This is a genomic window from Actinomadura miaoliensis (assembly GCF_039536785.1).
Lineage (GTDB): Bacteria > Actinomycetota > Actinomycetes > Streptosporangiales > Streptosporangiaceae > Spirillospora > Spirillospora miaoliensis.
Genome location: NZ_BAAAZG010000036.1, coordinates 115,344 through 229,860 on the forward strand (window position 1 = coordinate 115,344; position 114,517 = coordinate 229,860).

The window sequence follows — 114,517 nt, forward strand, 5'->3', positions numbered from 1 at the left end:
CGGCGGCGGCCGGCGGATCCTGACGAAGGAGCGATGAGGCGATGTTCGAGCGGTTCACCAAGGACGCCCGGGCGGTGGTGGTGCTGGCCCAGGAGGAGGCGGCGCGGGAGCTGGGCCACCGGCACATCGGCCCGGAACACCTGCTGCTCGCCCTCGTCCAGGACGCCGGCCCGGCGGGCCGGGCGTTGCGGGGGCACGGGCTGGAGGCCCACGACCTGCGGAGCCGGCTGGCCCGCACCACGACCGGCGGGGACCCTCTCGACCCCGAGGCGCTGCGGTCAATCGGCATCGACCTGGACGCGGTGCGCCAGGCCGCCGAGGAGTCCTTCGGGGCCGGCGCCCTGGACGCCCCGCCCGGCCGGTGGCGCCCGGGCAGGCGCTCACACGTGCCGTTCACCAAGGGCGCCAAGAAGTCCCTGGAACTGAGCCTGCGGCACGCGCTCAGGCTCAAGCACAAGAGCATCGGCACCGGCCACATCCTGCTGGGCGTGCTGCACGACGAGGACAACCCCGCCGTGTCGATCCTGAAGACCTCCGGCGTGGACGTGGACGCCCTGCGCGCCGACGTGACGCGGCTGATCACCAGCGAGGCCGCCTGACCTGGGCCGGCGTCCCGCCCCCGGCCGGGGGCGGGACGCATGGGCGGGGCGCTGCGGGGTACGGCGCGGAGAACCTGACCGCGACAGCGCCAAGGAGGCGATCATGCGGGTCGTCGTCGTGGGAGCCACGGGCAACGTGGGCACCAGCACCGCCCAGGCGCTGGCCGCCGACGTGCGGATCACCTCGATCCTGGGGATCGCCCGCCGCCGTCCCCGGCTGCGGATCGACAAGACCGAGTGGGCGCGGGCCGACGTCACCGACGCCGACCTGACGAGCCTGTTCCGGGGCGCGGACGCCGTCGTCCACCTCGCCTGGCTGTTCCAGCCCACGCACACGCCGACGATCACTTGGCGGGCCAACGTGGTGGGCAGCGCCCGCGTGTTCCAGGCGGTGGCCGACGCGGGCGTGCCCGCGCTGGTGTACGCCTCGTCCGTCGGCGCCTACTCCCCCGGGCCCGACGACCGTCCCGTGGACGAGTCGTGGCCCACGCACAGCTGGCCCACCGCCGCCTACGGCCGGGAGAAGGCCTACGTGGAACGGCTGCTGGACGCCTTCGAGGCCGAGCATCCCGGCTGCCGGGTGGTGCGCATGCGCCCCGGGTTCATCTTCAAGCGGGAGTCGGCGTCCGGCCAGCGGCGGCTGTTCGCCGGGCCGCTCCTGCCGAACCCGCTGGTGCGGCCGGGCCTGATCCCGGTGGTGCCGGACGTGCCCGGGCTGCGGTTCCAGGCGCTGCACACCGACGACGTCGCGCAGGCGTACCGGCTGGCGGTCACCGAGGACGTGCGGGGGCCGTTCAACCTGGCCGCCGACCCGGTGATCGGCCCGGACGAGCTGGCGCAGCTGCTGCACGCGCGCAAGGTCCGCCTTCCCGCGCGCGGGGCCAAGGCCGCGCTGACCGTCGCGTGGGAGCTCGGCCTGGTGCCGGCCTCGCCGCAGCTGCTCGACCTGGCCCTGCACCTGCCGGTCATGGACATCACCCGGGCCCGCACCGAGCTCGGGTGGATGCCCCGGTACAGCGCGATGGACGCGCTGCGCGAGTTCCTCGACGGGCTGCGCAGCGGCGCCGGCATGGACACTCCCCCGCTGTCGCCCGAGACCGGCGGCCCGATGCGCCTGCGCGAGCTGGTGACCGGGGTGGGCCGTCGCCCCTAGCGGCGTCCGGCCCGATCCCTGGCCGGTTGCACGGCCGGGGGCGCGGTCAGGTGCGGGGCGCGACGGTGAAGCGGCGCAGCTCCAGCGCCGGGTTCGTCGCGCGGACCGCGGCGATGCGCTCGGCCGACACCGGGGCGACCGCCGTCCCGGTGCCCTCGCCCAGCGACGCCACGACCACGCCCATCGGGTCGACGATCATGCTGTTGCCGGCGCCGGTCGGGGCGTGCTGGTCGGCCGCGGCCACGTAGATGGTGTTCTCGATGGCGCGGGCGCGCACCAGGGTGCGCCAGTGGTCCTCCTTGAGCGGGCCGGGCACCCAGTCGGCGGGCAGCGCCAGCACGTCCACGCCCGCGTCCACCAGCCGCCGCGTCACCTCCGGGAAGCGCACGTCGTAGCAGGTCTGCAGGCCGAACCGCAGGCCGTCGACGGTGAACGTCTCCGGCTCGGCGATCTCGCCGGGACGGATCACGTCCGACTCGCGCATGCCGAACGCGTCGTACAGGTGGATCTTGCGGTAGGTCGCGGCGATCTTTCCGTCCGGGCCGACGGCCAGCAGCGTGTTGGAGATGCGGCCGGGGTCGTCGGTGCGCTCGTTCATCCCGGCGACGACGTGCACGCCGTGCCGCCGGGCCACCTCGGCCAGCCCGGTGGCGAACGGGCCGTCCAGGTCCTCGGCGGACGCGACGAATCGCTCGTCCATGCGCGGCGCGGTGAACATCGCGTACTCGGGCAGCACCACCACCCGGGCGCCCCGGGCCGCCGCCTCCTCGACCAGCTTGCGCAGGCCCGCCAGGTTCTGCTCCTTGTCGACCCCGGGCGCGAACTGCGCGACGGCCACCTGGACCATGGAACCCCTCCCAGATCAGAGCCGGTTGACGCCGGTGACGCGGACGACCGCCTCACCCGCCTCGTCCGAGCCTGTCAGATCCACCTCGGCGCTGATACCCCAGTCGTGGTCGCCCGCCGGGTCGTCGAAGACCTGCCGGACCCGCCACAGGGCCTCCTCCGGCACCTCCTCGATCATCAGCAGCTTGGGGCCGCGCGCGTCGGGGCCGGTGAGCAGGTCGTCGTGCTCGTCCCAGTACGCCTCCATCGCCTCGGCCCACCCGTCGGCGCCCAGCTCCGGGTCCAGCTCGCCCAGCTCGTCGTACCGCTCCAGCGCGGCCAGCTCCACCCGGCGGAACATCGCGTTGCGCACCAGCACCCGGAACGCCCGGGCGTTGGCGGTGACCTTGGTGACCTTCTCCTCGATCGGCTCCTGGACGGGCCCGTCCTCGGGATGGGCGAGCTGCTCCCACTCGTCCAGCAGGCTGGAGTCGACCTGGCGGACCAGCTCGCCCAGCCAGGCGATGAGGTCCATCAGCTCGTCGGTCTTGAACGTCTCGGGGACGGTCTGCTGCAGCGCCTTGTAGGCGCCCGACAGGTAGCGCAGCAGCAGCCCCTCCGCCCGGGCCAGCTCGTAGTGGGAGATGTACTCGGTGAACGTCATCGCCCGCTCGTACATGTCCCGCACGATCGACTTGGGGCTGAGCGGATGGTCGCCGACCCACGGGTGCCCGGCCCGGTAGGTCTCGTACGCCGCCGCCAGCTCCTCCTCCAGGGGCTTGGGATAGGTGACGTCCTGGAGCAGCTCCATCCGCTCCTCGTACTCGATGCCCTCGGCCTTCATCTCGGCGACGGCCTCGCCGCGGGCCTTGTTCTCCTGCGCGGCCAGGATCTGCCGCGGGTCGTCCAGCGTCGCCTCGATCACCGACAGCACGTCCAGCGCGTACGTGGGCGAGGAGGGGTCCAGGATCTCGAACGCGGCCAGCGCGAACGTCGACAGGGCCTGGTTGAGGGCGAAGTCCTCCTGCAGGTCGACGGTGATGCGCGCGTAGCGGCCCTGCTCGTCGGGCTCGTCCAGCACCTCCACGATCCCGCCCGCCAGCAGCGACCGGTAGATCGCGATGGCGCGGGAGATGTGCCGGCGCTGCGCGGCCCGGTCCTCGTGGTTGTCGGTGAGCAGCTTCTTCATCGCCTGGAACGCGTTGCCCGGGCGGGCGATCACCGACAGCAGCATGGCGTGGCTGACCTGGAACCGGGACCGCAGCATCTCCGGCTCGGCGGACTGCAGCTTGCGGAAGGTGTCCTCGTCCCAGCCGACGAACCCCTCCGGGGGCTTCTTGCGCTGCACCTTGCGCCGCTTCTTGGGGTCGTCGCCCGCCTTGGCCAGCGCCTTCTCGTTCTCGACGACGTGGTCGGGGGCCTGCGCCACCACGTACCCGACGGTGTCGAACCCGGCGCGCCCGGCCCGTCCGGCGATCTGGTGGAACTCGCGGGCCCGCAGGCGGCGCACCCGGTGCCCGTCGTACTTGCTCAGCGCCGTGAACACCACCGTGCGGATCGGCACGTTCACGCCGACGCCGAGGGTGTCCGTCCCGCAGATCACCTTGAGCAGCCCCGCCTGCGCCAGCCGCTCCACCAACCGCCGGTACTTGGGCAGCATCCCGGCGTGGTGCACGCCGATGCCGTGCCGCACGAACCGCGACAGGTTGCGGCCGAACTTGGTGGTGAACCGGAAGTTGCCGATCATCTCGGCGATCTGCTGCTTCTCCGCCTTGGAGCACACGTTGACGCTCATCAGCGCCTGCGCCCGCTCGATCGCCGCGGCCTGGGTGAAGTGCACCAGGTAGATCGGGGCCTTCTGCTCGCCCAGCAGCTCCTCGATCGTCTCGTGCAGCGGGGTGGTGCGGTAGTCGTAGATCAGCGGGACGGGCCGCTCGGCCGACGACACCAGCGCGGTCTCCCGTCCGGTGCGCCGGGTCAGGTCCTTCTGGAAGAACGACACGTCGCCGAGCGTCGCCGACATCAGCAGGAACTGCGCCTGAGGCAGCTCCAGCAGCGGGATCTGCCACGCCCAACCGCGCTCGGGCTCGGCGTAGAAGTGGAACTCGTCCATCACCACGAGGCCGATGTCGGCGTCGGCGCCGTCGCGCAGGGCGATGTTGGCCAGCACCTCGGCGGTGCAGCAGATGATCGGCGCGTCGGCGTTGACGCTGGCGTCGCCGGTCATCATGCCGACGTTCTCCCGGCCGAACATCTCGCACAGGTCGAAGAACTTCTCCGACACCAGCGCCTTGATCGGCGCGGTGTAGAAGCCCACCTGGTCGCGTGCCAGGCTCGCGAACAGCGCCCCCGCCGCCACCAGGCTCTTGCCCGACCCGGTCGGTGTGGCCAGGATCACGTTGGCGCCGGAGACCACCTCGATCAGCGCCTCCTCCTGCGCGGGATACAGGGTGATCCCGCGTCCCGACACCCATCGTCCGAACGCCTCGAACAGCGAGTCGGGGTCGACGTCCGTACCGGAGGGAAGATGATCGATGAGGTTCACGCCTTCCATCCTGCCCGTGTCCGCCGGGTGCCCGCGCCACGACCGCCCACAAGGACGGGCGGCACGGGGCCGCCCCCGAGCGGTGGCCCCGTGCCGCCACCCGCGTCACCTGCGGCACGGCGGTCCGCCGGCGCCCGGATCGGCGGCAATCTCCGCGCCCGGTTCCGGCGGGCGGCGCAGCGGCGTGCCGCAGGCCAGGCCGGCGGGGTCCAGGCCCAGCGCCGCCGCGGCGGTGGCACCGACGTCGGCGAGGCTCTCCGCGTCGGGCAGGAGCCGCGGTTCCGCGGCCTCCGGGCGGTGGACGATCACCGGGACGTATTCGCGGGTGTGGTAGGAGTGCCCGATGGCCGGATCGTTCCCGTGGTCGCCGGTGACGATCAGGCGGTCGCCGGGAGAGTCGAGGACGGCGACCAGTTCCGCCAGACCCGCGTCCACCCGCTCCAGCAGGGTGCCGTAGCGGGCGGGGTCCTGCTGGTGGCCCGCCAGATCGGTCTCCTGGACGTTGGCGACGACCAGGGCGTCACCGCCGGCCCGCGCGGCGCGCAGGGTGTGGGCGAGCACCTCGGCGGTGGACACGGCGGGGCGGCGCACGGCCGCGTCGCAGGACAGGATGTCGGCGGCCTTGCCGACCAGGGTCACGGGGACACCGGCGCGCGCGGCAAGGTTCGGCAGCAGCCTGGTGGGATCCAGCGGCACGCCGAGGTGCTGGACCCGCAGGCCACCGTTGCGGTAGAAGCCGCTGGCCGGAGTGTCCAGGCCGACGGTGCCGCCGTCGCCGTCGCGCACATGGCGGTGCAGCGGGCCGTCCGCGTGCCCGCCGACGGCGATGACGCGGGTGACGGGCGCGACCCGGCGGACGGTGCGGGCGATCGCCAGGATGCCGTCGAACGGCAGATCCTCCAGACGTCCGGAGACGTTCCAGTTGATGCCCGGGTCGGCTTCGAGGTTGTCGTGGACGAGCACCGTCTCGTCGACGACCAGCACGGGGCGGCCGTCCAGCCGTCGCACGGTGCGCCCGGCCGCCTCCAGCGCCGCGGTCACCTCCTCCAGACGCTCCCCCAGCGTCGACACCGTCACCGCGCTGAAGTCCGCGCCCATCATGGTCTGGTGGCCGGCGAAGGAGTCGGCGCCCGGGTAGCCGAGGGCGGCGCGGCCGGCCGCGACGGGCAGCGTCGGCCGTCCGGCGAGATCGCGGTGCGGGTGCAGCAGCCCCAGGCCCAGCGCCTCCAGTGTCGGCAGCCGCAGCGGTCGCCCGGCGGCGGCGCCGAAGCGGTCCAGCGTGTGCCCGAGGGTGTCGGCGTGGGCGTCGCCGGGGCGCAGCGCGCCCGCGTCGGGCATCGCCCCGATCCCGAAGCCGTCGATGACGACGATGACCGTCCTGCTCATGACCGTCCTGCTCATGACCGGCCTCCGTGCACGGGCCGTCCGAACGGGTCGTACAGGCCGGTCAGCACGGGGCGGCCGTCGCTGGAGAGCCCGCTGACGACGGCGACGTGGCTGCGGGTGACGAAGACCTGCGTGCGGAAGGCGAGCACCGCCGTGTCCCCGACCTGCGCCGCCCCCGGGCGGCGGGGTCTTTCCAGCAGCCGGTAGTAGTCGATGTTCTCGGCGGGCGCGTCCAGCACGGGCAGCCTTTCTCCCGAGCGCGGCAGGTAGGCGGCGGTGACGGTGCCGCGCGGGTAGAAACCGCCGCCGAAGAGGGCCGGGCGTCCGTCGGCGAGGATGTGGGCGACCTCGCTGACGTACACGTAGGCGGGTCTCTCAGGCTGGGACGGGTCGGCGCTGTGCAGTGGTGTCGTGCCGGTCAGGGCGTGGCCCGGCTCGCCGTGCGTGGCGCCGCGCCGGGCGAGGAGCGGCAGCGTCGCGGCGCAGGTGGCGCCGGGCGCGCTGAGTTTGAGCGGGCCGTGGCCCCGTCCGGCCAGCAGGTCGCGGGCCGCCAGGACCCGTTCGAAGGTGGCCGTCGGGTGCGCCTCACCGCTGTCCGGGTCGCAGGTGAGGCAGGGGAACGCGGTGACGCCGGCGATGCGGACACCGGGCAGCCGCTCGACCTCCTCGGCGAAGGCGTCCAGGTGTTCCGGCGGGACACCGCCCTCCTGGCCGGGGAAGACGGCGCCGGGCGCCCCCTCGATCCGCACCAGGACGTCCTGGACGATGCCCTGGCGCCGGGCCTCGGCGGACACCGCGCGGGCGTTGGCGGTGTCGAAGACGGTCACGGCCTCGGGCCGCCAGGCCAGCATCTCCGGCAGCGCGCGGCGCGGAATCTGCACCAGGTGCCCCAGGTTGCCGGCTCGCGCGCCGGCCGCGTGCAGGACGCGGGCCTCGGGCGGGTCGATGGCCGCGAACCTGGGAATGTGCCGGGCGACGGCCCGGATCAGCTCGGGGTTGCGGCCGACCTGCTTGACGACGAACCACAGGCGCAGGCCGAGCCCGTCGGCCCGCGCGGCGAGCAGCGCGGCGTTCTCCTCGACGGCGTCGAGGTCCATGACGTACGTGTCGGGCGGGATGCGTCCGTCGCGGTGCAACGCGGCGGCGGTCTCGACAAGACGCGGATTGCGGGCCAGGACGGCGTCAAGGAACAAAGGTCAGTCTTTCTGGGAGGGCGGGTGGTCCAGGTCGCGCAGCGCGCGGCGCAGGATGTCCAGCACGAGGTCGGCGCCGGCCCGCATGGGGTTGACGCGCACCGTCCAGTCGGCCAGGCCGGGGGCGTCGGCCAGCGACGAGCTGGACATCCGGTAGAACAGCGGGGCGATCTCGTAACGCGAGTTGGAGCCGACCGGGTACGGGGCGGCGCCATGGCGGGCGGCGACGGCGGGCAGGGCGCGGGCGACGGGCCGGTCGAGCAGGACGAGCACGCAGCGGTCCTGGACGTTGGCGACACGAACGTCGGCGACGCCGTCGACCTCGCCGCCGGCGAGGCGCTCGGCGATCTCCGCCACGACCCGCGACTGCACCGACCACATCACCGGCACGTGGGTGAGGGCCCGCAGCGCGTCCAGCGCCTGGTGCCCCTGGACCTGGCCGCCGCCGGAGTAGTTGTCGTGGTGCAGGCGCTCGACCAGGTCGGCGGCGCCGACGACGGCGCCGACCCCCTCGGGCCCGTGCAGCTTGAACAGCGAGAAGCAGGAGGCGTCCGCGCCCACCTCGACGCCGCAGGCCGGGACGCGCATGGCCGTGTAGTTGTCGTCGACGATCGTGCGCACGCCCGCGGCGCGGCAGGCGGCCACGACGGCGGCCAGGTCGTAGGAGTCGGTGAGCCGCTGCCTGCTGTGCTGCGCGTACGCCCACCGGAACCGCCCGCCGGCCAGGGCCCGTTCGAGCGCCGCCGGGTCGTTGAAGTCGACCTCGACGACGTCCACGCCGAGGGTCCGCAGGGTGGTGGCGGTGGTGGCGTAGACGGGGGCGCGGTGGACGAGCAGCGGGTCACCGGGCTTCACCGCCGCGACGAGGGCGGCGCGGATGGCGCCGGTGCCCGCGCCCTGGACGAGCGCGGCGGCCTCGGCGCCGAAGAAGTCGGCGAGAACCGCCTCCACCCGCGCGGTGGTGCGGGGCCGTCCCGTCCCGGGCACCACGCCCAGGTCGGTGGTGAACAGCTGCTCGCCCTCGAAGTGGGCGGCGGTGCACTCCAGGAGACGGAACTGCCGCGCCACCGCGTCCGGCAGCGGCACCGTGGCCAGGGGGAAGGTCTGCGGAAGCCGGAGCCGCATCAGAACTCCTCGGTGGTCGCACCGGTCAGGAAACGCAGCGGGTTGCGGCGTGTCAGCAGGTCGACGAGGTCGTCGTCGACACCGGCCGCCCGCGCCCGGGGCAGGAACGAGCGGAACAGGTGCCCGTACCCGTGGCCGCCGTGCCCGCGCAGGTAGGAATGGCGGGAGATGTCGCAGCTGAGCAGCACCCGGTCGGCGTGCCCGGCGTCCAGCAGCGCCAGCAGCAGCCGCAGCCGCCGTTCGTCGCTCTGGTAGGGCTCCTTGCCGATGGTGTCGAAGGCGACGTACGCGCCCGCCGCCGCCAGCTCGCGGTGTGTGGCCGGATCGTCGAGCAGGTCCTGGTGCCCGATGCAGATCCGGTGCGCGGGCAGCCCGGCGCCGGTCAGCAGCTCCAGCTGGGCCGGGCCGCCGCGGCCCAGGTGGGCGTGGGTGGCCAGCGGCAGGTCCGCGGCGGTCGCGGCGCGGGCCGCGGCCGTCAGGACGCGGCGTTCGGCCCGGGTGGGCTCGGCGTGGCCGCCGACCTCCGCGATCAGGCCGGGGCGGACGCCCGTGCCGTCCAGCCCGTCCTCGATGTCGGCCAGCAGCATCCCGGTCAGCGCGTCCACGTCGGCCGCGGCGACCTCGTCGGGGTGGAACGGTTCGTAGTACCACCCGGTGGACGCCACCACGGCGACCTGCGCCTGCCGGGAGATGCGGGCGAGGGCGGCGGCGTCGCGTCCCATCCCCCGGCAGGTCTGCTCCACCACCAGCGACAGGCCGTGCTCCGCGCGCAGGCCGGCCAGTTCCGCCGCGATCGCCGTCCGGTGCCCTTCGGCGAGGACGGCCTGATCGTCGCCGTCGCGGCGCAGGTCGAGCGCCAGATGCTCGTGGGCGAGCACGGGCCCGTCCACCCGGTCCGCGGCCAGCGGCCCGGTGACGGTTCGTATGGGATGCATGACGGTCATCGCTCCCGCCGGTCAGGACTTGATCGGGGTGAACAGGTCGAGCCAGTACAGGACGTTCAGCAGCACGCCGCCGACGAGCACCGCGGCGGGCGCCGCCGCCATGCGGACCACCTTGCGGCCCATCGCCTCGTTCAGCAGGTACAGCCCGCCGACGATGAGGATGCCGAGGCCGCCGCCCATGGTGTTGGCGGCCATCAGGGAACCGAACAGGATCGCCAGTTCGATCGTGTCGCTGATCGCGCCGCGCAGGTGCTCGGAGCTGTCGCGGACCGAGGGCAGCCGTCCCAGCGCCCGGCCGATGGCCGACAGCGCCAGGACCTCGGCGGCGAACACCAGCGCGCCGCAGACCACCGCGAGGTACGGGCTGGGCAGCAGATAGCCGATCGGGTAGACCAGGGTGAACCCGGCGATGCCGTACGCGCCCGACGCCAATGCCGTGGTGGCGATCAGCGGGACGAAACCGAACACCCGGTAGAAGTCGACCTGGGCCGCCCCGCTGTGGTCGCCCTTCGCTATGAGGAAGCTGGTGGCCTCGCCGCCGCCGAAGACGTGCATCTGCGCCAGCAGGCACACGCCCGCGCCCAACAGCATGAACAACGGCAGGTGACGGCGCAGCCGCAGGGCGTTGGCGCTGAACAGCGACGCCATGGGGTCGTCCGCGCCGGAGGTCTCGGCGGCCGCCGGGGTGGCGGCCGATGTCCCAGGCGCGGTCGCGGCCGCGGCCCGCTCCTCGCGGCGCCGCCTGACGTCCTGGGCCACGGCGAAACCGATGAGCATCAGCACACCGACCGCCATGGCCAGGGCACCGGCGAACATCTTCGGCCAGAGCTTCATCGTCATCACCACGAGCACCAGCTCGATGACGCCCGCGACCGCGCCGTGCACCCGGCCGAACTGCCTGACGATCGCCAGCACCGGGAACAGCGTGAACAGGAACAGGATCGGCGTCGACATCTCCTGCATGGCCGTCAGGAAGTCGACCGGCAGTTCGTGGGCCGCGCTGTTGGCGCCCCCGAGGGCGAAGACGACGATCGCGCCCCATCCGGCGCCGAGGAGCGGCGCGAGCCACCGCCTGGGCGCCAGGAGCCCGAGGACGTCGGTGGGCAGGAACAGCAGCCAGGGGTTCAGCACTCCGGTGGACAGCGCCATCGGCGCGCCCAGCCCGAAGATGAACCCCGCTGACAGCCCGAACGACACCGCGGCGGTGGCGCCGCGCGTGGATCCGCCCCGGATGAAGTCGAGCAGGAACGGGCGCACGCCGTCGTTGAAGACGGCCAGCGCCAGGTGGGAGATGAGCGCTGTCAGCGCGCACAGGACGATGACCGTCAGTTCCTGTGACAGCGTGAAGCTCAGGCTTTCGCCCGCTGCGAGCATGGGTCTCACGGGTCACTTCCTCGATCGCGGACCGGTGCGTCAGCGGGCGTGCGCGACGATGGCGCGCGCGATGACGGGGGCGACGGTGTCGATCTGGTCCAGGGCGAACCCGAAGACCTTCTTGCCCTCGGTGAGCAGGGCCTGGACGTCGGCCTCGGTCGGCACGGACCGGCCGAAGGTGTGGCAGGCCTCCCTGCCCATCAGGCCGACCAGGACGCCGAGGGAGGCGCCCGCGCCGGTGTGGCAGGTGCCGAGGTAGTAGTCGGCCTGCCCGGCCCGCAGCCTCATCGCCGCCTCCATGTCGTTGCTGACGGCCACCTCGAGGGTCTCGGGCGCGACCTGGGCGACGGTCCGCGCGACGTCGACCTTGCCGACGCCGCCCGACAGGATCTTGATCATCGTGCTCGCCTTCTTCCGGGGCTGGGGGGTGGGGGGTCAGGTGGGCGAACGCTGTGCCAGGACGGCCAGATGCAGGCCCAGATAGTTGATCTCGGATTCGGGCAGGGCGGTGCCGAGCCGCCGCTCGGCCCGCGCGGCCAGCGCCCGGGCGCGCCGCACGGCCTCGGGATGGTCGGCGAGTTCGGCGGCGACCTGCGCGTCGGCGGAGGTCTGTTCGATCGGCTCGCCGTCCGCCAGCCGGGTCAGGGCCATCATCAGGTGGCTGGTGAGCATGCCCGCGCTGTCCTCGGTGACCGGACGGCCCTCGGCGGCCAGGGCCTCCAGTTCCGCCGTCACGAAGTCGGCGACCTCCCGCCGCACCTGGCCGGTCTCGGTGAACAGGCGGATCCGCCGAGCGAGCCGCGATTCCATGAGCTTCCCTTCGCCAACGGTCCCGGGGCCGTCCCTCGGGAGGACACGACGGGTCAGTAGGTGGGCAGACGATCCCCGCGCACGACCTGGCGCTGCACTTCGGTGATCAGGGACATGTCCACCGTCTCGCGCAGCACCGTGAACCGCCCGGCCTCGCCGGCCCGCGTCAGGAACGCCGCGCTGGAGTTGCGCTGCGCCAGCTCACGGGTGATCCGGTCGTCGAGCGGGACGGCCCGGACGCCCGGCCCGAGGCGGTCCTGGACCTCGTCCAGGTTCCACACCGTGGCGTCCACCTCGCCCCGCTCGAACAGGCTGCGGAGCTGCATGTAGGACGCCTCCACCCAGACGACGTCCTCGCCACGGCCGGTGAACGCGCGCTCGGCGAGCACGCGCTGGTCCTCCGAGGCCGAATCGACGGCCACCCGCAGTCCGGGAGCGTCCACCGTGACGCCGTCCCGCAGCAGCAGCCCGTGCGACCCGACATAGGTCTCCGCTCCCAGATCGGCCACCAGTTCCACCGGATGGCTCTCCACCAGCCGATCGGCGGCCAGCCGCGAGGCAACGACCAGGTCGGCCTTGCCCTCCAGCAGCGCCGCCACCCGCGCCGTGGCGCCCCGCATGAAGGTGACCGCGAAGGGAAGCCCGGCGGCCTCGTACGCGGCGCGCAGCCCGGACGCCAAGCCCTCGTACCGCCGCGAGTACGGCAGCGGCATGGCGGCCAGCACCGTTCCGAGCCCTGCCAGCCGCCACAGCCGCGCGCGGTCCGCCCGCACCAGGAAGGTGCCCAGGTGACCACGGGCGACCGTCTCGATCGCCCCGGTCTCCTCCAGCGTCTGCAGCGCGGCCTGCGCGGTGCCGTTGCCCACGCCCATCTGCTCGGCGTAGTCCCTCAGGCGCGGCAGCCGGGCGTCCTCCGCCTGATCGAGAAGCATGGCGGCCAGCCGCCGCGTCGCCAGGCCGTTGCGCGTCAGCAGCCGATCCTCAAGGTCGTCCACGGCCAGGACAATAACCAGAATCCTGGATACTGCACAAGACCCCCGAATCGGCACCGTTCGAATCGCCGAGCCGCCATGCCGTCGTCCCGACGGGGCGCCTCGTTGATGAGTTGAAGGTGTCCGACGGCCGGGTCCGAGGGCAGATGGTCGTCGGCTACTGCGTGGAGTCGCAGGGCGGGTAGTTCTTCGGGGCGCGTTGCTCGGTGGCCTCGATGTAGTCGGCGAGGGCCTGGCGGGAACGGACGAGAGTGTCGATGTGCTCGTCCAGGCCGTGCAGGCGTGCGCGCAGGGCGTCCAGGAGTTCGGGGCACGGCTCCAGGTCGGGGGCCGGGCCGGTGACGCAGGGAAGCAGGTAGGCGATGTCGTCGGTCGACAGCCCGGCTCCGAGCAGCTTCCTGATCTGGTGCACCGTCAGGACGGCGTCGTCGGTGTACTCGCGGTAGCCGCCGGCGCTCCGGCACGGCGTGAGCAGGCCCTGCGCCTCGTAGTAGCGCAGCTGATGCGTACGGACTCCGGTGCGCCGACTGAGTTCGCCGATCAGCATGCCCGCTTCTCCTTGACCTTCATACCGGTGTGAACGTTGAGGATTCTCGCATGTCCGCCAACTCACTCAGAGGGAGCGAATAATGCGGAATCACGAGGAGAGCCGTACTCCGGTGACGGTCATCGGCCTGGGGCTGATGGGGCAGGCGCTGGCCGGGGCGTTCCTGCGCGAGGGGCACCCCACGACGGTGTGGAACCGTACGGCGGCGAAGGCCGGACAGTTCGTCGCCCAGGGCGCGAAGCTCGCCGGCTCGGTCGCCGAGGCCGTCGCGGCCAGCCCGCTCGTGGTCGTCTGCGTCACGGACTACGACGCCGTGCGCAAGCTTCTCGAGCCGCTGGGCGAGGTCGTCGACGGCCGGGTCCTGGTGAACCTGACCTCGGGCACGTCCCAGGAGGCCCGCCAGACCGCCGAGTGGGCGGAGCGGCAGGGCGCCGCCTACCTCGACGGCGCGATCATGGCCATTCCCCAGGCGATCGGCACGGCGGAGGCGCTCGTCCTCTACAGCGGGCCGCGATCGGCCTTCGACCTGCACGAACCCGCCCTGCGGAGCCTCGGCGCGGGAATGATGCACCTCAGTTCCGACCACGGCCTGTCCTCGCTGTACGACGCGGCGGGGCTGACCTTGATGTGGAGCGTCCTGAACGGGTTCCTGCACGGCGCCGCCCTGCTCGGCGCGGCGGGCGTGGACGCCTCGACGTTCGCCTCGTTCGCCCGGCAGAACATCGGGACCGTCGCCGACTGGCTCCCCGGGTACGCGCAGCAGATCGATGACCGCGAGTACCCGGCCCCCGACGCCACGATCGGCACCCACCTGGCCGCGATGGAGCACCTCATCCACGAGAGCGAGGCCCTCGGGATCAACGCCGACCTGCCGAGGTTCTTCAAGGCCCTGGGCGACCGCGCCGTGGCCGAGGGACGCGGCGGCGACGGCTACGCGGCGCTGGTCGAGCTGTTCCGCGGCGCCTCAGAGGTGCGGGCATGACGGCGTTCGACCCGCGTGCTCTGCTCGCCGAGAGCCGGCTCGGCGTCCTCGCGACCATCAAGTCGGACGGCCGCCCGCAGCTCTCCCCCGTCATGCCCTTCTACGACCGGGAGACGATGGCCGTCGACCACGTCTACGGCGCCGAAATCCGCTGAGGGGGTCGGCCCACGAATGTTCGCCGGGGTTCGGCCGGCGGCTTCGGCGAGGGAGGGCGCTCCGCCGCGCGACGGAGCGCCCGCCGCAGGCCGACCGCCCGCGTGCGCGGCGGCCCCGGGCGCTCCATGGACTACGCTCGCCCGAGTTCATGAACGGACATCGTGACCGACGACGGGGGCACGAACGATGACCGCGACCGGCGTGGAGGGCGAGAGGCGACTCCGGCGCCGTCAGGACTGCGCGGGCCGCCGGTGAAGGGGTTCGCGCGGCGGGAGTTCCAGCTGGTGCTGCTCCGGCGGATGGCCGACTACCAGCCGGACCTGGTGGCCGGGGCCGTGCGTTCGCTGGGGTCGTCCCGCACGGAGATGCGCGAGGTGAACGCGCGGTGGCAGCGGATCGTGCGGTCGCGGACGTTCCCGCCCGGCCGGCGCCGCCACGAGGCCGTGCTCGGGCCACCGGCCGGCACTCGCGAACAGCGGATCGGGGACGTGGTGTGCGAGGCGGCGTGGTGGCCGCCGTTCGCGCTGTGGCCGGACCTGCGGTTCGAGATCCTGGTCGCCCCGGACGGCTCGGTGCTGCATGAGTGGCTGGTCCGGGCCGACGACGCGACCGCGCCCGAGGTGAGGGGCGTCGGGGACCTGGAGCCGTGGTGCTGCGTCGTCGGCGATCTGGAGCGGTGGTTCGGCGACGTCCGGCACCATCCCGGTGAGGTGCCCAGCCGGTGGCACGCCGGGTTCACCACGGCGGACGGCGAGTCCTACGTGGCGCATTTCGTCTGGGGGCTGCTCCAGCAGGTGGTCAGCGTGGGTTGATCGCCGCGGGCCCCCGGCCGCCGTCGTACTCCGCCTGGGCCGCCAGGAGGGCGCCGGCGTGGCACCGGATCCAGGCGGCGAGCGCTTCGAGCGGCTCGGTGACGCCGCGGCCGAGGTCGGTGAGGCCGTAGGTGACCTTGGGCGGCGCGGACGGCTCCACGGTGCGCGTGACCAGGCCGTCGCGCACGAGGGTGCGCAGCGTCTGGGACAGCATCTTCTCGCTGATCCCCTCGATCTCCCCGCGCAGTTCGTAGAAGCGCAGGTCCCCGTCGCGCATCGCGGTCAGGACGCGCACGCCCCAGCGGCTGGTGACGTGGTCGAGCACCGCGCGGGCCGGGCATTCCCTGTGAATGGTGTCACTCATCGTCGCGGCGCCGTACCCGTGAGCTGGAGGTTTCCCTGGCGGTCGAGACCTTACCCGAAGGTATGTCCCTTCGAAAAGTTAGCTCGGTCGCCTAGCGTCGTCGCGGGATCGGGAACGAAGGAGGCGGTCATGGGTCAGGTGGCTCTGATCACCGGTGCGAGCAGGGGCATCGGTGCGGCGACGGCGGTGCGGCTGGGCCGCAGGGGTTTCCACGTGGTGGTGAACTACCGCGGGGACGCGGCGGCGGCACGGAAGGTCGTCGAGGAGATCGAGGCGTCGGGCGGGACGGCCCGCGCGGTGCGGGCGGACGTGCGCGACCCGCGGGACGCGGCGCGGCTGGTGGACGCCTGCCCCGGGCTGGACGTCCTGGTCTGCAACGCCAACGTCCAGCCGCCGTTCGCCGCGTTCGCGGACATGTCGTGGGAGGCGTTCCGGGAGAAGGTGGACGGTGAGCTGGCCGCGGCCTTCCACGTCAGCAAGCGCGCCCTGGAGGTGATGCGGACGCGGCGGAGCGGGCGCGTCGTGTACGTGTCCAGTCTCAGCGCCGAGCTCACCCGGCCGGGGGCCATCGCCCACGCGACCGCCAAGGCCGCGCTGGACGCGTTCGCCCGGCACGTGGCGATGGAGGCGGGAGCGTACGGGGTCGGTGTCAACGTCGTGGCGCCGGGCGCCGTCCGCACCGACGCCACCGCGCACATGCTGACCCCCGAGCGGGAGGCCGCCATCGCGAAGACGTCGGTGCTGGGGCGGATGGTGGAGCCCGACGACGTCGCCTCGGTCATCGCCGCGCTGGTGACGGGTGAGCTCGCCGCCGTCGCCGGGACGCGCATCCCGGTCGACGCCGGGTCCCGCGTGCTGGGTGGACAGTCCCGATAGGCCGGCCCGCCCACCGGCCGTGCCGCGCCTTCACCCCGATTTGAGGTTTTCCGGGAAGGAACAGGCCCCTGACCACGCGAGGCGGCACTCAAAAGCCCAATAACCACTTCAATGAGACACTTGAAGTGCAGAAAGAAATGCCTGGAAGGGGTGCCGGTGAAATTCGTGCTCGAAGTGAATATGGGCGAGAAGGCGTTCGACGGGAACGCCGCCGCCGAGCTGGGGCGCATCCTCAGGTACTGGGCGGGGAATCTGAAGCACTACGCCCTGGAGCCCGGTGCCGGGTCGGAGATCTACGACTCGGCGTACCGGCAGGTCGGGCAGTGGGCGATCGTCCAGGAGCAGGGCGCGTCGTGACGCGCCGGCGTCGTCCCCCGGGCGCGTGAAGCCCGGGGGACGACGCGCGAGGCTCAGGCCTCGACTTCGGAGCGGTCGCCGCCCCAGAGGGTGTGGAAGGAGCCCTCGCGGTCGACGCGCCGGTAGGTGTGGGCGCCGAAGAAGTCGCGCTGCCCCTGGGTGAGGGCCGCGGGCAGGCGCTCGGCGCGCAGCGAGTCGTAGTAGGCCAGCGCGCTGGAGAAGCCGGGCGCCGGGATGCCCAGCTGCGCGGCGGTGGTGACGACGCGGCGCCAGGCGTCCTGGGCGGCGCCGACCGCCTCGGCGAAGTGGTCGTCGGTCAGCAGCGTCGGCGTCCGCGGGTCGGCCTCGTAGGCGGCCCGGATGCGGTCCAGGAAGCGGGCGCGGATGATGCAGCCGCCGCGCCAGATCGTGGCCATCTGCCCCAGGTCGATGTTCCAGCCGTACTCTTCGCTGCCGGCCTGGATCTGGTGGAAGCCCTGCGCGTAGGCGACGACCTTCGAGGCGTACAGGGCCTGCTCCACGTCGTCGGCGAAACCGGACAGGTAGCGCACGTCGTTCTGCGGGCCGGGCAGGCCGCGCGCCGCCCGGCGCAGGTCCGCGTGGCCGGAGACGGACCGCGCGAACACCGCCTCGGCGATGCCCGACACCGGGACGCCGAGGTCGAGGGCGGTCTGCACGGTCCAGCGGCCGGTGCCCTTCTGCTCGGCCTGGTCCAGCACCACGTCGACGAACGGGCGGCCGGTGGCGGCGTCGGTGTGCGCCAGCACCTCGGCGGTGATCTCGATGAGGTAGGACTCCAGCCGCCCGGTGTTCCAGGTGCGGAACACCTCGGCGATCTCGGCCGGGGACAGCCCGGCGGCGTGCCGCAGCAGGTCGTAGGACTCGGCGATCAGCTGCATGTCGGCGTACTCGATGCCGTTGTGCACCATCTTCACGAAGTGCCCGGCGCCGTCCGGCCCGACGTGGACGCAGCACGGCGTGCCGTCGACCTTGGCGGCGATGTCCTCCAGCAGCGGGCCGAGCGCCTCGTAGGACTCGGCCGAACCGCCCGGCATGATGCTCGGGCCGTGCAGCGCGCCCTCCTCGCCGCCGGAGATGCCGGTGCCGACGAAGTGCAGCCCGCGTTCGCGCAGCGCCGCCTCGCGCCGCCGGGTGTCGGCGAAGTGCGCGTTCCCCCCGTCGACGATCATGTCGCCCGGTTCCAGCAGCGGCGCGAACTCCTCGATGACCGCGTCGGTCGGCGCCCCCGCCTTCACCATGATCACCAGGCGGCGGGGGCGTTCCAGCGACGCCACGAACTCCTCGGGCGTCTCGGCGGGGACGAACGTCCCCTCGTCCCCGAACTCGGTCACCAGCGCCTTGGTGCGGGCCTCGGTGCGGTTGTGCACGGCCACCGGATGCCCGTGCCGGGCGAGGTTGCGGGCCAGGTTCCGGCCCATCACCGCCAACCCGGTGACACCTATGCGCGCCTTGCTCATTGGCATGTCTCCTCTTCGTTCGGGCCCCACACCCGTGGGTACGCGGGTGGGGTAGCCCACTGTTCGGTCAACCGGGCGGCCGCATGCCCTTGTTCCTTTCAGGGAACTGGACGCATCGTAGAGATCGCGGAGCCGCGAGGGGGAAAGCCATGCTGGGACTGCCGCAATCGGTCGACGCCTGCCTGTTCGACCTGGACGGCGTACTTACCCGTACGGCCGCTGTGCACGCCGCCGCGTGGAAGCGGATGTTCGACGAGTACCTGCGGGCGCGGGCGGAGGCCACCGGTACGCCGTTCGTCCCGTTCGACGAGGTCGGCGACTACGGCAAGTACGTGGACGGCAAACGCCGCGAGGACGGGACGCGCTCGTTCCTGACCTCCCGCGGCATCACGCTGCCCGAGGGCAGACCCGATGATCCGCCCGACGCCGAGACCATCCGGGGCCTCGGCAACCGCAAGAACCAGCTCGTGCTCAAGCTGCTGGAGGAGAAGGGCGTCGAGGTGTTCGACGGGTCGGTGGCGTACGTGCGGGCCTGCCGGGAGGCCGGGCTGCGCACCGCCGTGGTGTCGTCCAGCGCCAACACCGTCCAGGTGCTGGCCGCGGCGGACATCACCGGCCTGTTCGACGCGCGCGTCGACGGGGTGATCGCCCAGGAACGTGATCTGCCCGGCAAGCCCGCGCCCGACATGTTCCTGGCGGGGGCCGAGGCGGTCGGGGTGCCGGCGGCGCGCGCGGCGGTGTTCGAGGACGCGCTGGCAGGTGTCGAGGCGGGTCATGCGGGGGACTTCGCCTACGTCGTGGGCGTGGACCGGGTCGGCGGCGACCACCGGGAGGCGCTGGCACGGCACGGAGCCGACATCGTGGTCGGGGACCTATCCGAACTTCTGGAGGACAAGTGAGCGACGGGCGCGGGGGCCGTCACACCACCAAGGTGGATCTGCCGGTGTTCACGGTCGAGCCGTGGTGCGTGCGGGAACCGGAACTGCGGCTGGACCGCCTGGCACAGAGCGAGTCGGTCTTCGCTCTGTCGAACGGGCACATGGGGCTGCGCGGCAACCTGGACGAGGGCGACCCGCACGGGCTGCCCGGCAGTTACCTCAACTCGTTCTACGAGCTGCGGCCGCTGCCGCACGCCGAGGCCGGGTACGGCTACCCCGAGTCGGGGCAGACCGTTATCAACGTCACCAACGGCAAGCTGATCCGGCTGCTGGTGGACGACGAGCCGTTCGACGTGCGGTACGGGCGGCTCGACTCGCACGAGCGCATCCTGGACATGCGGGCGGGCACGCTGACCCGCCAGGTGGAGTGGACCTCGCCCGCCGGGCGCTCGGTGCGCGTCACCTCGGTGCGGCTGGTGTCGCTGACCCAGCGCGCCATCGCCGCGATCTGCTACGACGTCGAGCCGGTCGACCACTCGGTGCGCGTGGTGGCGCAGTCGGAGCTGGTGGCCAACGAGTCGCTGCCCGACCTCGGCCGTGACCCGCGCACCGCCGCGGTGCTGGAGTCGCCGCTGGTCAGCGAGGAGCACGTCACCAACCACACCAAGGCGGTCCTGGTCCACCGCACCCGGCACAGCGGGCTGCGCATGGCCGCCGCGATGGACCATCACATCGAGGGTCCCGACCACATGGCGACCGACATCGAGAGCTACCCGGACGTCGCGCGGCTCACCGTGGCCACGCGGCTGGAGCCGGGGCAGCGGCTGCGGATCGTCAAGTACCTGGCGTACGGGTGGTCGAGCCGGCGGTCCCGTCCCACGCTGCACGACCAGGTGGTGGCGGCGCTGGCGGCGGCCCGGCACACCGGCTGGGACGGCCTGCTGGAGGAGCAGCGCGCCTACCTCGACGACTTCTGGAGCGGCGCCGACGTGGAGGTCGACGGCGACGCCGAGGTGCAGCAGGCGGTGCGGTTCGGGCTGTTCCACATCCTGCAGGCCGGCGCGCGCGCCGAACGCCGGATGATCCCCGCCAAGGGCCTGACCGGGCCCGGGTACGACGGGCACACCTTCTGGGACACCGAGACGTTCGTGCTGCCCGTGCTGACCTACACCCACCCGTCGTCGGCGGCCGACACGCTGCGGTGGCGGCACATGACGCTGGGCCTGGCCCGGGAGCGCGCCCACCAGCTCGGCCTGGCGGGCGCGGCGTTCCCCTGGCGGACGATCCGCGGGCAGGAGTGCTCGGGGTACTGGCCCGCGGGCACCGCCGCGTTCCACATCAACGCCGACATCGCCGACGCCGTCGTGCGGTACGTGGACGCCACCGGCGACGAGGAGTTCGAACGGGAGGCCGGCCTGGAGCTGCTGGTGGAGACGGCGCGGCTGTGGCGCGGCCTCGGCCACCACGACGTGGAGGGCGTGTTCCGCATCGACGGCGTCACCGGGCCCGACGAGTACAGCTCGATCGCCGACAACAACGTCTACACCAACCTGATGGCGCGGCGGAACCTGCGGGAGGCCGCCGCGATGGCCATGCGCCACCCGGACCTGGCCGAGCGGCTCGGCGTCAGCACCGAGGAGGCCGCGTCGTGGCGGGACGCGGCGGCGGCCATGATGATCCCCTACGACGAGCGGCTGGGCGTGCACCCGCAGAGCGAGGGGTTCACCAACCACGCGCGGTGGGACTTCGCGGCCACCAAGCCCGAGCACTACCCGCTGCTGCTGAACTACCCGTACTTCGACCTGTACCGCAAGCAGGTCGTCAAGCAGGCCGACCTGGTGCTGGCCATGCACATGTGCGGGGAGGCGTTCACCTACGAGCAGAAGGTCCGCAACTTCGACTACTACGAGGCGCTGACGGTGCGGGACTCCTCGCTGTCCGCGCAGACCCAGGCGGTGATCGCCGCCGAGGTGGGGCAGCTGGACCTGGCGCACGACTACCTCGGCGAGACCGCGCTGATGGACCTGCACGACCTCAACCGCAACACCCGTGACGGCCTGCACATCGCCTCGATGGCGGGCGCGTGGAGCGGGCTGGTCGCCGGGTTCGGCGGGATGCGCGCGGCCGACGGGGTGCTGCGGTTCGCGCCGCGGCTGCCCGGCGGCATCAGCCGGCTGGCGTTCTCCATGCGCTACCGGGGCAACCGGCTGAAGGTCACCGTGACCGGCGAGTCGGCCTGCTACGAGCTGCTGGAGGGTGAGGGCCTGCGGCTCTTCCACTACGACCAGGAGTTCGAGCTGGCCGACAAGCCGGTGGAGATGGACGTCCCGCACGTGCCGAGCAGCCCGCGGCCCAGCCAGCCGGTCGGGCGGGAGCCGGCGCCGCGCCGCGTCGACCCGCACGGCCACGGCCGGGACCGCAACCACCGGGCGTTCCAGCAGCCGCGCACGTCGCACGCCCGCTGACGGCGGCGCCGCCGGTCCTGTGCGGTCGCCGGGCCGGCGGCCGTTTCAGCAGTCGGTGGAGCAGGAGCCGGCGGCGGCGGAGGCGGCGGCGTCCTCGCGGGCCGCGTGCGGGCGGCGGGAGCGCTCGCCGTGGCGGACGAGCAGGCGGCGGGGGCCCGGGCCCTCGTCGCCGAGCCGGTCGTAGGGGTTGGCCAGCGCGCACTTGTTGATCGACAGGCAGCCGCAGCCGATGCAGTCGGTGAGGTCGTCGCGCAGGCGCTCCAGCTGCGCGATGCGCTCGTCGAGGTCGGCGCGCCACGTCTCGGACAGGCGGGCCCAGTCCTCCACCGTGGGGGTGCGGCCCTCGGGCAGCGTGGCCAGCGCCTTCTTGATCTCGCTGAGCGGGATGCCGACCCGCTGGGAGACCCTGATGAAGGAGACCCGGCGCAGCGTGTCACGGCTGAAGCGGCGCTGGTTGCCCGCGGTGCGGCGGCTGCTGATCAGTCCCTTGGACTCGTAGAAGTGCAGCGCCGACACCGACACGCCGCTGCGTTCGGCGAGCTGGCCGACGGTGAGCTCGTGCACCCTGTGCTCCAGCCGCGTCATGGGACGCATCCTAAACGACCGGAATGCCGGTCGAACGGGTCCGGCACGTCCGGCGGCGGCCGCCGGACGTGCCGGGGACGGGGCTACGGGTGCGCGGGGGACGCGCCGCCGGGCCGCATTCCGGGCCGGGTCATCTCCCGGGCCAGGCGGCGCAGCCGGAACGCGGCGCCGACCATCGCGGCGCCGAACACGATGGAGAAGAACCCGATCATCCAGACGACCGCCAGCGCGCCGGACACCGGCCACACCAGCAGCAGCACCCCGAACAGCACCGACACGGCGCCGCTGAGCGCGTACAGCCACTCGCCCCGGATCACGTGCCGCAGCCGGATCGCCGCGACGATCTCCAGCACACCGGTGACCAGCGCCCACACCGCGATGAGGAACAGCAGCGCCAGCCCGGTGATCCCGGGCCACACCAGCGCGACGATCCCCAGCACGATGCCGCACACGCCGGCCACGCCCAGCCACGCGCGCGACTCCCCCGGCACGCCGCGCGCCGCGGCGACCAGCGAGCCCACCCCGTCCACCAGCGCGTACGCGCCGAACAGCAGCACCAGGGTCAGCACGGTGATGCCCGGCCAGATCCAGGCGATCAGGCCGAACAGGATCGCGACCGCCCCGCGCAGCGCCAGCGTCCACCAGCCTCGGGCCAGCAGGTCGTCCATGGGGTCCTCCCCGGGAGAAATCGTCCTGTCCGCGTAACGTCGCCGGAGACGCGACCCGACAAGCCCAACAAGTGGTGCAAATAGGACAAAAAGCCGCGAGGTCACACCCGTGGGTGTGACCTCGCGGCCTGCGCCCGCCCGGCGGGCCCGCCGCGTTCCCGGGGCTCCCTACGCCCCGCCGCGGCCGCCCGCGGGCGTCACTCGCCGAGGCGGTGCAGCAGGGCGCGGTACTCGTCCCACAGTTCCTTGGGCAGGTGGTCGCCGAAGGTCTCGAAGAACGCGGGGACCAGCGCGGCCTCCTGCTTCCACACCTCGGGGTCGACGCTCAGCAGCGTGTCCAGGGCGGCCTCGTCCAGGTCCAGGCCCTCGGTGTCCAGCGACTCGCGGGTGGGCAGGTGGCCGATCGGGGACTTGACCGCGTCGGCCCGCCCGTTGAGCCGCTCGACGATCCACTTGAGCACCCGGCTGTTCTCGCCGAAGCCCGGCCAGATGAACCTGCCGCCGGCGTCCTTGCGGAACCAGTTGACGTAGTAGATGCGCGGCAGCTTCTCGGCCTCGGTGGAGCGGCCGATCTTCAGCCAGTGGCCGAAGTAGTCGCCCATGTTGTAGCCGCAGAACGGCAGCATGGCGAACGGGTCGCGGCGCAGCTCGCCGACGGTGCCCTCGGCCGCGGCGGTCTTCTCCGAGGCCACGTTGGCGCCCAGGAACACCCCGTGCTGCCAGTCGAACGACTCGGTGACCAGCGGAACGGCGCTGGCGCGGCGGCCGCCGAACAGGATCGCCGAGATCGGCACGCCCTTGGGGTCCTGCCACTCGGGCGCGATGATCGGGCACTGCCCGGCCGGGGTGGTGAAGCGGGCGTTCGGGTGCGCCGCCGGGGTGCCGGACTCGGGCGTCCAGTCGTTGCCCTTCCAGTCGGTCAGATGCGCGGGCGGCTCCTCGGTCAGGCCCTCCCACCACACGTCGCCGTCGTCGGTGAGCGCGACGTTGGTGAAGATGCTGTTGCCCCACAGCGTCTTGACGGCGTTGGCGTTGGTGCCCTCGCCGGTGCCGGGGGCGACGCCGAAGAACCCGGCCTCGGGGTTGATCGCGTACAGCCGGCCGTCCTCGCCGAAGCGCATCCAGGCGATGTCGTCGCCGATCGTCTCGACCTTCCAGCCCGGGATGGTGGGCTGCAGCATGGCCAGGTTGGTCTTGCCGCAGGCGGACGGGAACGCGGCGGCGACGTAGCGGGTCTCGCCGTCCGGCGGGGTCAGCTTGAGGATGAGCATGTGCTCGGCCAGCCAGCCCTCGTCACGCGCCATGGTGGAGGCGATGCGCAGCGCGTAGCACTTCTTGCCCAGCAGCGCGTTGCCGCCGTAGCCGGACCCGTAGGACCAGATCTCCCGGGTCTCGGGGAAGTGCGAGATGTACTTGGTGCTGTTGCACGGCCACGGCACGTCCTGCTGGCCGGGCTCCAGCGGCGCGCCGACCGAGTGGACACACCGGACGAACGACCCGCGCTCCTCGATCAGCCGCAACGCGTCGGTGCCCATCCGCGTCATGATCCGCATCGACACGGCGACGTACGGCGAGTCGGTGATCTCCACCCCGAGCTGGGAGATCTTGCCGCCCAGCGGGCCCATGCAGAACGGCACCACGTACATGGTGCGCCCGCGCATGCAGCCGTCGAACAGCTCCCGGAAGGTGGCGCGCATCTCGTCCGGGGCGATCCAGTTGTTGGTGGGACCGGCGTCCTCCTCCTTTTCGGAGCAGATGAAGGTGCGGTCCTCGACGCGGGCCACGTCACTGGGATCGGAGGCGGCGTAGAAGCTGTTGGGACGCTTGGCCGGATTGAGCCGTTTGAAGGTTCCCTGCTCGACGAGAAGGTCGGTCAGGCGCTCCCATTCCGCGTCCGAGCCGTCGCACCATTCGATCCGATCGGGACGGGTGAGCTCGGCGATCCCGCGCACCCAGTCAATCAGCTCGCGGTGACTGGTCGGGGCCTGGTCCGGGCCGGTGGCCGAGGACGCGGTGACCTGGTGGGACACGGGCTACTCCTTCAGCAGTTCGCAGGATCTCTGCATCATGAACAAACCCGCTCGTTTTTTCCATTTGGTCTGGACCACTTGTAGCGGGTCATTGGGAGCAGACCTACCCATTTGTGACTGATATCACCGGCCGAGCCGTTCGGAAAGCGCTTCCATCGCGCCGTTGCATGAGAAGGTTCAAGCCGGGTAAACCCTTGTTTCGGTGGCCTTCAAGGCCGCCCAAACCGGGCTGCCCGGGGTCAATTCGAGTTCGGCGACGGCGGCCGGCGTCACATCGGCGGCCGCGGCGAGCGGCGGCCCGTCGAGGCGGACGCGCACGCGGTCGCCCTGCCGCTCCACCGCCGCCACCCGCGCCCGCCACACGTTGCGGGGGCTGCCTTCGGGACGGGACCGGTACAACGCGACCGCGGCTGGCTCAAAAGCCAGGAAAACCTCTCCCTGCAGATGGTCAACCGTGTCCACCACCATGCCACCGCCCTCGTCCCCGCCCCCGATCCGCACCGAGGAGCCCTCGGCACGGCCCCGGTAGAGGTTGAGCCCCACCAGGCGCGCCACGTACTCGGTGCGGGGATGCCGGGCCACGTCGGCGGGGCGTCCCTGCTGCACCGGCCGCCCGTCCTCCAGCACCACCAGCCGGTCGGCCAGCACCATGGCGTCCAGCGGGTCGTGCGTCACCAGCACGGTGGCGCCCTCGAATCCCTCCAGGCGGCGCCGCAGCGCGGACCGGATCTCCAGCCGTGTGTGCGCGTCCAGCGCCGACAACGGCTCGTCCAGCAGCAGCAGGCGCGGCCCCACGGCCAGGGCCCGCGCCAGCGCGACGCGCTGGGCCTGACCACCCGACAGCGCACGCGGCCGCACCGAGGCGTACTCGGCCAGGCCGACCTGCTCCAGCCACCCGGCGGCTACGCGGCGCGCCTCACGCTTGCGCACGCCCTGGCAGCGCAGCCCGAACGCGACGTTCTCCAAGGCGCTCAGATGCGGGAACAGCAGGTAGTCCTGGAACACCATGCCGATACCGCGCCGCTCCGGGGGCAGCGGGCGCAGTTCCCTGCCGTCCACGCGGATGTGCCCGTCGGCCATGGGGACGAGCCCGGCCAGCGCGCGCAGCGCCGTGCTCTTGCCCGCCCCGTTGGGCCCCAGCAGGGCGACCACCTCGCCGGGACCGGCCGTCAGTTCCAGGTCCAGTTCGAAGCCGCCGCGCCGTACCAGCAGCCGCGCGTCGAGCCCGCTGCGGCCGGCGGCCCACTCCCGCCGGTCTCCCGTCACCGGTGCGCCAGGACGGCTCATGCGTTCACCCACCGGTCGCGCAGGGCGGCCAGGACGAGCACCGACACCGCCAGCAGCACCAGGCTCAGCACGATCGCCGCCTGCGGGTCGGTCTCCAGGGCCAGGTAGACGGCCAGCGGCATCGTCTGGGTGCGGCCGGGGAAGTTGCCCGCGAACGTGATCGTCGCGCCGAACTCGCCCAGCGCCCGCGCCCAGCACAGAATGGCGCCCGCCAGGACGCCCGGGGCGACCAGCGGCAGCGTCACCCGGCGGAACGTCGTCCAGCGGGTGGCGCCCAGCGTGGCCGCCGCCTCCTCGTAGCGCAGGTCGGCTGCGCGCAGCGCGCCCTCCACGCTGATCACCAGGAACGGCATCGCCACGAACGTCTCGGCGAGCACCACGCCGGCGGTGGTGAACGGCAGCGTGATGCCGAACGCCTCGTCCAGCCACTGCCCGACCAGCCCGCGGCGGCCCAGCACCAGCAGCAGCGCCACGCCGCCGACCACGGGCGGCAGCACGAGCGGGACGGTCACCAGGGCCCGCACGAGCCGGGCGCCGGGGAACGGCACGCGCGCCAGCAGCCACGCCAGCGGCACGCCCAGCACCAGGCACACGCCGGTGGCGACGGTCGCGGTGAGCAGCGACAACCGCAGCGCCTCCAGCACCTGCGGCTCGGCCAGGCGGGTGCCCAGCGTCGACCACGGTGCGCGCACCAGCAGCCCGACCAGCGGCAGCACCAGGAACGCCAGGCCGACCAGCGCGGGCAGCACCAGCATCCACGGCGGACGCCCCAACCCGCGATCGCGCGCCGCCCCGGCCGCGGGCGGGCGGACGGTGCCGGGCGCCCGGGTCACGGCGCCTCGAATCCCGCCCGGGTCAGCGCCGTGCGGCCCTGCTGCGACAGCACCAGCCCGACGAACTCCCTGGCCAGGGCGGGCTGCGGAGCCTCGGCCAGCGGCGCGATCGGGTAGTCGTTGACCGCCTCGGCCGACTCGGGGAACTCCACGCCCGTCACCTGCCCGGACGCGGCCCGCACGTCGGTGCGGTAGACCAGCCCGGCATCGGCCTCGCCCATCCGGACCTTGGTGAGCACGGCCTTGACGTCCTGCTCGCGCGACACCGGCGTGACCTTCACGCCGCCCGCCCGCAACGCCTGGCCGGCGGCGGCGCCGCAGGGCACCTGCTCGGCGCACAGCACGACCTTCAGCCCGCGCGCGGCCAGGTCCGGCAGCGCCCTGACCTTGCCCGCCTCGTTCTTGGGAACGGCGATGACCAGCCGGTTCCTCGCGAAGACCGCCGGCCGTCCGGACGCGGCGCCCTTGTCGGTGACGGTCTTCATCGTGGCGGGGCTGGCGGCGGCGAACACGTCCGCCGGGGCGCCCTGGACGATCTGCTGCGCGAGGGTGGAGCTGCCGCCGAAGTTGAACCGCACCTTCACGCCCGGGTGCGAGCCCTCGAACGTCTCGCCCAGCGCGGTGAACGTCTCGGTCAGGGACGCCGCGGCGAACACCGTGAGGGTCCTCCCGCCCTTCCCGGCCCCTGCGGACGCGCCGCCGTCGCCGACGTCGCCGCAGCCGGACAGGGCCAGTGCGGCGGCGGCCAGCAGGGCCGGCGCCACGGCCGGGATCGGTACGCGCTTCACCACGGTTCTGCGGTCCTCTCGCGTTCGCCGAGTCCGTCCGGGCGGGCTCAGCCGAGGTCGGGCAGTTCGACGACGACGTTGGTGGACTTCACGACGGCCTCGGCGAGCACGCCGACCTCCAGGGCCAGTTCGTCGGCCGCCTCCCGGCTCATCAGCGACACCACGCGGAACGGGCCGGCCTGGATCTCCACCTGGGCCATCACCCCGTCCCGGCGCACGTCGGTGACGATGCCGCGCATCCGGTTGCGCGCGGAGGAGAACCGCTCCCCCGGCTCGCCGTCGCCCCCGCGCCGCCCCTGGTCGCGGACGAACGCGGCCAGCTCGGCGCCGGGGACGCGCCGGTGCCCGTGCTCGTCGCGTACGGCGGGCAGCCGCCCGCCGTCCACCCAGCGGCGGACGGTGTCCGCGCTGACCCCCAGCAGCGCGGCCGCCTCACTGATCCGGAACGTCGTCACGAGGCCAAGCGTAGACCTCGGCAGATGCGAAGGAAACACGGCGGAACTCACCGCAGATGCAAGGTATGGCGACCATCGACTCTCGCAGATGCGGCTAGTCGTCGACGAGCGCCTGGGTGAGCATCCCGAGGGTGGACCAGTCGGCCGACCCGTCCCGGAGCAGCGCCCCGAACGTGGTGATCTCGATGTGGGTGCGCTCGCCGTCGGCGGCCACGCCGTGCGGCCCGGCCGCCGCGCGCAGCCGCGCCAGCTCCGGCTCGGTGATCTCGGCGGAGAACAGATGGGCGCGGTGCGCCGACAGGGTGGCGGTGAGCTGCCGTTCGCCGTGCGGGCGCAGCCGCGCGGCGTCCAGGACCAGGCCGGTCTCCTCGGCCAGCTCGGCCGCCGCCATGGCCCGCGGGTCGGCCGCCCGGGGCCCGCGCGCCGACCCGCCGGGCAGCTCGTGGACGAATCCGTCGGGCGTCGCGGCGGGGCCGCGGAACTCCCGCACCAGCACCACGGTCGTGTCGTCGAGCGTCGCCCCGCGCCGGTACAGCGCGACCACGCCGACGTCCGGCCGGGACAGGACGATCTCGTTGTCCTTGATCCGGTCTTCGGCGGCCACGTGCATCCGGACGCGCAGGGCCCAGTGGTCGCCGTGCCGCCACACCACACGCGCGCCGCACAGGGTGTTGCCCGCCGCGCGCTGCGCGCCGTACCAGCGCTGGAACGGCTCGGTGCGCCACACCAGCAGGGGGACGGCGCACTCGCCGCCCGAACGGGGCGCGCCCGCGCCGATCCGCTCCAGCGCCGCCGCCACCGTGCCGGGCAGGTCGCCGGCCGTGGGCACGCCGTACTTGTCCGCGTAGTGCCGCAGGTAGGAGTTCTTGGGCGCGTCCGGGGGCGCGCCGAACACGACCCGGCCGCTGTCGTGCCACATCCCCCACTCGACGTTGGTGGTGAACGCGGGCATCGTCTTCAGGTCGCGCGGCACATAGAACAGCACCTCGTCGGACAGGTGCAGGCAGCGCTCCTCCCACTCGACCTGGTCGGTGTAGTCCTCGTAGCGGTCATGCCGGTGCTCGGGCACGAACACCACCAGCCGCCCGGGGTGGCGCCAGCGTGCGCGCAGCTCGCCGACCGCCTCGGGCCGCCAGGACGGGACGTCGGGGGTCCGGGGGGTGGGCCCGGCCAGGAACACCGCCGCGCTCCAGGCGTCCGGCGGTTCCTCACGGGCGTGCACGACGACGACCTCACTGCCCACGATCGCCTTTCCTCCTCGCATGCCGTCCTTGATGGCCGGGTTGTATGACCGGGTTGGATACCAAATGACGTGCTTGGACCCGAACCTTACGGGTAAAGGGGCTCCAACAAACACATCACGTTCGCCCGGTCAGGAGGAGATCATGACTGGGACCATGCGGGCTCCGCGCACCCGGGGCCTCCTCAGCGGGATCCTTCTCGTGCTGCTGGGGCTGTGGGGCGCCCTGCTGCCTTTCATCGGCCCCTACGCCCACTTCGGCTTCGCACCCGACGAGCCCTGGGTGTACACCGCCGCGCGGCTGCAGCTGAGCATACTTCCCGGGATCGCCACGGTCATCGGCGGGCTGATCCTTCTCGTCAGCGCCAACCGCGCGGTCGCGATGTTCGGGGCCTGGCTGGCCGCCCTGGCCGGCGCCTGGTTCGTCGTGGGCCACACGCTCGGGATGCTCTGGGACCTCGGCACTGCCGGCGCCCCCCTCGGACCGAGCACCGCCAAGCGCGTGACCGAGCAGATCGCGGGGTTCAGCGGCCTCGGCGTGGTGATCGTGTTCCTCGCCGCGTTCGCCCTGGGCCGCTTCGCCGTGGTCGGCGTGCGGGAGGCCCGGCGTGCCGCGGAGACGGCGGCCGCCCGCGAGGCCGCCGCACGCGACGCCGCGGCACGGCCCGGCGCGGCACGGCCAGGCGCAGGCCAGGCCGGCCCCACTCAGCCGATCGCCCCGACGCACGGACGTTACGGCCGGGCGTCCGGCTACGGGCCCGCGCCCGGCACCGAATCCCCGCCGCGGGGCGAACCCTCGTCGCCGCCCCCCGGCGCCCCTCCGCCCGCCCCCGGAACCCCGGGACAGCAGGCGCCCGCGCCCGGAGCGCCCGGGTCCGGAGCGCAGAGGCCGGGAGGGGCGGGCCCGGTGCCCGCCGAACAGCACGACGAGCGGGTCGCCGGTGAACGCCGCGACCAGCACCATCCCTGACCCGGCGGCCGCGACGCGCGTCGCGCGCCGGACATGAGCAACCGCTCCGTGCGGGATATCCGCGCCCCCCGCACGGAGCGGCGCCATGTCCGGGGCGTGTCCGGCGGCCGCGTCGTCAGCGGTCGCGGGCGCGCATGTTGCGGACGGTCTTGGTGGGCTCGTAGGCGCGCCTGTCGTCGTCCACCGGAACGTCGTCGCGGTCGGTGAACATCGCCACGAAGGCGACGAGGAGGCCGACGGCGCCGATCCACGGCTCACGCCAGGCGAAGCTGAGCGCCACACAGGCCGCCGCGCACCCGAGCAACAGCAGGAACCTCACCCGCAAACTAGAACATGTTCTCGTTGCCGCGTCAACGAGAACATGTCCCTCACTTGCGCTTGCCGCGCTTCTCCCGGATGCGCATCGTGATGTCGATGGGCGTGCCGGCGAAGCCGAACTCCTCGCGCAGGCGCCGTTCGATGAACCGCCGGTAGCCCTCCTCCAGGAAGCCGGTGGTGAACAGCACGAACCGGGGCGGCCGCACGCCCGCCTGGGTGGCGAACAGCACCCGGGGCTGCTTGCCGCCCCGGATCGGGTGCGGGTGCGCGGCCACCAGGTCGGCGAAGAACTGGTTGAGCTTGGACGTGGGCACGCGGGTGCCCCAGCCGTCCAGCGCCGTGTCCAGGGCGGGCACCAGCTTGTCCACGTGCCGTCCGGTGCGGGCGGAGATGTTGACGCGCGGCGCCCACCGGGCGTTGTGCAGCTGCCGGTCGATCTCGCGTTCGAGGTAGTGGCGGCGCTCCTCGTCCAGCAGGTCCCACTTGTTGTAGGCGATCACCAGCGCCCGGCCGGACTCGATCACCATCGACACGATCCGCAGGTCCTGCTCGGCCAGCGACTCCGACGCGTCGATCAGCACCACCGCCACCTCGGCCCGCTCCAGCGCCGACTGGGTGCGCAGCGTGGCGTAGAAGTCGGCGCCCTGGTTCTCCCGGTGGCGCCGCCGGATGCCCGCGGTGTCGATGAACCGCCACTCGCGGCCGCCCAGCTCGATCAGCTCGTCCACCGGGTCGCGGGTCGTGCCGGCGACCGAGTCGACCACCGCGCGCTTCTCCCCCGCCAGCTGGTTGAGCAGGCTGGACTTGCCGACGTTGGGACGGCCCAGCAGCGCCACCCGGCGCGGCCCCCCGGCCTCGGCGAACGTCTCGGGCGGCGGCTCGGCGGGCAGCGCGTCCAGCACCGCGTCCAGCAGGTCGCCGCTGCCACGGCCGTGCAGGGCGCTGACCGGGTGCGGCTCGCCGATGCCCAGCGACCACAGCATGGCCGCGTCGGCCTCGGTCGCCACGTCGTCCACCTTGTTGGCGACCAGCACCACCGGCTTGCCGGACCGGCGCAGGATCTCCACCACGGCCTCGTCGACGTCGGTGGCACCCACCGTCGCGTCCACCACGAACATCACCACGTCGGCCAGGTCGACCGCCAGCCGCGCCTGCTCGGCGATCGCGGCGGCCAGGCCGGAGGCGTCCGGCAGCCAGCCGCCGGTGTCGACGACGGTGAAGCGGCGGCCGCTCCAGTTGGCCTCGTAGGCGACGCGGTCGCGGGTCACGCCCGGCACGTCCTCCACGACCGCCTCACGGCGGCCCAGGATCCGGTTGACCAGGGTCGACTTGCCGACGTTGGGACGGCCCACCACGGCCACGACCGGAGCCGGCGCCGCCGCCTCGTCCGCGGCCGCCGGGCCGTCCACCGTCTCGATCTCGTATTCGCTCACTGTTCCCCGCTCGCCTTCGAGGCGCCACGCGCGGCGCCGGCTGCCCTCCTCGTCCGTCCGTTCCGCGGACCGTCCGTGCCCGGCCGTGCGGCCCGGCTAGGACGCGTCCTTCGCCAGCCGCACGACCGTCTCGATCACCTCGTCCAGGGTCAGCTCGGTCGAGTCGATCTCGTGCGCGTCCTCGGCCCTGGCCAGCGGCGAGGCCGCCCGGGTGGAGTCGAGCCGGTCGCGGCGGGCCTGCTCGGCGCGCGTCACCGTCACCGTGGCGCCGGGGTCGGCGGCCAGGTCCCTGGCTCGGCGGGCCGCGCGGGCCTCCTCGCTGGCCGTCAGGAAGATCTTGACGGGCGCGTCGGGCGCCACGACGGTGCCGATGTCGCGTCCCTCCACGACGATGCCGCCCGCGCCGATGATCTCGCGCTGGAGCGCCACCAGCCGCTCGCGCACCCGCGGCACGGCGCTGACCGCGCTGACCGCGTTGGTCACCTCGCGGGTGCGGATGGGGGCGGACACGTCCGTGCCGTCCACCGCGATGGTGGGGGCGTCGGGGTCGGTGCCGGACTCGATCACTGGCTCCCCGGCGCGGGCCGCGACCGCCTCGGCATCCTCGACCGGCACGCCCGCCCGCAGCATCCACCAGGTCATGGCGCGGTACATGGCGCCGGTGTCGAGGTAGCGCAGCCCCAGCGCGCGGGCGACGCCCTTGGAGGCACTGGACTTGCCCGACCCGGAGGGGCCGTCCATGGCGATGACGAGCGGCACGATCGCTCCCTTTCCGTGATGCGGCGGCTTGCCCGCGAGTCTCCCGCGGCGGGCGCGCGGACGGCCCCGGGGGGTGCCGACGGCCGTTCCCCCGTCGCGCCAGCGTACCCGTGTGCGCGGCCCCGTCGGGCCCGCTCCGGGCCGTTGCGAGCCGTTATGACCCGTTATGGGCCGTTATGCCAGGCCGGGGACCGACCAGCCGCGCGAGCGCAGCTCCTCGGCCAGCCGCTGCGCGGCCTCGGGCTTGACCGAGATCTCCAGCACGCCCAGCGGGCGGCCCGGGGAGTGCTCGATCGTGACGTCCTCGATGTTGACCCCGGCCACGCCCGCCGCCTGGAAGATCATGGCCAGCTCGCCGGGGCGGTCGGGGATGACCACCTGCACCGCGGCGTAGGCGGACGGGTCGCCGCCGTGCTTGCCGGGGATGCGCGAGCGGCCCGCGTTGCCGCGCAGCAGCAGGTCGGCGACATGGGTCGCGGCCTCCTCGCTGCCGTCGCGCAGCAGCGAGGCCGCCACGGCCAGGTCGGTGGCCACGGCCTCCAGCACGTCGGCGACGGGGGCGGCGTTGCCGGCCAGGATGCCGATCCACAGCCGCGGGTCGCCGGCGGCGATGCGGGTCACGTCCCGCAGGCCCTGCCCGGCCAGGCCGAGCGCCATGTCGTCGGCGCCGGTCAGCCGGGCGGCGACCGCGGCCGACACCACGTGCGGGGCGTGCGAGACCAGCGCGACGGCGCGGTCGTGCTCCTCGGCGTCGACGGTGACGGGCTCGGCGCCGCACGCCCGGGCCAGCGCGACCACCGTTTCGACGGCCTCCGGCTCCGACTCGGCGGGCGGGCACAGCGCCCACGAGCGGCCGAGGAACAGGTCGGCGCGGGCCGCCGCCGGGCCGGAGCGCTCGCGCCCGGCCAGCGGATGGCCCGGCACGAATGTGCCCAGGTCGCAGCCCAGGTCGCGCGCCTGCCGCAGCGGCAGCGCCTTGACGCTGGCCACGTCGGTGTAGACCTTGGCCAGCCCGCGCTTCTGCGCGTCCAGCAGGGTGACGGCCACGGCGGCGGGCGGGACGGCCAGCACCGCCAGGTCGGCGGGCCCCGCGGTGGGATCGGCGGGGGCGTCGCCGTCCGGCAGGGCCGTGCCCGCGCCCAGCTCGACGGCCATCGCCAGCGCGGCGGCGTCGCGGTCGGCCAACTGCACCTCGGCGCCGCGCTCGCGCATGGCCAGGGCGATCGAGGTGCCGATCAGCCCCGCCCCGATCACCACGATCCGCCGTGGAAAGCCCTCTTCAGCCACCCGACAAGGGTAGCGGCCCCGGATGCCCGCCCGTGCCGCGCCGCGAACCGCTCACCGCGCCGGGTTCACCGCGCCTTTCACTGCGCCGGGTTCACTGCGCGATGTCGAGCCGCAGCGCGGTCGCGCCGCGCAGATAGACGTGCTGGACCTCCGAGCGGGGACGGTCGGTCTCCACATGCGCCATCAGCCGGATGACCCGCGGCAGCGCGTGCGGCACGCCGATCTCGCTGGCGCACAGCAGCGGGACCTCGTGGAAGCCCAGCTTGCGCGCCGCCAGCGCCGGGAACTCGGCGGCCAGGTCGGGCGTCGCGGTGAAGATCACGCTGATGACGTCGTCGGTGGTCAGCGCGTTGCGCGTCATCACCTCGGTCACCAGTTCGGTGGTGGCCGCCAGGATCTGGTCCCGGTCGTCGGCGTCCACCTGCGTCGCCCCCCGGATCGCGCGTACCGCCACGTTCACACCTCCTACAGGCCCACGGCCTTGTACAGCTCGCCGATCTCCCTGACCGTCAGCGCCCGGACGGTGCCGGGTCGCAGCTGGCCGAGTTTGACCGGCCCGAACTCGACGCGGGCCAGCTGCTGCACGGGGAACCCGACGTGCTTGAGCATCCGCCGCACGATGTGCTTGCGGCCCTCGTGCAGGGTGATCTCCACCAGCACCCGCTTGCCGACCTGGTCGAACACCCGGAACCGGTCGGCCTTGGCGGGACCGTCGTCCAGCGTGACGCCGGCCTTGAGCCGCCGTCCCAGGTCCCGCGGGATGGGCCCGTGGATCTCGGCCAGGTAGGTCTTCTGCACGCCGTAGCTGGGGTGCATGAGGCGGTGCGCCAGCTCCCCGTCGTTGGTGAGCAGGATCAGGCCCTCGGTGTCGGTGTCCAGGCGGCCGACGTGGAACAGCCGCTCGGGCACCTCCACGAAGTCGGCCAGCGACCTGCGGCCCCGCTCGTCGGACATGGTGCTGACGACGCCGCGCGGCTTGTTGACGGCGTAGTAGCGCATCTCGGCGCGGGTCTCCACGCGGCGGCCGTCGACGTGGATGACGTCGCGCTGGGGGTCCACCCGCTCGCCGAAGCGGAACACCTTCTCGCCGTTGACGCTGACGCGGCCCTCGCCGATCAGCTCCTCGCAGTGGCGGCGGCTGCCGATGCCGGCGTCGGCGAGCACCTTCTGCAACCGTACGCCCTGGTTGTCGGTCACTTTCCCTCAACTGTGTCGTCTGGCAGGTCTTCGGGCAGGTAGGGGGCGAGGTCGGGCAGCTCGTCCAAACTGCGCAACCCCAGCCGCTCCAGGAAGTACCCCGTGGTGCGGTACAGGTGCGCCTGCGACTCGGGGTCCTGGCCCGCGTCCTCGATCAGCCCCCGCAGCATCAGCGTCCGGATCACCCCGTCGCTGTTGACGCCGCGGATCGCCGAGACCCGGGCCCGGCTCACCGGCTGGCGGTAGGCCACCACGGCGAGGGTCTCCAGCGCCGCCTGGGTGAGGCGGGCCTGCTGACCGTCGGTGACGAAGCGCTCGACCACCGGGGCGCACACGTCCCGAGTGTAGAAACGCCAGCCGCCCGCCACCTCCCGAAGGTCGAACCCGCGGCCCTGGGCGGTGTATTCCGCGGCCAGTTCCCGCAGCGTGGCGGCGATCTCCTGGCGCGGACGCTCCAGCAGCTGCGCGAGTGTGACCTCGCTCACCGGCTCGTCCACCACCAGCAGGATCGCCTCGATCGAGGCCCGCAGCCCCGGCCCCTCGTCCTGCGCGGACGGGGCGGGGCCCGCGTCCGGGGGCGGCGCGTCCCCGGCCGGCGGGGGCGGCGGGGCAGGCTCGGCGGGGACGCCCTCGGGGGCGTCCTCGCGGGGTGGTTCAGTCATCGGTCTTGTCTTTCTCCGGCTCCCGGGAGCCTTCGTAGTCGTCGCCGACGACGACGTCGCCGTCGTCGGTGCCGGTCCAGGTGATGTGCAGCTCGCCCAGCGGCTCGGCCTGCTCGAACGCGACCGCCTTCTCGCGGTACAGCTCCAGCAGCGCCAGGAACCGCGCGACGATCTCGAAGGTGCCCGCGCAGTCCTCGGTGAGCACGCGGAAGGTGGTGGCGCGCAGCTCGCGCAGCCGTTCCACCACGATCGCGGCCTGCTCGCGGACGCTGGCCTTGGGCTGGTAGATGTGCTCGACCGAGACGGTCGGGGGCGCCTTGGGGGTGAGGGCCTTGGCGGCCAGGCGGGCGAACTCGGCGGGCCCGAGCCCGAGGAGCACCTCGGGCAGCAGGCCGGCGAAGCGGGGCTCCATCGGCACCATGCGCGGGAACCGCCGTCCCTGCTCGGCCATCCGGCCCGCCAGGAACCGCGCGACCTCCTTGAAGGCCCGGTACTGCAGCAGCCGCGCGAACAGCAGGTCGCGGGCCTCCAGCAGGGCCAGGTCCTCCTCGTCGTCGACCTCGCCCGACGGCAGCAGCCGCGCCGCCTTGAGGTCCAGCAGGGTGGCGGCGACCAGCAGGAAGTGGCTGGCCTGGTCCAGGTCCCAGTCCTTGCCGTGCGAGCGGATGTGGGCGATGAAGTCGTCGGTGACCTTGGCCAGCGACACCTCGGTGATGTCCAGCTTGTGCTTGGAGATCAGGCCGAGCAGCAGGTCGAACGGGCCCTCGAAGTTGTCCAGCTGGACGCGGAAGCCACGGCCCTCCTCGGCCTGCGGCTCCTGCGACGTCTGGTCCACCTCGCTCACGGTAGCGGAGTCCGGCCGCGGCCGCGTCCACCGGCCGCGGCGAGCGTCTGCGCAGGCGGAGGGGCGGGCCGCGCCCCCGTGGGATGCGGCCCGCCCCCTGGAGTGGATCAGTGGACGAGGGGGCGGCCCGCCGGCCGGGCGGCCCCGGGGGACGGCGGCTCGGCCTCGGACAGCGCCAGGCGGGCGTGCAGGCGCTCCAGCGGGCCGGGCAGCCACCAGCTGCGGCGTCCCAGCAGCGTCATGGTCGCCGGGACGAGCAGCATCCGCACCACCGTCGCGTCCAGCACGATCGCCGTCACCAGGCCCAGCCCGATCGCCTTGACGGGGGCGAAGCCGCCGAGCGCGAAGCCGGCGAACACCACCGCGATCATCAGGGCGGCGGCGGTGATGATGCCGCCGGTGCGGCGCAGGCCCTCGGCGACCGCGACCCGCGGGGCGTCCCCGGCGAGCCACCGCTCGCGGATCCGCGACAGCAGGAACACCTCGTAGTCCACCGACAGCCCGAACGCGATCGCGCCGATCAGCACCGGGACGGTCAGGTGCACGTACCCCATGCCCTCGGTGCCCAGCGGCCCGGCCAGGTGCCCGTCCTGGAAGACCCACACGACGACGCCGAGGGCGGAGCCGATGCTGAGCAGGTTCGTCAGCACCGCCTTGACCGGCAGCAGCACCGACCCGGTGAACGCGAACAGCAGCACCAGCGTGCCGAGCGCGACCGCCGCGGCCGCCCACGGCAGCCGGTCGGCCAGCATCGCCCGGTAGTCGATCAGCTGGGCGGTGTCGCCGGTGACCTGGACGGGGAACGGCGTGCGCAGGTCGCGGACGGCGTGGACGGCGTCGCGCACGGCCGTGTCGTCGGCCTCGCCGCGCGGGGTGGCGAACAGCAGGGTCCTCGTGGATCCGAGCCGGTCGGTGCCGACCTCGGCGATGCCGGGCATGGCGGCGATCGTCTGCCGCAGGGTCGCCACGCGTGGGTCGCCGGGAGGCGCGTCGGCGACCACCTGGATGTCGCCCGTCCAGCGGGCCCGCTCGGGGAAGTGGGTGTTCAGCTCCGTCCACAGCCGGCGGGTGTCGGTGGAGTCGGGCAGCATTCGCGCGTCGCCCAGGGAGATGTGCAGGCCCAGGACGGGCGCCGCGAGGGTGGCCAGGGCGGCGGCGGTGGCCGCCAGCGTCAGCAGCGGGCGCCGCTGCACGGCGCGGGCCACCCGGGCGAAGGCACCGCCGCGCACCCGCGTCCCGGCCGGGGCGATGCGGTGGCCGAATCGGGCGAGCAGCGCGGGCAGCAGCGTCAGCGCGGCGAGCATGTCGACCAGGACGACGGCGGTGCCGGCCAGCCCCATCGACCGCAGGAACGGGTCGGGGAAGATCACCAGTCCGAGGAGGGCGACCGCCACGGTCAGCCCGGAGAACATCACGGTGCGGCCCGCGGTGGCGGCGGTGCGCGCCACGGCCGCCGCCACGTCTGCCGCCACGTCCGGGTCGGCGCCGCGCTCCTCCCGGAACCGGTTGACCATCAGCAGCGCGTAGTCGACGGCCAGCCCGACCGCGAGCATCGTGGTGACCTGGATGGCGTAGACCGAGATGTCGGTGAGGGCGCTGAAGGCGTACAGGATCCCGAACGTCGCCCCGGTGCCGATCATCGCGACGAGCAGCGGCAGCCCGGCCGCCAGCAGCCCGCCGAACACCACCAGCAGCAGCACCAGCACCACCGGCATGCTCAGCATCTCGGCGCGGGCCACGTCCCGCTGCGCCTGCCCGTTGAACTCCGCCCCCGACAGCGGTCCCCCGGCGACCGTCACGGTCGCGCCGTCCACGTCGCGCAGGCGGTCGGCGGCGGCCTCGGCGGCCTTCTCCGCTTGGTCACCCGGGGTGAGTGCGACCTCCACCAGCAGCGCCCGCCCGGTGGTCCGCGACGGCAGCGGCCCGCTCACCTCCACGACGCCGGGCACGGCCCGCACGGCGCCGATCGCCGCGTCCACCTCGCGCCGCAGCGCGGGGTCGCTCACCGGACGTCCCGCCACGATGGCGGTGATCCGTTCGGGACGCGGGGCGTTGTCGTCGAGCCACCGCGCGGCGCGACCCGACTCGCTGCCGGGAACGCTGCCGACGTCGCCCACCAGGGCGCCGAACACCCTGCCGCCGACACCGAAGCCCGCGCCGACGACGGCGAGCCACAGCACGACGACCAGCCACGGGCGTCGTGCGGAGAAACCAGAGATCCTGCGAAGCATGACGGCCTCCAACGGCCTCCGACCGGAAATGCCGTCTCAAAGGCTCGTCCGGAACGCCGTCGAACGGATCGCCGCCGAGAGCGGAATCGCCGCCCCTCTTCGGAGCGGTGCGCGGCGGGCGCGGCTCCCTCTCAGGAGGGGTCAGGCGTGCGCGGGCGGCGCCGTCTCCCCCGGCCGCACCAGGCCGGTCTCGTAGGCCAGCACGACCGCCTGCACCCGGTCGCGCAGGTGCAGCTTGCTCAGCACGCTGCTGACGTGCGTCTTGACGGTGTGCTCGGTGACGAACATGGCGCGGGCGATCTCGGCGTTGGACATGCCGCGCGCGACGTGCCGCAGCGTGTCGGTCTCGCGGGCGGTCAGCGTCGCCAGCCGGGGGTCCTCCGCGCCCGGGGCCGGCGCGCCGGCGGCGCCCGCGGCGAGAGTGCCGGACCGCCCGACCACGTCGGCGATCAGCCGCCGCGTCACCGACGGCGCGAGCAGCGCCTCGCCGCCGGCCACCACGCGCACCGCGTCCACCAGCTCGCGGCGCCGCATGTCCTTCAGCAGGAACCCGCTCGCCCCGGCGCGCAGCGCCTGGTAGACGTACTCGTCCAGGTCGAACGTCGTCAGCACCAGCACCCGGGCGTCGGTGTCGCGGCAGATCGCGGCGGTCGCCGCGATGCCGTCGACGTGCGGCATGCGCACGTCCATCAGCACCACGTCGGGACGCAGCTCGCGCGCCTTGCCGATCGCCTCGGCGCCGTCGGCGGCCTCCCCGACGACCGTCAGATCCGGCTCGTCGGACAGGATCATCGCGAAACCGTCGCGCACCAGCGCCTGGTCGTCGGCGATGAGCACGCGGATCGGTGCGTCGGCGGGCACGTCCTCACTCTAGGGGCAGAACGGCCGCCACGCGGAAGCCCCGGCCGTCCGGACCCGGCCCGTAACTCAGCTCGCCGCCCGCGGCGGCGACCCGTTCCCGCATCCCGGTCAGGCCGTGCCCGCCACCGGCGTGCGCGCCGTCGGCACCGCCCGCGCCGTTCGCGCCGGTCGCACCGTTCGCGCCGTTCGGGCCGGACCCGTCGTCGTGCACCTCCAGGCGCAGCGCCCCGCCGTCCCACCGCAGCCGTACGCGAGCGCTGCCCGCCCCGGCGTGCTTGACGGTGTTGGTCAGCGACTCCTGGACGACGCGGTACGCGGTCGCGGCCAGGTCGGGCGGGACGCGCCGGGCCCGGCCGTCCTCCTCCAGCGTGACGTCCAGGCCGGCGCGCCGCACCCCCGCCACCAGCGTCGGCAGGGCGTCCAGGCCGGGCTGGGGCCGGCGGGACGGCTCGTCGGCGCGCAGCACGCCGAGCGTGCGGCGCAGCTGCGCCAGCGCCTCGCGCGCCGTGCCGGCGATGGTGTCGAACATCTCCTCGGCCCGGGCCGGGTCGTTGCGCACCGCCACCGGCCCCGCCTCGGCCTGAATGGCGACCATGCTCATCGAATGGGCGAGGATGTCGTGCATCTCGCGGGCGATCCGCTGGCGTTCGCGGGTGGCGGCGGCGTCCTGCTCCTCGGCGAGACGGCGCGCGCGTTCCTCCAGCATCGCGATGCGGTCGCGGCGCGCGCGGGCGGAGGTGCCCATCGCGTACGCCACGAGGAACGGCGCGGCCGCCACGACCAGCTTGCCCCCGATGCCGCCCGGGCCGAGGCTCTGACCGGCGCCGAGCAGCACCGACACCGTGATGGCGGCGGCGCTGACCGCCCCCGCGACCAGCCGCCGCACCGGCGGGCACAGCGCGGCGAAGGTGTAGGTGGCCACCAGCTGCGCCGCGGGCAGATCGGTGAAGGAGTCGGTCAGGTCCATCGTCAGGGTGCCGGCACCGACGACCCCGGTGATCCAGAACGGGTGCCGTCGCCGCCACAGCAGCGGCACCGACCCGGCCGTGGCGAGCAGCGCGACCCACCAGGTCAGGCAGCCGTCGACCGCGGCGTGCACGGTCACGTAGGCGCCGCACACCGCGGCGATGACCGCGTCGACCGCGCTCGGCGGCAGGGCGCGGGCGCGTTCGGCGAGACGCCGAGTACGGGCGATGAGGGTCGCCACGTCGTCTCCTCGCTGCGGGGAGGGGTGGCCGCCCCCAAGTATCGCCGCGCGGAACGGACGCGTCCTCACTCCTGAGAGTGAGGACGGGGCGTCACTTGGCGGCGGCCTCGGCCGCGGCCCAGCGCTGCAGCACCTCGCGGGCCAGGCTGCGGTAGGCGTTGGCGCCCATCGAGCTGGGGTCGAAGAACGTGATGGGCTCGCCCGCGACGGTGGCGTCGGGGAACCGCACCGTGCGGTTGATGACGGTGTGGAACACCTTGTCGCCGAACGCCTCGACGATGCGGCCGAGCACCTCTCGGGTGTGCAGGGTGCGCGAGTCGTACATGGTGCCGAGCACCCCGTCGATCTGCAGGTCGGGGTTGATGCGCGACTGGACCTTGTCGATGGTCTCCATGAGCAGCGCCACGCCCCGCATCGCGAAGTACTCGCACTCCAGCGGGATCAGCACGCCCTGGCTGGCGGCCAGCGCGTTGACGGTGAGCAGGCCCAGCGACGGCTGGCAGTCGATGAGGATGTAGTCGTAGTGCGGCACCGCCGACTTCAGCGCGCCCGCCAGGATGTACTCGCGGCCCACCTCGTGCACCAGCTGCACCTCGGCGCCGGACAGGTCGATGTTGCTGGGCAGCAGGTCCATGCCGTCGACACCGGTGTCGATGACGACGTCCTCCCACTCGGTGTCGTGCTCGAGCAGCAGGTTGTGGATGGTGATGTCGAGCTGGCGCGGGTCGCCCTTGCCGAGCCCGACCGACAGCGCGCCCTGCGGGTCGAAGTCCACCAGCAGCACGCGGCGGCCGTACTCGGCCAGCGCGGCGCCCAGGTTGATGGTGGTGGTGGTCTTGCCGACCCCGCCCTTCTGGTTGCAGATCGACACCACGCGGGCCGGTCCGTGCTCGTCCAGCGGTTCGGGCTCGGGGAAGTTGGGCACCGGACGCTGCGTCGGTCCGAGGGCAAGACTCGGATCGGTCTCAATGGTGGCGGAGGACAGGACTCCCCCCGCAGCCTGTGTGCTGGTCACCAGATCCCTCCCCGGGTGGCCCGGAAAATGCCATCCAGATCCGGGACTCTAGGGCTTGACACGGCGCCTCTCAAGCCGACGCGCGCCGATGGGCGTGTTTTGTCTGGCCCTGATACGTCCCGTTCATCCGCCGGCCTCAGCCGCGGGCACGGGGATGGGACGTGGCGTACACCTCGCGCAGCATCTGCACGGTGACCAGCGTGTAGACCTGCGTGGTGGTCACCGACGCGTGGCCCAGCAGCTCCTGCACGACCCGCACGTCCGCGCCCCCGTCCAGCAGGTGCGTGGCGAACGAGTGCCGCAGTGTGTGCGGAGAGACGTTCTTCAGGTCGGCGCGTTCGGCGGCGGCGCGCAGCACCATCCAGGCGCCCTGCCGCGACAGCCGCCCGCCGCGCGCGTTCAGGAACAGCGCGGGGCCGCCGCGTCCAGCCGTGCTCAGCTCGGGACGGGCCCGCACCAGGTACGCCTCGACGGCGCGGCGCGCGTAGTCGCCCATCGGCACCACGCGGGTCTTGCCGCCCTTGCCGCGCACGCGGGCGAACCCCTCGTCCAGGTCCAGGTCGTCGACGTCGAGGCCGACGGCCTCGGAGATGCGCACGCCCGACCCGTACAGCAGTTCCAGCAGGGCCCGGTCGCGCAGCCCGCGCGCGGTGGCGTCGCCGCCCGGGCCCGCCGCCGCGGCCAGCAGCCGTTCGACGTCGTCGATGCAGATGGCCTTGGGCAGCCGCCGCGGGGGCGTGGGCGGGCGGACGTCACGGGCCGGGTCGCCGGGGGCCAGTCCCTCGCGCAGCGCGAAGCGGTGCAGCCCGCGCACGGCCACCACCGCGCGGGCCGCCGACCCGGCCGACAGCGGCGGATGGTCGGCGTCGCCCTCGCGCAGCCCGACCAGGAACGCCCGCACGTCGTCCTCGCCGACCTGGTCGATGGCGGTGCGGCCGCGCGCGGTCAGCACCGCCAGGTAGCGGCGCAGGTCGCGGCGGTAGGAGCTGAGGGTGTTGGCGGCCAGGCCCCGTTCGACGGCGAGGTGTCCCAGGTAGGTGAGCACGGCCGAGCGCAGCGCGGACGCGCCGCCGTCCGGGCCGCCGCCGGGACCGGGGGCGCCGTCGAGGTCGTCGGCGTCCCCCTGCCCGGCGCGCTGCCCGGCCTGCTGCCCGGCGTGATGTGCGTCGTGCCGTGCGTCGTCCTGTCCGGCTCCAGGGGGCGCGGCGTTCCGGCCGGGCGTGCTCGGTGACAGTGCGGCACCTCTTCCGGGCGGGGTGACCGACAGGGACCTGCCCATCATGCCGCCTTCGACGGCGCCGCGAGACCCGATCGACACGCCGCCCGGCCCGCATGTCGCGCCCGCCCGGGGCCGCGCCGCGGTCAGTCCTCGGGGGCGTCCACGGGGCGCAGGTCGCGGAAGCCGCGCGCCCGCGCCGCCTGCACGGCCAGCACGCCCAGCGAGGCGATCATGTTGTGGATCTCCCCGGCGAGCACCTTGCGGACCGCCTCGTCCAGCGGTACCCACACCACCGGCATGTCGGCCTCCTCGTGCACCCGCTCGAAGCCGATCTCCTCGGCGGGCACCTCGGTGAGGTCGCGGGCCAGGAAGATGCGGACCCGCTCGTCGGACATGCCCGAGGACGGCAGCACGTCGGCCAGGGTGTCCCAGCGGTCGGCGCGGTACCCGGCCTCCTCCAGCAGCTCGCGTTCGGCCAGCTTGTGCAGCGGTTCGCCGGGCACGTCGCGCAGCCCGGCGGGCGCCTCCCACAGCAGCCGGCCCACCGGGTGCCGGTACTGGCGCAGCAGCAGCACCCGGTCGGCGTCGTCGAGCGCGATGATGCCGACCGAGCCGGGATGCTCGATGACGTCCCGCTGGGTGACCTCCATGCGGTCGCCGTTGGGCATGCGGACGCGGTCGCGGCGCACGCGGAACACGTGCCCGCGGAACTCCTCGCCGCTGCCGACGACCTCCCACCGCTCGGGCCGGTCGCGCACGTCGTCCGGGCCGAGCCCGCCGGCTCCGGAGCCGCCGGTCGCGGGGCCGCCGGTCACGGGGCCGCCGGTCACGGGGCGGTCACCGCGTCGGCGCGGCCCCGCGCGGCGGCGTAGTCCAGCGCCGCGGAGATCAGGCCGGTGAACAGCGGGTGCGGACGGGTCGGGCGGGACCGGAACTCCGGGTGCGCCTGCGTGCCGACGAAGAACGGGTGCGCCTCGCGCGGCAGCTCCACGTACTCCACCAGGCGGCCGTCCGGCGACAGCCCGGAGAAGCTCAGCCCGGCCTGCTCCAGCCGGTCACGGTAGGCGTTGTTGACCTCGTAGCGGTGCCGGTGCCGCTCGGACGCCTTGGCCTCCCCGTACAGCTCGCGCACGATCGAGCCCTCGGCCAGGTCGGCCGGGTACAGGCCGAGGCGCATCGTGCCGCCCATGTCGCGCTCGCCGGCGACCACGTCGACCTGGTCGGCCATGGTCGCCACCACCGGGTGCGGGGTGGCCGGGTCGAACTCGGCGCTGCCCGCGTCGGCCAGCCCGCCCAGCGACCGGGCCGCCTCGATCACCATGCACTGCAGGCCCAGGCAGATGCCCAGCAGCGGGATGCGGTTCTCCCGGGCGTGCCGCACCGCGCCGATCTTGCCCTCGATGCCGCGCACGCCGAACCCGCCGGGGATCAGCACGCCGTCGACGCCGTCCAGCTCGCGGCGGGCGCCCTCGGGGGTCTCGCAGTCGTCGCTCTTGACCCAGCGGATGTTGACGCGCGCGTCGTTGCCGAACCCGCCGTGCCGCAGCGCCTCGGTCACCGACAGGTACGCGTCGGGCAGGTCGATGTACTTGCCGACCAGCGCGATCGTGACCTCGCGGGCGGGCCGGTGCACCCGGCGCAGCAGTTCGTCCCAGGCGCCCCAGTCGACGTCGCGGAACGGCAGCCCCAGGCGGCGCACCACGTAGGCGTCCAGGCCCTCGGTGTGCAGGACCTTGGGGATGTCGTAGATGCTGGCGGCGTCCACCGCCGACACCACGGCCTCGCGGTCGACGTCGCACATCAGGCTGATCTTGTTGCGCAGCCCGTCGGTGATCGGCCGGTCCGAGCGGCACACGATCGCGTCGGGCTGGATGCCGATGGAGCGCAGCGCCGACACCGAGTGCTGGGTCGGCTTGGTCTTCAGCTCCCCGGACGGGCCGATGTACGGCAGCAGCGACACGTGCAGGAAGAAGCAGTTCTCCCGGCCGATCTCGTGCCGGATCTGACGTACCGACTCCAGGAACGGCAGCGACTCGATGTCGCCGACCGTGCCGCCGACCTCGGTGATGACGATGTCGACGTCGCCGTCGGCCATGCCGCGGATGCGGTCCTTGATCTCGTTGGTGATGTGCGGGATCACCTGCACGGTGTCGCCGAGGTACTCGCCGCGCCGCTCCTTGGCGATCACGTTGGAGTAGACCTGGCCGGTGGTGACGTTGGCCGAACCGTGCAGTTCGGTGTCGAGGAAACGTTCGTAGTGCCCGATGTCCAGGTCGGTCTCGGCGCCGTCGTCGGTCACGAAGACCTCGCCGTGCTGGAACGGGTTCATGGTGCCGGGGTCGACGTTGAGGTACGGATCCAGCTTCTGCATGGTGACCCGCAGGCCCCGCAGGGCCAGAAGCCGCCCCAGGCTGGACGCCGTCAGTCCCTTGCCGAGGCTGGAGGCGACACCGCCGGTGACGAACAGATGCTTGGTAGGACGTGATCTACCAGTGGCTGCCGATGGCAAGAAGGCGCTCCCGTGGTCGCTGCTGAGGCGGCGTTCATCGCGTGTTCATCGCAAGGTGTCCACCGCACTGTCCACGGGCCACCAGGATATCAGCCGCGAGTGCCCACCGCCGTCCGGGACGCGTTCCCGGCCCCGTCCCCGACTCCCGGTCGAAGGCGAAAGCCCCCGCCCATGGCCGTTTCCGGCCTCGGGACGGGGGCGCCGCCGTCGATCCGGCGGCCGGATCCGCGGCTCGGATCCGGCCGTGGCGTCCGCGGCCCCGATCCGCGGGCCCGCGCACGGGCTCGCGGACCGGGCCGGCGGACCGGGCTCGCGGCGCGGCGGTCAGATCCGCGGGGCCGCGGTCGGCATGATCGTGCGCAGCTGCCGGGTGAGCTCGTCGATCAGCGAGCGGGCCTGGTCGGCGGCGTTGCGGGCGCTGTCGCGCTCCTGCGACAGCTCGGCGATGGCCGCGCGCTGCTCGGTGACCGCCTGCGCGAGCTGGTCGACCCACTGCTCGCGCTCGCCGAGCTTCTCGGCGACCGCGTCGCGCTCGGCGGCCATCTGCCGCATGCCCGCCATGGCCTTGTCGCGCTCACGCTCGGCCGACTCGGCCCGGCCGCGCGCCAGCGTCAGCTCCGACTCGGCCTGCGCCTGCGCCTGCAGCGCGGCGTCGCGCGCCCGTTCGGCCGCCTCCCGGGCCCGGTCGGCCGCGTCGCGCGCCTGCTCCAGCTGGGCGCGGCTCTGCTCAAGCTGAGCGCGGGTCTGCTCCAGCTGGGCGCGGGCCGCCACGGCGGCGTCGCGCTCGCGTTCGGCCTTCTTGGCGGCCTCCAGCGACTGCGCGGCCGTGTCGAGGGCCTGCTCGCGCTCCTTGCCGGCCTTCTGCACCAGCCGGTCGGCGTCGGCCACCCGCCGGTCGGCCTCGGCGGCCCGCCGGTCGGCGTCCGTGGCGCGGCGCTCGGCCTCCTGGGCCCGCCGTTCGGCCTCCTGCGCGCGCAGCTCGGCCTCACCGGCGCGGCGCCGGGCGTCCTCGGACTCCTTGGCGGCCGCCGCGGCGACCTGCTGCAGGTTCTTGGCGGTCAGCTCGGCGTCGGCGGCCTTGGCGCGCAGCGCCGACAGCTCGCCGTGCGCGCTCTCCAGCGCCCGCGACAGCTCGGCGGCCTGCTCGGCGAGCCGGTCGCGCTCGGCCTCGGCGGCGCGCCGCGCGGTGACGGCGTCCTCGACGGCGCGCAGGGCGTCGTCGCGGGCCTCGCTCATCGCGTCGCGCTGCGCCATGGCCTGCCGGACGGTGGCCTCGGCCTCGGCGACCCTGCGCTCGGCCTGCTCGGCCTGCGCCTGGGCCTGCTCCATCTGCGCGCGGGCCTGTTCCATCTGGGCGCGGGCCTGCTCGGCCTGCACACGCGCCTGCTCGGCCTGGGCTCGGGCCTGCTCGGCCTGTCCGCGTGCCTGGTCGGCCTGGACGCGTCCCTGCTGGGCCTGGTTCCAGGCGGCGGCCGCGTCGCGCTGGGCGGTCTCCTTCTCGGCCTGCATGGCGGCCTTCTCGGCCTGCATGGCCGCGATCTGGGCCTGCGCCTCGCTCTGCGCCTCGGCCAGCCGCCGCTCGGCCTCCAGCGCGCGCCGGTCGGCCTCCTCGGCCTGCCCCCGCGCACGCTGCACCTCACCCCAGGCCGCCGCCGCGTCGCGCTGCGCCGACTCCTTCTCGGCCTGCATCGCCGCGACCTGGGTCTGCTTCTCGGCCTGCATGGCCGCGATCTGGGACTGCGCCTCATTCTGCGCCTCGGCCAGCCGCCGCTCGGCCTCCAGCGCACGCCGGTCGGCCTCCTCGGCCTGCCCCCGCGCACGCTGCACCTCACCCCAGGCCGCCGCCGCGTCGCGCTGCGCCGACTCCTTCTCGGCCTGCATCGCCGCGACCTGGCTCTGGGCGTCGTCGTGGGCCTCGGCGACCTTGCGCTCACCGGCGGCGAGCGCGTCCCCGATCAGGTCGGCCATCTGCCGCAGCCGCTCGACGATGTCCCACGGCTGCGCCTCGGCCAGGTCGTGGTCGCTCCGGCCGCCCACCTCGCCCGCGTGCCCGCCGGCCTTGATGGGCTGCTGCGCCGCGGGAACGGGCCAGGGAGAGGCCGCGTCCGGGATCTTGCGTCCGCCGCCCGACCCGTTCAGCTCGCTCACTCCGGCCCTCCAAGTTCTCCTCGCCGTACTCGGCCGACCCGCCGGGCGGCGCGGGCGCGGAGCAACGGTCGCGGGGCTGCTGTGCTCATCTGTTCGCTGCACTCCTCGCCTGGCGGCTCGTCGCTTGGCATATGGAAGGCACTCTAGTGCCGATCACCACAGCGTTTGCCCTGTTTGGGGTTTAGTTTCTTGATCCTCACGGTCCTTTCCCGCAGATCATGCCGCGGGTGCGGCATCTCACGGGCCGTCGCGTGAGATGAAACAATCACAGCTCATGGAGCTTGCGACCCTGTATCCGCCGATCGAACCGTATGATTCCGGGCTGCTGGACGTCGGCGACGGCAACCGGATCCACTGGGAGGTCTGCGGGAACCCCGACGGCAAACCCGCGGTGATGCTGCACGGCGGGCCCGGCGGGGGCTGCACGCCCGCGCACCGCCGGCAGTTCGACCCCGAGGCGTACCGGATCGTGCTGTTCGACCAGCGCAACTGCGGGCGCAGCCTGCCGCACGCCGCCGACCCCGAGGTGTCGCTGGAGAACAACACCACCTGGCACCTGGTCGCCGACATGGAACGGCTGCGCGAGCACCTGGGCATCGAACGGTGGCTGGTGTTCGGGGGGTCGTGGGGCAGCGCGCTGGCGCTGGCGTACGCGCAGACGCACCCCGACCGGGTCAGCGAGCTGGTGCTACGGGGCATCTTCACCCTCCGGCCGTTCGAGCTGTACTGGTTCTACCAGGAAGGCGCCTCGCTCATGTTCCCCGATCTGTGGGAGAAGTACCTGGCGCCCATTCCCGAGGACGAACGCGAGGACCTCCTGCGCGCCTACCACGAGCGCCTCAACTCCCCCGACCGCGACGTGCGCGTGGCCGCCGCGCGGGCCTGGTCGCAGTGGGAGGCGGGCACGATGAAGCTGCGTCCCGCCCCCGCCCTGGTGGACTCGTTCGGCGACCCGGACTTCGCGGTGGCGTTCGCCCGCATCGAGAACCACTACTTCGTCAACGAGGGCTTCTTCGACGACGAGCAGCTGCTGCGCGACGTCGACAAGATCCGGCACATCCCGGCCGTCATCGTGCAGGGCCGCTACGACGTCTGCACGCCGCCCGCCACCGCCTGGGACCTGCACCGCGCCTGGCCCGAGGCCGAGTTCCATATCGTGGACGACGCGGGCCACTCCTACGACGAGCCCGGCATCCTGCACCACCTCATCCAGGCGACCGACCGCTTCGCCCGCTGAGCCCTTCCACGCCGCCCTGACGTCTGTTCGGCGCCGCCCGCGGGGGACCGCGGGCGGCGCGCCGTCTTGAGCGTCGGCGTGGGCCGGGACGGCGGACGGGGGCGGGGCGGCGCGCCTTCTCGAGCCGGGGCGTGGACGGCGAATGTCCGCGGCGAGGTTTGGGCGCCGTGGGACGGGCAGGGGGTGGGGACGGCGCATGGCGCGCCTCACATATCACCCAAATCGCGTTTCGTCCCACTGGACACGCCGCGACGCACCGCCAGGTTGCCCAGTTGTCATGAAGATTGCGTGATTTAGCTCACACAATTGAAACATTCGGGCCGGGCCCTGTGCACACCGCGTCACCCACGGTGGCGAGCGGGACGGGCGCCGGCGCGTCCGGTGAGAGTTACGCGGATTCCCCTGCGTGCGGGGGAGAACGGCGCGGTCGCCCGCCGCCGATGCGCGCGCCGAACGCGCCGGAATCGAGCAAGCATCTCCCCCTACCCGGTCGCGGGAATGCCAAACATCTCGTCGATAACAATGCCGGCGGGGCGTCCAGGACCGTTCGCTAAGTTTCTTTCACATGGCAACGCAATCCCTGCACTCGACATCCCCGCCGCCCGGGGACGAGTCGGCGGTCCGGCTCCGGGAGCCGGAACTTGCCGACGGTCCCGAGATGTGGCGGCTCGCGCGGGACTCGAACGTGCTGGACGTCAACTCGCCATACAGTTACGTGCTCTGGTGCCGCGATTTCTCCGGCACCTCCGTGGTGGCCCGGGCGGACGGCGCCGCGTGCGGTTTCGTCACCGGTTACGTGCGTCCCGACCGGCGCGACACGCTGTTCGTGTGGCAGGTCGCGGTCGACCGCGCCCACCGCGGCCAGGGCCTGGCCCGGCGCATGCTGGACCGGCTCGGCGACCGGATGCCCGAGCTGGGCTGCCGGTACATGGAGGCGACGGTCACGCCCGGCAACGCCGCCAGCGCGGCGATGTTCGAATCGTTCGCCCGGGGCCGCGGCTGCCCGGTGGTCCGCAGCCCGCTGTTCGGTGACGAGCACCTTCCCGCCGGCCACGAGCCCGAGATCCTGTTCCGCATCGGCCCCCTGAACCACCCCTGACGGCCACCGCGCGGCGCCCGCGCGGGCCCTGCGGCAGGGCCCCGCCGACGCGGCGCACGCGCCCCGCGCGCGACACCCCGAACCGGTCCGCGCCCGCGACTCCCCGTTTCCGATCCCGGCCCTTTTCCGTTCCAGCCCGTTCTCAGATTCGCCCGGATTCCCATCCCGACCGTTCCGACCACCGTACGGCCCTTTTCTCCGATCGTTCATCCCACCAGACCGCCGGAGGCAGAACACATGGACGTATTCGCTCGTCTCGAATCCGAGGTACGCGGCTACTGCAGAGGCTGGCCCGCGGTGTTCACCACCGCGCAGGGCAGCCATATCACCGACGAGAACGGAAAGACGTACCTGGACTTCTTCGCGGGGGCGGGCACGCTCAACTACGGGCACAACGACCCGGCGCTGAAACGCCGGCTGCTGGACTACCTGGCGGGTGACGCGATCGTGCACTCGCTCGACATGTACACCGCCGCCAAACGGCGGTTCCTGGAACGTTTCGACGAGGTGGTGCTCAAACCGCGCGGCCTGGACTACAAGGTGCAGTTCCCGGGTCCGGCGGGCAACCACGCGGTGGAGGCCGCGCTGAAGCTGGCGCGCAAGTACACCGGCCGGGAGACGATCGTCAGCTTCACCAACGCCTTCCACGGCATGACGCTGGGGGCGCTGGCGGTGACCGGCAACTCGATGAAGCGCACCGGCGCGGGCGTGCCGCTGGGCCACGGCGTGGCCATGCCCTACGACAACTACCTGGACGGCCGCACCCCCGACTTCCTGCTGTTCGAGACGATGCTGGACGACAGCGGCAGCGGCCTGGACAAGCCCGCCGCGGTGATCGTCGAGACCGTGCAGGGCGAGGGCGGCATCAACGTGGCCAGCGCCGAGTGGCTGCGCGGCCTGCAGGACCTGTGCCGCCGCCACGACATCCTGCTGATCGTCGACGACGTGCAGATGGGCTGCGGCCGCACCGGCCCGTTCTTCAGCTTCGAGGAGGCCGGGCTCACCCCGGACATCGTCTGCCTGTCCAAGTCGCTGAGCGGCTACGGGCTGCCGATGGCGGTGACGCTGATGCGGCGCGAGCTGGACGTGTGGGAGCCCGGCGAGCACAACGGCACCTTCCGCGGCTTCAACCCCGCGATGGTGACCGCCACCGGCGCGCTGGAGGACCACTGGGCCGGCGAGGGCCTGGAGAAGCAGACCCTGGCCAAGGGCGAGCAGGTGGAGCAGGCGCTGCACGAGATCGCGCTGGAGCACGCGGGCGCGGTGGACTCGGTGCGCGGCCGGGGCCTGGTGTGGGGCCTGGTCATGCGGGAGCCGGAGCTGGCGCCGAAGGTGTGCGCCGAGGCGTTCGAGCGCGGCCTGCTGATGGAGACCTCCGGGCCCGAGGGCGAGGTCGTCAAGCTGCTGCCGCCGCTGACCACCACGGAGGCGGAGCTGGCCGCCGGCCTGGAGATCCTGGCCGACTCGGTCAAGGCCGTCCGCACCGCCGTGGCCGCCTGAACCCGCGCCACGGCCGCTGGAGAGGAGCATCGAATGATCGTCAGGTCACTGAAGGACATCATCGGCACCGACCGCGACGTGAAGGCGCCGACCTGGGAGAGCCGCCGCCTGGTGCTGGCCAAGGAGGGCGTCGGGTTCTCCCTGCACGACACGGTGCTGTACGCGGGCACCGAGACGAAGATGTGGTACGCCAACCACATCGAGGCCGTCTACTGCGTCGAGGGACAGGGCGAGCTGGTCAACGAGGAGACCGGCGAGAAGCACCGGATCGAACCGGGCGTCATGTACCTGCTCGACGGGCATGAACACCACACGCTGCGCGCCCACACCGACGTGCGGACGGTCTGCGTCTTCAACCCGCCCTGCACCGGCCGGGAGGTGCATGACGAGAACGGTGTCTATCCGCTGCTGACCGAGGAGGACGCATGAGTGTCATCGAGTCCCATCCGACGAGCACCGACGCCTATCCCACCCGCAAGGCGACCGAGCCCGCGCTGCTGTACCGCCAGGACCCCGTGGTGTACGGCGGCCCGGACGACGGCCCGATCGACGCCGAGACCCTGCGGTCGTACGAGGCGAACGGCTATCTGACGGTCGAGCAGCTGCTGCTGCCCGAGGAGGTGGAGACCTACCGCGCCGAGCTGCGCCGCCTGGCCTCCGACCCGAAGATCCTCGCCGACGAGCGGACGATCACCGAGCGCGGCTCGGACGAGGTCCGCTCCATCTTCGAGGTGCACCGGATCAGCCAGGTGTTCGCCGACCTGGTGCGCGACCCGCGCGTGGTCGGCCGGGCCCGGCAGATCCTCGGCGGCGACGTCTACGTGCACCAGAGCCGGGTCAACTACAAGCCCGGGTTCACCGGCAAGGACTTCTACTGGCACTCCGACTTCGAGACCTGGCACGCCGAGGACGGGATGCCGCGCATGCGCGCGGTGAGCATCTCCATCGCCCTCACCGAGAACTTCGTCCACAACGGCGGCCTGATGATCATGCCGGGGTCGCACAAGACGTTCGTGGCCTGCGTCGGGGAGACCCCGGCCGACCACTACAAGGAGTCGCTGCGCAGCCAGGAGATCGGCACGCCCGACCCGGGCAGCCTGTCGATCCTGGCCGACAAGCACGGCATCGAGCTGTTCACCGGCCCGGCGGGCTCGGCGACGATGTTCGACTGCAACTGCATGCACGGCTCCAACGGCAACATCACCCCGTTCCCGCGCTCGAACGTGTTCATCGTGTTCAACAGCGTCGACAACGCCTGCGCCGAGCCGTTCTCCGCGCCCGCGCCACGGCCGTCGTTCATCGGCGCCCGCGACTTCACCCCCGTCCGCGACTGACGCCGTCCGCGGCCGGTTGACCGGCCTCTGTCCATGATCTGTGCGCCGTCCGCCGCCGCCCCGCCCCGCCCGGCGCGGACGAGCCCACGGCGGGACGGGCGGTCCCGCCCCGGCGCGACCGCCCGTCCCGCACCCGACCACCGCCAAGCCCGGCCCCGCGACCAACGGAGCCGCCCGCCGCGCCGCCGCGGGCGAGAACGGTCGCGGGGCATCACTTCAGGAGTTCGACGATGACTTCCTCGACGAGACGCCACTTCCTGCGCACCGCGGCCGTGCTGGCCGGGGCGGTCCCGCTGGCCGCCGCCGGCTGCTCGCGGACCGATCCCGAGCAGGAGCGCCAGGGCGGGGGCACCCTGGAACGCGCCCGGCAGGACGGCAAGATCAGGGTCGGCTTCGCCAACGAGGCCCCCTACGGCTTCACCGACACCTCCGGCAAGCTGACCGGGGAGGCGCCCGAGCTGGCCCGCGTCATCTTCAAGGAGCTGGGCATCGGCACGGTCGAGGGAGTCCAGGTCGACTTCGGCGGGCTGATCGGCGGCCTGAACGCCCGCCGCTTCGACGTGATCTCCGCCGGCATGTTCATCACGCCCGACCGCTGCGCGGCGGTGGCGTTCTCCGACCCCGAGTACATCGCCAAGAGCGCGTTCATGGTGCCGAAGGGCAACCCCGACGGCATCGCCAAGTTCGAGGACGCCGCCGCCAAGAACCTGCGCGTCGGCGTGCTGACCGGCGCCGTGGAGGCCGGGTACGCCGAGAAGCTCGGCGTGAAGAAGAGCAACATCAAGACCTTCCCCGACCAGCCCAGCGCCTACGAGGGGCTGAAGGCCAAGCGCGTCGACTGCATCGCGCTGACCCGCATCTCGCTGGCCGACCTGCTGTCCAAGCACAAGGGCGAGCCGTTCGAGCTCACCGACGCGTTCACCCCCGTCATCGGCGGCAAGGAGCAGAAGGGGGCGGGGGCGTTCGCCTTCCGCAAGGCCGACGGCGACCTGCTCAAGGCGTTCAACGACAAGCTCGCCGAGCTCAAGCGCTCCAACCGGCTGCTGCCGATCCTGCAGCCGTTCGGGTTCACCCAGGCCGACATGCCCGGCCCGAACGACACCGCCGCCGTCTTCTGCCAGGGCTGATCGGTCATGTCGGACGTCCTTGACGCCTATCCGCAACTGCTGCGGGGCGCGTGGATCACCGTCCAGCTGACGGTGTACGGGTCGGCGCTGGCGCTGGTGCTGGCATTGGTGTTCGGTCTGGCGGGCACCTCGCGGCACGGCGCCGTCCGCGCGCTGAACCGGGTGTACGTGGAGTTCTTCCGCGGCACCGCCACGCTGGTGCTGATGTACTGGATGTTCTACGCGCTGCCGCTGGTGGGGTTCAGGTTCACGCCGATCGCCGCGGCGGTGCTGTCGCTGGGCCTCAACATCGGCGCGTACGGCGCCGAGGTGGTGCGCGGCGCGGTGAACGCCGTGCCCAGGGCGCAGTACGAGGCGGCGGTCGCGCTGAACTTCACCCCGTGGCAGCGGACGCTGCGGGTGACGCTGCCGCAGGCGGTGGCGCTGATGCTGCCGCCGTTCGGCAACCTGCTGATCGAGCTGATGAAGGGCACCGCCCTGGTCTCCCTGATCACCATCGGGGACCTGACGTTCCGGGCCCAGCAGGTCCGCTCCTCCACGGGGGAGACGACCGCGACGTTCCTGGTCATCCTGGTGGTGTACTTCGTGATCGCGCAGGTGCTGCAGCTGGCCGTGCGGTACGCCGAGCGGCGCGTGGACCGGATGCTGGGCCGGCGGCCCGCCCGGCGTGAGGCCGCGCCGCCCCCGGTGGCGTCCGGCGTGGGGGCGGTGAAGGGCTGATGACCTGGGACTGGAACTACACCGGCGACATCCTGCCGGACCTGCTGGACGGGCTGCGCGTCACCGTGCTCGCCACCGTGCTCGGCTACCTGATCGCGCTGGTGCTGGGCCTGGTGTGGACGCTGCTGCGGCGCACCCCCAGCCGGGCCGTCAACCAGACGGTGCGGTGGGTGGTGGAGTTCATCCGCAGCACCCCGCTGCTGGTGCAGCTGTTCTTCATCTTCTACGTGCTGCCCACCTGGGGGCTGACGCTCGGCGCGCTGACGGCGGGGGTGATCGGCCTTGGGCTGCACTACTCGACGTACACCTCCGAGGTGTACCGGGCCGGCATCGCCGACGTGCCGCGCGGCCAGTGGGAGGCGTGCACCGCGCTGAACCTGCCGCGGCACCGCGCCTGGCAGGACGTGATCCTGCCGCAGGCGGTGCGCAAGGTGGTGCCGAGCCTCGGCAACTACCTGATCGCCATGTTCAAGGACTCGCCGCTGCTGCTGGCGATCAACGTCAGCGAGATGCTCGGGGCCGCCTACCAGGCCGGGGCCGAGACGCTGCGGTACCTGGAGCCGATCACGGTCGTGGGCGTGCTGTTCGTGATCGTGAGCGTGCTGTCGTCCATCGTCGTCCGTCGCCTGGAGAGGCGTTATGCCACCTACTGACATCGCACCGACCGCGCCCACGCCCGAGGAGTCCCCGGAGGGCGGCAACCGCCCCGCGCCCGGCCTTCCGCTGCCGGCCGAGGGCACGCCGGGCATCCGCTTCGAGAAGGTGGTCAAGCGCTTCGGCGGCAACGTGGTGCTGCGCGAGCTGGACTTCCAGGTCGCGCCCGGCGAGCGGGTGACGCTGATCGGGCCGAGCGGCTCGGGCAAGACCACGATCCTGCGGCTGCTGATGACGCTGGAGAAGGTCGACGGCGGGGTGATCTGGATCGGCGACCGGCCGCTGTCGCACATGCCGCGCGGCGACCGGCTCGTCCCGGCCGGCGAGCGGCACCTGCACGAGATGCGCAAGCAGGTCGGCATGGTGTTCCAGCAGTTCAACCTGTTCCCCAACATGAACGTGCTGCGCAACCTGACCGAGGCGCCGGTGCGCGTGCTGGGGCTGTCCAGGGAGGAGGCGGTCGAGCGGGCCCGCCGCCTGCTGGACATGGTGGGGCTGGCCGACAAGATCGACGCGCATCCGTCGCAGCTGTCGGGCGGGCAGCAGCAGCGGGTGGCGATCGCCCGGGCGCTGGCCATGGAGCCCAAGGTGCTGCTGCTGGACGAGGTCACCTCGGCGCTGGACCCCGAGCTGGTCGTCGGCGTGCAGGACCTGCTGCGCGACATCGCCCGCGGCAGCGACCTGACCATGCTGTGCGTGACGCACGAGATGCACTTCGCGCGCGACATCTCCGACCGGGTGCTGATGTTCGACGAGGGGCAGATCGTCGAGGAGGGCCCGCCGGAGCGGATCTTCGAGGCGCCCACCGAGCAGCGCACCCGCGACTTCCTGCAGGCGATCCTCGCGTCCTGACCGCCGCCGCCCCCTCCCCCACGATGACCAGAATCGGATTCGGTAACGTTGGGGAGGACGCAGGGCGAAGGAGGGGGCGTGACGGGACCCACGGCGGGCGCCGCGATCGCGGGACTGGGCATGACCGAGCTCGGCAAGGTCTACGGGCGCAGCCCGCGCAGGCTCGCGGCCGACGCGGTGCGGCGGGCCGTCGCCGACGCCGGGCTGACCCTGGACGACCTGGACGGGCTGCTGGTCAGCCACGGCATGGGCGGCTCGCCCGGCATCGAGCTGGCCGACACGCTGGGCCTGCGCGACCTGCGGCTGCTGACGCAGATGAACGCGTTCGGCGCCACCGCCGGGGCGATGGTGGCGTACGCGGCGATGTCGGTGCTCAGCGGCGCCGCGTCCACCGTCGCCTGCGTGTTCGCCGACGCGCCGCTACGGCCGAAGCAGTCGGCGGGCTCGGCGTACCACCGCGACGCCCCCGAGTGGTACGGGTACGGCGGCATGACCGCCGCGCTGGGGTTCCGCAGCGTCAACGCGTTCTACGCGCTGGCCGCCCAGCGGCACATGGCCCGCTACGGCACCACCAGCGAGCAGCTCGGCGCGATCGCGGTCGCCACCCGCCGGTGGGCGACGCGCAACCCGCTGGCGCAGATGCGCGAGCCGATCACCCTGGCCGACCACCAGAACTCCCGGTGGGTCGCCGAACCGCTGCACCTGCTGGACTGCTGCCTGGTGTCCAACGGCGCCATCGCCGTCGTCGTCACCGGCGCCGACCGCGCCCGCGACCTGGCCCAGCCGCCCGTCCACCTGTGGGGCTGGGGCCAGGGGCACCCCGGGCACGGCAGGGAACGCGGCAGCGACTTCGGGCTCACCACCGGCGCGGCGGTGTCCGGCCCGGTCGCGATGAAGATGGCCGGGGTGAACGTCGGCGACATCGACATGTGCCAGCTCTACGACTGCTACACCTACACGGTGCTGGTGTCGCTGGAGGACTACGGATTCTGCGCCAAGGGCGAGGGCGGGCCGTTCGCCGAGTCCGGGGCGCTCGGGCCGGGCGGAGCGCTGCCCACCAACACCGGGGGCGGGCAGCTCTCCGCCTACTACATGTGGGGCATGACGCCCCTGTCGGAGGCGGTGATCCAGGCCCGCGGCCACGGCGGCGACCGGCAGGCCCCCCGCAACGACGTCATCCTGGTCAGCGGCAACGGCGGCGTCCTGGACCACCACTCCACGCTGATCGTCAGCCCGCACGCGAAGGGAGCCTGAGATGGACCTCGGCGTCCTGCGCCGCGACGGACGCACCGACCCGTTCTTCGACGGCACCGCCGCCGGGCGGCTGGTCGTGCGGCGGTGCGACGCCTGCGACCGGTGGCTGGCACCGGACGCCGGCGACTGCCCCGGCTGCGGCGGGTCCGACCTCGGCTGGGCCGAGGCGAGCGGCGAGGCCACCCTGGTGACCTGGACCGTCCTGCACGGCCGTCCCGCCGACGACGGCACCGTGCCGCCGCCCGTCTGCCTGGCGCTGGTGGAACTGGCCGAGGGGCCGTGGCTGCACACCCGCCTCGACGGCGCCGACCCGGCGCGGCTGCGGGAGGGACTGCCGCTGCGCGCGGTGTTCGAGCACCCCGCCGAGGGCGAGTCCTACGTGCTGTTCCGTCCCCGCTAGACGCTCCGCACCCCTGGACCGAACGGGGTTCGGTCGCCTAGCGTCGGAGGCATGCGCACCGAGGTCTGCGAACGGTTCGGCATCGAGTTCCCGCTGTTCGCCTTCAGCCACTGCCGCGACGTGGTCGCCGCCGTCACCAACGCCGGCGGCTTCGGCGTGCTCGGCGCCGTCGCCTACACGCCCGAACGCCTGGAGGAGGAGCTGCGCTGGATCGACGACCACGTCGGCGGCCGCCCCTACGGCGTGGACGTCCTGGTCCCCGGCCGCATCGACCAGGCCGCCCGCGGCGGCTCCGGCGATCTCGGCGGGCTGCTGGCGGCCGTCCCCGAACGGCACTGGACGTTCCTGGCCGAGCTCTTCGACAAGTACGGGGTGCCGCTGCCGGAGTTCGACCAGGCCAGGACGTCCGGCGCGCGCGGCCCCGGCGTCACCGAACGCGGCGCCACCGAGCTGGTCGAGGTCGCCCTCGCCCACCCCATCCGGCTGATCGCCAGCGCCCTCGGCCCGCCACCGCCGCACATGGTGGAGGCCGCGCGGGCCGCGGGGGTCCCGGTCGCGGCGCTGGTCGGCACCGCCGAGCACGCCCGCCGCCAGGTCGCCGCGGGCGTGGACCTGATCGTCGCGCAGGGCGGCGAGGCGGGCGGGCACACCGGCGAGATCTCCACGATGGTGCTGGTCCCCGAGGTCGTGGACACCGTGGCGCCCGTCCCAGTGCTGGCCGCCGGCGGCATCGCCACCGGCCGCCAGATGGCCGCGGCGATGGCGCTGGGCGCCTCCGGCGTGTGGTGCGGCTCGGTGTGGCTGACCACCGAGGAGGCCGAGACGCCGCCGGTGGTCAAGAGCAAGATGCTCGCCGCCACGTCCCGCGACACCGTCCGCTCGCGGTCGCGCACCGGCAAGCCCGCCCGGCAGCTGCGGTCGGCCTGGACCGAGGAGTGGGACGGCCCGGACAGCCCCGGCCCGCTCGGCATGCCGCTGCAGATGGTGCTCGCCGAGGGCGCGATGCGGCAGATCACCAAGGCGGCCGAGACCGGCAACCCGGGCGCCCGCGAGCTGGCCGGCTACTTCGTCGGGCAGTGCGTGGGCCTGATGAACTCCGTCCGGCCCGCCCGCCAGGTCGTCTACGACATGATCGAGGAGTTCGCCGACGCCGTCGACCGGCTCAACGCCCTCACCGACGGCTGACCGCGGGTTCCCTGGGACCGGCCGCCCGGGCGGGCGTCAGCGGAACTGGTTGAGCGGGCGGCCGGGCCCCTTCCTGATCTGCTCGACGAACAGCGCCGCCAGCGCCCGGTGCCCCTTCACCGTGGGGTGGAAGCTGCGCGGCTCGGCCGACAACCCGGCCAGGTTCACCGCCAGGCCGTTCATGTACGGGTCGAGACTGCCCGCCTCGTGCCCGGCGAACGCGCTGTAGGCGTCCACGAACTCCACGCTGCCCGGCGCGCGGGCGGCGGCCAGCCGCTCGTCGGCCTCCCGCACCGCCTGCCGGATCAGCTCGTTCAGGTCGCGGGCCCGGGCGTTGAGCCAGCGCTGGTCCGCCACGTCGATGTTGTCGCCGGAGGCGTTGTCGACCTCGGAGAACATCCGCGGATAGCCCATCACGACCACCCGGGCGCGCGGCGCCCGATCGGTGATCTTGTCGATCAGGCCGGGCAGGGTGCGGCGCAGCTCGGCCATCCGCGCGGCGATGTCGCCGCCCTGGTCCTGGCAGGCGCGGCTCCACGGCAGCTTGACCACGCATCCGGCCAGCACCCGGGAGAAGCCGACGTCGTTGCCGCCGATGCTGATCGTCACCAGGCTGGTGTCGCCGTTGACCCGGCCGAGCTGGGCGGGCTCGCCGGACTTGCCGTCCAGGACGTCGGCGGTGGTCGCGCCCGAGCAGGCCCAGAACGCCGTGCCGCCCGCGAACCGGAACGCCTTGGCCACGTCGTGGTAGTAGGCGTTGGACGTGCGGTGGCACCGGTTGAGCGGGTTGTGGTCGGCCACCGACGTCTCGGCGCCCAGGCCGGAGGAGTAGGAGTCGCCGAGCGCCACGTACGCGCCCCGCGTGGCGGCCTCCTCCGGGGTCAGCGGGACGGCCTGAGGGGAGGTGACCGGCTCGGCGTGCAGCGTGTGGATCGTCCGCGGGCAGCCCTTGCCGAACACCTCGCAGCGCACCGCGGGAAACGCCACCAGCGGCGTGAACGCCACCGCGACGAGGACCAGCAGGAGGGCGATGGCGAGACCCCTGTCACCGAGGCGGTCCCGTACCCGCCGCGGCCAGGAGCGCGGCCCCGTCATCGCCCTCCCTTCCCTCGTCCCCGCATGATCAGACGAACCTGCCGCGCCCCGAGTTCCCGCCCGATCCCCACATCGCCACCCGGGGACCGAGCTCGTGCAGCCCCGCCGCTACCTCGGCGTCCCAGTGGGCGCGCAGCCCGGACCCCCACCGTTCCTGCGGAAACTCGGCGAAGCCGTGCCTGGCGTACCACGGCGCGTTCCACGGCACGTCCCGGAAGGTGAGCAGTGTCACGCCGGGAGCCCCGGCCCGCTGGAGCACCGCCCGCAGCAGCCGCGTGCCGATGCCCTTGCGGACGTGGCCGGCGTGCACGGCGATCTGCTCCAGGTACGTCGCGCCGTCCAGGGGACGCACCGCCGCGAACGCCACCGGCGGCCTGCCCGCGACGAGGATCTCCGCGTCCTCCTCGATCATCTCCTCGATCACGGTGGGGCCGGGCGGGAACACGATCCCCAGCGGGGCGAACAGCGCGTCCGCCGACTTCTCGATCGCGGCCAGCCCCGCCAGGTCCCCGGGCTCCGCCACGCGCGGCATCACGTCCATCCGCCGATCGTCGACCGCACGGCCCGCCGCGATCAAACCCTTTTCACGCCTCCGGATAGCGCATCAGCCACGACAGCGGCGGCTCACCGTAGTCGCCGGTGGGCGGGTTCGGCCCGAACTCCTGCACGCAGTCGTCGGCCATCGCGGCGACCGTGCCGCGCACCTCGAGCCCGTCCCGCCACGCCGACGGGAACGCCGCCGTCCCGTACCGGGCACCGAGCAGGTTCCCGCAGACGGCGCCGGTCGAGTCGCTGTCCCCGGAATGGTTGACGGCCAGCAGCAGGCCGCGCCGTCCCACGGCCTCCGGCGCACCCTCCCGCTCGGCCGCCAGGGCCGCGTACACGCCGATGGCCAGCGCCTCCTCCCCGGTCCAGCCGCCGCCGAGGGTTTCCAGGCGTTCCGGCGTCGGCGGCTCGGCGGCCATCTCGACCGCCCTGTCGAGGGCGCGGGAGGTCTCCCGGTGCCGCCGCTGCTCGCGCAGCAGCGCGCGGGCGGCGTCGAGGGACTCCCGCAGCCCGGCGCCGGACAGCAGGCCGTGCACCGTCGCGGCGAGCACCCCCGCGGGGAGCTGGCCGTCCGGGTGCCCGTGCGTCAGCGCCGCCGCCTGGCGGCCCAGCTCGAAGGCCCGCTCGGCGCTGCCCGCCGCGATTCCGCACGGCGCCGCCCGCACGACGCCCATGCACCCCTTGGAATCGTTGATCGGTTCGTCGACCGTGCCCAGCGGCCAGCCCGGCCGCTGCCGTTCGGCCGCCTTGAGCAGCGCCGACAGGACGGTCCGCCCCGGCGCCCGGCGGCTCGTCATGGCCGGGTCCATGGTCAGCGGGCCGAACGCCGAGTGCTGCGGAGGCATCCGCACGCCCTGCCCGCCGAGCCACGTCAGGTACGCCGACTGCAGCAGGCCCGGCGTCGCCCCGCCGATGCCCCTGGCCCTGGCCCGCACGGACGCCTGCACCAGCGCCTGCACGGTGAACATCGTCAGCTGCGTGTCATCGGTGATCGACCCGGCGGGCAGCCGCCCCGGGACGTAGCCGGTGATCCCGTCGGGCCCGTAGCGGCGCCGGATCTCCGCGAGCGGCACCCCCTCGACGGGGGCGCCGAGCGCGTCCCCGATCGCCCCGCCCAGCAGGCAGCCGAGCACACGGTCGGGGTCGGGATACGACGGACGGAGCATGCGGATCTCCCGGGGGTCAGGCGGCACGAAAGGCATCACGGTACGCCTGCGGCGGCACGCCCACGAGCCGGCGGAAGTGCGGACGCATCGCCACCCCGTCGCCGAACCCGGACCGCCGGGCCACCGCGTCGACGCCCAGGTCCGTGCTCTCCAGCAGGTGCTGGGCGCGCAGCACCCGCTGCGTCACCAGCCAGCGCAGCGGCGACACGCCGGTGGCCTGCCGGAACCTCCGGTCGAACGTGCGGCGGCTCATGTGCGCGGCGGCGGCCAGGCGGCCCACGTCCAGGCCAGGATCGTCCAGGTGCGCCAGCGCGTACGCGACCGCGTCGGAGATCGCGTCGCCCACCTTCGGCTCGGGCACCGGACGCTCGATGAACTGCGCCTGCCCGCCGGCCCCGCCCTTGACGCTGTAAGGTCGCGGCAGTGAGCACAGGGGCCGGCCAGGCCGCCGGTCATGCGCCAGAGAAAGACCGCCGACGGCCACCCACCGGCCCCGGCAGGGGCAGCGGACGCCGGCAGGGGGTCAGCGGACGCCGGCCTCCTTCATCTCGCGCAGCTCGCGCTTCAGTTCCTTGATCTCGTCGCGGAGGCGGGCGGCGAGCTCGAACTGCAGGTCGGCGGCGGCCTGGTGCATCTGGGCGGTCATCTCCTCGATGAGCGACTCCAGCTCCTCGCGGGGGCGTTCGCCGACCAGGTCGGCGGCGTGACGGCCCGCCTCCCGGGTGCGGGAGGCCAGGCCGGGGACGGGGGCCTTGCCGCGGCTCTGCTGGCGGCCCGCGCCGCCGATGAGGGTCTGGGTGTCGGCGTCCTCGCGGGCCAGGGAGTCGAGGATGTCGGCGATCCGCTTGCGCAGCGCGCGCGGTTCGATGCCGTGCTCGGCGTTGTAGGCCTGCTGCTTGGCGCGGCGCCGGTTGGTCTCCTCGATGGCCCGCTGCATGGACGGGGTGACGGTGTCGGCGTACATGTGCACCTGCCCGGACACGTTGCGGGCGGCGCGGCCGATCGTCTGGATCAGGGAGGTCTCCGAGCGCAGGAAGCCCTCCTTGTCGGCGTCCAGGATCGCCACCAGCGAAACCTCGGGCAGGTCCAGGCCCTCGCGCAGCAGGTTGATGCCGACCAGCACGTCGAACTCGCCGGAGCGCAGCTCGCGCAGCAGCTCGATGCGGCGCAGCGTGTCGACCTCGCTGTGCAGGTAGCGCACCTGGATGCCGAGCTCCAGCAGGTAGTCGGTGAGGTCCTCGGCCATCTTCTTGGTCAGCGTGGTGACCAGGACCCGCTCGTCGCGGGCGGCGCGTTCGCGGATCTCGTGCACCAGGTCGTCGATCTGGCCCTTGGTGGGCTTGACCACGATCTCCGGGTCGACCAGGCCGGTGGGGCGGATGACCTGCTCGACCACGTCGCCCTGGACGCGGTCCATCTCGTAGGGGCCGGGGGTGGCCGACAGGTAGACGGTCTGCCCGATGCGCTCCAGGAACTCCTCCCACTTCAGCGGGCGGTTGTCCATGGCCGACGGCAGGCGGAACCCGTGCTCGACCAGCATCCGCTTGCGGGAGGCGTCGCCCTCGTACATGGCGCCGATCTGCGGGACGGTCTGGTGGGACTCGTCGATGACCAGCAGGAAGTCCTCGGGGAAGAAGTCCAGCAGGGTGTTGGGCGCCGACCCGGCGGGGCGGCCGTCGATGTGCCGGGAGTAGTTCTCGATGCCCGAGCAGGTGCCGACCTGGCGCATCATCTCGATGTCGTAGGTGGTGCGCATGCGCAGCCGCTGCGCCTCCAGCATCTTGCCCTGCCGTTCCAGCTCGGCCAGGCGCTCCTCCAGTTCGGCCTCGATGTCGCGGATGGCGCGCTCCATGCGCTCGGGCCCGGCGACGTAGTGGGAGGCGGGGAAGACGTAGACCTCCTCGTCCTCCGACAGGACCTCGCCGGTGAGCGGGTGCAGGGTGGCCAGCTTCTCGATCTCGTCGCCGAACATCTCGATGCGAACGGCGAGCTCCTCGTACTGCGGGATGATCTCGACGGTGTCGCCGCGGACCCGGAACGTGCCGCGGGTGAACGACAGGTCGTTGCGGGAGTACTGCATCCCGACCAGCCTGCGCAGCAGCTCGTCGCGCTCGATCTCGTCGCCGACGCGCAGCGGGACCATCCGGTCGACGTACTCCTGCGGGGTGCCCAGGCCGTAGATGCACGACACCGAGGCGACCACGACGGTGTCGCGGCGGGTCAGCAGCGAGGTGGTGGCCGAGTGGCGCAGCCGGTCGACCTCGTCGTTGATCGAGGAGTCCTTCTCGATGTAGGTGTCGGTCTGCGGGATGTACGCCTCGGGCTGGTAGTAGTCGTAGTACGACACGAAGTACTCGACCGCGTTGTTCGGCAGCATCTCCCGCAGCTCGTTGGCGAACTGCGCGGCCAGCGTCTTGTTGGGCTGCATCACCAGGACGGGGCGCTGCAGCTTCTCGATCAGCCAGGCGATCGTGGCGGTCTTGCCGGTGCCGGTGGCGCCGAGCAGCACGATGTCCTTGTCGCCGCGTTCCACCCGCCGCGCCAGCTCCCTGATCGCCTCGGGCTGGTCCCCGGACGGCGTCATCTCCGTGACGACCTCGAACGGCGCCACCTTGCGCTGCAGATCGGTGATCGGCCGCATTTCGACTCCCCCCGTACCGGGCATCCGGCGGACCGGGGCGATCCGCCGTTCCCCACTCTATGCAGCGGGTCCGACAATCTCGTACCGAAGGACGTTTCCCCAGGTCGCCGACGATGATCAGCTCGGGGATGAGGCCGGGAGCGGCAGGTGGGCGCGGACGCGGAAGCCGCCGCCGTCGCACTGCCCGGCGGTGAACACCCCGCCGAGGGCGGTGACCCGCTCGCGCAGCCCCACCAGGCCGTTGCCGCCGCTGGGCAGGCCGTGGGCGGGCGTCGCGCGCGGCGGGGCGTTGGTCACCTCGACCTCGACGGCCTCGGGCCGCAGCCGCAGCTCGACGCTGGTGTCGGCGTCGCCCGCGTGCTTGTGGACGTTGGTCAGGGCCTCCTGGACGAGCCGGTACACCGCGCGGCTGACCGCCGGGGGCATGGGCTGCTCCTCGCCCCGGACCCGCAGGTCCACGCGCAGGCCGGCCGCGCCGGACTGGTCGATCAGGTCGCGCACGTCGGCCAGGGTCGGGGAGGTCTGGGCCAGCGCGTCCTCGCCCTGCCGCAGCACGCCGATGACCTGGCGCAGCTCCTCCAGGGCCTGCCGTCCCATGTCGCCGATGACCGCCGCCGTCTCGGCCGCCCGCGCGGGGTCGCGCGTGGCGACGGCCTTGAGCGCCCCCGCGTGCACCACCATGACGCTGACGCGGTTCGCGACGACGTCGTGCATCTCACGGGCGATGCGGGTGCGTTCCTCCGTGCGCGCGCGTTCGGCGAGCAGGTGCTGCTCCAGTTCCAGGCGTTCGGCGCGTTCCTTCAGGGAGGCGAACAGTTGCTTGCGGGCGCCCATGTAGAGGCCCAGCAGCACCGGGGAGAAGATGAACGTGACGCCCGCCAGGACCTGCCCGATGAAGGGGTCCTTGTTGGCGGTGGGGCCCGGTTCCAGCAGGAAGGCGGCGAAGCCCAGCGCCGCGATGGTGAGCACGGTGCGCCGTGACGCGGTGTAGGCGCCCAGCGAGTAGAGGATCACGGCCGTGGCGAAGGCGCCCGCACCCATGACCGTCCCGAAGGTGACGGCGAACAGCGCCAGGGCGACCGGGTGGCGGCGCCGCACCACCAGCCCGAGGGCCAGCACCACGCTGCACAGCGACACGGCGGGGGGCGGAAGCCAGAAGTCCTGGGGGGTGAACCAGAGGAGGACCCCGTCGACGGCGGCGAGCGCGATGGCGAGGGACAGGTCGAGCGCCTGGGATCGGCGGGTCGGCCACAGCTCCGACCACCACCCCCGAAAGCCCTCCCACCAGCCCCGAATTCGCATGGGACGAGCCTATAGCCCGGGTCGATCAGACCCGTTCCGTTTACGACGTTTCGGCGGCACCGCAGCGCATGTCGCGGTACATCCGTAACGGGCGGCCTCCTTGTACAGACGATCCGAAATGCGCTTTTCCGACGGCCCCGAGTGGCCGCCCCGCGCGCCGTCACCACCGCACAGGTACGGGCACATGTATCGCACGCCGGGGACGGTGGCCCGGATGTGGCGCTGTGGTTACGATGACGGCGCCGCCGATGGACGGGAAAATGTGCTGCGATGACGCGATTCGCGCTTTGGCTCGGGAAGAACGCCGACGCCCTCATCGCCCTGGTGCTGGCCGTCGCCGTCGCCGTGATCGGCCTCGGGGTGCGGGTGCCGGACGAGGTGACCAACAGCGCGATCCTCGCGGTGATCGGCCTGCTGGCCACCTCGGTGCTGCGCGACCGCGCCCGCCGCGTGCCGGTGGAGGCCGAGGTCCGTGACACGCTGCGGTCGTCCTCGACCACGCTGGAGGGGCTGAGCGAGCGGCTGGCGCAGATCGAGCGCTTCGAGGGCGTGATGTCCGACACCAAGCGCGCGCTGGACGAGACCGCGGTGGTGCGGGTCATCGACGGGGCGCAGGTGGGGCAGGTACTCGCCGAGGCCCGCCGCGACACCGACCGCTGGTTCTTCAAGGGCGGCACCGGCACCTACATCCGGGCGCGGACCCTGCCGGAGTGCGTCGGCGCGGCCCGGCGCGAGCGCCGCACCCTGCTGGTGCGGCTGGAGATCATCGACCCCACCAACGTGACCGTGTGCGAGTCCTACGCGCGGCACCGCCGGTCGGTGTCGGACCGGCCGGACGCCACGGGCGAACCGTGGACGCTGGACCGCACCCGCAAGGAGGCCTACGCCACGATCCTGGCGGCCTGCTGGCACAAGCAGCGCTTCAACATGCTCGACATCGACATCGGCCTGTCGCAGACGATGACGACGCTGCGCTACGACCTGGCCGCGTCCCGCCTGGTGATCACGCGGGACGATCCGCGCGGCGAGGCGCTGGTGGTCGACAGCGGCAAGTTCTTCTACGCCTGGTGCGCCGCCGAGCTGCAGACCAGCCTCGACCAGGCGCGCCGGGTGCCGGTCGAGCAGGCCCGGCTGGCGCCGCTGGACGACGAGCCGACCGTCGAGGAGGCGCGCAAGCTGTTCGAGGTCACCGGGATCGAGTTGCCGGGCTCCTACACCGACCGCGACGTCATCGAGATCATCCGCAAGGCGCTGCGCGCCAAGGACCCCTACGAGTGACGGTGATGCGCTTCCCGGACCTGAACGGCGGCGTCTACGGCGCCGTCTACGGCGAGATCGCCGCGGGCACCGCGGCGGGGTCGCTGCCCGCGTGGGCGCGTGACGTCCTGGCGGACGTCGCGTGGGGGCGGTCCCCCATCGCCCCGGTGCGGCATCCCCTGGGCTTCCTGTGCCTGCCCGTGGAGCGGCGCGGTGAGCTGGGGGTGTGCCTGCACATCTGGTCCCCGCAGGTCGCGCCCGCGCCGTCGACCACGTCGCTGGTGCACTGCCACAGCTGGGACCTGGTGAGCTTCGTCCTGTACGGAAAGGTGCGGAACATGCGGGCGCGCGTCGTCGAGGAGGGCCCGGCCACGCACCGGGTGTTCGAGGTGCTGAGCCGCGGGGCCGTGGACGAGCTGCGCGCCACCGGCCGCACCGTCCGGTACTCCCCCGGCGACGCCGCCACGCACCGTACCGGCGAGACCTACAGCCTGCCCGCGGGGGCGTTCCACAGCACCTTCATCGAGGACGAGCCTGACGCCGCCACGGTGGCGCTGGGCCGGCAGACCGCGGACGGGGGCGACCTGTCCCTGGGCCCGCTCGACACCCCCACGCACCAGGTGCGGCGGATGAACTGCGATCCGGACGAGGCCGCCCGCGCCGCCCTGCGTTCGGCGCAGCGCATCGCCGCCGAGTACTCGCTGCCGCCGCGTTCCGTCCCGGCCCCGTCAGCCGACCCCGCCCGTCCGGGGGGCACCGGCGCCGGCGCCGCACGCCAGTCGTCCTCCGAACCCGCCCCGCCCCGTCCGGGGCCCGATGACACCCCGGCACTGCGCCGCTCGGGGCGCCCCTAGCGTCCGCCCGCCGATTGGAGAGGCCCGATGAGACCCCGTACCCCGTCCCAGGCCGATCCGGTCGATCTCGTCCAGGCGCGTCGGGTCGCCATAGACGCCGCCGAGGCGGCGGGGGCGCTGCTGCGCGCGCGCACGTGCGAGCCCCTGCGGGTGCGCGCGAAGGGCGACCACGGTGACGTGGTCACGGACCTGGACACCGCGGCCGAGGAGCTGATCCTGCGCAGGCTGCGGGCCGTCTACCCGGGCCACCGCATCATCGCCGAGGAGTCCGGCGTCCTGGAGGGCGGTGACGGCATGGTGTGGCTGGTGGACCCGCTGGACGGCACGAACAACGTCGCGATCGGCATGCCCGTGTACGCGGTGGGGCTGGCCCTGTGCGCGGGGTCGGTTCCGGTGCTGGGGGTCGTCCACGATCCCGTCACGGCGCGCACGTGGTCGGCGGCGCGCGGCCAGGGCACCCACGGGCCGGACGGTGCACGGCTGCGCCTGGACGGCCCGGGGCGTGTCGAGCATCCCGTCCTGGCCTGGACGCAGGGCCACGACGTGGGGCGGGGCGATCCGGTCGCGTTGAGTCTCCGCACGTCGCTGGAGGCCGGGTGCGGGCGCCTGCTGCAGTTGTGGGCGCCGCTGGTGGCGTGGGTGATGCTGGCCCGCGGCGACATCGACGGCATCGTCGGCTACCGGCCCGAGATCGTCGACCTTCCCGCCGGTGCGCTGCTGGCCGCCGAGGCGGGCGCGGAACTGCGCGGCCTGGACGGCTCCCCCTACGAGCTCGACATCGACCTGCCCGCGGAGGAGCGCGGCTTCGTGGCGGCCCGTCCGAACCTCCTGGACCGTCTCCTGGAGACCACCGCCGCCGCCACCGCCGTGAACGGCCTGCGCCTGTGACCCCTTAGGGCTCACTCCGTGAGCAGCAGGACGCTCACGGAGGCGGCGCACCCCAGCACCGCCAGCAGCGCGCCGGTCGCCACGAACTTCAGCATCGGCACCCGCACGTCCCAGCGGCGGCACCACTCGAACCACAGCAGCGTCGCCAGCGACCCCCACGGCGTGATGACGGGGCCGACGTTGGTGCCGATCAGCAGGGCCAGCAGCTGGTCGTGGTTGGCCACCGGGACGGCCGACTCGCCCGCCACGTAGGCGGGCAGGTTGTTGATGACGTTGGCCAGGCCGCCGCCGGCGAAGGCCGCCCGCAGCGCGCCGCCCAGTCCGTCGTCGGCGCCGACGAGCCCGCGCATCACCTCGTCCAGCCCGTACCGCTCCAGCGTCGGCTCGACCAGGAACAGCCCGGTGACGAACACCATCAGCTGCCAGGGGATCAGGGACGGGCGCAACGCCCTGGGGGCACGGACGGCGAACGCCACCACGGCGACCACGGCGGCGGCGGTCGCGGCCAGGCCCAGCGCGATCCCGGTGTGCACCCCCGCGAGGATGGCGCCGATGAACAGCAGGCAGGCCCCACCCGTCGACACGAACAGCGCCCGGTCGCGCACGGGGGCGGGCGGGGGCGGTTCGTAACGGTCGGCGCCCCGCATCCGGCGCCGCCAGTAGAACACCCACAGCAGCGTCATCGTCACCGCCAGCGCGGCCAGTTGCGGGGCCCACATGCGGGCGGCGAACTCGGGGGTCTCCAGGGCGACGCGGTCGGCCGCCAGCAGGTTCGTCAGGTTGGACACCGGCAGCAGCAGGCTGGCGGTGTTGGCCAGCCACACCGTCGTCATCGCCAGCGGCAGCGCCGCGATGCGCGCGTTGGCGGCCAGCGCCAGCATGACGGGGGTGAGCAGCACCGCGGTGGTGTCCAGGTTGAGGAACACGGTGGTGGTCGAGGCGAACGCGACGCACAGCAGGAACAGCGCCGGGTACGCGCCGCGCCCCAGCCGCGCCATGCCCTGGGCGATGGCGTCGAAGACCCCCGCCTCCTTGGTCAGTTCCGCCAGGACGATGACGCTGAACAGGAACAGCAGCAGGGGGGCGATGCGTTCGAGGCTGGCGCGGGCGTCAGCGCTGGGCAGCAGGCCGGTCACCACGAAGACCAGCCCCAGCAGCAGCAGGCCGATCCGGATCCAGTCGAGCACGCTGAGAGCGCCCAGAGCGCGCCTGATGGTCTGGCTGGGTGGGGCCACGGCCGCCATGATCCCACACGGTGCGCTCCGCCCCGCCTCCCCCGGTGACCGGGCTCCCAGGGGCCGCAGCCCTTACGGCGCGGGCGTTTCGGCGATGCGCGGGCCGGTTCGCGCGCGCGATACTGACCGCATGACACCCCCTTCCGGCTCGTCCGGGCAGGATCGCCCGACTGACTTCTTCATCAGTTACTCCCCTGCCGACGAGCGCTGGGCGGCGTGGATCGCCTGGCAGCTGGAGACGGCCGGGCACCGCACGATGATGCAGGCGTGGGACTTCGTCCCCGGCACCAACTTCATCGACTTCATGGACCGCGGCCTGTCGGAGGCCAAGGCGGTCATCGCGGTGCTGTCGCGCAACTACCTGCGGTCGCGGTACGGGCGGTTGGAGTGGATGACGGCGTTGCGCGCCGACCCCGACGACCCCGCGCGCAAGCTCGTCACGGTGCGCATCGAGGACTGCGACATCGACGGGCTGCTGTCGACCATCACCTACGTGGACCTGGTGGGGGTGGAGGATCCCGCGCAAGCGCGCGCGCTGCTGATGCAACGCATCCAGGAGGCGCTGGCCGGGCACGCGCGGCCGAACTCCGGCCCGGTCTTCCCCGGAGCGCCGGGGGCGCTCCCAGAGACTTCCGCGCAATCCGCCGGCCGGGCGCTGCCCGAGCCCACGGGGGAGCGCGCGGTGCGCCGTACGCCCGTCGTGGCCCCCGTGTTCCCGGGCGGGGCCGGCGACACGGGGCCGCGTGAGCATCTGAGCGTGCTGCACGTGTCCGGGCCCCGGTTCGGACGCACCCTCGCCGAGCCGGACGAGCCCACCACCGCCACCGAGCTGCAGGACCGCATCTGGAGCGATGTGACGCGGCTGGCCGACGCGGGCGTGCCGCGACCCGACCTGCTGGTGGTGACGGGCGACCTGACCCACTCGGGCAGCCGCAAGGAGTTCGCCGAGGCGTTGTCGTTCCTGACCAGCCTGCGGGCGCTGCTGGGCCTGGAGGCGCAGCGGGTGGTGGTCGTGCCCGGCCCCCACGACGTCACCCGGGCGGCGTGCCAGGCGTACTTCTCCAGTTGCGAGGCCGACGACATCGAGCCGCAGCCGCCGTACTGGCCCAAGTGGCGGCACTTCGCGGGGTTGTTCAAGGAGTTCTACCAGGGGCTGGACAGCCTCATCTTCGACAGCGCCCAGCCTTGGACGCTGTTCCCCGTCAACGACCTGAAGGTGGTCGTGGCCGGGCTCAACTCGACGTTGCCGCTCACCCACCGCCCGGAGGACCGCTACGGGGAGGTGGGGCGCGCGCAGGCCGCCTGGTTCACCGAACGGCTGCGGCATTTCGAGGACGAGGGCTGGCTGCGCCTGGGAGCCGTCGCGCACAGCCCCGTCGCCGGGGAGCGGGACGCGCTGCGCGACCCGGGCACCGTCGACTCCCTGCTGGGCGCCCACGTCAACCTGTTCTTCCAGGGGACGCCCTCGGAACTGGGCGCGATACCGCTGATGCCGTCCGAGGCGCCCGTCGTGCCCGCCCTCGGCCCCGGCCGCCACCAGACCATCGTCCTACGGCGCGACGGCCTGGAACGCTGGATCCCCGACCAGGCGGAGCGACGCGGCCCCGAACGGCTGGAACGGTCCTGGGCCCGCGTCGACCGGACGTTCCCCCCGCCGCGCGAGCAGCTCACGCCGCCCGCCCCCACTCTGCGGATCGAGCGGGCCCACGGCGACGAACGCGCCGACACCACGCCCGATCCCACGGCGCGGCTGCTGGACCGCATCGCCGAAGCCTGCGAGACCCGGTTCGAACGCGCCCAGATACGCCGCGTGGTGCCCGCGCCCCGCCCGGACGGGGGCACGGACGCGCCGCACCTGCTGCTCACCCACCTGGAGGACGGCTTCGTCCGCCAGTACCGCATCGGCGCGCACGTGGGGCAGGTGACGGAGGCGGACGTGGACGCGTTCGTCCGGCACGTCCACGCCGACGGATCCGACCACGGCTCGGAGCTGGTCTACGTGGGGCCGCCCCCGCCCCGGTCACTGCGCGAGGACGCGCTGCGCCGCGGCATCCGGGTGCGCAGCCTCACCGAGTTCCAGGGGCTGCTGGACCTGTCGGAATACGTGGCGGGCCAGACGGCGCGGTTGTCGTCCGGCGGCCTGTACCCGCCGTCCCTGTACGTGCCGCAGCGCTACCGCGAGCTGGACCGGCTGCCTCCGGACGCCGCCGGCAACGACGTGCGCGACGACGTCGTGGAGGAGATGCTGCGCCTGCTGGCCGCCGACCACGGCCGGTTCCTGCTGCTGCTCGGCGACTTCGGGCGCGGCAAGACGTTCGCGTTGCGGGAGCTGGCCCGCCGCATCCCCGAGGAGCTGCCGCACGTCATCCCGATCCTCATCGAGCTGCGCGCGCTGGACAAGGCGCACTCGGTGGACGGCCTGGTCGCCGCGCACCTGGCCAACCACGGCGAGGAGCTGATCGACCTCAAGGCGTTCCACTACATGCTGCGGCAGGGCCGCATCGTGCTGCTGTTCGACGGGTTCGACGAGCTGGTCACCCGCGTCACCTACGACCAGGCCGCCGACCACCTGGACACGCTGCTGCAGGCCGCCCAGGACAAGGCGAAGATCGTGGTGGCGAGCCGCACGCAGCACTTCAAGTCGCAGGCGCAGGTGCTCACCGCGCTGGGCGAGAAGGTGGGGGTGCTGCCGCACCGCCGGGTGCTGAGCCTGGAGGACTTCACCCCTTCGCAGGTCCGCGCGTACCTGGTCAACCGCTACGGCGACGAACGCGTGGCCGACGAGCGGCTGCGGATCCTGTCGGGCCTGGAGGAACTGCTGGGCCTGACCAGCAATCCGCGCATGCTGAGCTTCATCGCCGACCTGCCCGAGGAGCGGCTGCGGGCGGTCGCGCACGCCCGCCACACCGTCAGCCCCGCGGACCTGTACCGGGAGATCCTGTCGTCGTGGCTGTCGTACGAGGCCGACCGGGTCCGCCACACCGGGGGCCCGGCCGGGCTCACCACCGAGGCCATGTGGCAGGCGGTGGGGACGCTCGCGCTGCGGCTGTGGGAGAGCAACGAGTCGTTCCTGCGCCTGGCGGAACTCGCCGACGTGTCCGACACGCTCACCGGTCTCACCGACGGGCGCCTGTCGCCGCACCAGGTGACGCACGCGGTCGGGGCGGGGAGCCTGCTCGTGCGCACCGATGAGGGCCTGTTCGGTTTCATCCACGGCTCCGTGGTGGAGTGGCTCGTCGCCCGGCACATCGCGGACGAGTTCGCCCGCGGTGCGGCCCCGCGCGCGCTTGTCACCCGCGCGCTGTCGCAGCTGACCGTCGACTTCCTGTGCGACCTGGCCGACACGCGCGCGTGCCAGGAGTGGGCGGTCGGGGTGCTGGCGGACGCCGACGCCGACGACGTGGCCCGCTCCAACGCCATCAAGATCACCACCAGGCTGCGCACGTCCGCGCGCACCGACCTGCGCGGCGCCCGCCTGGCGGGCGAGGACCTGTCCTACCGCGACTTCCAGGGCGTCGACCTGACCGGCGCGGATCTGACCGACGCGCAGCTGGTCGGCGCCGACCTGTCGCGCGCGGTGCTGCGGGACGCCTCGCTGGCCGGGGCGCGGCTCGATGAGGCGCGGCTGACCGGCGCGGACCTGCGCGGCGCGGACCTGTCGCGGGCGCGGCTGGCCCGCGCCGACCTGCGGGACGTGGCCGTGGACGGCAGCCGCTGGACGCGTGCCGCCCTCATCGACGCGGCCCTGCCCGAACGCGTCGCGTCGGCGCCCGAGCTGCGCGAGGCCGCCATCGCCCCGGGCCGCCCCGTCGACCTGCAGGTCGCCCCCGCCGGGATCGGCGTTCCCTACGGGTTCCACTTCGCCACCAGCAGGCTGCCGCAGCCGCTGGCCTACAGCCCCGGCGGGTCGATCCTGGCGGTGGGGGGCGAGGACGGCGGCGTGCTGGTGTGCGACGCGGTGACGGGCACGCCCCTGCGCACGCTCATGGGCCACCGCGACCGCACCTACGCGGTCGCGTTCGACGCCACCGGCAACCTGCTGGCCACCGGCTCGGCCGACGGCTCCGTACGGCTGTGGGACCTCGCCACGGGGCACTGCGCGCACACGCTCACCGTGCACCCGGAAGGGGTGTGGCCCGTCGTCGTCGGCCCGCCCCGTCCCGGCGCCGACGGCCCCTACCGGGGCGTGCTCCTGGCGGCGGGGGCGGCCGACGGCACCATCCGCCTGTGGGACTGCGCCACCGGCGAGAAACGCCACGAGCTGCCCGGCCACACCGCGCCCGTCTACACCGCGGTGTTCGACCCCACCGGAACCGTGATGGTGACGGGCGACGCGGGGGGCGTCCTGCGCGTCTGGGACCTGACGACAGGGGAACTGCAACGCACGCTCACCGGCCACCGTGGCGCCGTCTACCGGGCGGTGTTCCACCCGGGGGGCTCACTCCTGGCGGCGGGCGACGAAGCGGGCGTGGTCCGGCTGTGGGACATCCACACCGGGGAGATCCAGCACGAACTGGTGGGCCACACGGGCCGCGTCTACGCCGTCGCGTTCCACCCCGACGGCGACCTGATGGTGACCGGCGACACCGACCGTTCCGTACGGCTGTGGCGGAACGGACGCCACCACCGCACCCTCACCGGCCACGGCGGCGCCATCTACCAGGCGACCTTCAGCCCCGACGGGGGACGCCTGGCCACCGCCGACAGCGCCGGGGCCGTACGCCTCTGGGACCCCGACACCGGGCAGCTGCGCGTGGAACTGGCCGGGCACCGCGGGGCGGTGTGGCCGTTCGCGTTCCGTCCCGACGGATCCCAGCTCGCCACCAGCAGCAACGACGGCACCGCCCGCCTGTGGGACGCCGAGACGGGGCAGTGCAGGGTCGTGCTGCGCGGACACGGCCGCCGCGTCACCGGCGTGTGCTTCTCCCCCGACGGCGGTCTGCTGGCCTCCAGCGGCAACGACGGCCTGGTACGGCTGTGGGAGCCGCGCACCGGACGCCTGGTGCGGGAGCTGCGCGGCGCCGCCGACAACCTCACCTCCGCCGCGTTCAACCCCGCCGGGACGCAACTGGCCACCGCCACCAACGACGGCGGCGTCCACCTGTGGCAGGCCGGCACGGGGGTGTTCGAACGCGAACTCAACGCCGAGACCGACCACGTGTGGGCGCAGGCGTTCAGCCCAGACGGGGACGTGCTGGCCACCGCCAACGACGACGACAGCGTACGCCTGTGGTACTGGACCACCGGCCGCGAGACCGTCAACCTGGCCGACCACCGCGGCCGGGTGCGCTCGATCGACTTCTCCCCCGACGGCCGCCTGGTCGCCACCGGCTGCGACGACAGCCTCGTCCGCCTCTGGGACGCCCGCACCGGCGAATGCGTCACCACGCTGCGCGGCCACACCGACCGCGTCTACCGGGTGCAGTTCGACGCCACCGGCGACACCCTCGTCAGCGCCGGCAACGACGGCGCCGCCTGGCTGTGGGACCCGCGCTCGGGCCAGGCCCGCCGCGTCCTCACCGGCCACACCGGACGGCTGTGGTCCGCCGCCTTCCACCCCGGCGGAACCCTCCTGGCCACCGCCGGAGACGATCTGGTGGTGCGGCTGTGGGACCCGCGTGACGGACGCACCCTGCACACCCTCACCGGCCACACCCGGCGTGTGTGGTCACTGTCGTTCTCCCCCGACGGCACCCTGCTGGCCAGCGCGGGCGACGACGGCGCCATCATCCTGTGGGACGTGTCCGACCCCGCCGCACCGGCCCGCCGCGCGACCCTGCTGGGGCTGCCCGCCGGATGGGCCGCCCTGACGCCGTCCGGCCGCTACAAGTGGGAGGGCGACGCCACCTCGGAGTTCTGGTACGCCGTCGGCATGTGCCGCTTCGAGCCGGGGGAGCTCGACGCCTACCTCCCCGAGGTCCGCCAGATCCCCCTGGACGCGGAGTTCTGACCCCGCCACGGGCCCGGGGCCCGCGACGGGGTCCAGGTCCCCTTACCGGAACGTGCAGTAGGCGACCGTGGCGTCGTCGTGCGGCTTGCTGCGCGGCCAGCGGACGGCCCGGGGATCGGTGTGCTCCACCTCCCGGGTCCGGGCGACCAGCGCCGCCGGGCCCTGCCCCTCGACGATCTCCACGAGCCCGGCCCAGCCGGTGACGCCGAACAGGTCGGCCAGGCGGGTGGCGCCGTCGGTCAGCAGCAGCACCCGCCGTACGTCCCTCAGCGGCACCGTGCCGGTGATGGCGTGCCCGGCGGCCGCCGGGTCCGCGGCGGCGTACACATGGCCGCCTGTGACTGTCTGAAGGCCGTCTGGGCCGTCCAGCAGAAGGGTCGAGTCGGCGAGCACCAGATAGTCCAGGAGGTCTCCGCGCACCCGCAGCGCCAGCACGGTCGCCGCGGGCGTGGCCGGATGACGAAGATCGCAGGTGGCGCGGTGCGACGCCGCCACGTCGGCGATCGCCCCGGCCAGGCGCCCCACCAGCGGCCTGCCCGCGGGACGGTGCGCCCCCTCCGGCGGGCCGACCGGCGGCCCGGCCTGCGGCGCCTCGTTCACCCCGTCCAGCAGGCGGGCCAGCAGCCGCGTGCCCAGCGAACGGGCGTACCAGGCGGTGCCGTGCACGCACCCCAGGTCGGTGCCCAGGGGAAGGCCGCAGCCGTCCAGCACCACCACCGCGCCCGGGGCGGCGGCCACGAAGTCCTCATTGCGCCGTGCGGGGCTGCCCTGGTCGGTCGCCCACGAGACCCGCATCGCGCTCACCCCGCCGGGGCGGCGTGGGCGCGGCGGGTCAGCTCGTCCCACAGCGCGTCGGCCTGGGTCCGCAGCTCGTCCAGGCTCCCGGAATTGTCGATGACGCGGTGGGCGAGCGCGCGACGCTGCTCACGGGTGGCCTGGGCGGCGATCCGCGCCCGCGCCTCCTCCTCGGTCATCCCGCGGCGTTCCACCAGCCGCCGGATCTGCGTCTCCACGGGGGCGTCCACGACCACCACCACGTCGTACATGCCCGCCAGGCCGTTCTCGGCCAGCAACGGCACGTCGTACACCACCACGGCGTCCTCGGGGGCGGTCTCCATCAGCTCCGCCACCCGCTCCCCCACCAGGGGATGGACGATCGCGTTCAGCGCGGCCAGCCGGTCCGCGTCGGAGAACACGATCGAGCCCAGCCGCTCGCGGTCCAGCGCGCCGTCCGGCCGCAGCACCTGCGCGCCGAACTCCTCCACCACCGCCGCCAGCCCGGGGGTGCCGGGCTCGACCACCTCCCGGGCGATCCGGTCCGCGTCGATGATCATCGCGCCGTGCGCGGCGAGCCGCGCCGACACCTCGCTCTTGCCCGATCCGATCCCGCCGGTCAGTCCCACCTTCAGCACGCCCCCACCCTAACGACCGCTCGATCAGCGGCCCAGGGAGCGGGGTCAGCCGGCGGCCGTCGCGGGCACCAGGTCCTTGCGCATGTGCACCAGCGTCAGATGGGCCGCGACGCGCTCGCGGTGCGTCTCCCTGTAGCCGACCCGCCGGTACAGCCGCAGGTTGCCCTCGCTGAGATGGCCGGTGAACAGCACGCACGCGTCGGCGCGGCCCGCGACCCGCTCCTCCAGCGCCGCCAGCAGCCGCCCGCCGATCCCGCGGCCCTGCGCGTCCGGCGCGACGACCAGCCGCCCGATCAGGCAGGTGTGCTCGCTGAACTGCGCCCGCACCGCCCCCACCAGGCGGTGCCCGGCCACCGCCTTCAGCACCACCGCGTCACCGCCGAGCACCGCGCGCAGCTGCTCCAGCGACTCCACCAGCGGGGGGATGAACGGGTCGCCGTACAGCTGCGCCTCGGCGAGGTAGGCCGCGCGCTGCACGGTGAGGATCTCCCCGGCGTCCGCGGGCCCGGCCCGCTCGATCACGACCTGCGGCTCGTCCATGGGCCGACCCTAGCGGGGGCGCGGGACGCTGTCCGGCTCACCGCCCGATCCGGACGGTCACCACGACGGGATAGTGGTCCGACGCCCGCGACCGCACCACCTGGTAGTCGGAGAACGTCAGGTCGTCGGTGCCGAAGACCCAGTCGACCCGCTCGCCGCGCGCCGTGGTCGGCGACGGGTCGCCGCCGAACGCGGCGCTGCGCAGTTCGGTGCCGTCCAGCATCCTGCTGATCGCCGGGCTGCCCGGCCCGCCGTTGAAGTCCCCGCCGATGATCGTGCGGGGGGCGCCGCCCCACGCCCGCAGCAGCGTGGCGACCTCGCGGACCCGTTCGGCGTCCTGGTCGGCGCCGCCCTCCAGGTGCGTGGACCACACGTCCATCGTCGTGCCGCCTACCGCCAGCCGCGCCCACACGTACCCGCGGATCTGCGACCAGTCGGCCTTGGCCATCCGCGCGGTGCCCGAGCTGCGCACCGGCAGCGACGTCAGGATCGCGTTGCCGAACTGCCCGTCGGCGGCCGGCCCCCACAGCAGCTTCATCCCGAGGCGGCGCGACAGCCACACCCCCACGTCGGTGGTGCCCGACAGCAGCGACCCGCGTCCGGCCTCCTGCAGCAGCACCACGTCGACGCGCTGCCGCTCGATCTCCCGCGCGATGCCCTCGGGGTCGAGACGGCCGTCCTGGTCGACCGCGTCGTGGATGTTGTAGGTCAGCACCCGCACCTGCCCGGCCGGCCGGGCCGCCGCGCCGGCCTCCCGGTTCGGGGTGGTGAACGTGTAGATCAGCGTGCCGAGCAGCAGCACCAGCGCGGCGGCCCCCGCGGTCAGCGCCCGCACCGGCGCCCGCGCCGGCAGCGGACCGCCCCGCGCGGCCGCGATCGCCGCCAGCGCGCCCAGCAGGATCCCCGCCAGGCCGGGCAGCACGTTGTTGGGCACCGGCAGCGGCTCGATCGCGCTGACCTGGTACGGGATGAGGATCAGCGCGACGAGGAACCCGCCGAGCGCGGCGCCCACGTCGATCCGCCACACCGGGCCGCCCGTCCCGGCGCGGCGCAGCGGCGCGCGGCACGCCACCGCCAGCAGCCACGCCGACAGCACCTGCCCGACGATCACCACCGGCACCACCTCGATGCCGCTGACCGCGTACGTGCCGGCGACCGCGCCCGCGCCGACGCCCAGCAGGGTGCCGCCCAGCACGCACACGCCGCCCGGCACCGCCCGCACCGCCAGGCCCGACGCCAGGAACGCCAGCGCCAGCCCCTGCCCGACGACGACCACCACGTGCGCGACGGTCAGCGACCGCCACCCGGACGACGCCACGAACGCCGGGCTGGACAGCACCAGCGTCTGCAGGGCCAGGAACGGCCCGATCGCCGAGGCGCCCAGCGCGTCCCGCCAGGAGATGCCCGGCGCCTCCACCGGCCCGGACGCCAGTTCCCGGTACAGCGCGTAGGCGCCCAGGCCCACGAACGCCAGGCACGGCAGCCACGGCCACACCCCGGGACGCCACACCGGGTCCCAGGTGCCGAACGCCATGCGCACCGCGGTGTCGGCCGACAGGCCCGCGACCGTGGCCGTGGCGAATCCCACACCGGACAGGCCGCGCGCCCCCTCGTACAACGCCGCCACCGCGACCATGCCGATCGCGGTGCCGACGAACGCCAGCCACGTGCGCGGCTCGATCGCCTCGGCGACCAGCCGCACCGCCAGCAGCCCGCCGACCCCGGCCAGCAGCAGCCCGCGCGGCCCGGCGGCCCGGCGCACCAGCGGCCCGGCGAACCCCGCCAGGAACACCGCCAGCACGGCCGCACCGGCCACGCCGGCGCCGGCGGAGTCGGCGAAGTGGTCGAACTGGGGCAGCGAGAAGCGCAGGGTCTGCGCGAGCACGGCGACGGTGACGGCGATCAGCACCAGCCGCGCCGGACCCTGCGGGACGATCGAGGGACCGGCCTGCGCGGGGCCGCCGGTCCGGGTGCCTACCTCTGTGCTGGCCAATTGAACGTGTGCTCCCCGGGGACGAGCAGGAAACGGGCGGGACGAGCGGGCGGGCCGCCGACGGGGACCGGAGGGGTCCGGCGGGCGCCACAAGGATCACGGCCGAAGGCCGATCCACGAACCGCACCTCCGGCCGTTGATCCTATGACCCGCCGACCGCCCCGCGCCGCTACGACTCCCCAAAATTCACCACACCGCCCACCCCGCCCCTCCCGGAGCGCGACGGCCACAGCCACCCCAAACCGAGCGCCCACCTGGAACAACCTCCAGCACAAACACACCAACAGCAGCCCCTCCAAGAAAGCAGCCGCACGTACACGACGGCATCCCAAACAGCCTGCCTAAAAAACCCACCGGCTACCCCGCAACAACATCCACGGAGCAGCCCCACGTGGCCACACCCAGCGCACAACGGCCCCCTGAGGCCCCAGCAGCCCATGCCGACAGCACCAACGCGCCACCACACACATGAGAGCCATCACACACCAGCCGTTTCAACAACCACCCGACAGCACGTATGCACCATCCCCCGCAGACAACGGCGAACCAGGCACGCACAACGCGAACAGGCGAACCAGCAGGTACCAGCAGCTCCAAGCAGCGCCTCCGCCCCCCGTCCCCCGGCATGCCACCGCAAGGACTCGTGCAGCAAGAGACGGCAACCCCTTGAGCCCGGAACGCTGACAGAACCGACGCGCCATCACCCGCAGACAACGGCGAACCACGCGCGCACGACGCGAACAAGCGAGCCGGTGCGCACCAGGAGTTCCAGCCAGCGCCCACCATCACCTACGGGTGAACCGCCACAAGGCAGCCACATGACGCCCCTGAGCCCAGAAGCCAATTCGATGCCAGCAAGCACCGACGCGCCATCTCCCACAGGAAAGCCAGCACACACCAGCGGTTCCAGTGAGCACCCCGGGCAGCACACCCACGGGCGAGCCGCGACAAGCACACATGCGGCAAATGACGGCGTTCCTAAACCCCCAGCAACCCCTGGCCGGATGCCGACAGCACGTACGCCCATCGCCCGCAGCGAACGGCGAACCAGGCAGTCACAGCGCGCACAGCGAGCCAGCAGGTACCGGGCACCGCCCCAGCAACACGTCCGCCGGCACGCCGCAAGACGCATGCAGCACGTGACGGCAGCCCCCTGCACCCGCAAGCTAACCGGACGCCTGCAACCCGAACCCGAGACATCAGCCGCAGCCACGGCGATCCCGGCGTGCATAGTGCGAGCGGTCAAGAGAACTGCAGCCAGGGGCACCCGTCCATCGGCATGGCGAGGACGCGTGCAGCGGGTGACGGCGGCCTCGTGAGGACCTCGGTTCCCTAGCCGGATTCCGAAGCGTCTACGAGCGGTCACCCGCGGGGGAACCGCCAGCCATGCACGCACAGTGCGAGTGCTCGAGGCAGTTGAGCCGGGGGGGTGCTGGCCGGCGACGTGTGTCACGTCCACCGGCATGGCGACGCGACGATACGTGCAGCGACGCCAACCCGATGAGCCCCAGGGGTCCCTAGGCTGATTCCGCAGCTTCTGCGAGACATCAGCAGGAGGCGGGAGCCAGGCACGCGTGGCGGGGCGTTCGAGGCGATTTGAGCCGACGGTTTCAGTCGGCGGACCTCGACGCGTCCACGGGCGGGCTGCCGCGAGGACGTGTAGCGGGGTGAACGGAGTGACACCCTCGACTCCGCCTGTGGGCGGGCCCACGGCGCGGGCAGGGCGCCGGTGATCGGAGCACCTCGACCTGGGGTTCAGAGGCTCCTTGCGCACACGTCCACGGGCAGGTGCCGCGAAGGGCGTGTGGCGTTACGGGTGGCCCTGAGCCGGCCTTTGGGCTCCATAGCCGGGCCCTGATCGTGCTGGCCGGGGCAGCCGACCGCAGGGCAGGCTGCGCTGGCAGAGGCAGGCGTCGGTCCGGGACGTGGTTCCCGGGGGTGTCCCCTGGAACCTCGTCCCGGACCGGCTGTCACGAGCCGTTCAGGGCGCGACGTGCGGGCCCTGAACGGGGCGCCGCCTACTGGCCGCCCGAGAGCTTCTCGCGCAGAGCGGCGAGGGCCTCGTCGGTGGCCAGGGCGCCGCCGGACTCGCTCTCACCGCCGGAGTAGGAGGTGTCGCCGCCGACGCTGCCGCCCTCGGCCTCCGCCTCGGCCTTGCGGGCCTCCTCGATCTGGCGGCGGTGCGCCTCGAAGCGGGCGCGCGCCTCGGCGTACTGGCGCTCCCACGTCTCCCGCTGCTGCTCGTAGCCGGGCAGCCACTCCCCGGTCTCCGGGTCGAAGCCCTCGGGGTACTTGTAGTTGCCCTGCTCGTCGTACTCGGCGGGCATGCCGTAGAGGGTGGGGTCGAAGTCCTCTTCCTCGATGCCCACGGCGCCCTCGTTGGCCTGCTTGAGCGACAGGCTGATGCGGCGCCGGTCGAGGTCGATGTCGATGATCTTCACGAAGATCTCGTCGCCGACCTGGACCACCTGCTCGGGAATCTCCACGTGGCGCTCGGCCAGCTCGGAGATGTGCACCAGGCCCTCGATGCCCTCCTCGACGCGGACGAACGCGCCGAACGGCACCAGCTTGGTGACGCGGCCCGGCACGACCTGCCCGATCTGGTGGGTGCGGGCGAACTGCTGCCAGGGGTCCTCCTGGGTCGCCTTGAGCGACAGGGAGACCCGCTCGCGCTCCATGTCGACGTCGAGGACCTCGACGGTGACGTCCTGGCCGACCTCGACGACCTCCGACGGGTGGTCGATGTGCTTCCAGGACAGCTCGGAGACGTGCACCAGGCCGTCCACGCCGCCCAGGTCGACGAACGCGCCGAAGTTGACGATGGAGGAGACCACGCCCTTGCGGACCTGGCCCTTCTGCAGGGTGTTGAGGAACGTCTGGCGGACCTCGCTCTGGGTCTGCTCAAGCCAGGCGCGGCGGGACAGGACCACGTTGTTGCGGTTCTTGTCCAGCTCGATGATCTTGGCTTCGAGTTCGCGGCCGACGTAGGGCTGCAGGTCGCGCACCCGGCGCATCTCGACCAGCGAGGCGGGGAGGAACCCGCGCAGGCCGATGTCGAGAATGAGACCGCCCTTGACGACCTCGATGACGGTACCGGTGACGATACCGTCCTCGTCCTTGATCTTCTCGATCGTGCCCCAGGCGCGCTCGTACTGGGCGCGCTTCTTGGACAGGATCAGGCGGCCCTCCTTGTCCTCCTTCTGGAGGACGAGGGCCTCGACGTGGTCGCCCACGGCGACGACCTCGTTGGGGTCGACGTCGTGCTTGATGGACAGCTCTCGGGAGGGGATGACGCCCTCGGTCTTGTAGCCGATGTCGAGGAGAACCTCGTCACGATCGACCTTGACGACCGTCCCCTCCACAATGTCGCCGTCGTTGAAGTACTTGATGGTCTCGTCGATCGCGGCGAGGAAGGCATCCTCGGACCCGATGTCGTTGACCGCTACCTGCGGAGTGGTCGAGGTCGCCTCGGTGCTGCTCGTCATGTGTCGGCTGGCTCCGGATACGGACATGCGTAGTTGTCTGACGGATGCGCGGCGGGCCCATTTCCGCCCTGCCGAGGACCGGAAGGGACGCGGCGCGAGCCGCGTCAGTGATACCGAACCGATGTCGACGACCTGACCGAGCGCGAGCCTGCTCCGTCCGAGACACGCGCAGGCCCACAGCGCAGCGATCAGAATATGGGACGCACAGCCTGGGGTCAATCGGAGGGGGTGGACGAGCGGCGCTCAGTAGGCGCGGGCGTACACCCGGAACCGGCTGGCGAGCTTGCTTTCCGCGGCCCTGGGGAACGAAACGGTATTCGGATCCCCATCAGAGATGTACCGTTCCGTGGGATTTTTGTCCAACCAGTCGAGCCAGGCGATGGAGCAGTAGCGCTTGCAGTCGTCCTCGGCGATCTTGCCCTCGGACCGCACCCGGGGGATGCGCCGCCAGTCGAAGTCCCTGCTGAACGGGGACTCCGACGGCCGCCACCCGGCCAGGAAGACCCCGTTGAACCGGTAGGAGCCCGTCTTGGCCTGCGCCCAGGCGGCCTTCTTCGGCTCGGACCCGAACGGGTAGGCCAGCGTCTTGGTGTGCACCCCGGCCAGCGACACGATCTGCCCCTCGATGTCGCCGATCTCCTTCTCGACACCGGACTGCGACATCTGCGCCAGGTTCTTGTGCGACAGGGTGTGGTTGCCCAGCTCGAACCCGTGCTGCACCAGCCACTTGAGCCCCTCGCCCGTGCGATCGCCCAGCTGGAACGGATCCTTGTTCAGGTAGAACGTCGCCGTCGGCCGGAACCCGGGGTACTGCCGCGCCACCTCGGTCAGGACCGACACGACGGTGTCGGGCGCGGGGTTGCCGTGGGCGTCCAGCGCGAAGTGCCCGGGCGTGCTGTCGTCAAACGTCAGCACCACCGGATGCCGCCCGGCCGGGACGTCGACCCGCCCCGCCGCGAACTCGCCGGCCGTGATCGGGACGTACCCGGACTTGGCCAGCCGCGTGATCTCGTCCCGGAACTCCTGGACGGACCGGTCAAGCGACATTTCCGGCTTTTTTACGATCCGGTGATACATCAGCACCGGAATCTGCCCGAGCTCGTTGGCCCGGATCCGCGCCACCTCCGGACGCGCCTGCGCGATCACCGTCACCGAGGGCGAGGGCCGCGCGTGCGTCGTGCGCCCCTGCCGCGCCGGTCTCGCCGGGGTGTCCTTGTCCGCCTCGTTCTCGGACTTGGTCTGCGCCCCGGCCCGCGCCGCCTCGCGCTCCGGCTCGGACCCGCGCTCGTCCCGCGGGAGGACGAGCCCCATGATCACGGCACAGACGATCACCACACCGGCGATCTTGTGAAGAAGCGGCACGACCCCTCCAACGGCCCACGGAACGCGGCCAGGGAAAGCGTACGGCTCCTCCGTCCGCGACGGACAGAGACCCGCCAACCCGACATGCCGGTAACTCTGACGCCCGCCCCGGCGGCCCCGCCCTGCTGAGATGTACGCGCCTTCCCGAATACCCCTCTGATCCGCCTTGATCGCCGACCGAAGTCAGCCGATCACAAAATGTCGCCAGCGCAACGAAGATCACCGCCCCGCCCCCGCGTGTCGCCTCGCCTGCTCCCACCACTCGGCAAGCCAGGGCGGCATGCCGGGGCGGCTGGCGCACAGGGTGACTCGGCGGTCCCGGCGGAATTCCGGCCGCTGCGCCCGGTCGAGGGCGCGCTCGCCTGCCGAGGCAGTTCAGCGCGCAGGGCGGACGGAGCGGGGCGGGGCGGGGCGGGGGCGCCGGGTCAGTGGGCGGCGTCCTGCCAGGTGCGGCCGGTGCCCATGGAGACGTCCAGGGGGGCGCGCAGGTCGTAGGCGCCGACCATCTGCTCGCGGATGAGCTCCTGGAGGCGGTCGAGCTCGCCCGCGGCGACCTCGAAGACCAGTTCGTCGTGGACCTGCAGGAGCATGCGCGAGCGCAGCCCGTGCTCGCGCAGGGCGCGGTCGACGTTGAGGCTGGCGACCTTGATGATGTCGGCGGCCGAGCCCTGGATCGGGGCGTTGAGAGCCATGCGCTCGGCCATCTCGCGGCGCTGCCGGTTGTCGGACGTCAGGTCGGGCAGGTAGCGGCGGCGGCCGAGGATGGTCTCGGTGTAGCCGTCGTGGCGGGCGCGGGCCACCACCTCGCGCAGGTACTCGCGGACGCCGCCGAACTGCTGGAAGTACTCCTCCATCAGCTCGCGGGCCTCGTCGGCCGAAATGCGCAGCTGCTGCGACAGCCCGTACGCCGACAGGCCGTAGGCCAGGCCGTAGTTCATCGCCTTGATCCGGGCGCGCAGCTCCGAGTCGATCTCCTCGGGCGGCAGGCCGAACACGCGGGAGGCGGTGATGGTGTGGAAGTCGGCGCGCTGGCGGAACGCCTCCAGCAGCGCCTCGTCCTCCGACAGGTGCGCCATGATCCGCAGCTCGATCTGGCTGTAGTCGGCGGTGAGCAGGCACTCGTAGCCCTCGCCGACGACGAACGCCTCGCGGATCTGCCGGCCCTCGGCGGTGCGGATCGGGATGTTCTGCAGGTTCGGGTCGGTGGACGACAGCCGCCCGGTGGCGGCGATCATCTGGTTGAAGGTGGTGTGGATGCGCCCGGCGTCGTCGGCCATCGGGATCAGCGAGTCGACGATGCTCTTGAGCTTGGCCACCTCGCGCCAGCGCAGGATGTGCTCCAGGACGGGGTGCCCCTCCTTGGCCAGCAGGTTCGTCAGAGCCTCGGAGTCGGTGGTGTAGCCGGTCTTGGTGCGCTTGGTCTTGGGCAGGTTCAGCTCGTCGAACAGCACCTGCTGCACCTGCTTGGGCGAACCCAGGTTGAACTCGTGGCCGACGGCGGTGTGCGCCAGCTGCTCGACCTCCTTGACCTGGCCGCCCAGCGAGGACGACAGCGCCGCCAGGTGCCCGGCGTCCACGGCGATGCCCGCGCGTTCCATCTCGGCCAGCACACCGACCAGGGGCAGCTCGACCTCGCGCAGCAGCCGGGTGGCGCCGCGCCGCTCCAGGTCGCGGTCGAGGGCGTCGGCGAGTTCGGCGACGGCACGGGCGCGCACGGCCAGGTCGCGGGCGGCCTCGGCCTCACCGGAGCCGTCCAGGGTCAGCTGCCCGGAGTCGTCGGACTCGTCGCGCAGCTCACGGTGCAGGTAGCGCAGCACCAGGTCGGCCAGGTCGAACGTGCGCTGCCCCGGCAGGGCCAGATACGCGGCCAGGGCGGTGTCGCTGGTGACCCCGGCCAGCGACAGTCCACGGGCGGCCAGCGCCAGCATCGGGCCCTTGGCGTCGTGGATCGCCTTGGGACGGGACGCGTCGGCCAGCCACGCGGCCAGAGCGCGCTCGTCGTCCTCGATCAGCTCGGCCGGGTCCAGGTGCACCGCCGGGCCCTTGGGGGACGCCAGCGCCAGCGCCGTGACCTCGCCGGTGCCGCGGCCCCACGAACCGGACACCGCCAGGCCGGTGCGGTCGGCGCCGGAGGCGTGCTCGGCCAGCCACGACCCCAGCGCGCCCGGCGCCAGCTCGGTCAGCTCCACCTCGAAGCCCTCGTCGGCCTCGGGCTCCACCGCCGACAGCGTGGCGTACAGCCGCTCGCGCAGCACCCGGAACTGCAACGAGTCGAACAGGGTGTGGATCTCGTCGCGGTCCCAGCGGCCCATGGTCAGCTGCGGCGGGGTCAGCTCCAGGCCGACCTCGCAGTCGAGCTTGTTGATCTGCTGGTTGCGCAGCACCTGGCCGAGGTGCTCGCGCAGGCTGTCGCCCGCCTTGCCCTTGATCTCGTCCACGCGCGCGACCAGGGTGTCCAGGTCGCCGTACTTGGTGAGCCACTTGGCCGCGGTCTTGGGACCGACGCCGGGCACGCCCGGCAGGTTGTCGCTGCTCTCCCCCACCAGCGCGGCCAGCTCGCGGTACCGCTCGGGCGGCACCCCGTAGCGCTGCTCCACCGCGGCCGGGTCGTAGCGGGTCAGCTCCGACACCCCGCGCACCGGGTACAGGACCGTGACGTTCTCGTCGACGAGCTGGAAGGCGTCCCGGTCGCCGGTGACCACCAGCGTCCGCATGCCCGCGGCGGTGGCCTGGGTGGCCAGCGTGGCGATGATGTCGTCGGCCTCGTACCCGGCCACCGACAGCCGCGGGATGCGCAGCGCGTCCAGCACTTCGAAGATCAGGCTGACCTGGCTGCGGAACTCGTCGGGCGTCTTCTGCCGGCCCGCCTTGTACTCCACGTACTGCTCGTGCCGGAACGTGGGCTCGGACCGGTCGAACGCCACCGCGATGTGGGTGGGCTGCTCGTCGCGCAGCACGTTGATCAACATCGAGGTGAAGCCGTACACCGCGTTGGTGGGCTGCCCGTCGGTGGTGTTGAAGTTCTCCACCGGCAGGGCGAAGAACGCCCGGTAGGCCAGCGAGTGGCCGTCGAGCAGGAGGAGCCGGTCGTGCTGCTTGTCAGGGGTCGATGCTTGTGTCGCCACAGCTTGACTCTAGTCTGCGCGTACGACGGTTTGAGGGAGGCTCGATGACGGACGACCAGCAGGAGCTCGTCGAACTGCTCAACGGCGTGGCCCAGGGCCACCTGCCGAGGGCCATGGGGGTGGAGATCCTCGAGGCCACGGCCGAACGGGTGGTGGGGCGCATGCCGGTCAAGGGCAACACCCAGCCGTACGGGCTGCTGCACGGCGGGGCCTCCTGCGTGCTGGCCGAGTCGCTCGGCTCGACGGGCGCCGCGCTGCACGCCGGTCGCGACCGCGTCGCCGTCGGCATCGAGATCAACGCCACCCACCACCGGTCGGCCACCGACGGGTACGTCACCGGCGTCGCGACGAAGCTGCACGCGGGACGCAGCCTCGCCACCTACGACATCGTGATCACCGACGAGGACGGCCGCCGGGTCTGCACCGCCCGCCTGACCTGCATGCTCCGCGACCGTCCCCCCGCCGACGGCGCGAACCCGGTGCCGCAACTGCCCACCGGATGACCGATCGCCCGCGGGAACGCCTCCCCCGGAACGGCGGTTCCTTTGCGGACGAAGGCGTCTGATCGGTAACGTTGATTGGAACGGCCCGAGATCACTGAGTAGACAACGTACGCTTCCGGGGAAGACCCGTACGGCCCCAAAGGTGATCTCGGGCCTCAGACCTCGGACCTGGGAGCAGTGTGCCCGCGGAGAACGCGGGCCGCTGCTCCTCGTCTTGTCTCCCAGGGGGACGACCCCCTGGAACCCCCGCCAAACCTGGGAGCAGTGTGCCCGCCGACAACGCGGGCCGCTGCTCCTCGTCTTGTCTCCCAGGGGGACGACCCCCTGGAACCCCCGCCAAACCTGGGAGCAGCGTGCCCGCCGACAACGCGGGCCGCTGCTCCTCGTCTTGTCTCCCAGGGGGACGACCCCCTGGAACCCCCGCCAAACCTGAGAGCAGCGTGCCCGCCGACAACGCGGGCGCTGGTCCACGCCTCGCCAGGGAGCGCCTCTGACGGCCCCGGGGGGGCGACACCGGTCAGTGGGGGTCGGTGGTTGCGGTTCGGTCGCGAAACGGCCGGGGGCGTTCCCGCGTCCGTTGCGCGGTCGTACGTTCGGCCCATGCGTCTACGTGCCGTCGTGCCGGGCGCCGCGCTCGTCCTGGTGGGGCTGGCGGGGGTCGCGGGGTGCTCGGACGACTCCCGTCCCGCCCACGCGGCCACGCCCTCCTACGAGCTGGCGCCACGCCCCGTCCGGGAGAGCGAGACGCCCCTGCACGCCAGGCGGGCCCGCAGCGCCGACCTGGAGGTCACCGCCCTCGGCTTCCGCGACGGCATACACGAGATCCTCGGCACCCACGCCGAGATGAAGCCCAAGGGCCGGTACGCGCGGGTGCGGGTCCTCGCCGAGAACCGCGGCCGCGACATCCAGCTCTTCGACACCTGGCGGCAACTGCTGGTCACCGCCGACGGACGCACCCACTCCCCCGACGTCAACGCGATCATGGTCAAGCGGCAGCCCGAGAAGCTGTCGATCGGCGCGGGCGTACGGGTCGAGTTCGACCTCTGGTACGACCTGCCCGGCCAGGCCCGCGTCACCGCCCTGCGCATCCTCGGCTCACCACCGGTCGGCGCCGTCAGCGAACCACCGCCCGCCGACATCCCCCTGACCTGACAACGCAGACCGCCCCCCGGGCACCGGGCGAACCCGGGCCGGGGGGCGGCAGGACCAGCAGCAGGTCAGTCCTTGCGGGCGTCGTCGTCGACGACGGTGTCGTCCGCGGCGGCGGCGGCGTCCTCACCCGAGCGCGGCTCGGGCACCCGCTCCGCAGCCGGCGACGCGGCCGCCTCACCCAGGTCACCGCCCAGATAGGCGGCCCTGACCTCGGGGTCGTCCAGCAGGTCGTGGGCGGCGGCGGACTTGACCACCCGCCCCGTCTCCAGCACGTACGCACGGTGCGCGATCTGCAACGCCTGCTGCGCGTTCTGCTCCACCAGCAGCACCGTGCAGCCCCGCCGGTTGATCTCCTGGATGATCGAGAAGATCTGCTGCACCAGCAGCGGCGCCAGCCCCATCGACGGCTCGTCCAGCAACAGCACCTTCGGGTCGGCCATCATCGCCCGCCCGATCGCCAGCATCTGCTGCTCGCCGCCCGACATCGTGCCGCCCGCCTGGCCCTTGCGCTCGGCCAGCCGCGGGAACAGCTCGTACACCTCCTTCAGCTCCTTGGACACATCGCCCTTACGGGCGTACGCGCCCATCAGCAGGTTCTCCTCCACCGTCATGCCGGGGAAGATGCCCCGCCCCTCCGGAGCCTGCCCGATGCCCGCCAGCACCCGCTTGTGCCCCGGCATCCGGCTGATGTCCTGCCCGTCGAACACGATCCGGCCCGCCGACAACGGCCGCAACCCGGAGATCGTCTTCAGCGTCGTCGTCTTCCCGGCACCGTTGGCGCCGATCAGCGTGACGATCTCGCCCTGGTCCACCTCCGCCGACACGCCCTTCAGCGCGGCGATCTTGCCGTAGTGGACGTGGATGTCGGAAATCTCAAGAAGCATCGGCTGCGGCTCCCAGGTACGCCTCGATGACCCGCGGGTCGTTCTGCACCTCCGCGGGCAGGCCCTCGGCGATCTTCTGACCGAAGTCCAGCACCGCGATCCGGTCGCTGATCCCCATGACCAGGCCCATGTCGTGCTCGATCAGCAGCACCGTCCGGCCCGAATCGCGGATCTTGCGGATCAGCTCCTGCAGCTCGATCTTCTCCGCCGGGTTCATGCCCGCGGCCGGCTCGTCCAGCAGCAGCAGCTTCGGATCGGTCGCCAGCGCCCGCGCGATCTCCAGCCGCCGCTGGTCGCCGTACGGCAGGTTCTTGGCCGCCTCGTCGCCCCGGTGCGGAATGCCCACGAACTCCAGCAGCTCCCGCGCCTTGGCCCGCCCCTCGCGCTCCTCACGCCGATGCCACGGCAACCCCAGCCCCGCGCCCACGAACCCGGTGCGGTGATGCGCGTCCGCCCCCACCATGACGTTCTCCAACGCCGTCATGTTGTGGAACAGCCGCACGTTCTGGAACGTCCGCGCCACCCCCAGCTTGGTGACCGTGAACCGCTTCTTGCCGTCGATGCGCGTGCCGTCGAACACCACGCGCCCCTCGCTCGGCCGGTACACCCCGGTCGTGACGTTGAACACCGTGGTCTTCCCCGCGCCGTTCGGACCGATCAGGGCGAAGATCTCCCCCTTGTCGATCCGCAACGCCACCTTGTTCAACGCCACGACGCCGCCGAAGCGCATCGTCACGTCCTGCAGCTCCAGCACCGGCGTGCCCGCCGGCTTCCCCGCGGCCACGGCGCCCTGCGAAGCCTCGCTCACTTCTCCACCTCCGCGGCCTTGCCCGCGACACCCGCGCCCGCGGTGGCCGGACCCGCGACCTCGGCGCCCATGCTGCCCATTCCGCCGGTGCCCTCCTCCAGCTCCGCCTTACGGCGCCGCGACGGCCACAGGCCCTCCGGACGGAACACCATCATCACCACCAGCGCCGCACCGAACAGCAGCATCCGGTAGTCCTGCAGCTCCCGGAACCGCTCCGGCAGCCACGCCAGCATGAACGCGCCCAGGATCACACCCGGGATGTTGCCCGAGCCGCCCAGCACCACCGACGCCAGGATCAGCGCCGACACCAGGAACACGAAGTTCTCCGGGTTGATCGACGTCTGCTTGGCCGCGAACACCACGCCGCCGCTGCCGCCGATCGCCGCGCCGATCGCGAACGCCGCCAGCTTGAACCGGAACGTCGGCACGCCCATCAGCTCAGCCGCGTCCTCGTCCTCCCGGATCGCCGCCCACGACCGGCCCACCCGGCTGTTCTCCATCCGCTTGATGAAGATGATCGTCAGGACGATGAAGAACACCAGCAGGTAGTAGTACGGCCGCGAGTCCAGCAGCCCGTACTTCAGCGGCTGCACACCGAGGATCTCGAACTCCGACAGCGACGGCGGATGCGGAATCCCCTGGATGCCCCGCGGCCCGTTGACGTAGTCGCTGTTGGCCGCCGTCTGCTTGACGATCTCACCGAACCCCAGCGTCACGATCGCCAGATAGTCACCGCGCAGCCGCAGCGTCGGCGCCCCAAGGATCACCCCCGACAGCGCCGCCAGCAGAATCGCCAGGACCAGCGTCTCCCAGAAACTCCACCCGTACTTGGACGCGAAGATGCCGATCGTGTACCCGCCCACGGCGTAGAACGCCACATACCCCAGGTCGAGCAGGCCGGCCATGCCGACCACCACGTTCAGCCCCAGCGCCAGCAGCACGTAGATGCCGATCTGGTCGCTCAGCATCGTCGGCCAGTCGCTGCCGCCCGGCGCCATGAACGACCCGATCGACTCGCTCGGCAGCACCAGCGCCCCGACCACCAGCAGCAGGTACACCGTCCAGCGCACCCCGCCGGGCGCCGACGCCCACCAGTCCCGCACCGGGTCCAGCGACAGCCTCCCGGCCCGCGACCCGCCATTGCCCTTGAGGTTCTTTGTCAGGTTCATGCGCGCGCCTGCTGAAGAGACTCACCGAGAATGCCGGTGGGACGGAACATGAGGACAAGGATCAGCACCGAGAACGCCACGACGTCCCGCCACTCCGACCCGAACAGGCTCGAACCGTACATCTCGAACAGCCCGAGCGCGAAACCGCCGACCAGCGCCCCGCGGATGTTCCCGATACCGCCCAGCACCGCAGCCGTGAACGCCTTGATGCCCAGCAGGAACCCCGTGAAGTACCACGCCTGCTCGAACCGCAGGAAGTACAGCGCCGCCGCGACACCCGCCATCGCGCCGCCCACCAGGAACGTCACCGACACCACCCGGTCGATGTTGACACCCATCAACACCGCCGTCTCCGGGTCCTGCGCCGTCGACCGGATGCCCCGGCCCAACCGCGTGCGGTTCACGAACTGGTCCAGCGCCACCATCATCAGGATCGCTCCGACGAAGATGATCAACTTGTCGCTGCTGACCTGGATCGGCCCCACGTCGATGACGTTGCTGCGCGACACGAAGTGCTCGTCCACCGGCAGCCGCCCGCCCTCCTTCGAGGTGCCGAACACCGCCGGGACCACCAGCGTCGCGAACAGCTGCTGCAGGAAGATCGACGCACCGATCGCCGAGATCAGCGCCGCCAGCCGCGACGCCCCCTTCTTGCGCAACGGCCGGTACGCCACCAGCTCCAGCAGCATCGCCCCGCCGCCGGACACCACGGCCGCCACCAGCGCCGTCAGCGCCACCACGCCGATCAGCGCGACGCCGCCGACCTCCGACACGCCCAGCAACTGCACCGTGCCCAGCGCGGCGAACGTACCGACCATGAAGATCTCCGCGTGCGCGAAATTGATCAGCCGCAGCACGCCGTAGACCATCGTGTACCCGAGGGCGACGAGCGCGTAGATCGCGCCCAACGCCAAGCCGTCGATGGTCGACGGCCAGAACTGTGAGATGAAGTCTTCGAACACCTTAGGAGCCTTTGTGGAAGGGAGCGGGAGCGCTCGTGGCACTCCCGCTCCCACGCCAACATGTCGCCCTCACGAGTCGTCCTCGCCGAGGGCACGGGCCGAGCAGGGCGTCATCCGCCTCAGCTGGTGGCCTTGGCCTCCTTGCTGTTGCCCAGCAGCGGAATCGTCTTGTCCTTCACCTCGTAGATGAAGATGTCCTGGGTCGCCAGCGCACCGTTCTCCGCGAACTTGATCTGCTTGCCCGCGCCCTCGAAGCTGACGGTCTTCAGGAACTCGTTGATCGACTTGGAGTCGGTCTTGCCCGCCTCGACCGCCTTGATCAGCGCGGTCGCCGCGTCGTAACCCTCCGCCGAGTAGATCGCCACGTCGGCGTTGTACTTCTGCTTGTAGGCGGCGGCGAAGTCCGCGGCCGTCTTGCTGCTCTTGCCCGACGCGTCGATGATGCACCCGCACGACAGCAGCGCGCCCTGCGCGTTCTTCTCACCCGCGCCGTCGATCAGACCGGTCGCCACCGACCCGTCGCCCGACATCACCTTGCCCTGGTACCCGGCCTCGCGCAGCTGCTTGAACAGCCGCCCCGCCACCGAGTAGTAGCCGCCGTAGTACACCACGTCCGGGTTGAACTGCTTGATCTTGTTCACCGTGGACGAGTAGTCGGTGGCCTTGTCGTCCACACCCTCGGTGCCGGTCTGCGCGCCCTTGGCCTGCACGGCCTTGGCGATCGCGTCCGCCAGGCCCTTGCCGTAGACCTGCTTGTCGTGGACGGTGAAGACCTTCTTGGCCTGCAGCGAGCCACTGATGAACTCGGCGGCGCCCGCGGCCTGCACCGCGTCGTCGGCCACCACCCGGTGCCAGAACTTCCAGCCCTTCTGCGCCAGCGTGACGTCGGTCGCCGACGGCGACACGCTCGGCACCCCGGCCTCCTCCAGGATCGGCCCGGTGGCCTGCGACTCACCCGAGAACGCCGGCCCGATCAGCGCCACGATCTTGTCGTTCTTGATCGCGCCCTGCACCAGCGGGCTGGCCTGGTCCGGCTTGCCCTGGCTGTCATAGGTCTTGAAGTTGATCTTGACCTTGGGGTTCTTCGCGTTGTACTGGTCGATCGCCAGCTGGGCGCCCTGCTTGGGCGGAATCACCAGGCCCGAGTTCTCGCCGGTGAGATCCCCCATGAACCCGATGGTGACGCTGTCGCCGTCGCCACCGCCGCTGCCGCCGTCATCGCCGCCGCAGGCGACGGCACCGAGCGCCAGCACCGCGCTCATCGCCACCGCACCGGTGACCCTCATCATGTTGCGCCGCAAGGTGCCAACCTTTCCATCCGGATCCGGAAGGGATCGGGTACGAGTCCAACCCCGGCACCGACGTCGAGGGGGAGATATCGGTCACTCGGGGGCCAGGTATGTCGTACACCTATGACCCTCGCCAGATCAGCACCCCCGGACAGAAGGGTTACTCAGTCGTTACGGCTCCGTGCCCAAGAAACCCCGTCATCACCAGCGACCATCACGCACAGTGACCGTCACCGCACCTGCGGACGATATGCGCCGCTCAGCCTGCGCGGCTCAACCCTGCGCCGCACCACCGGGCCGCGGGCCGCTCCCACCATTCGACCTGGCGTTCACGTCGCCCTCCCCACCGGAGGCCGCGGACCCGCGCGGCCCGGCGTCACTCCCCCCGGCGGGCCTGGCGTTACCGCCCCCCGAAGGCCTGGGCCCCGCCTCACCGGCGGACCTCGCGGGACTCTCCCCCGCGGCCCCGGCCAGCACCGCCTCGGCCACCGCGCGCATGGTCAGCCTGCGGTCCATCGAGGTCTTCTGAATCCAGCGGAACGCCTCCGGCTCGGTCCACCCGTTGGCCGCCTGCAGCAGCCCTTTGGCCCGATCGACGATCTTGCGGGTCTCCAGCCGATCCTGCAGCCCGGCGACCTCGGCCTCCAGCGCCCGCAGCTCGGTGTACCGGCTCACCGCCATCTCGATCGCCGGCGCCAGGTCCGTCTTGGTGAACGGCTTGACCAGGTACGCCATCGCACCCGCCTCGGTGGCCCGCTGCACCAGCTCGCGCTGCGAGAACGCGGTGAGGATCACCACCGGCGCGATCCGCTCGGCGGAGATCCGCTCGGCCGCCGAGATGCCGTCCAGCACGGGCATCTTGACGTCGAGGATGACCAGGTCCGGCCGCAGATCGGTGGCCAGCCGGACGGCGGCCTCCCCGTCCCCGGCCTCCCCGACGACCTCGTACCCGTCCTCCTGGAGCATCTCCTTGAGGTCCAGGCGGATCAGGGCCTCATCTTCTGCGATCACAACTCGCCGAGCGCTCTGCGTCACGCGCACGAGACTACCGGGACCCGCTACCCTGGTCTCGTCCAGGTAGGTCCTTGCGACCGCCTGGGTTCGCTGCAGTCGGGATGTACGATTTGTCTCGAAGGCGCAAAAAGGGCCCCGGTAGCCCAATTGGCAGAATGGCAACGGATTCAAAACCCGTACAGTGTGGGTTCGAGTCCCACCCGGGGCACTCAGCCGCCGTCCACAGGACGGCGGCTTTTCGCATGCGTCCAGCCCAATGCTCACGCGGAGCGATTTTGTCGTAGCCCTGTGCGACGATCCCCTCATGTACGACCCGAGAACACGCACCCGTGCGCTGGCGATGCTCGATCAAGGCCTCACGGTCAGTGAGGTCAGCCGACGCACTGGGATATCGCGCTATGCGATTCGCGAATGGCGTTTGCGGACCGACCAAGGGCGTGATCTTTATGCCTCACCTGCCCACCACTGCCCGAGGTGCATGGAGCCCCCGGCTCCCCCAGAAGACCCGAAGGCCTACTCCTACCTCCTCGGCCTATATCTAGGCGACGGCTGCATCAGCCCCGCCAGTGACCCCGCCAAGAACGTCTGGGCGCTTCGCATCGCGTGCGCAGACGCATGGCCCGGACTCATCGAGCAGTGCGTACAAGCGATCGGCGCGGTGCGGCCGGAGAACAAGATCCGTCTGATCCAGAAGGAGGGCTGCACCGAGGTCAACAGTCACTCCAAGCACTGGCCGTGCCTGTTCCCCCAACATGGTCCAGGTAAGAAGCACACGCGAAAGATCGAGCTGGAGGACTGGCAGCAGGAGATCGTCGACCAGCACACCGAGGAACTCGTCCGTGGACTGATCCACTCCGACGGCTGCCGTCACGTGAACCGTGTGCGCCGGCCTCTCAAGGACGGCGACCGTTGGTACGAGTACACGCGCTACGAGTTCACCAACAAGTCCGCCGACATCATGCGCATCTACACCGATGCTCTTGACCGGCTCGGCATCTCATGGCGGCGGATGAACTGGAAGGCCATCTCGGTGGCGCGGAGGGAGGCGGTGGCGCGGCTGGACGAGTTTGTGGGCCCCAAATACTGACCGGTGCATCCACGTCGCCACAACACCCACCCCCTCTGTTCGCCGACGACGTCAGTGCGGCGGATGCAGACACCAAGGAACGCCTCACTGCACGTGGCGGCCAAGCCGATCAGCCCGACCCACCACACCCACAAGACCGCCCCGGGACCGCCCAGACAGACGGCGGTAGCGACGCCAACGGTGATGCGGAGGGAGACGGTGGCGCGGCTGGACGAGTTCGTGAACCCCAAATACTGACCGGCGCGTCCACATCCGCAAAACACCAGCCCGCCCCGTTCGCCAACGACGTCGACGCGGCGGAAGCAGACGCCAAGGAACGCCCCGCTGCACGTGACGGCCAAGCCGATCAGCCCGACCCACCACACCCACAAGACCGCCCCGGGACCGCCCAGACAGACGGCGGTAGCGACGCCAACGGTGATGCGGAGCAAGGCGGTGGCGCGGCTGGACGAGTTCGTAGGCCCCAAAACTGACCGGCGCATCCACGCCCTGCAAACACCGGCCCGCCCTGTTCGCCAGCGGCGTCGCGGCGGAAGCAGACACCGAGGAACGCCCCGCTGTACTCGGTGGCCAAGCCGATCAGCCCGATGCACCCCACCCGGAAGAGCACGCCGGGACCTCCAGGCAGATGGCAGGGGCGACGCCCACGCTGACGGCGAGGACGATGGCGAGGCTGGACGCGTTCGTGGGCGCCAAGTACTGACCGGCGCGTCCATGCCCCGCAAACACCTGCCCGCTCTGTTCTCCGGCGGCGTCGCGGTGGTGGCGGACACCGAGGAATGCCTCGCTGTACTTGGGGGCCATGCCGATCAGGCCGGTGCGCCACGTCCAGAAGACGGCGCCGGGACCGCTGAGGGAGATGGCGGTGGCGGCGCCGACGGTGGTGGCGAGGGCGGTGACGAGTGCCTGGTGGTGGGAGATGTCGCCGTCGGTGGAGCGTTTGGCGAAGGGGAGCCAGAACGCCGGGCGGGAGCGGTGGATCTGCGGTCCGCGCGGGATGGTGGTCAGGTAGGCGCCGGTCTCCAGGTGGAAGGGGTGAGGAGCCAGGGTCTCCTGGTGAAGTCGCCGGTGTCTGTCAGGAAGTTCTCGATCGAGTTCATCGCACCACCAGGGGGACGAGAGAGCACAATTCCCTGGACCGTGGACGGGTGGTCACGCGGTTGTGAATGGTGGTGCGCGAGCCGTTACTTGGCCGATCGTCCCCCGTGTGGTGCTTGTGAGGTCATTCGCGCAGGGCGCCGGCGATGGCGTCGCCGATGCGCAGGACGCGCAGGGCGTTGGTGGAGCCGGGGGTGCCGGGGGGCGAGCCGGCGACGACGACGACGCGGTCGCCCTTCTGGCAGCGTCCGAGTTCCAGGAGGGCCTGTTCGACCTGGCGGAACATCTCGTCGGTGTGGTCGACGTGGGGGACGATGAACGTTTCGACACCCCAGACGTGGGCGAGGCGGCCGCGGGTGGCGGGGACGGAGGTGAAGGCGAGCAGCGGGATGGGTGAGCGGTAGCGCGACAGGCGGCGGGCGGTCTCGCCGGACATGGTGAAGGCGACGAGGGCCTCGGCGCCGACGATGGCGCCGACTTCGGCGGCGGCGCGGGCGATGGCTCCGCCGACGGTTTCGGGGATGCGGGCGAGGGTGTGGGTGGCCTGCAGGGACGCCTTCTCGGCGGTCTCGACGATGCGGCTCATGGTCTGGACGGACTCGATGGGGTACTGGCCGACGCTGGTCTCGCCGGACAGCATGACGGCGTCGGCGCCTTCGAAGACGGCGTTGGCGACGTCGGAGGTCTCGGCGCGGGTGGGCCGCGGCGAGGAGATCATCGAGTCGAGCATCTGGGTGGCCACGATGACGGGGCGGGCCTTCTCGCGGCAGAGTTCGATGGCGCGCTTCTGGACGATCGGGACCTGTTCGAGGGGCAGTTCGACGCCGAGGTCGCCGCGGGCGACCATGATGCCGTCGAAGGCGGCGACGATCTCGGGGAGGCGTTCCACGGCCTGCGGTTTTTCGATCTTGGCGATGAGGGGGACGCGGACGCCCTCCTCGTCCATGATCTGGTAGCAGATGGCGGCGTCCTCGGGGGTGCGGACGAAGGACAGGGCGACCATGTCGACGCCGAGGCGCAGGGCCCAGCGCAGGTCGGTCTCGTCCTTGTCGGTGAGGGCGGGGACGCTGACGGGGACGCCGGGCAGGTTGAGGCCCTTGTTGTCGGAGACCATGCCGCCGACGGTGACGGTGGTGCGCACGCGGGGGCCGTCGACCTCGGTGACGCGGAGTGCGACGCGGCCGTCGTCGACGAGGATGGTGTCGCCGGGGGCGACGTCGCCGGGCAGGCCCTGGTAGGTGGTGGAGACCTGCTGGCGGTTGCCGGGGACGTCCTCGGTGGTGATGGTGAACTCGTCCCCGAGGGTCAGGCGTACCGGCCCGTCGGGGAAGCGTCCGACGCGGATCTTTGGGCCCTGCAGGTCGGCCAGGATGCCGACGCCGCGGCCGGTGGCCTCGGCGGCGGCTCGCAGGCGGTGGTAGACCTGCTCGTGGACGGCGTGTTCGCCGTGGCTCATGTTGAGGCGGGCGACGTCGATGCCGGCCTCCACGAGCGCGTGGATCTGCTCCTCGCTGGAGCAGGCGGGACCGATGGTGCTGACAATCTTCGCTCGACGGGTCACGTGCACAACGCTACTTAGTTACCTGCCAGTACGGATATTCGTGCAGGATACGGTCGTCCAAGATTCATCGACTGGTCTAGCGCAAGGGTCTAGACCACCGGCCTGGAACCCGTCTCCTGCGCCGTTCGCGGCCGCCTGCGCCCGTCCCGTCCGCCGCCGTCGGCCCACGGGCGCAACCCCCACAACACCCCGCACAAACCCCGACACGCCCACGCCCCCCGGGGGGCTGGCGGGGCGGTGCCGGGGCGCCGGTCGGGGGCGTGGGCGTCGCGCTCGCCGGGTCGGTCGGGGCGGCGGCGGGCGGGCGGCGCGGGCGCCGCGGGGCGGTCAGGCGCGGAAGGCTTCGACGGCGGCCTGGCAGAAGGCCTTGAGGTCGTCGGGTTTGCGGCTGGTGACCAGGGTGTTGGGGCCGCCCTGGCAGATCTGGACCTCCTCGTCGACCCAGGTGGCGCCGGCGTTGCGCAGGTCGGTCTGCAGGCTGGGCCAGGAGGTGAGGGTGCGGCCGCGGACGACGTCGGCCTCGATGAGCGTCCACGGCGCGTGGCAGATGGCGGCCACCGGCTTGCCCGCGTCGAAGAAGGCCTTGGCGAACGCGACGGCCTTGGGCTGCATGCGCAGGAAGTCGGGGTTGGCGACGCCGCCGGGCAGCACCAGCGCGTGGAACGAGGCGGGGTCGGCGTCGTCGACGGTGGTGTCGACGTCGAAGGTGTCGGCCTTGTCGAGGTGGTTGAATGCCTGGACGTGGCCCGCCTCGGTGGAGACCAGGCGCGGTCGGCCGCCGGCCTGTTCGATGGCGGTCCACGGTTCGGTGAGCTCGACCTGCTCGACGCCTTCGGGCGCGACGAGGAAGGCGATGGTCTTGCCCTGCAGATCGGTGGCCATGACGGTGACCTCCTTCTCGCTTGTGGTCGGCCACCGGTCCCCCTGCCCGTATGCGGGGTCCGTATGCAGTGATGACGGTATGCGGTGATAGGCAGGGACGTGATGGGCGTCGCGCGCTACCGCGAGGACCCGGCTCCGCCCGGGTCGGGTCTGGTGTGCCTGTGGTCGCATGAGGTGGCCCCGGACGCGGGGTCGCATGTGCAGCGGGTGGTGCCGGACGGGTGTGTGGACCTGATCTGGTGGAGTGAGGACGCGCGGGTGACCGTGGCGGGCCCGGACACCGGCCCGCACCTGCCGGAGCTGCGGCCGGGTGAGCGTCTGGTCGCGATCCGGTTCGGTCCGGGGGCGGCGCCGCCGGTGCTGGGGGTGCCGGCGGACGCGGTGCGGGACGGGCGGCTGCCGCTGCGGGATCTGTGGGGGGCGGACGCCGACCGTCTGGGGGAGGCGATGGCCGGGTCGTCGTCGCCGCATGCGGTGCTGACGAAGGCGGCGCTGGCGCGGGCCGAGGGGCCGCCGGATCCGATCGTGCCGGCGGTGGTGCGGGCGTTGTCGCGGGGCGAGCCGGTGCGGGAGGTGGCGGGCATGCTGGGGCTGGGTGAGCGGCAGTTGCGGCGGCGGGCCCTGGCGGCGTTCGGGTACGGGCCGAAGACGCTGCAGCGGGTGCTGCGTTTTCAGCGTGCTCTTGCCCGGGCGCGGGCGGGTGAGCCGCTGGCCGGGGTGGCTCATGGCGCCGGTTACGCCGATCAGGCGCATCTGGCGCATGACGTGCGGGATCTGGCGGGGGTGCCGATCAGCGCGCTTCTGTAGACCGCCGGGGTTTTCCGGGCGGTTCCGCCGGAAGCGCGGTTGATCATGGTCTTCCGCGACGGGGTCGGCGCTGGTTCACTTGCCGCATGAGTGATCCTTTCGACGAGAAGGACCGGGTTGCGCCGGTCCTGCGGACGGTGGCCGACGCGGCGGGCCCGTATCTGGAGAGCCTGCCGACGCGGCCGGTGCACGACCGGGGCCGGGACGCCCTGATCGGCGAGCTGGAGGGGCCGCTGCCGGACAAGGGGGAGGGCGCGCAGGCGGCGGTGGAGCGGCTGCTGCGGGTGGGCGCGCAGGCCGCCACGCATTCGTCGGGGCCGCGGTTCTTCCACTTCGTGGTGGGCGGGGCGACGCCCGCGGCCATGGCCGGTGACTGGATCACCTCGCTGCTGGACCAGGTGTCCGGGCTGTGGCTGGCGTCGCCGCTGGCCACGCGGCTGGAGACGACGGTGCTGGAGTGGCTGAAGGACCTGTTCGGGCTGCCCGCCTCGTTCGGGGGCGTGGTGACGCCCAGCGCCACGCTCGCGCACGTGACGGGGCTGGCGGCGGCGCGGTCCTGGTGGGCGGAGGGGCACGGGGTGGACGTGTCCGCCGAGGGGTTGGCGGGGCTGCCGGTCATGCCGGTGTTCAGCAGCGGGCTGGTGCACGCCAGCACTCGCAAGGCGCTGCAGATCCTGGGGTGCGGGCGTGACACGCTGCGCGTGTTCGCCCGCGACGACGCCGGAGCGGTCGACCTGGCCGCGATGGAGCGGGCGTTGGCGGCGGTGGACGGCCGGGCGGTGGTCGTGGCGAACCTGGGGGACGTCAACACGGGCGGTTCCGACCCCATCGAGGCGCTGGCCGACCTGGCCGAGCGGCACGGCGCGTGGCTGCACGTCGACGGGGCGTTCGGGATGTTCGCCGCGGTGTCGCCGCGGACGGCGCATCTGGCCCGGGGTGTGGAACGCGCCAATTCGGTGACGGTGGACGGGCACAAGTGGTTGAACGTGCCGTACGACACGGGGTTCTCGTTCGTCCGCGACCGCGCGCGCCTGCGGCAGGCGTTCGGCGCGTGGGGCGCGGCGTATCTGGAGCAGCCCTCGACGGGCGACGGGCGGATCGACTACAACACCTACGGGCCGGAGTCGTCGCGGCGTGCGCGTGCGCTGCCGATATGGGCGACGTTGTGCGCCTATGGGCGGGACGGGTACCGGGCCATGGTGGAACGGCATCTGGACGTGGCGGCCCGCCTGGGTGAGCTCGTCGAGCGCGCACCCGACATGGAGCTGCTGGCGCCGGTGCAGTTGTGCGTGGTGTGCTTCCGGTACCGGCCGCCGGGTGTGCCGGAGGAGCGGCTGAACGAGCTGAACGCCCGCCTGGGCGAGGCCCTGCTCGCCGACGGCCGGGTGTACGCGGGCACCACGTCCTACCGGGGCATGACCGCGTTCCGTCCCGCCATGGTCAACTGGCGCACCACCGAGGCCGACGTCGAGCTGCTGGTGGAGGTGATCCGGGAGTTGGCCGCCCGGCTGGGAACGGCGTAGGCCCGCGCCGCCGCCGTGCGCGGCTGCCCGGGTCCGGTCGTCGGAGCCGGGCGGCCGCGGCGGGGCGGCCGCGGGTCACTTCTGCGCGCAGGGATCCCAGTCGGCGGTCTGGTCGAACTCGCCGGTGGGCTGGGTGAGGCTGAACCAGTTGCCGGAGTTGTCGCGGAACAGCGCCTCGATGCCGTAGGGGCGCTTCTCGGGCTTCTGGATGAAGTCCACGCCGCGTGCCGAGAACTCCTCGTAGGTCTTCTGGCAGTCGTCCACGATGAACGCGCCGGCGCCGAGCACGCCCTTGGCGACCAGGGAGCGGATCTGCTCGGCCGACTCGGGGTCCATCGTGGGCGGGCCGGGGACCATGAGGGTGAGCTGCAGTTCGGGCTGGTCCTTGGCGCCGACGGTGACCCAGCGCATGCCGCCCTCGCCGAACGAGACGTCGTGGCGGACCTCCAGGCCGAGTTTCTCGGTGAAGAACTTCTTGGCCTCGTCCTGGTCGAGCACCCATACGGTGGCGATGCCGAGTCCGGTGATCATTCGTGGCTCCTTCGCGTTGTCGCGTGCGGCGTCGTTTCGTGGTGCCACGTTAGGTGCGCGCCGTCGCCCGCGCCTTCTCGAAAATTGCGACGGCGGCCCCGGGACCTCGACGTTCTCCACTCCAGGGCTCGCGGGGCGTGAAGGGGTGGGCGGTGTCAGGGTTCGCGGAAGCCGCCGGCCCAGTAGAGGACGAAGCACGCCGGGATCGGGGGGACGCCGGTGCCGCGCTGGCGGGCGCGGAACTCGGTGGGGGTCATGCCGGTCTGCTGCTTGAAGCGGGTGCAGAACGTGCCGAGGCTGGTGAAGCCGACGAGCATGCAGATCTCGGTGACGGTCATGTTGGCCGAGCGCAGCAGGTCCTGGGCGCGTTCGATGCGTCTGCGGCTGAGGTACTGGCCGGGGGTCTCGCCGTAGGCGTCGCGGAACAGCCGGACGAAGTGGAAGCGGGAGTAGCCGGCCCGTGCGGCGACGGCGGCCACGTCCAGGGGTTCGGCCCAGTCGCGGTCCATGGCGTCCTTGGCCATGCGGAGCCTGCGCAGGGTCCCGGTGTCCAGGGTGCGCGGACCGCTCACCACTGCGTTGCCCATGTGTCGATGCTAGGCAGCGCCTGTGACAGCGGCCCGCGCCCTGTGACGGCCGGAGTCGCCTCAGGCGTCGGAGTCACCTCAGGCGGGCCGAGGCGCCTCAGGCGGTCGGGGGTCGCCTCGGGCGGTCGGGGTCGCCGGGCGTCAGGTGCCGATGACGCCGCCGTCCTTCTTGCGGATGACGAGGGTGGCCGAGCGGGGGCGGCCCGCCGGGTCGAAGTCGGGCCAGTTGCTGACCGCGCGCGGGTCGGCCGGGGTCGGCGTGCCCCAGGCGGTGGTCGCCTCGCCCGGGTGCTGGACGTTGACGAACAGGGTGCGTCCGTCGGGCGTCATGGTGAACCCGGTGATCTCGCAGCCGCGCGGGCCGACGAGGAACCGGCGCACCTCGCCCGTGCGGGGGTCCGCCGCGAGCATCTGGTTGTTGCCGATGTTGTCGTAGCCCTTGGACGCGAGGTTCTGCGAGGAGTTGGACACGTCGGTCTCGATCCACAGGCGGCCGCCGGGGTCGAAGCCCAGGCCGTCGGGGGAGCCGAACACGTCCTCGGGCGCCAGCGTCACCTTCGGGTCGTACGCGGGGTCGCCCGCCAGCAGGAAGATGTCCCACTCGAAGGAGGTGGCGGTGTTGTCGCCGTGCTTCTCCCGCCACCGGATGATGTGCCCGTAGGGGTTGGGCTTGCGGGGGTTGGCCTTGTTGTCCCAGCCGGAGCCGTTGGTGAGGGTGAGGTACACGTCCTTGTTGCCGGGGTGCACCGCGACCCATTCGGGACGGTCCAGCTTGGTGGCGCCCACGGCGTCGGCGGCCTGGCGGGTGCGCAGCAGCACGTCCGCCTGGTCCTTCCAGCCGTTGGCCTTGGTGAGGGGGCCGGTGCCGAACGTCAGCGGCAGCCAGGTGCCCGAACCGTCGTCGTTGAACTTGGCCACGTAGAGCGTGCCGTGGTCGAGGGGGCTCTTGCCCAGCGCGCGCAGCTGCCGCCAGGGCGCGCTGCCGACGAACTTGTAGACGTACTCGCCGTCCTGGTCGTCACCGGTGTAGACGACGACGCGGCCGCGCGACTCGGTGACGGTGGCGCTCTCGTGCTTGACGCGGCCCAGCGCGGTGCGCTTGACGGGCGTGTGGTGCGGGTTGAACGGGTCGATCTCGACGACCCAGCCGAACCGGTTGGTCTCGTTGGGGTTGACGGCGAGGTCGAACCGGGAGTCGGCGGTGTGCCACTTGTAGCCGCCGCCCGCGGCGTTCACTCCGTAGCGGGCGAGTTCGGGGGACGGCTTCCACGAGGTGTCGGTGGTGCCGAAGTAGCTGTTCCAGTTCTCCTCGCACGCCAGGTAGGTGCCCCAGGGGGTGGCGCCGCTGGAGCAGTTGTTGAGCGTGCCCATGGGACGGTTCCTGGCCTGCAGCGCGGGGTGGGCGGCGTGCACCGGCCCGGAGAACGTCACGGGGGTCGACCCGGTGACCCTGCGGTTGTAGCGGGAGTCGACGCGCTGCCAGCGGCCCTTCACCTGGGCGACCTTGACGACGCTGACGCCGTGGGCGGCCAGGGCCTTGTCGACCTTCTCCTTGGTCATCACGGCGTCGCCGTCGGGGAACAGCAGCGCCTGGTCCACGTACTCGTGGTTGAGCACCAGCAGGCCCTCGTGCCCCCCGCGCAGGGGGAAGAAGTGCATGCCGTCGTGGTTCATGCCGATCTGCTGCGCCTGCTCGGCCGCGGTGTTGGAGGCGTCCTTCTTCCACTGGGGGCCGCGCGAGTGGAGCGGCGTGCCCCACGGGATCAGGACGTCGGCCGTGTAGCCGTCGGGGACGGTCACCTTGTCGGCGGTGCCGGCGGGGACGGCCTTGAACCCGAGCAGGCCGCGCCTGCCACGGCCGTGGGACGCCGGGGCCGCGGTCACCGCCGCCGTCGCCGTGCCGGAGCCGACACCGGCGCCGAGGAATCCCGCCGCGGCGAGCAGCGTGCCGCCGCGGATCGCCGACCTGCGCGACAGGCGGGCCTGGACGATCTCTCCGAACGTCGCGTTGCCCGACGGGTTGGAGCTGATGTCGTCAGGGTCGACGGTCATGTATGCACCTCATCACTCTGCGTTTCTCCACCGCGTTCCGGAAGGCGGGGGCACCGGAACGCCACTGGGAAACTAGAGCGCTCCACTAACGTTCCGGCGGATCGCAGATGAACAACGCCTGACCAACCGCACGTCACAGCGCTCGCCCCCCGCCACGGCCACACGGGGTGAGCGGACGCCCGCGTACGGTTCGCCCCGGCCGCGCGTCACTCGGGCCGGGTGATATCCGGAAGGCCGACGGCGGCGGTCACAGGCACCCTTCGAACTGGGGCACCTCGACGATGGGGCGCCGGTCGAGCCCGGTGCCGCCGAACCACTTCCGCAGCAGCGCGGCGGTGGTCCCGTCCTGGTACATGCGGGTGATGGCGCCGTTGAGCGCCTCGCAGCCGTCGGGGTCGCCGCGGCGCATTCCGATTCCGCTGTTCTGCTCGCTGATCTGCGCGCCGATCAGCCGCATTCCCCCGCCCGCGCGTTTGGCCAGTCCCGCGAGGATCACGTCGTTGGTGGTGATCGCGTCGACGCCGTTCGCGCGGATCAGGGACATGCAGCGGTCGTAGTCCTTGGCGGGGACGAGCGCGGCGGTCATTCCCCGGACCGCCATCAGCCGTTTGGTGGTGTCCGAGCCCTCCACCGCGCAGAATCTGCGGCCCTTCAGGTCGCGCAGTCCGGTGACGCCTCTCATGTCGTCGCGTACCAGGACGTCCTGGTAGGAGGTGAGGTACGGGCCGGCGAAGGCGATCCGGGTCTTGCGTTCGGGCGTGACCGAAAGGGTGGCGAGCACCAGGTCGGCCTTTTTCGTTTCCAGCGCCGGAAGGCGGTCGGCGGCCAGCACCGGGACGAAGGTGACCGTCCGCCCCAGGTCGCGGGCGATATACCGGGCCACGTCGATGTCGAATCCCTCGAACGTGCCGTCCGGTCGCCGCAGCCCCAGCCCCGGCAGGTCGGGCCGCACGCCGACCACCCAGGTCTTCTTGTGGAGCAGCGACTCGCCGCTGCCACTCCCGCACGCGGACAGCAGCGCACCCGCCAGCGCGGTCAGCAGGACGATCAGCGTCGGCAGGCGCACTCCGGCCTCCAGTAAAGGTCACGCCGGCGTACCAGGGGCCGGGGGCATGAGTGATGATTCCCGTTCCACGGCCGCAGTCAAGCCCCTGGCCGATCATGGACGGCCGTCGTGGCGGCCGGGGCGTGCGGAGGCGGCCGCGCGCGGCGGGGACGCGCGGCCGCCCGCGCGTCACGTGCGGAACGGTCCGGTGACGCAGTAGGTGATGCCGCCGGACGAGGACCCCGACGTGCCGCGCTGGGAGGAGAAGTACAGGCGGTCGCCGGCGGGGTTGAAGGCCGGTCCGGTGATCTCCGAGCCGCTCTGCCCGTTGATCCGCAGGAACACCGAGATGGTGTCGTCCGGCGTGATCACGCAGATCTCCATGTTGCCGCCGTCCTCGGCCACGTACAGGTCCCCGAAGGACGACCCGGTGACGTTGTCGACGCCGGTCAGCGGCGCGGGGCCGGGGTTGACGAGGTTGTCGTCGTAGGCCAGCTCGTAGGTGCCGCCGGCCAGGTCGAGCTGCCAGACGCGGTTGTCGCCCTTGGTGGTGAACCAGACCGTGTCGTCGGCGTAGTAGCAGCCCTCGCCTCCGTTGAACACCTTCGCTCCCGGCACCTGGTAGCGGGTGGCGGTGGGAGAGCCGTCGGGGTCGGGCACGTTCGCCCAGGAGAACGAGCCGGACGTCGCGGAGCCCGCCACGAGGACCTGCAGGGTGCCCGACGACAGGTCGCCCCAGGTGGACGGGACGAACCGGTAGAACCGTCCGTCGCTCTTGTCCTCGGTCATGTAGATGACCTTCCGCACCGGGTCGGCGGCGGCGGCCTCGTGGGTGAAGCGGCCCATCGCCGGACGCGCCACGGCCGTGCCGCCGAAGGGGTAGGTCTCCCAGACCTGCCCGTTGGAGACCTCCTCGCACGACAGCCAGGTGTTCCAGGGCGTGGCGCCGCCCGCGCAGTTGGTGTTGGTGCCGCCGAGCAGGCGGTAGGCGGAGGTGACGTTGCCGCCGGAGTCGAAGCGCAGGGCGGAGGCGCCGCCGGCGCCGCCGCCGACCTCGGAGTTGGACACGTAGATCCAGCCGGTGCCGTCGGCGAAGCAGGCGCCGCCGTCGGGGGCGTCGTGCCAGGTGTAGGAGGTGCCCGGCACCGTCTGCCTGGACCTGGCCACCACCCGGCTGGTGAACCCGGCGGGGAGCTGGATGCCGTTGGCGTCGGCGGCCTGCAGCGGGCCGTAGGGGCCGGCGGCGTTCTGCGCGGGGGCGGCGAGCGCGGCGTTCTGCCAGAGCCCGCCGGAGAAGGCGACGGCTCCGGCCCCGGCCACCGTGGCGCGGAGGAATGTGCGACGTTCCATGGACGATGTCTCCTCAAAGGGGGGTGCGAAGACGATCTGCTGCCGCGGCCTCGCCGAGTGTAGGCCGGGCGCGGCGAAATTCCGGTGGCCGCTTCGATGAACGCCGCCTGTACCACGAATGGCCGATCCTCATCGCGGCATTTCCACCGCCCTTCTCTCCGTCCGCCGGTACCGAATTCCGCCCTCACCGTGCGAATTGGCCACCGAAAAGATGCCCGGCACACCCCCGCATTCCAAGGCCATTCCCGCGATCGCACCCGCCGGATTGATCACCCGCCTGCGAACGCGTTACGGCACAGCTGATCACGACGCGTCGGCGCATTGCCGAACGTCCCGGTATGTCCCGATCCGTCCGCCGACGCCCCCGTGGACGCCCCGCAGCAGGCGCCCCCCCTGCCCGGAAGGCGGCCCATGCGACCTTCCGCGAGCGGCGGCGGACACACGGACGTAATGGCTATAGTCTCTCTTCACCGGTTACAGCGACGGAGAATCCGCGACCATGAACATCCCCCTCAGCGACTACACGACCGGCGCGACCGTGGCGTCCGACCTGGTCAACACCTCCCCCACGGTGCGCGTCACCACCGGCGACGCCCTCCCGGACCCCACCGCGCTCGCGCGGTTCCTCGCCGAGCACGACGTGCGGCTCGACGCGCCGCCGCCGACCGACGACGACCTCCGCCTGGTGCACGTGCTGCGCATGCAGATACGCGTCATCCTGGAGACCGAGACCGAGGAGCATGCCGTCGCGGGCGCGTCCGTGCTGGTCAGGCGCGCCGCCCTCGCCCCGGTCCTGCACCGCGACGACGACGGCCGGTGGCAGTGGCACGTCCCGACGGCGCCCGGCGCCCCGCTGGCCGACGAACTGGCGGCGCTCGTCGGCGTCGGGCTGTTCGGCGTCGTCCGCACGCTGGGCCGCGAGCGCTTCCGTTCCTGCGCCGCCCCGGGCTGCCGCGGCGTGTTCGTCGACACCAGCCGGGCCGGGAAACGCCGCTACTGCATGCCCGACCTGTGCGGCAACCGTCTCAACGTCGCCAACCACCGCGCCCGGCGGCGCCTGGGGAGCGTGGCCCGGTGAACGCCCCGCGACTGCACGGCGCCATCCGGCTCCCCGACGGCACGTGGATCCGCGGCCGCGGCCTGCGCCACCCCGCGCCCGACGGCCCGCCGCCCGACTTCGGCCTGTACCTGGGCACGTCCCGCCTGCGCCGCCGTCACGAGGACCTGCTGACGTGGCCGTCCCACTGGATCGACTGGCCCGACTTCCTGCTCCCCCGCGACCGCGACGACGCCGTCCGGCGGATCCGCGCGCTGCACGAACGGGCACGCGCGGGCGAGGCCGTGGAGGTCGCCTGCGGCGGCGGCGTCGGCCGCACCGGCACCGTCATCGCCTGCCTGGCCGTCCTGTCCGGCCTCCCCCCGTCCGACGCCGTCACCTGGGCGCGCGAGCACCACCACCCCCGCGCCGTCGAAACCCCCTGGCAACGCCGCTGGGTGACGCGGTTCCCCCGTTGACGGCCGGCCGGTCCGGCGCGGTGGCGCGCCGCCGCGCCGGACCGGTAGAAACGGGCGGGACGCTTTGATCATCGGGACGGACGGGAGCCGGGTCATGCAGCCGCTCGCCGCGCAGGATCCTCGCAGCATCGGCCGCTACCGCCTGCAGGCCAGGCTGGGCGCCGGCGGCATGGGCCGGGTGTATCTCGGCCACTCCCCCGGCGGCCGGGCCGTCGCCGTCAAGGTCGTCCACCCGGACCTTGCCGCCGACCCGCAGTTCCGCCGCCGCTTCGCCGCCGAGGTGCAGGCCGCGCGCACCGTGGGCGGTTTCCACACCACGCCCGTCGTGGACGCCGACCCCGACGCCGACCCGCCGTGGCTGGTCACCGCCTACATCGCCGGCCCGTCCCTGGCCGAAGTCCTCTCCGTCCACGGTCCGCTGCCCGAACCCACGGTGCGGCGGCTGGGCGCCGGACTGGCCGAAGCCCTGGAGGCCATCCACGCCGCCGGGCTGGTGCACCGCGACCTCAAACCGTCCAACATCCTGCTCGCCGACGACGGGCCCCGCGTCATCGACTTCGGCATCGCCCGCGCCCTGGACGCCACCGCGCTCACCCGCCCCGGCGCGGTGCCCGGCACCCCCGGTTACCTGGCCCCCGAGCAACTCACCGACGGGCCGGCGGGCCCGCCCGCCGACGTGTTCGCCCTCGGCACCGTCCTGTGCCACGCCGCGGGCGTCCAGCCCTTCGGTGACGGCCCCGTCCACGCGCTGCTGTACCGCACCGTCCACCAGGAACCCGTGCTGGACGGCGTGCCCGCCTCGCTGCGCGACGTGGTGGCGGCATGCCTGGCTAAGGACCCCGACCACCGTCCCACGGCCGCGCAGCTCCTCGGCCGCCTGTCAACGGCCCCGCCCGCGGAGACGCCGACGGCCTGGCTGCCCGGCCCGATACGCACCATGGTCACCGAACGGATCACTCCGGTGCCGCCCTCGGATGAACCCGCCGGGACGCGTCAGATCACCGAACCGCCCCGCGAGCCCGCCCCGCCGGGCACGGCTCCTTCTCCGCGACCGCCCACTCCCGAATGGGTCAGCCTCACAGGACGCAAGGCGGCACAGGCGATGAGCCTGACCGGGTCTCTGGTGCTGATCGGCCTCTGCGCGTTCATCCTCGTGGCCGGGCTGGTGAACAACCCGGACTGGACGCCCCCGGAGCTGATCCTCGCGGCCGTCTTCGTGGTGGGACTGGCCGGCGGCCTGCGCAGCGCCTTCTACCACCTGGCCGCCGTGACGCAGCCGTACGAACTGCACGTCGGCACACCCGGGATCCAGGTGAACTACGGCGGACGCACCACCTTCTACGGCTGGGAGCATCTCGCCCAGGTGTCGGTGCGGCGCGGCGGTGTCGGCGGAACCGGCCCCTGGGCGCTGGCGGTGGTGCCCGCGCCGGGCGTCCGCACCCCCCGCCACCGCACCCCCCTCGTCCGCCCGTACACGCACATCTACCGCACGGGCCTGGAACGCAGGTGGGTGGTGCTCGCCCACGTCCGCGAACTCCACCGCGACCACGACCACGTCGCCCGGATCGTCCGCGCCTACGCCGGCACCCGCTGGCGGACCTGAACCCCTCTCAGCGGGCGCCGGGCCAGGGGCCGGGGGGGTGGTGGGGCAGGGCCTCGGTTTCGACCTTGGTGTCGTAGAGGCGGAAGCCGCGGGACTGGTAGTTGCGCAGGGCGGCGGGGCCGTCGAGGGAGCAGGTGTGCAGCCAGACGCGGGTGGTGGGTTTGCGGTCGGGCCAGCGGTCGGCCAGGTCCCAGGCGCGGGAGGCGGCGACGGTCAGCAGGTGGCCGCCGAGGCCCTGGCCGAGGAAGGGGCGCAGGAGGCCGAAGTAGGCGATCTCGACCTGGCCGTCGGGCTGCGGGTCGAGTTCGGCGAAGCCGGCGGGGGTGCCGCGGACGTAGGCGATCCAGGTCTCGACGCCGGGGCGTTCGAGCCAGTTGCGCCACTGCTCGTACGTCCAGGACAGGCGGTCGATCCAGTACCAGTCGCCGCCGACGGCGCTGTAGAGGAAGCGGCTCAGTTCGGGGAGGACGACCTCGGCGCGGACGATGTCGGCGGAGGTCTCGGGGGCGGGACACAGGTCGCCGGGGTCGCGCTGCTCCAGGTACCAGGTGGTGACGTCGATCCGGCGGCTCGGCATGCGGTTCCCCCCTTCGTGGCGCGACCATGGTTGAGGCCGGCCCCGGGCGCCGGGGCCGGCCTCGAACGTTTCCTACCCGATGGTACGTGAAACTTTTACGCGATTGGACGCGCGGTCGGGGGGATCGGGTACGGCAGCGTCGTGTCGCCGGACAGGTACTTGTCGACGCCGTGCGCGGCGGCACGGCCCTCGGCGATCGCCCAGACGATGAGGGACTGGCCGCGGCCCATGTCGCCGGCGGCGAACACGCCGTCCACGGAGGTGGCGTAGTCGGCGTTCCGGACGACGTTGCCGCGCTGGTCGAGCTCGACGCCGAGCTGCTCCAGCAGGCCCTCGCGCTGCGGGCCGAGGAAGCCCATGGCGAGGGTGACCAGCTCGGCGGGGATCTCCCGCTCGGTGCCGGGGATCGGCTTGAACCCGCTCTGCGGGCCCTCCACCTCGACCAGGCGCAGGGCGCGGACGTTGCCGTCCTCGTCGCCGAGGAACTCCTGGGTCGACATGGCGTACAGCCGGTCGCCGCCCATGTCGGCGAGCTCCTCGTGGGCGCTCTCCATCTTGAACAGCATCGGGTACGTCGGCCACGGCTGGTGGCCGGGCCGCGTGGCGGGCGGCTGCGGCATGATCTCCAGCTGGGTGATCGAGCGCGCCCCCTGGCGGATCGCGGTGCCGATGCAGTCGGCGCCGGTGTCACCGCCACCGATGACGACGACGTGCTTGTCCTTGGCCGTGATGGGCGATTCCGCCAGGTCGCCCTCCTGCACCTTGTTGGCCAGGGGCAGGTACTCCATGGCCTGGTAGATGCCCTTGAGCTCGCGGCCGGGGACGGGCAGGTCGCGCCAGGCGGTGGCGCCGCCCGCCAGCACCACCGCGTCGTACTGCGAGCGCAGCTCGTCGGCGGTGATGTCGACGCCGACGTTCACCGAGGTCTTGAAGTCGGTGCCCTCGGCGCGCATCTGGGCGATGCGGCGGTCCAGGTGCCGCTTCTCCATCTTGAACTCGGGGATGCCGTAGCGCAGCAGCCCGCCGACGCGGTCGGCGCGCTCGTACACGCGGACCTCGTGCCCGGCGCGGGTGAGCTGCTGGGCGGCGGCCAGGCCCGCCGGGCCCGACCCGATGACCGCGACCTTCCTGCCGGTCTTCACCGGCGGGGGCAGCGGGCGCACCCAGCCCTCGGCCCAGGCGCGGTCGATGATCTCGACCTCGACCCGCTTGATGGTGACCGGGTCCTGGTTGATGCCCAGCACGCAGGCGCTCTCGCAGGGGGCCGGGCACAGCCGCCCGGTGAACTCGGGGAAGTTGTTGGTGGCGTGCAGGCGCTCGATCGCCTCCTGCCAGTCCCGCTTGTACACCAGGTCGTTCCACTCGGGGATGAGGTTGCCGAGCGGGCAGCCCTGGTGGCAGAACGGGATGCCGCAGTCCATGCAGCGGCTGGCCTGCTTCTCCAGGCGGTCGCGGCCGAAGTCCTCGTAGACCTCGCGCCAGCTCTTGATGCGCACGTCGACCGGGCGGCGCTTCGGGAGCTCCCGCTGGACGGTCAGGAAACCCTTCGGGTCTGCCATGTGGTGGAAACCCCCTTCCTCAGGCCTTGGCGGCGGCCATGACGGCCTCGTCGACGTCGCGTCCCTCGGCCTCGGCCTTGGCCATGGCCTCCAGGACGCGCCGGTAGTCACGCGGCATGATCTTGGTGAACCGGGCGGCGGAGCCCTCCCAGTCGGCCAGCAGCTTCTCGGCCACCGTGGAGCCGGTCTCGGCCAGATGCCTCTCGACGAGGCCGCGGACGAAGTCGGAGTCCTCGGCGGTGAGTGGTTCCAGGTCGACCATCTCCGGGTTGACCAGCTGCGGGTCCAGATCCAGGACGTAGCCGATGCCGCCGGACATGCCGGCCGCCAGGTTGCGTC

General features: G+C 72.6%; 101 protein-coding genes, 1 tRNA gene and 3 pseudogenes (2 of these 105 only partly in view). 36 read left to right on the plus strand and 69 right to left on the minus strand.

The window, feature by feature from the left end; genetic code table 11:
* The 3 genes from ABD811_RS24030 to ABD811_RS24040 form a co-directional block, all read left to right on the plus strand.
* Positions 1-37: the end of a helix-turn-helix domain-containing protein gene (locus ABD811_RS24030; RefSeq protein WP_344951833.1), read on the plus strand. The gene continues 197 nt to the left of window position 1, outside the view; only the last 37 of its 234 coding nucleotides appear in the window; its start codon lies beyond the left edge, outside the window; the stop codon is at positions 35-37.
* Positions 38-41: 4 nt separating this feature from the next.
* Positions 42-599 carry a Clp protease N-terminal domain-containing protein gene (locus ABD811_RS24035; protein ID WP_344951836.1) on the plus strand — a complete coding sequence of 186 codons (558 nt, stop codon included), beginning with the start codon at positions 42-44 and terminating at the stop codon, positions 597-599.
* Between the two features lie 103 nt (positions 600-702).
* Positions 703-1,752: an NAD-dependent epimerase/dehydratase family protein gene (locus ABD811_RS24040; RefSeq protein WP_344951839.1), complete on the plus strand. Its 1,050-nt coding sequence runs from the start codon at positions 703-705 to the stop codon at positions 1,750-1,752.
* A 46-nt stretch (positions 1,753-1,798) separates the two neighbouring features.
* On the opposite strand, the gene ABD811_RS24045 is transcribed toward ABD811_RS24040, so the two are convergent.
* The 11 genes from ABD811_RS24045 to ABD811_RS24095 all read right to left on the minus strand — a co-directional run bounded on the left by ABD811_RS24045 (position 1,799) and on the right by ABD811_RS24095 (position 13,493).
* The gene (locus ABD811_RS24045; protein ID WP_344951842.1) at positions 1,799-2,599 is read right to left on the minus strand and encodes a carbon-nitrogen hydrolase family protein; all 801 of its coding nucleotides are present in this window, start codon (positions 2,597-2,599) and stop codon (positions 1,799-1,801) included.
* Positions 2,600-2,614: 15 nt separating this feature from the next.
* Entirely contained in the window at positions 2,615-5,131 is a 2,517-nt protein-coding gene (locus ABD811_RS24050) for a DEAD/DEAH box helicase (protein WP_344951845.1), read from the minus strand.
* A 96-nt stretch (positions 5,132-5,227) separates the two neighbouring features.
* Positions 5,228-6,523 (minus strand): phosphopentomutase, encoded by a 1,296-nt coding sequence (locus ABD811_RS24055; protein WP_344951848.1) that lies wholly within the window; start codon positions 6,521-6,523, stop codon positions 5,228-5,230.
* Complete coding sequence (locus tag ABD811_RS24060) at positions 6,520-7,701, minus strand: alanine racemase (RefSeq protein WP_344951851.1); 1,182 nt, start codon at positions 7,699-7,701, stop codon at positions 6,520-6,522. The genes ABD811_RS24055 and ABD811_RS24060 overlap by 4 nt, the downstream gene beginning before the upstream one ends.
* 3 nt (positions 7,702-7,704) lie before the next feature.
* Positions 7,705-8,826, minus strand: a complete 1,122-nt coding sequence (locus ABD811_RS24065; RefSeq protein ID WP_344951854.1) for an aminotransferase class V-fold PLP-dependent enzyme — start codon at positions 8,824-8,826, stop codon at positions 7,705-7,707.
* Complete coding sequence (locus ABD811_RS24070; RefSeq protein ID WP_344951857.1) at positions 8,826-9,761, minus strand: phosphotriesterase family protein; 936 nt, start codon at positions 9,759-9,761, stop codon at positions 8,826-8,828. The genes ABD811_RS24065 and ABD811_RS24070 overlap by 1 nt, the downstream gene beginning before the upstream one ends.
* Positions 9,762-9,782: 21 nt before the next feature.
* Positions 9,783-11,144: a YhfT family protein gene (locus tag ABD811_RS24075; RefSeq protein ID WP_344952126.1), complete on the minus strand. Its 1,362-nt coding sequence runs from the start codon at positions 11,142-11,144 to the stop codon at positions 9,783-9,785.
* A gap of 39 nt (positions 11,145-11,183) precedes the next feature.
* Positions 11,184-11,543 (minus strand): DUF2620 domain-containing protein, encoded by a 360-nt coding sequence (locus ABD811_RS24080; RefSeq protein ID WP_344951860.1) that lies wholly within the window; start codon positions 11,541-11,543, stop codon positions 11,184-11,186.
* A 36-nt stretch (positions 11,544-11,579) separates the two neighbouring features.
* Positions 11,580-11,954, minus strand: a complete 375-nt coding sequence (locus ABD811_RS24085) for a PRD domain-containing protein (protein WP_344951863.1) — start codon at positions 11,952-11,954, stop codon at positions 11,580-11,582.
* A 53-nt stretch (positions 11,955-12,007) separates the two neighbouring features.
* Complete coding sequence (gene yhfZ / locus ABD811_RS24090) at positions 12,008-12,949, minus strand: GntR family transcriptional regulator YhfZ (RefSeq protein ID WP_344951866.1); 942 nt, start codon at positions 12,947-12,949, stop codon at positions 12,008-12,010.
* 154 nt (positions 12,950-13,103) lie between these two features.
* Positions 13,104-13,493 carry a MerR family transcriptional regulator gene (locus ABD811_RS24095; protein ID WP_344951869.1) on the minus strand — a complete coding sequence of 130 codons (390 nt, stop codon included), beginning with the start codon at positions 13,491-13,493 and terminating at the stop codon, positions 13,104-13,106.
* Positions 13,494-13,575: 82 nt separating this feature from the next.
* Between ABD811_RS24095 and ABD811_RS24100 the strand changes: the two genes are divergently transcribed.
* From ABD811_RS24100 to ABD811_RS24110, 3 genes and pseudogenes are all read left to right on the plus strand, one after another.
* Entirely contained in the window at positions 13,576-14,475 is a 900-nt protein-coding gene (locus ABD811_RS24100; RefSeq protein WP_344951872.1) for an NAD(P)-dependent oxidoreductase, read from the plus strand.
* Positions 14,472-14,591: pseudogene (locus ABD811_RS24105) on the plus strand (PPOX class F420-dependent oxidoreductase); the annotation flags it as partial. The gene ABD811_RS24100 and the pseudogene ABD811_RS24105, both read left to right, overlap by 4 nt.
* 291 nt (positions 14,592-14,882) lie before the next feature.
* On the plus strand, positions 14,883-15,443 hold the full coding sequence (locus tag ABD811_RS24110; protein WP_344951874.1) for a hypothetical protein: 561 nt from the start codon (positions 14,883-14,885) through the stop codon (positions 15,441-15,443).
* On the opposite strand, the gene ABD811_RS24115 is transcribed toward ABD811_RS24110, so the two are convergent.
* Complete coding sequence (locus ABD811_RS24115; RefSeq protein WP_344951877.1) at positions 15,430-15,807, minus strand: winged helix-turn-helix transcriptional regulator; 378 nt, start codon at positions 15,805-15,807, stop codon at positions 15,430-15,432. The two genes, ABD811_RS24110 and ABD811_RS24115, sit on opposite strands and share 14 nt — an antisense overlap.
* Before the next feature lie 129 nt (positions 15,808-15,936).
* Between ABD811_RS24115 and ABD811_RS24120 the strand changes: the two genes are divergently transcribed.
* Positions 15,937-16,683, plus strand: a complete 747-nt coding sequence (locus ABD811_RS24120) for an SDR family oxidoreductase (protein ID WP_344951880.1) — start codon at positions 15,937-15,939, stop codon at positions 16,681-16,683.
* Between the two features lie 156 nt (positions 16,684-16,839).
* The gene (locus ABD811_RS24125) at positions 16,840-17,040 is read left to right on the plus strand and encodes a hypothetical protein (protein ID WP_344951883.1); all 201 of its coding nucleotides are present in this window, start codon (positions 16,840-16,842) and stop codon (positions 17,038-17,040) included.
* 53 nt (positions 17,041-17,093) lie between these two features.
* Here the strand turns inward: ABD811_RS24125 and gndA are convergent, their stop codons facing one another.
* Positions 17,094-18,518 (minus strand): NADP-dependent phosphogluconate dehydrogenase, encoded by a 1,425-nt coding sequence (gene gndA / locus ABD811_RS24130; protein ID WP_344951886.1) that lies wholly within the window; start codon positions 18,516-18,518, stop codon positions 17,094-17,096.
* 149 nt (positions 18,519-18,667) lie between these two features.
* On the opposite strand from gndA, the gene ABD811_RS24135 reads away from it, so the two are divergent.
* The gene (locus ABD811_RS24135) at positions 18,668-19,417 is read left to right on the plus strand and encodes a beta-phosphoglucomutase family hydrolase (RefSeq protein WP_344951889.1); all 750 of its coding nucleotides are present in this window, start codon (positions 18,668-18,670) and stop codon (positions 19,415-19,417) included.
* Complete coding sequence (locus tag ABD811_RS24140) at positions 19,414-21,861, plus strand: glycoside hydrolase family 65 protein (RefSeq protein ID WP_344951891.1); 2,448 nt, start codon at positions 19,414-19,416, stop codon at positions 21,859-21,861. The genes ABD811_RS24135 and ABD811_RS24140 overlap by 4 nt, the downstream gene beginning before the upstream one ends.
* A gap of 45 nt (positions 21,862-21,906) precedes the next feature.
* Here ABD811_RS24140 and soxR read toward each other — a convergent pair whose 3' ends face one another.
* The 8 genes from soxR to ABD811_RS24180 all read right to left on the minus strand — a co-directional run bounded on the left by soxR (position 21,907) and on the right by ABD811_RS24180 (position 29,771).
* Positions 21,907-22,446: a redox-sensitive transcriptional activator SoxR gene (soxR, locus tag ABD811_RS24145; protein ID WP_425549455.1), complete on the minus strand. Its 540-nt coding sequence runs from the start codon at positions 22,444-22,446 to the stop codon at positions 21,907-21,909.
* An 83-nt stretch (positions 22,447-22,529) separates the two neighbouring features.
* Positions 22,530-23,114, minus strand: coding sequence for an HdeD family acid-resistance protein (locus ABD811_RS24150; RefSeq protein ID WP_344951896.1), 585 nt, complete (start codon positions 23,112-23,114; stop codon positions 22,530-22,532).
* Positions 23,115-23,311: 197 nt separating this feature from the next.
* Positions 23,312-25,144, minus strand: a complete 1,833-nt coding sequence (locus ABD811_RS24155) for a phosphoenolpyruvate carboxykinase (GTP) (RefSeq protein WP_344951898.1) — start codon at positions 25,142-25,144, stop codon at positions 23,312-23,314.
* 177 nt (positions 25,145-25,321) lie between these two features.
* Positions 25,322-26,431: an ABC transporter ATP-binding protein gene (locus ABD811_RS24160; RefSeq protein WP_344951901.1), complete on the minus strand. Its 1,110-nt coding sequence runs from the start codon at positions 26,429-26,431 to the stop codon at positions 25,322-25,324.
* Positions 26,428-27,186 (minus strand): ABC transporter permease, encoded by a 759-nt coding sequence (locus ABD811_RS24165; protein WP_344952129.1) that lies wholly within the window; start codon positions 27,184-27,186, stop codon positions 26,428-26,430. Before ABD811_RS24165 ends, ABD811_RS24160 begins: the two co-directional genes overlap by 4 nt.
* Before the next feature lie 74 nt (positions 27,187-27,260).
* Positions 27,261-28,052: a molybdate ABC transporter substrate-binding protein gene (gene modA / locus ABD811_RS24170; RefSeq protein ID WP_344951904.1), complete on the minus strand. Its 792-nt coding sequence runs from the start codon at positions 28,050-28,052 to the stop codon at positions 27,261-27,263.
* 47 nt (positions 28,053-28,099) lie between these two features.
* A complete protein-coding gene (locus tag ABD811_RS24175) occupies positions 28,100-28,507 on the minus strand; it encodes a TOBE domain-containing protein (protein ID WP_344951907.1) in 408 nt (135 codons plus the stop codon).
* Between the two features lie 94 nt (positions 28,508-28,601).
* Entirely contained in the window at positions 28,602-29,771 is a 1,170-nt protein-coding gene (locus ABD811_RS24180; RefSeq protein ID WP_344951910.1) for a nucleoside 2-deoxyribosyltransferase domain-containing protein, read from the minus strand.
* A gap of 121 nt (positions 29,772-29,892) precedes the next feature.
* Between ABD811_RS24180 and ABD811_RS24185 the strand changes: the two genes are divergently transcribed.
* Entirely contained in the window at positions 29,893-30,717 is an 825-nt protein-coding gene (locus tag ABD811_RS24185) for a hypothetical protein (RefSeq protein WP_344951913.1), read from the plus strand.
* 115 nt (positions 30,718-30,832) lie between these two features.
* Here the strand turns inward: ABD811_RS24185 and ABD811_RS24190 are convergent, their stop codons facing one another.
* From ABD811_RS24190 to ABD811_RS24265, 16 genes are all read right to left on the minus strand, one after another.
* Positions 30,833-31,036, minus strand: a complete 204-nt coding sequence (locus ABD811_RS24190) for a hypothetical protein (RefSeq protein ID WP_344951916.1) — start codon at positions 31,034-31,036, stop codon at positions 30,833-30,835.
* Positions 31,037-31,085: 49 nt separating this feature from the next.
* Complete coding sequence (gene der, locus ABD811_RS24195) at positions 31,086-32,468, minus strand: ribosome biogenesis GTPase Der (protein ID WP_344951919.1); 1,383 nt, start codon at positions 32,466-32,468, stop codon at positions 31,086-31,088.
* 96 nt (positions 32,469-32,564) lie between these two features.
* Positions 32,565-33,227: a (d)CMP kinase gene (gene cmk / locus ABD811_RS24200; RefSeq protein WP_344951923.1), complete on the minus strand. Its 663-nt coding sequence runs from the start codon at positions 33,225-33,227 to the stop codon at positions 32,565-32,567.
* A 174-nt stretch (positions 33,228-33,401) separates the two neighbouring features.
* Entirely contained in the window at positions 33,402-34,514 is a 1,113-nt protein-coding gene (locus ABD811_RS24205) for a prephenate dehydrogenase (RefSeq protein WP_344951926.1), read from the minus strand.
* A gap of 91 nt (positions 34,515-34,605) precedes the next feature.
* On the minus strand, positions 34,606-34,968 hold the full coding sequence (aroH, locus tag ABD811_RS24210; protein ID WP_344951929.1) for a chorismate mutase: 363 nt from the start codon (positions 34,966-34,968) through the stop codon (positions 34,606-34,608).
* Between the two features lie 11 nt (positions 34,969-34,979).
* Positions 34,980-35,711 carry a pseudouridine synthase gene (locus ABD811_RS24215; protein WP_344951931.1) on the minus strand — a complete coding sequence of 244 codons (732 nt, stop codon included), beginning with the start codon at positions 35,709-35,711 and terminating at the stop codon, positions 34,980-34,982.
* Entirely contained in the window at positions 35,708-36,373 is a 666-nt protein-coding gene (scpB, locus tag ABD811_RS24220) for an SMC-Scp complex subunit ScpB (RefSeq protein WP_344951934.1), read from the minus strand. The genes ABD811_RS24215 and scpB overlap by 4 nt, the downstream gene beginning before the upstream one ends.
* Positions 36,366-37,208, minus strand: a complete 843-nt coding sequence (locus tag ABD811_RS24225) for a segregation and condensation protein A (protein WP_344951937.1) — start codon at positions 37,206-37,208, stop codon at positions 36,366-36,368. Before ABD811_RS24225 ends, scpB begins: the two co-directional genes overlap by 8 nt.
* Positions 37,209-37,324: 116 nt before the next feature.
* The gene (locus ABD811_RS24230) at positions 37,325-39,448 is read right to left on the minus strand and encodes an MMPL family transporter (RefSeq protein ID WP_344951940.1); all 2,124 of its coding nucleotides are present in this window, start codon (positions 39,446-39,448) and stop codon (positions 37,325-37,327) included.
* A gap of 141 nt (positions 39,449-39,589) precedes the next feature.
* Complete coding sequence (locus tag ABD811_RS24235) at positions 39,590-40,309, minus strand: response regulator (RefSeq protein WP_344951943.1); 720 nt, start codon at positions 40,307-40,309, stop codon at positions 39,590-39,592.
* A gap of 4 nt (positions 40,310-40,313) precedes the next feature.
* A complete protein-coding gene (locus tag ABD811_RS24240; RefSeq protein ID WP_344951946.1) occupies positions 40,314-41,516 on the minus strand; it encodes a sensor histidine kinase in 1,203 nt (400 codons plus the stop codon).
* A gap of 91 nt (positions 41,517-41,607) precedes the next feature.
* Positions 41,608-42,486, minus strand: a complete 879-nt coding sequence (locus ABD811_RS24245) for a ParA family protein (RefSeq protein ID WP_344952132.1) — start codon at positions 42,484-42,486, stop codon at positions 41,608-41,610.
* Between the two features lie 181 nt (positions 42,487-42,667).
* Positions 42,668-43,813: a site-specific tyrosine recombinase XerD gene (gene xerD, locus ABD811_RS24250; protein ID WP_344951949.1), complete on the minus strand. Its 1,146-nt coding sequence runs from the start codon at positions 43,811-43,813 to the stop codon at positions 42,668-42,670.
* 80 nt (positions 43,814-43,893) lie between these two features.
* On the minus strand, positions 43,894-44,580 hold the full coding sequence (locus ABD811_RS24255; RefSeq protein WP_344951952.1) for an NUDIX domain-containing protein: 687 nt from the start codon (positions 44,578-44,580) through the stop codon (positions 43,894-43,896).
* Positions 44,577-46,259: a CTP synthase gene (gene pyrG, locus ABD811_RS24260; RefSeq protein WP_344951955.1), complete on the minus strand. Its 1,683-nt coding sequence runs from the start codon at positions 46,257-46,259 to the stop codon at positions 44,577-44,579. The genes ABD811_RS24255 and pyrG overlap by 4 nt, the downstream gene beginning before the upstream one ends.
* A gap of 324 nt (positions 46,260-46,583) precedes the next feature.
* On the minus strand, positions 46,584-48,407 hold the full coding sequence (locus ABD811_RS24265; protein WP_344951958.1) for a hypothetical protein: 1,824 nt from the start codon (positions 48,405-48,407) through the stop codon (positions 46,584-46,586).
* A gap of 274 nt (positions 48,408-48,681) precedes the next feature.
* Here ABD811_RS24265 and pip point away from each other — a divergent pair, with 274 nt between their 5' ends.
* The 12 genes from pip to ABD811_RS24325 all read left to right on the plus strand — a co-directional run bounded on the left by pip (position 48,682) and on the right by ABD811_RS24325 (position 59,769).
* The gene (pip, locus tag ABD811_RS24270; RefSeq protein WP_344951961.1) at positions 48,682-49,644 is read left to right on the plus strand and encodes a prolyl aminopeptidase; all 963 of its coding nucleotides are present in this window, start codon (positions 48,682-48,684) and stop codon (positions 49,642-49,644) included.
* A gap of 565 nt (positions 49,645-50,209) precedes the next feature.
* Positions 50,210-50,743, plus strand: coding sequence for a diaminobutyrate acetyltransferase (gene ectA / locus ABD811_RS24275; protein ID WP_344951964.1), 534 nt, complete (start codon positions 50,210-50,212; stop codon positions 50,741-50,743).
* 237 nt (positions 50,744-50,980) lie between these two features.
* Positions 50,981-52,243, plus strand: coding sequence for a diaminobutyrate--2-oxoglutarate transaminase (gene ectB / locus ABD811_RS24280; RefSeq protein WP_344951967.1), 1,263 nt, complete (start codon positions 50,981-50,983; stop codon positions 52,241-52,243).
* A gap of 33 nt (positions 52,244-52,276) precedes the next feature.
* Complete coding sequence (locus tag ABD811_RS24285) at positions 52,277-52,672, plus strand: ectoine synthase (RefSeq protein ID WP_344951970.1); 396 nt, start codon at positions 52,277-52,279, stop codon at positions 52,670-52,672.
* Positions 52,669-53,577 (plus strand): ectoine hydroxylase, encoded by a 909-nt coding sequence (gene thpD, locus ABD811_RS24290; protein ID WP_344951973.1) that lies wholly within the window; start codon positions 52,669-52,671, stop codon positions 53,575-53,577. The genes ABD811_RS24285 and thpD overlap by 4 nt, the downstream gene beginning before the upstream one ends.
* A 230-nt stretch (positions 53,578-53,807) precedes the next feature.
* On the plus strand, positions 53,808-54,704 hold the full coding sequence (gene ehuB / locus ABD811_RS24295) for an ectoine/hydroxyectoine ABC transporter substrate-binding protein EhuB (protein WP_344951976.1): 897 nt from the start codon (positions 53,808-53,810) through the stop codon (positions 54,702-54,704).
* Positions 54,705-54,710: 6 nt separating this feature from the next.
* Positions 54,711-55,424: an ectoine/hydroxyectoine ABC transporter permease subunit EhuC gene (gene ehuC / locus ABD811_RS24300; RefSeq protein ID WP_344951979.1), complete on the plus strand. Its 714-nt coding sequence runs from the start codon at positions 54,711-54,713 to the stop codon at positions 55,422-55,424.
* Entirely contained in the window at positions 55,424-56,077 is a 654-nt protein-coding gene (ehuD, locus tag ABD811_RS24305) for an ectoine/hydroxyectoine ABC transporter permease subunit EhuD (RefSeq protein WP_344951982.1), read from the plus strand. The genes ehuC and ehuD overlap by 1 nt, the downstream gene beginning before the upstream one ends.
* Entirely contained in the window at positions 56,064-56,930 is an 867-nt protein-coding gene (gene ehuA, locus ABD811_RS24310; protein ID WP_344951985.1) for an ectoine/hydroxyectoine ABC transporter ATP-binding protein EhuA, read from the plus strand. Before ehuD ends, ehuA begins: the two co-directional genes overlap by 14 nt.
* A 78-nt stretch (positions 56,931-57,008) precedes the next feature.
* Positions 57,009-58,184, plus strand: a complete 1,176-nt coding sequence (locus ABD811_RS24315; protein WP_344951988.1) for a thiolase family protein — start codon at positions 57,009-57,011, stop codon at positions 58,182-58,184.
* A 1-nt stretch (position 58,185) separates the two neighbouring features.
* Positions 58,186-58,584, plus strand: a complete 399-nt coding sequence (locus tag ABD811_RS24320) for a Zn-ribbon domain-containing OB-fold protein (RefSeq protein WP_344951991.1) — start codon at positions 58,186-58,188, stop codon at positions 58,582-58,584.
* 51 nt (positions 58,585-58,635) lie between these two features.
* Positions 58,636-59,769: an NAD(P)H-dependent flavin oxidoreductase gene (locus tag ABD811_RS24325; protein ID WP_344951994.1), complete on the plus strand. Its 1,134-nt coding sequence runs from the start codon at positions 58,636-58,638 to the stop codon at positions 59,767-59,769.
* A 36-nt stretch (positions 59,770-59,805) separates the two neighbouring features.
* Here the strand turns inward: ABD811_RS24325 and ABD811_RS24330 are convergent, their stop codons facing one another.
* The 6 genes from ABD811_RS24330 to ABD811_RS24355 form a co-directional block, all read right to left on the minus strand.
* Positions 59,806-60,864: an SGNH/GDSL hydrolase family protein gene (locus ABD811_RS24330; protein WP_344951997.1), complete on the minus strand. Its 1,059-nt coding sequence runs from the start codon at positions 60,862-60,864 to the stop codon at positions 59,806-59,808.
* Between the two features lie 28 nt (positions 60,865-60,892).
* Positions 60,893-61,405 (minus strand): GNAT family N-acetyltransferase, encoded by a 513-nt coding sequence (locus ABD811_RS24335; RefSeq protein ID WP_344952000.1) that lies wholly within the window; start codon positions 61,403-61,405, stop codon positions 60,893-60,895.
* Positions 61,406-61,448: 43 nt separating this feature from the next.
* Positions 61,449-62,576 (minus strand): ADP-ribosylglycohydrolase family protein, encoded by a 1,128-nt coding sequence (locus ABD811_RS24340; RefSeq protein WP_344952003.1) that lies wholly within the window; start codon positions 62,574-62,576, stop codon positions 61,449-61,451.
* A gap of 16 nt (positions 62,577-62,592) precedes the next feature.
* A complete protein-coding gene (locus tag ABD811_RS24345; RefSeq protein ID WP_344952006.1) occupies positions 62,593-62,937 on the minus strand; it encodes a helix-turn-helix domain-containing protein in 345 nt (114 codons plus the stop codon).
* A gap of 162 nt (positions 62,938-63,099) precedes the next feature.
* Entirely contained in the window at positions 63,100-65,217 is a 2,118-nt protein-coding gene (gene uvrB, locus ABD811_RS24350; protein WP_344952009.1) for an excinuclease ABC subunit UvrB, read from the minus strand.
* A gap of 117 nt (positions 65,218-65,334) precedes the next feature.
* Entirely contained in the window at positions 65,335-66,519 is a 1,185-nt protein-coding gene (locus ABD811_RS24355) for a sensor histidine kinase (RefSeq protein WP_344952012.1), read from the minus strand.
* 270 nt (positions 66,520-66,789) lie between these two features.
* On the opposite strand from ABD811_RS24355, the gene ABD811_RS24360 reads away from it, so the two are divergent.
* The 3 genes from ABD811_RS24360 to ABD811_RS24370 are packed head-to-tail and all read left to right on the plus strand — an operon-like array spanning position 66,790 to position 69,518.
* Positions 66,790-67,797, plus strand: a complete 1,008-nt coding sequence (locus tag ABD811_RS24360; protein WP_344952014.1) for a hypothetical protein — start codon at positions 66,790-66,792, stop codon at positions 67,795-67,797.
* Positions 67,794-68,630 (plus strand): hypothetical protein, encoded by an 837-nt coding sequence (locus tag ABD811_RS24365; protein ID WP_344952017.1) that lies wholly within the window; start codon positions 67,794-67,796, stop codon positions 68,628-68,630. Before ABD811_RS24360 ends, ABD811_RS24365 begins: the two co-directional genes overlap by 4 nt.
* A gap of 27 nt (positions 68,631-68,657) precedes the next feature.
* On the plus strand, positions 68,658-69,518 hold the full coding sequence (locus ABD811_RS24370) for an inositol monophosphatase family protein (RefSeq protein ID WP_344952020.1): 861 nt from the start codon (positions 68,658-68,660) through the stop codon (positions 69,516-69,518).
* Between the two features lie 11 nt (positions 69,519-69,529).
* Here the strand turns inward: ABD811_RS24370 and ABD811_RS24375 are convergent, their stop codons facing one another.
* Entirely contained in the window at positions 69,530-70,762 is a 1,233-nt protein-coding gene (locus ABD811_RS24375; protein ID WP_425549456.1) for an ArsB/NhaD family transporter, read from the minus strand.
* Between the two features lie 121 nt (positions 70,763-70,883).
* Here ABD811_RS24375 and ABD811_RS24380 point away from each other — a divergent pair, with 121 nt between their 5' ends.
* On the plus strand, positions 70,884-76,703 hold the full coding sequence (locus tag ABD811_RS24380; protein ID WP_344952026.1) for a WD40 domain-containing protein: 5,820 nt from the start codon (positions 70,884-70,886) through the stop codon (positions 76,701-76,703).
* A gap of 42 nt (positions 76,704-76,745) precedes the next feature.
* On the opposite strand, the gene ABD811_RS24385 is transcribed toward ABD811_RS24380, so the two are convergent.
* From ABD811_RS24385 to polA, 7 genes are all read right to left on the minus strand, one after another.
* Positions 76,746-77,498 carry an integrase gene (locus tag ABD811_RS24385; RefSeq protein ID WP_344952029.1) on the minus strand — a complete coding sequence of 251 codons (753 nt, stop codon included), beginning with the start codon at positions 77,496-77,498 and terminating at the stop codon, positions 76,746-76,748.
* 5 nt (positions 77,499-77,503) lie between these two features.
* Positions 77,504-78,115, minus strand: coding sequence for a dephospho-CoA kinase (gene coaE / locus ABD811_RS24390; protein ID WP_344952032.1), 612 nt, complete (start codon positions 78,113-78,115; stop codon positions 77,504-77,506).
* Positions 78,116-78,160: 45 nt separating this feature from the next.
* On the minus strand, positions 78,161-78,655 hold the full coding sequence (locus ABD811_RS24395) for a GNAT family N-acetyltransferase (protein ID WP_344952035.1): 495 nt from the start codon (positions 78,653-78,655) through the stop codon (positions 78,161-78,163).
* A 37-nt stretch (positions 78,656-78,692) separates the two neighbouring features.
* Positions 78,693-80,648, minus strand: coding sequence for an endonuclease/exonuclease/phosphatase family protein (locus ABD811_RS24400; protein ID WP_344952040.1), 1,956 nt, complete (start codon positions 80,646-80,648; stop codon positions 78,693-78,695).
* 2,018 nt (positions 80,649-82,666) lie between these two features.
* The gene (gene rpsA, locus ABD811_RS24405) at positions 82,667-84,133 is read right to left on the minus strand and encodes a 30S ribosomal protein S1 (RefSeq protein ID WP_344952043.1); all 1,467 of its coding nucleotides are present in this window, start codon (positions 84,131-84,133) and stop codon (positions 82,667-82,669) included.
* Positions 84,134-84,376: 243 nt separating this feature from the next.
* Positions 84,377-85,495, minus strand: coding sequence for a polysaccharide deacetylase family protein (locus ABD811_RS24410; RefSeq protein ID WP_344952046.1), 1,119 nt, complete (start codon positions 85,493-85,495; stop codon positions 84,377-84,379).
* 425 nt (positions 85,496-85,920) lie between these two features.
* Positions 85,921-88,620: a DNA polymerase I gene (gene polA / locus ABD811_RS24415; RefSeq protein ID WP_344952049.1), complete on the minus strand. Its 2,700-nt coding sequence runs from the start codon at positions 88,618-88,620 to the stop codon at positions 85,921-85,923.
* A gap of 44 nt (positions 88,621-88,664) precedes the next feature.
* Between polA and ABD811_RS24420 the strand changes: the two genes are divergently transcribed.
* On the plus strand, positions 88,665-89,123 hold the full coding sequence (locus ABD811_RS24420) for a PaaI family thioesterase (protein ID WP_344952052.1): 459 nt from the start codon (positions 88,665-88,667) through the stop codon (positions 89,121-89,123).
* 600 nt (positions 89,124-89,723) lie between these two features.
* Entirely contained in the window at positions 89,724-90,275 is a 552-nt protein-coding gene (locus ABD811_RS24425; RefSeq protein WP_344952055.1) for a DUF4352 domain-containing protein, read from the plus strand.
* Positions 90,276-90,340: 65 nt separating this feature from the next.
* On the opposite strand, the gene ABD811_RS24430 is transcribed toward ABD811_RS24425, so the two are convergent.
* From ABD811_RS24430 to ABD811_RS24455, 6 genes and pseudogenes are all read right to left on the minus strand, one after another.
* Positions 90,341-91,159 (minus strand): ABC transporter ATP-binding protein, encoded by an 819-nt coding sequence (locus tag ABD811_RS24430; protein WP_344952057.1) that lies wholly within the window; start codon positions 91,157-91,159, stop codon positions 90,341-90,343.
* Complete coding sequence (locus ABD811_RS24435; protein ID WP_344952135.1) at positions 91,149-91,889, minus strand: ABC transporter ATP-binding protein; 741 nt, start codon at positions 91,887-91,889, stop codon at positions 91,149-91,151. The genes ABD811_RS24430 and ABD811_RS24435 overlap by 11 nt, the downstream gene beginning before the upstream one ends.
* A gap of 74 nt (positions 91,890-91,963) precedes the next feature.
* Positions 91,964-93,136: a branched-chain amino acid ABC transporter permease gene (locus ABD811_RS24440; RefSeq protein ID WP_344952060.1), complete on the minus strand. Its 1,173-nt coding sequence runs from the start codon at positions 93,134-93,136 to the stop codon at positions 91,964-91,966.
* Positions 93,133-94,098 carry a branched-chain amino acid ABC transporter permease gene (locus tag ABD811_RS24445; protein ID WP_344952063.1) on the minus strand — a complete coding sequence of 322 codons (966 nt, stop codon included), beginning with the start codon at positions 94,096-94,098 and terminating at the stop codon, positions 93,133-93,135. The genes ABD811_RS24440 and ABD811_RS24445 overlap by 4 nt, the downstream gene beginning before the upstream one ends.
* Positions 94,099-94,217: 119 nt before the next feature.
* Positions 94,218-95,399, minus strand: a complete 1,182-nt coding sequence (locus tag ABD811_RS24450) for a branched-chain amino acid ABC transporter substrate-binding protein (RefSeq protein WP_344952066.1) — start codon at positions 95,397-95,399, stop codon at positions 94,218-94,220.
* Positions 95,400-95,840: 441 nt separating this feature from the next.
* Positions 95,841-96,398: pseudogene (locus tag ABD811_RS24455) on the minus strand (ANTAR domain-containing response regulator); the annotation flags it as partial.
* A gap of 135 nt (positions 96,399-96,533) precedes the next feature.
* Here ABD811_RS24455 and ABD811_RS24460 point away from each other — a divergent pair.
* Both ABD811_RS24460 and ABD811_RS24465 read left to right on the plus strand, forming a co-directional pair.
* Positions 96,534-96,609: transfer RNA gene (locus ABD811_RS24460), tRNA-Leu, on the plus strand.
* A 96-nt stretch (positions 96,610-96,705) separates the two neighbouring features.
* A complete protein-coding gene (locus ABD811_RS24465; RefSeq protein WP_344952069.1) occupies positions 96,706-97,488 on the plus strand; it encodes a helix-turn-helix domain-containing protein in 783 nt (260 codons plus the stop codon).
* Positions 97,489-97,529: 41 nt separating this feature from the next.
* Here ABD811_RS24465 and ABD811_RS24470 read toward each other — a convergent pair.
* The 4 genes and pseudogenes from ABD811_RS24470 to ABD811_RS24485 form a co-directional block, all read right to left on the minus strand.
* Positions 97,530-97,970: pseudogene (locus ABD811_RS24470) on the minus strand (alanine:cation symporter family protein); the annotation flags it as partial.
* A gap of 97 nt (positions 97,971-98,067) precedes the next feature.
* Positions 98,068-98,535, minus strand: coding sequence for an alanine:cation symporter family protein (locus ABD811_RS24475; protein WP_425549457.1), 468 nt, complete (start codon positions 98,533-98,535; stop codon positions 98,068-98,070).
* 175 nt (positions 98,536-98,710) lie between these two features.
* Positions 98,711-100,147 carry a pyruvate kinase gene (gene pyk, locus ABD811_RS24480; protein WP_344952072.1) on the minus strand — a complete coding sequence of 479 codons (1,437 nt, stop codon included), beginning with the start codon at positions 100,145-100,147 and terminating at the stop codon, positions 98,711-98,713.
* Between the two features lie 327 nt (positions 100,148-100,474).
* On the minus strand, positions 100,475-101,029 hold the full coding sequence (locus ABD811_RS24485; protein ID WP_344952074.1) for a type 1 glutamine amidotransferase domain-containing protein: 555 nt from the start codon (positions 101,027-101,029) through the stop codon (positions 100,475-100,477).
* A 102-nt stretch (positions 101,030-101,131) separates the two neighbouring features.
* Between ABD811_RS24485 and ABD811_RS24490 the strand changes: the two genes are divergently transcribed.
* Positions 101,132-101,836 (plus strand): DUF6597 domain-containing transcriptional factor, encoded by a 705-nt coding sequence (locus tag ABD811_RS24490; RefSeq protein WP_344952077.1) that lies wholly within the window; start codon positions 101,132-101,134, stop codon positions 101,834-101,836.
* 86 nt (positions 101,837-101,922) lie between these two features.
* On the plus strand, positions 101,923-103,359 hold the full coding sequence (locus ABD811_RS24495) for a pyridoxal phosphate-dependent decarboxylase family protein (RefSeq protein ID WP_344952079.1): 1,437 nt from the start codon (positions 101,923-101,925) through the stop codon (positions 103,357-103,359).
* Between the two features lie 75 nt (positions 103,360-103,434).
* Here the strand turns inward: ABD811_RS24495 and ABD811_RS24500 are convergent, their stop codons facing one another.
* The 5 genes from ABD811_RS24500 to ABD811_RS24520 form a co-directional block, all read right to left on the minus strand.
* Entirely contained in the window at positions 103,435-103,890 is a 456-nt protein-coding gene (locus tag ABD811_RS24500) for a VOC family protein (protein ID WP_344952082.1), read from the minus strand.
* Between the two features lie 155 nt (positions 103,891-104,045).
* The gene (locus ABD811_RS24505) at positions 104,046-104,477 is read right to left on the minus strand and encodes a helix-turn-helix transcriptional regulator (protein ID WP_344952084.1); all 432 of its coding nucleotides are present in this window, start codon (positions 104,475-104,477) and stop codon (positions 104,046-104,048) included.
* A gap of 141 nt (positions 104,478-104,618) precedes the next feature.
* Positions 104,619-106,529, minus strand: a complete 1,911-nt coding sequence (locus ABD811_RS24510; protein WP_344952087.1) for a PhoX family protein — start codon at positions 106,527-106,529, stop codon at positions 104,619-104,621.
* Between the two features lie 247 nt (positions 106,530-106,776).
* Positions 106,777-107,595, minus strand: a complete 819-nt coding sequence (locus ABD811_RS24515) for a transporter substrate-binding domain-containing protein (RefSeq protein ID WP_344952091.1) — start codon at positions 107,593-107,595, stop codon at positions 106,777-106,779.
* Positions 107,596-107,763: 168 nt separating this feature from the next.
* Positions 107,764-108,924 carry an alkaline phosphatase PhoX gene (locus tag ABD811_RS24520; protein WP_344952094.1) on the minus strand — a complete coding sequence of 387 codons (1,161 nt, stop codon included), beginning with the start codon at positions 108,922-108,924 and terminating at the stop codon, positions 107,764-107,766.
* A 499-nt stretch (positions 108,925-109,423) separates the two neighbouring features.
* On the opposite strand from ABD811_RS24520, the gene ABD811_RS24525 reads away from it, so the two are divergent.
* The 3 genes from ABD811_RS24525 (at position 109,424) to ABD811_RS24535 (ending at position 112,042) form a co-directional block, all read left to right on the plus strand.
* Complete coding sequence (locus ABD811_RS24525) at positions 109,424-110,002, plus strand: CGNR zinc finger domain-containing protein (protein ID WP_344952097.1); 579 nt, start codon at positions 109,424-109,426, stop codon at positions 110,000-110,002.
* Positions 109,999-110,439, plus strand: coding sequence for a protein-tyrosine phosphatase family protein (locus ABD811_RS24530; RefSeq protein ID WP_344952100.1), 441 nt, complete (start codon positions 109,999-110,001; stop codon positions 110,437-110,439). Before ABD811_RS24525 ends, ABD811_RS24530 begins: the two co-directional genes overlap by 4 nt.
* 94 nt (positions 110,440-110,533) lie before the next feature.
* Complete coding sequence (locus ABD811_RS24535) at positions 110,534-112,042, plus strand: serine/threonine-protein kinase (protein WP_344952103.1); 1,509 nt, start codon at positions 110,534-110,536, stop codon at positions 112,040-112,042.
* 7 nt (positions 112,043-112,049) lie between these two features.
* Here ABD811_RS24535 and ABD811_RS24540 read toward each other — a convergent pair whose 3' ends face one another.
* The 3 genes from ABD811_RS24540 to gltB all read right to left on the minus strand — a co-directional run.
* Positions 112,050-112,619, minus strand: coding sequence for a GNAT family N-acetyltransferase (locus ABD811_RS24540; protein WP_344952106.1), 570 nt, complete (start codon positions 112,617-112,619; stop codon positions 112,050-112,052).
* Positions 112,620-112,714: 95 nt separating this feature from the next.
* Positions 112,715-114,178, minus strand: coding sequence for a glutamate synthase subunit beta (locus ABD811_RS24545; RefSeq protein WP_344952109.1), 1,464 nt, complete (start codon positions 114,176-114,178; stop codon positions 112,715-112,717).
* 19 nt (positions 114,179-114,197) lie between these two features.
* Positions 114,198-114,517, minus strand: partial view of a glutamate synthase large subunit gene (gltB, locus tag ABD811_RS24550; RefSeq protein WP_344952112.1) — the end only. The gene runs 4,234 nt beyond the window's last position; 320 of the gene's 4,554 nt are visible here — the last part of the coding sequence; its start codon lies beyond the right edge, outside the window — the gene reads right to left on this strand; its stop codon occupies positions 114,198-114,200.

What these genes read in the sequence shown, in the direction of transcription:
- ABD811_RS24035 (WP_344951836.1), top strand. Translation starts at nt 42, where the DNA reads ATGTTCGAGCGGTTCACCAAGGACGCCCGGGCGGTGGTGGTGCTGGCC.
- ABD811_RS24040 (WP_344951839.1), top strand. Translation starts at nt 703, where the DNA reads ATGCGGGTCGTCGTCGTGGGAGCCACGGGCAACGTGGGCACCAGCACC.
- ABD811_RS24045 (WP_344951842.1), bottom strand. Translation starts at nt 2,599, where the DNA reads ATGGTCCAGGTGGCCGTCGCGCAGTTCGCGCCCGGGGTCGACAAGGAG.
- ABD811_RS24050 (WP_344951845.1), bottom strand. Translation starts at nt 5,131, where the DNA reads ATGGAAGGCGTGAACCTCATCGATCATCTTCCCTCCGGTACGGACGTC.
- ABD811_RS24055 (WP_344951848.1), bottom strand. Translation starts at nt 6,523, where the DNA reads ATGAGCAGGACGGTCATGAGCAGGACGGTCATCGTCGTCATCGACGGC.
- ABD811_RS24065 (WP_344951854.1), bottom strand. Translation starts at nt 8,826, where the DNA reads ATGCGGCTCCGGCTTCCGCAGACCTTCCCCCTGGCCACGGTGCCGCTG.
- ABD811_RS24070 (WP_344951857.1), bottom strand. Translation starts at nt 9,761, where the DNA reads ATGCATCCCATACGAACCGTCACCGGGCCGCTGGCCGCGGACCGGGTG.
- ABD811_RS24075 (WP_344952126.1), bottom strand. Translation starts at nt 11,144, where the DNA reads ATGCTCGCAGCGGGCGAAAGCCTGAGCTTCACGCTGTCACAGGAACTG.
- ABD811_RS24080 (WP_344951860.1), bottom strand. Translation starts at nt 11,543, where the DNA reads ATGATCAAGATCCTGTCGGGCGGCGTCGGCAAGGTCGACGTCGCGCGG.
- ABD811_RS24085 (WP_344951863.1), bottom strand. Translation starts at nt 11,954, where the DNA reads ATGGAATCGCGGCTCGCTCGGCGGATCCGCCTGTTCACCGAGACCGGC.
- ABD811_RS24095 (WP_344951869.1), bottom strand. Translation starts at nt 13,493, where the DNA reads ATGCTGATCGGCGAACTCAGTCGGCGCACCGGAGTCCGTACGCATCAG.
- ABD811_RS24100 (WP_344951872.1), top strand. Translation starts at nt 13,576, where the DNA reads ATGCGGAATCACGAGGAGAGCCGTACTCCGGTGACGGTCATCGGCCTG.
- ABD811_RS24115 (WP_344951877.1), bottom strand. Translation starts at nt 15,807, where the DNA reads ATGAGTGACACCATTCACAGGGAATGCCCGGCCCGCGCGGTGCTCGAC.
- ABD811_RS24120 (WP_344951880.1), top strand. Translation starts at nt 15,937, where the DNA reads ATGGGTCAGGTGGCTCTGATCACCGGTGCGAGCAGGGGCATCGGTGCG.
- gndA (WP_344951886.1), bottom strand. Translation starts at nt 18,518, where the DNA reads ATGAGCAAGGCGCGCATAGGTGTCACCGGGTTGGCGGTGATGGGCCGG.
- ABD811_RS24135 (WP_344951889.1), top strand. Translation starts at nt 18,668, where the DNA reads ATGCTGGGACTGCCGCAATCGGTCGACGCCTGCCTGTTCGACCTGGAC.
- soxR (WP_425549455.1), bottom strand. Translation starts at nt 22,446, where the DNA reads ATGACGCGGCTGGAGCACAGGGTGCACGAGCTCACCGTCGGCCAGCTC.
- ABD811_RS24150 (WP_344951896.1), bottom strand. Translation starts at nt 23,114, where the DNA reads ATGGACGACCTGCTGGCCCGAGGCTGGTGGACGCTGGCGCTGCGCGGG.
- ABD811_RS24160 (WP_344951901.1), bottom strand. Translation starts at nt 26,431, where the DNA reads ATGAGCCGTCCTGGCGCACCGGTGACGGGAGACCGGCGGGAGTGGGCC.
- ABD811_RS24165 (WP_344952129.1), bottom strand. Translation starts at nt 27,186, where the DNA reads ATGCTGGTGCTGCCCGCGCTGGTCGGCCTGGCGTTCCTGGTGCTGCCG.
- ABD811_RS24180 (WP_344951910.1), bottom strand. Translation starts at nt 29,771, where the DNA reads ATGCGAGGAGGAAAGGCGATCGTGGGCAGTGAGGTCGTCGTCGTGCAC.
- ABD811_RS24185 (WP_344951913.1), top strand. Translation starts at nt 29,893, where the DNA reads ATGACTGGGACCATGCGGGCTCCGCGCACCCGGGGCCTCCTCAGCGGG.
- scpB (WP_344951934.1), bottom strand. Translation starts at nt 36,373, where the DNA reads ATGACTGAACCACCCCGCGAGGACGCCCCCGAGGGCGTCCCCGCCGAG.
- ABD811_RS24230 (WP_344951940.1), bottom strand. Translation starts at nt 39,448, where the DNA reads ATGCTTCGCAGGATCTCTGGTTTCTCCGCACGACGCCCGTGGCTGGTC.
- xerD (WP_344951949.1), bottom strand. Translation starts at nt 43,813, where the DNA reads ATGATGGGCAGGTCCCTGTCGGTCACCCCGCCCGGAAGAGGTGCCGCA.
- pip (WP_344951961.1), top strand. Translation starts at nt 48,682, where the DNA reads ATGGAGCTTGCGACCCTGTATCCGCCGATCGAACCGTATGATTCCGGG.
- ectA (WP_344951964.1), top strand. Translation starts at nt 50,210, where the DNA reads ATGGCAACGCAATCCCTGCACTCGACATCCCCGCCGCCCGGGGACGAG.
- ectB (WP_344951967.1), top strand. Translation starts at nt 50,981, where the DNA reads ATGGACGTATTCGCTCGTCTCGAATCCGAGGTACGCGGCTACTGCAGA.
- ABD811_RS24285 (WP_344951970.1), top strand. Translation starts at nt 52,277, where the DNA reads ATGATCGTCAGGTCACTGAAGGACATCATCGGCACCGACCGCGACGTG.
- thpD (WP_344951973.1), top strand. Translation starts at nt 52,669, where the DNA reads ATGAGTGTCATCGAGTCCCATCCGACGAGCACCGACGCCTATCCCACC.
- ehuB (WP_344951976.1), top strand. Translation starts at nt 53,808, where the DNA reads ATGACTTCCTCGACGAGACGCCACTTCCTGCGCACCGCGGCCGTGCTG.
- ehuC (WP_344951979.1), top strand. Translation starts at nt 54,711, where the DNA reads ATGTCGGACGTCCTTGACGCCTATCCGCAACTGCTGCGGGGCGCGTGG.
- ehuD (WP_344951982.1), top strand. Translation starts at nt 55,424, where the DNA reads ATGACCTGGGACTGGAACTACACCGGCGACATCCTGCCGGACCTGCTG.
- ehuA (WP_344951985.1), top strand. Translation starts at nt 56,064, where the DNA reads ATGCCACCTACTGACATCGCACCGACCGCGCCCACGCCCGAGGAGTCC.
- ABD811_RS24320 (WP_344951991.1), top strand. Translation starts at nt 58,186, where the DNA reads ATGGACCTCGGCGTCCTGCGCCGCGACGGACGCACCGACCCGTTCTTC.
- ABD811_RS24325 (WP_344951994.1), top strand. Translation starts at nt 58,636, where the DNA reads ATGCGCACCGAGGTCTGCGAACGGTTCGGCATCGAGTTCCCGCTGTTC.
- ABD811_RS24330 (WP_344951997.1), bottom strand. Translation starts at nt 60,864, where the DNA reads ATGACGGGGCCGCGCTCCTGGCCGCGGCGGGTACGGGACCGCCTCGGT.
- ABD811_RS24335 (WP_344952000.1), bottom strand. Translation starts at nt 61,405, where the DNA reads ATGGACGTGATGCCGCGCGTGGCGGAGCCCGGGGACCTGGCGGGGCTG.
- ABD811_RS24340 (WP_344952003.1), bottom strand. Translation starts at nt 62,576, where the DNA reads ATGCTCCGTCCGTCGTATCCCGACCCCGACCGTGTGCTCGGCTGCCTG.
- uvrB (WP_344952009.1), bottom strand. Translation starts at nt 65,217, where the DNA reads ATGCGGCCGATCACCGATCTGCAGCGCAAGGTGGCGCCGTTCGAGGTC.
- ABD811_RS24355 (WP_344952012.1), bottom strand. Translation starts at nt 66,519, where the DNA reads ATGCGAATTCGGGGCTGGTGGGAGGGCTTTCGGGGGTGGTGGTCGGAG.
- ABD811_RS24360 (WP_344952014.1), top strand. Translation starts at nt 66,790, where the DNA reads ATGACGCGATTCGCGCTTTGGCTCGGGAAGAACGCCGACGCCCTCATC.
- ABD811_RS24370 (WP_344952020.1), top strand. Translation starts at nt 68,658, where the DNA reads ATGAGACCCCGTACCCCGTCCCAGGCCGATCCGGTCGATCTCGTCCAG.
- ABD811_RS24375 (WP_425549456.1), bottom strand. Translation starts at nt 70,762, where the DNA reads ATGGCGGCCGTGGCCCCACCCAGCCAGACCATCAGGCGCGCTCTGGGC.
- ABD811_RS24380 (WP_344952026.1), top strand. Translation starts at nt 70,884, where the DNA reads ATGACACCCCCTTCCGGCTCGTCCGGGCAGGATCGCCCGACTGACTTC.
- ABD811_RS24385 (WP_344952029.1), bottom strand. Translation starts at nt 77,498, where the DNA reads ATGCGGGTCTCGTGGGCGACCGACCAGGGCAGCCCCGCACGGCGCAAT.
- ABD811_RS24395 (WP_344952035.1), bottom strand. Translation starts at nt 78,655, where the DNA reads ATGGACGAGCCGCAGGTCGTGATCGAGCGGGCCGGGCCCGCGGACGCC.
- rpsA (WP_344952043.1), bottom strand. Translation starts at nt 84,133, where the DNA reads ATGACGAGCAGCACCGAGGCGACCTCGACCACTCCGCAGGTAGCGGTC.
- ABD811_RS24420 (WP_344952052.1), top strand. Translation starts at nt 88,665, where the DNA reads ATGACGGACGACCAGCAGGAGCTCGTCGAACTGCTCAACGGCGTGGCC.
- ABD811_RS24425 (WP_344952055.1), top strand. Translation starts at nt 89,724, where the DNA reads ATGCGTCTACGTGCCGTCGTGCCGGGCGCCGCGCTCGTCCTGGTGGGG.
- ABD811_RS24430 (WP_344952057.1), bottom strand. Translation starts at nt 91,159, where the DNA reads ATGCTTCTTGAGATTTCCGACATCCACGTCCACTACGGCAAGATCGCC.
- ABD811_RS24435 (WP_344952135.1), bottom strand. Translation starts at nt 91,889, where the DNA reads ATGCGCTTCGGCGGCGTCGTGGCGTTGAACAAGGTGGCGTTGCGGATC.
- ABD811_RS24440 (WP_344952060.1), bottom strand. Translation starts at nt 93,136, where the DNA reads ATGAACCTGACAAAGAACCTCAAGGGCAATGGCGGGTCGCGGGCCGGG.
- ABD811_RS24465 (WP_344952069.1), top strand. Translation starts at nt 96,706, where the DNA reads ATGTACGACCCGAGAACACGCACCCGTGCGCTGGCGATGCTCGATCAA.
- ABD811_RS24485 (WP_344952074.1), bottom strand. Translation starts at nt 101,029, where the DNA reads ATGGCCACCGATCTGCAGGGCAAGACCATCGCCTTCCTCGTCGCGCCC.
- ABD811_RS24490 (WP_344952077.1), top strand. Translation starts at nt 101,132, where the DNA reads ATGGGCGTCGCGCGCTACCGCGAGGACCCGGCTCCGCCCGGGTCGGGT.
- ABD811_RS24495 (WP_344952079.1), top strand. Translation starts at nt 101,923, where the DNA reads ATGAGTGATCCTTTCGACGAGAAGGACCGGGTTGCGCCGGTCCTGCGG.
- ABD811_RS24500 (WP_344952082.1), bottom strand. Translation starts at nt 103,890, where the DNA reads ATGATCACCGGACTCGGCATCGCCACCGTATGGGTGCTCGACCAGGAC.
- ABD811_RS24505 (WP_344952084.1), bottom strand. Translation starts at nt 104,477, where the DNA reads ATGGGCAACGCAGTGGTGAGCGGTCCGCGCACCCTGGACACCGGGACC.
- ABD811_RS24510 (WP_344952087.1), bottom strand. Translation starts at nt 106,529, where the DNA reads ATGACCGTCGACCCTGACGACATCAGCTCCAACCCGTCGGGCAACGCG.
- ABD811_RS24520 (WP_344952094.1), bottom strand. Translation starts at nt 108,924, where the DNA reads ATGGAACGTCGCACATTCCTCCGCGCCACGGTGGCCGGGGCCGGAGCC.
- ABD811_RS24525 (WP_344952097.1), top strand. Translation starts at nt 109,424, where the DNA reads ATGAACATCCCCCTCAGCGACTACACGACCGGCGCGACCGTGGCGTCC.
- ABD811_RS24535 (WP_344952103.1), top strand. Translation starts at nt 110,534, where the DNA reads ATGCAGCCGCTCGCCGCGCAGGATCCTCGCAGCATCGGCCGCTACCGC.
- ABD811_RS24540 (WP_344952106.1), bottom strand. Translation starts at nt 112,619, where the DNA reads ATGCCGAGCCGCCGGATCGACGTCACCACCTGGTACCTGGAGCAGCGC.
- ABD811_RS24545 (WP_344952109.1), bottom strand. Translation starts at nt 114,178, where the DNA reads ATGGCAGACCCGAAGGGTTTCCTGACCGTCCAGCGGGAGCTCCCGAAG.